Here is a 111713-nt window from a genome sequence, read left to right as displayed (position 1 = left end):
GCTCGTCCATTACGACAGCGAGCGCCTCGTCCATGGCGAGGGCGTCGCCATCGGCCTCGTCAGCGCCTTCCGCTTCTCGGCGCGGCTCGGCCTCTGCAGCCTGCAGGACGCCGAGCGCGTCGGCCGCCATCTCGCCCGCGTCGGCCTGCCGACCCGCATTCGCGACATTCCCGGCTGGCGCGACGACGCCGACGCCATGCTCGACGCCATGTTCCAGGACAAGAAGGTCGAGAGAGGCGCGCTCACCTTCATTCTGGCGCGCGGGATCGGACGGTCCTTCGTCTCCAAGGGCGTGGACGTCGATCTGGTGCGCAGCTTCCTCAAAGACGAAATCACGCGCGAGTAGCGCGAGCAGGGTCCAACATGCACGGCGGAGCGGAAGCGGGCCTGGAGAATGTCGACATATGGGTCGCGACCCTGGTCGTGCTTTTATGCGTGCTTCTCTCGGCCTTTTTCTCCGCCTCGGAGACGGCGCTGACCGCCGCCTCCCATGCGCATATGCACTCGCTGGAGAAGGAGGGCGATCGCCGCGCGGCGGTGGTCAATCGCCTGCTGCGCCAGCGCAATCGCATGATCGCGGCGCTGCTGCTCGGCTCCACTCTGGTCAATATCGGCGGCTCGGCCTTCACCACCAGCGTGCTGGTCTATCTCACCGGCGAGAGCGGCGCCGTCTACGCGACCATCATCATGACGGTGCTGCTGCTGGTCTTCGCCGAGGTTCTGCCCAAGACGGTGGCGATCAACCATCCAGACCGCCTGTCCCTGCGCGTCGCCCGCGTCATCAGCGTCTTCGTCGCCGTCTTCGGCCCGCTGCTCTTTGCGGTGGAGGCCTTCGTGCGCGGTGTGCTGAAGCTCGCGGGCGTCGAGATCGGCCATGGCCGCACGCTGCTCTCGCCCTATGACGAGCTCAAGAGCGCCGTCGACATCATGCATGAGGAAGGCACCGTCGAGCGCAATTGGCGCGACATGTTCGGCGGCGTGCTCGATCTACAAGTGCTGCATGTCGCCGATGTGATGATCCACCGCACCAAGATGCGCACCATAGACGCCGATCTGCCGCCCGAGCAGATCGTGCGCGAGGTGCTGGCCTCACCTTTCACGCGCATGCCCTTGTGGCGCGACCGCCCGGACAATTTCATCGGCGTCATCCACTCCAAGGATCTGCTGCGCGCGCTCGACGCGGCGAAGGCGGATTTCTCCAAGCTCAATGTCGACGATATCGCGCTCGAGCCCTGGTTCGTGCCGGAGTCGACGACGCTCGAGGATCAGCTCGAGGCCTTCCTCAAGCGCAAGACGCATTTCGCGCTCGTCGTCGACGAATATGGCGAGGTGATGGGCCTCGTCACGCTCGAGGACATATTGGAGGAGATCGTCGGCGACATTCGCGACGAGCATGACCTCGCCATGCAGGGCGTGCGCCCGCAGGAGGACGGTTCGGTGCTCGTCGACGGCGCCGTGCCGGTGCGCGATCTCAATCGCGTCATGGAATGGAGCCTGCCGGACGAGGAGGCGACGACCATCGCTGGCCTCGTCATCCATGAGGCGGCGGCGATTCCCGAGGCGGGGCAAGTGTTCAACTTCCACGGTTTCCGCTTCGAGGTGCTGCGCAAGATGCGCAACCGCATCACCGTGCTGAAAGTGACGCCCGCGGAGGCCAAGGAGCCGGAGTGACGGGCGCCCGGCTCACGCCGCGCTCTCTTCGGCAGGCGCTTCGTCTGCGGCGAGCCCTTCGTCTGCGACAGGCCCTTCGTCGAAGCGCCGACGCGCAGCGACGATCGCCGGATGGCTCTGCTCCGCCCAGCGAATGAGCGCGGCCAGCGGCTCCATCATGGCGACGCCGAGCGGCGTCAGCCGATAATCCACGCTCGGCGGCTTGGTCGGATAGACCCTGCGCGCGACAAGCCCATCGCGCTCCAACGTGCGCAGCGTCTGCGTCAGCATGCGCTTCGAAATATCCGGCGTCGCGCGATTGAGCGCGCCGAAACGCTGCGGTCCCCCAGCCAGCGCGATCAAGATCAGCGTCGACCATTTGTCGCCGACGCGATCCAGCACATCGCGCACCGGACAGCGGCTCGCATCCAGCGCCAGACCTCGCCATTCGTCGAATTTGCGCGCGAGCTCCTCCCGCGCCGTCATCGAGACGGTTCCCTCGGCGTCCCCTTGTCCCAAAAAGCTGCCTCCTTCACGGTCTCTGAAGTCTCGTTTAGAGACCTTATATCAGAAACGAGACCCAAAGGAACGCCGCTATGACTTCCTCCGCTCATCCGCGCATTTTCGTCACCGGCGCGACCGGCCAGCTCGGCCGGCTCGTCATCGCCGCGCTGCTGCGAAACATTCCGGCGACGCGCATCGTCGCCGGCGTGCGCCGAACCGACAGCGACGCCGCCCGCGATCTCGCCGCCCGCGGCGTGGAGCTGCGCATCGCCGATTATTCCCGCCCGGAGACCCTCGACCCGGCCTTCGTGGGCGTCGATCGTCTGCTGCTGATCTCCTCGAGCGAGGTGGGCCAGCGCGTGGCGCAGCACCGCAATGTCATAGCGGCGGCGACGCGGGCCGGCGTCGGCCTTCTCGCCTATACGAGCCTGCTGCGCGCCGATGTCTCGCCGCTGGCGCTGGCGCAGGAACATCGCGAGACGGAAGCAAACCTGCGCGCCTCGGGAACGCCTTTCGCGCTGCTGCGCAATGGCTGGTATACGGAAAATTACGCCGCCTCCATCGCCCCGGCGCTGGCGCATGGCGTCTTCATCGGCGCCGCCGGCGCGGGCAAGATCGCCTCCGCCGCGCGCGGCGATTACGCCGAGGCCGCCGCCGCCGTGCTGACGGGCGCGGATCAGGCCGGCCGCATCTATGAGCTGGCCGGAGACGAGGCCTATACGCTCGGCGAATTCGCCGCCGCGATCAGCGATGTCGCGGGGCGAAAGATCGCCTATCAGAACCTGCCCGAAGCCGATTTCGCCGGGGCTCTCGTCGGCGCCGGCCTGCCGGGCGCATTCGCCGCTCTGCTGGCCGATTCCGACGCGGGCGCGGCGAAAGGCGCGCTGTTCGACCATGGCCTCCAGCTCAGCGCGCTGATCGGCCGGCCGACGACGCCCTACGCCGTCACTATCGCGCAGACATGGGCGACTCTCGCCGCCGCCCACAAATGACGCGCCGCGCCGCGATCGGTGATAAGCTTCGCGGATGAGCCAAGCGGCGGATTTCTCCACGGTCACGGTCGGCGCTTCTCGCCGCGTCGTCTTCGGCGATCATTTGCCGCTCGCCCTCATCGCCGGCCCCTGCGCGCTGGAGAGCCGCGCGCAGGGCCTGGAGATCGCCGAAGCGCTGGCCGCGCTCGCCGAGCGGCTGAGCATTGGCGTGGTCTTCAAAGCCTCTTTCGACAAGGCCAATCGCAGCTCCGGCTCCTCAGGACGCGGCCTCGGCCTTGCCGCCGCTCTGCCGATCTTCGCCGAGATCGAGGAGCGCTTCGGCCTTCCCATCCTCACCGACGTCCATGAGACGACGCAATGCGCGCCTGTCGCGGAAGTGGCGGATATTCTGCAAATCCCCGCCTTCCTCTGCCGGCAGACCGATCTTCTGGCGGCGGCGGCGCGCACGGGGCGCGTCGTCAATGTGAAGAAGGGCCAGTTTCTCGCGCCCTGGGACATGCGCCACGCCATCGACAAGCTGCGCGCCGAAGGCGCCGCCGGCGCGCTGGTCACGGAGCGCGGAACCAGCTTCGGCTATAACGCCCTCGTCTCCGACATGCGCGCGCTGCCCATTCTCGCCGAGACGACCGGCGTTCCAGTCATTTTCGACGCCACGCATTCCGTGCAGCAGCCGGGTGGGCTCGGCGCGGCCTCCGGCGGCGAAAGGCGCTTCGTGCCCGTGCTGGCGCGGGCTGCGGCGGCTGTGGGCGTCGCCGGCCTCTTCATCGAGACGCATCCAGACCCGGACAGCGCCGTCTCCGACGGTCCGAACATGATCGCGCTGCGCGATCTGCCGGCGCTGGTGGAGGAGTTGCTGCCCTTCGATCGGCTGGCGAAAGAGCTTTCCGCTTGAGGTGGAGCGATGGCCCCCTCCCTCACCCTCCCCCGCTTTGCGGGAGAGGGGGGCGTCGACATTTCGCGAACCTTCGATCAAGGCCCGAATCCGCTCCCTTTCCCGCGTAGCGGGGGAGGGCTGGGGAGGGGGCTTTCACCCCCGCCCGCGATAGGGCGGCACGCCCTGGTCGGGCAGCCAGAGTCCTGCGGGCGGCGCGCCCGTCTGCCAGAAGACGTCGATCGGAATGCCGCCGCGCGGATACCAATAGCCGCCGATGCGCAGCCAGCGCGGCGTCATCGCGGCCACGAGATCCTTGGCGATGCGAATGGTGCAATCCTCATGGAAGGCGCCGTGATTGCGATAGCTGCCGAGATAGAGCTTCAGCGACTTCGATTCGACGAGCCATTCCATGGGCGCATAGTCGATGACGATATGCGCGAAATCCGGCTGGCCGGTCACCGGGCAGAGCGAGGTGAATTCCGGCGCGGCGAAACGGACGAGATAGGTCTCGCCCGGATGCGGATTGGCGACGAGGTCGAGCTCGGCCTCTTCGGGCGATTGCGGCAGCGGCGCCTTCTGCCCGAGAAGCGCGGCGCCCTTATGCGTCTTCGTCATGCGCAAAGCTCTTAACCCGACGCGCGCGCGCGTCAATCGGGAATGAGACCCGAGCGAAAGCGGCGCGTGAGCTCGATCATCGCGCCCGCAGCGACGGCCGCGCCGGCGATGAGCGCGAAAAAGCCCGCGCCCGAGAGGCTCGACCAGAAGCCGCCGAGCCAGCCGCCGAGAAAATTGCCGGCGAACATTGTGAGGAACCAGGCGCCCATGGCCATTGAGCGCGAGCGCGGCGGCGCGAGACGCGACACCAGCGAGAGCGTGATCGGCGAAAAGCACAATTCGCCGAGCGTGAGCAAAGCGAAATAGGCCGCCAGCCACAGCCAGCTCGACAGCCCCTCCCCGCGCGTCTCCGCGGCGAAAACGAGGATCAGATAGGAAAGGCCGAGGCAAAAGCAGCCGAGCGACAATTTGACGATGGTCGAGGGCTCCCGCCCCGCCGCCGCGAGCCGCGCCCACAGCGCCACCAGAGGCGGCGTGAAGAGGAAGATCATCAGCGGATTGACGGCCTGAAACCAGGTGACGGGAATTTCGCCGCGCCAGAACAGAAGATCGACATGGCGATCGGTGAAGCGCTCCGCCCACAGCGCGATGGTGTTGCCCTGCTGCTCATAGGCCGCCCAAAAGAGAATGGCCGGCGGCGCCAGCAGCAGCAGGCCGAGCAGCGCGCGCCCATCGCCGTGCGTCGCAGTCGCGTCGACCGGCGCGGGCGCGGCCTCGAGCGGCAAGCTCGGCAGGCCCGCAAGATAGATCGCGAGGCCGATCCCCATGCCGATCCCGGCGCTGGCGAAGCCGTAATGCCAGCCCCAAGTCTCGCCCAGCGTGCCGCTCACCAGCGGCGCGAGAAAGGCTCCGAGATTTATACCGACATAGAAGATAGAGAAGGCGCGGTCGCGGCGCGGATCGTCTTGCCGATAGAGCCCGCCGACTTGCGTGACGATATTGGGCTTGAAGGCGCCATTGCCGAGCGCCAATGTGACCAGCGCCAGCAGAAACAGGCCTTCGGACGCCATCATGAAATGGCCGGCCATCATCAGCGCCGCGCCGAGAATCACCGTGTAGCGGCGCCCGAGCCAGCGATCCGCGAGATAGCCGCCGAGAATGGGCGTCAGATAGACGAAGCCGGTGTAGAGCCCGTAGATTTGTGAGGCGAAAGGCTGCGGCGCCAGCGGGCCGAGCAGAAATTCGAGCCCCTGCTTCAGCGCGCCGAGGCCGATGACGCTCTGCGCTCGCTCCGGCGCGAGCAGATGATCGACCATGTAGAGCACGAGCAGAGCGCGCATTCCATAATAGGAGAAGCGCTCCCACATCTCGGTCGCGAAGAGAAAGGCGAGGCCCTTCGGATGGCCGAGAAGATCGGCCGAGCGCGCGCTCACAGAGGCTCGCCGGCGTCCGGCCGCATGATCTTTTTCAGAATATCCGGCGGGATGCGAATATCGGCGACCTTCCACGTCCAATCTGTGAGCGCGAAGACGATGGCGACGCCATCCTTATGGGTGATGCGAAACCGCGTCGGCGACAGAAGCTCGAAGCGATGCGCGAAGCGACGCAGATCGAGCTCCTTCGGCTCTTGTCCGCCGGCCTCGCCTCCACCGCCGCCGGCCGCCGGCGCGCGCCGCGCCAGCAGAGCGCCGATGGCGGCGGGCGAGACGAAGCGATCGATCGCCGTGTCGATGAGAGCGGGGCCGATCGCGGCCAGCAGCCCGGCGCCGAGCCGCGCACCGGCGCTGCGGCGCCTATCCGCCTCGTCCAGCGCGCGCGACATGACGATGGCCGAAAGCTGCTCCTTGATGGAGGCGCGCACGGCGGGAAAATCGACATGATCGGAAATGGCCGCGGCGTCGCCCGCCTTCACCCCCGCCTCGAGCTGGCGCAGCGAGAGAAAGGCGTAGCCGGCGTAGAGAAGCGCAAGAGCGAGAAGGGCGAAAACGGCGATTAGAGCGCGTCGCATGATCGTTTCCCCAGGAGCCGCCCGAAACAGGGCCGCAGGATCTTTAAAAAATGCGGGTCTCCGCTTCTCGTCCCGTCGGGGCCGGCTTGCAAGCCCCTCCGGCGCGGCCGCTCATCGCGCCACCCAATTCGTTCCGTTGCAGATCGCGAGCGTCTTCGTCGCGCCGCCGCCCGAGACCTTCGCGCCCCATATGGCCGCGCTCGCGTCGGTCACATAGGCGATTTGGCCGAGTGCGCCGGAATTGCAGCGGGGCAGAGAGCCAACTGTCGAGCCGAGCAGCGTCGCCAGTCCCTTCGCCTCGGACGGGCCATCGGCCGAAGAGCGCGGCCAGAGCCCCGATAGGTCGATCCCCGTCCCGCGCGAGGAATTGGACGACGGAGACCTGACGCAGCCGGAGACGGCGGACGGCGAAACCTTCACATTGCCGACCGTGTCCTGCGCCACGACGGCGTAATCGTAGAGATACGGCGCGAGGCAATATTGCATGTCGAGATGGATCGTCACATCCGAGGTCGATCCCTCCAGCCGAACAGCGGTCTGCCCGACGAACCCGGACGAGGCGAAAATCGCGTCTATTTTTATCCCGCGGACATTATGCGCGAGAACCCCGCCGGCCGAATCATTGGCGATCCACGTCCCTTCCATGCTTATCGAATTCACGCCGGCGCCGGCGGCCGCGGCGTCATCGGCAGAGAAAGTGAAGGCGCTGCCGATATGCTTCGGCGAGGACGCTCGCGCATAAATATTGCCGATATTTATATTCTGGATGACCGACCCCGCACCGGTCGCCGTCGCTTCGACAATTCCGCCATTGACGGGACCGCGCTCCTCGCCATGGCCGTCGAATTGAGAGCCGGTCTCGATCCATATGTCCGAGATCGCGGCGCCGTTCGAGGCCGCTATCTCCACATTCTTCGCGGAGTAATATCCGACCCACGCATGGAAGCGCAGGCCCGCGACGCCCGTTCCGGCGTGATCGGCCTTGATCCATATGTTGCGCGTAAAGTTTCCGCCGGTGGAGCAGGACGCCAGCGTCCCGCGGCAGGGCGTGCAGTTCATTTGATAAAAATCGGCGTCGCCGACGAATGAGCCGGCGCTCGACGTCGGGTTTATGTTCAGACAATAGGCGCGCGGCGCGGTCGAGAACATTCCGATGCGCCGAAATTCGATCAAGCGCCCATTGCGCCATTCTATGGCGTTGACGAAATTCTCGAAGTCTATGTCGTGAATGCGGTTCTGCTGCGTCGGGTTGAACGACGTCCCATCATCCTTGCCGATGCGCAGAAGGCTCGTCGCCGAATAGGCGGAATTGTTGACGAGCTGGAATTGGCCGACATCGAATGACGCGTTTTGCTCGGAGGCGGACGAAGGCGCGACGAGATCGATGAGCGCGTCGCCCTCGAATACCTCGGAGGCCATGATTCGCGTGCCGCCGAGCGCCGCCGCGCAACCGGTGAATTGAAGCGGAAACCACGTCGCCGGCGAAAGCGCGACCGTGCGGGCGAAAGTATAAAATCCGCAGCCGAGATCGACGCCGTATTTCGTGTTTCGCGGCGTCAGGACGCCGCGGTGGAGCGCGGCGAATTTCGCGCTGTCATGCGCGGCCTGCACCGACGCCGCCTGATCGGCGTCCCCCCACCATTCCGGCTTGGGAAAAGCCAGCCCCCTGACCGCGCCGGGGCCGCTGAAAATCTGATAGGGGCCGGCGACGACCGTCGCCCCGTCCGCAAAGGTCAGCGCTTTCCGATTCGCGACCCGAAATCCTCCATTGCGCTCGACGAGCCACATCGTCACGCCGGACAGAGCGAGGTCGTTCGAGACCGCGCACACTCTGTCGATGACGATCGTGCGTCCGGCCGCCGCAGCCGCGGCGAGCGCCGCGTCGTCGCAGGTCGCGCCAAAGGCGGAAATGGACGTGATCGCCCTCTGCGCGCCGAGGTCCTCGAAGCGAAGGTCCATCCCATGGGCCGCCGCGACGCCCGCGATGATCGCCGAGCCTGCGAGAGCGAGCGAGCGAGACACTCTGCGAGAGTGAGATGGTGCCCAGGAGAGGACTCGAACCTCCACGGCTTTCACCACTGGTACCTGAAACCAGCGCGTCTACCAATTCCGCCACCTGGGCAACGCGGCTCTCTTACGAGGCGGACGCTCTGCTTGTCAATGGCGCTCGTCATGCTTCGTTCACGCTGCTGCGGCGCATTCCCTTTCCGGCCAAATCGCGCTAGAGCATCCGCCCGAAACGGAGCGATATTTTCGATCGCTCCTCGAGCGAATCGGCGTGGGGCGAAGAATGAGCGCAGATGTGAAGGATGCCGGGCGGATCGTGACGGTGTTCGGCGGGTCGGGATTCATCGGGCGCCATGTCGTGGCGGCCCTCGCGCGGGACGGCTGGCGCGTGCGCGTCGCCTGCCGGCGGCCGGACCTCGCCTTTTTCCTGCAGCCTCTCGGCAAGGTGGGGCAGATTTTCCCGGTGCAGGCCAATTTGCGCAATCCCGCCTCCGTCGCAGCCGCCGTGCGCGGGGCCGAGGCCGTCGTCAATCTGGTCGGCGTGCTGGCCGAGGGCGGCAAGCAGAAATTCTCCACCCTGCATGCGCAGGGCGCCAAGGCCGTCGCGGAGGCCGCCGTGGCGGCGGGCGTGAAGCATCTCGTCCATGTCTCCGCCATAGGCGCGGACAAGAATTCCCACTCCGCCTACGCCCGCACCAAGGCGGAGGGCGAGGCCGCGATTCGCGCCGCCTTCCCCGGCGCGGTGATCTTGCGCCCCTCGGTCGTCTTCGGCCCGGAGGACGAGTTCTTCAACCGCTTCGGAACGCTGGCGCGCTATCTGCCCTTCGAGCCGGTGATCGGCGAGGCGACGCGCTTCCAGCCCGTCTATGTCGGCGACGTCGCGCAGGCCGTGGCGCTGGCGGTGGACGGCCGCGCCCAGGCCGGCGCGACCTATGAGCTCGGCGGCCCGGAGGTGAAGACCTTCCGCGCGCTGGTCGAATATGCGCTGAAGGTCGCCGAGCGCGACGTCAAAATCTGGCCGCTGTCCTTCGCGACGGGGGCGCTCATCGCCCGCATCACGCAGACGCTGCATTCGCTTTCGCTCGGCCTCTTCCCCAGCCTGCTGACGACGACCGTCGATCAGGTGGAGCTGCTGCGCCACGACAATGTGGTCTCGGCCGACGCCAAGGCCACCGGGCTGACGCTGCAAGGGCTCGGCATCACGCCGACGGCGATCGAGGCGATCGTCCCGACCTATCTCTACCGCTACCGCAAGACCGGCCAATATCAGGCGCAGCGGCTCGCCTGAGCCGCGCCCAGCGCCTCTCCAGCCCTCAGCGCGCCCGCGCCTCCGCGCGGACCGCCGGGGCCGTGAGGCGCTTGTGCAGGCGCACCATGAAGGCCACGCCGAACAAAGGCGTGAACAGATTGAGGCCCGGCACGGCGACGAAGCCGGCGATGAACAGGCCCGCGAGGAACAAGGTCGTCGCATGGCGACGGGTCAGCTCGCGAGCTTCCTCCAGCGAGCAATAGCGCGTCGCGGCGAAGGCGAAATATTCCCGGCCGAACAGATAGGCGTTGGCCAGCACGAAGACGATGGCGTTGACGCCGGGCACGAGCAGCAGCAAGAGCGCGACGAGATTGACGCCCGCCGAGACGAGCGCGAAGCGCAGCGCCATCACCATCGCCTGACCGGCCGGCAGCGGACGCCCGCGCGGCCCGTGCGGATCGATCTCCTCCTCGACCACATCGGCGAGATCGTCGAGGAAAAACCCCGCGACGAGGATGGAGATCGGCGCGATGAGAAACGCAAGGCCGACGACGAGCCCGGCGCCGGTCGCGAAGGTGACGACTGCGCGCAACCAATAGTTGTCGGCAGTGAGAAAAGACAGCGCCGCCTTGTCCAGCCCCGTCCAGGCCAAGGCCAGCAGGACGAAGGTCAGACCGAGGCTCTTGAGCAGAACATTACGAAAGGGCGGCGAGAAGATTTGACGGGCGGCGTCCAGGGCGGCTTGCAGCATGGGGGCTCCGAGGCGGAAGTCGCCGTCAAGATGGGGGGAGCCGGGCGCGGGCGCAAGCCACGCCGAGACCGCTCTTCGAGGACCGCCGCGCCGGGTTAGGCGCGGCCGTGGATTTTGTGCTAGGGGCTGCGCCGCGGCCCGGATTCGAAAGGCGAGGTTTTCGCATTGCTAGGACGAAATTGGTTCAGACGGCGCCCCCGCTCCGAGGAGGTCGCTGTCGCCAGCCTGTTTTCCGGCGAGGAGACGCGCGCGCCGTCGCACCAGAACGCCATCGACGCCATTCCCGGCTGGAGCTGCCATTTTCCCATCGAATTGGGGCTTACGGCCGGACGGCTGCCGGCCTTCGACGATCCGCGCATCACCTGGTGCATCGAGCGCTATGGCGATCTCACGGGACGCCGCGTGCTGGAGCTCGGTCCGCTGGAGGGCGCGCATACCTACATGCTGGCGAAGGCCGGCGCCCATATCGACGCGGTGGAGGCCAACCGGCTCGCCTTTCTGAAATGTCTGGTGACGCGGGAAGTTCTCGATTTTCCCGACACGCGCTTTTATCTCGGCGATTTCGTGCAATGGCTCGAGCAGGACGGTCCGCGCTATGATCTCGTGGTGGCGAGCGGCGTGCTCTACCACATGCGCGAGCCGCTGCGGCTGCTGCGCGCCCTGTCCGAGCGCGCCGACGCCATCTATCTGTGGACGGTCATGGTCGACGACGACCAGCTTCCGCATGCATTCACGCAGAAATTCGAAAATCTGGACGTGCGCCACTATGCGCGCGGCTATGGCGATCGCAGCGTCGCCTTTTGCGGCGGCGCGATGGATTTTCCCAATTGGATGCACAGGGACGACATTCTCGCCGTGCTGGCCGCGCTCGGCTATGACGACGTCACCGTGCTGAACGACATCATCGGGACGGCGGGCAATGTCCTGCCGACATTTTCTGTTTTCGCCAGACGGAGCGCTTCGGTCGGCTGACGCCACCGCGGCGCGCGCTTCCATCGAGGCGCGGTTAGATTCGAAGGCGCGCGCCGCGAGCGGGCGCCGCTTCACAGAGGAACGGCATGAGCATTCAGGACAACGCCAAGAAGCTCCCCATCGGCCGCCGCATCGTGCGCGCGCTTCGTTCGCTGGTCGGGCTGAAGAACGCCCCGATCCCCGTGGAGCACGTCAAGCTCAACCGCAGCCAGTACAAGAACATTTGGAACTCCGTCTCGGTCTCCGAGAATGACGCGAAAATGGCGGTCTCCGGCTATATCGACGAAGACCTCTATCGCCAGATGGGCGAAGGCACGCGCGACATGCTGCAGTCCTATGTCGGCATCGGCCCGGACGATGTGGTGCTGGAGATCGGCGCCGGCGTCGGCCGCGTCGGCGCCGCGCTCGCGCCGATCTGCAAGGAATGGATCGGCGCCGATGTCGCCGAGAACATGCTCGGCCATATTCGCCAGCGCCTCGCCGCTTTCGACAATGTGCGCACGGTCGCGACCAGCGGCTTCGATCTCTCCGCCGTGCCGGACGCTTCCGTCGACGTCGTCTACAGCACGGTCGTGTTCATGCATCTCGAGGAATGGGATCGCTTCAATTACATCAAGGAAGGCTTCCGCATTCTGCGGCCGGGCGGACGCATGCTGGTCGACAATGTGGACATCACCTCCGATCTCGGCTGGAAATTCTTCGAGGAGCATTGCGCGGTGCCGCCCTTCGAGCGGCCGGCGCAGATCAGCAAGACCTCGACGCCGCAGGAGCTCGAGACCTATTTCAAGCGCGCCGGCTATGAGGCGATAGAGCAGGTCCGCGCCGGACTCTGGATCATCACCTATGGCCGCAAGCCCGCGGCGCAGGAGCAGCCGCGAGAGCAGGCCGCCGAGCAGCAGCCCGCCGCTCCGGCGGAAGAGGCGCAAGCCGCCGGCTGACGGCGCAAATATTGCTTTCATGCCGCCCGAGGAAACGGGCGGCATGAAGACATTTCTCGACTGGTCGGCTTACGACACTTACGGAATAGGCGACGCCTATTCCGGCATTCCGGCGACGGGCGGCAATTACGCCAAGGCGGTGGCCGTGTGCATGCACAGCCGCGACTGCCAGAAGACCGCCAAGGGCGTGATGTGCCCGAGCTATCGCGTCACCGGCGAGGTCAAGCATTCCACCGAGGCGCGCGTCGCCGCCTTCAAGGCCGCGCTCAATGACGGCACGGATGAGCGCGCTTTCGCCGATCCGCGCCTCGACGAGGCGATGGACCTCTGCGTCTCCTGCAAGGCCTGCAAGAAGGAATGTCCCAGCGCCGTCGATATGACGCTGATAAAGACCGAATATCTCGCCCAGCGTCATGAGATCGTCGGCGTGCCGAAGCGCCTGCGCCTGTTCGGCGGCGTGCCGGAATGGACGGGCCGCCATCGCGTGCTGCTGCGCTTCGCCATTCGCCTGCGCAATCGCTCGCGGTTCCTATCGCGACTCGCGGAGAAATGGATCGGCGTCACCGCCCGCCGCCCCCTTCCCGAGCCCGCCCCCGCGGCTTTCACCCGTACGGCCCCGGCGGCGGCGAGCGCCGGGGCGCGCGGCGAGGTGATCCTCTTCGTCGATACGTTCTGCCATCACTTCGATCCGCATGTGGCCGAGGCCGCCGTCGAGGTGCTGGAGCACGCCGGCTATAGCGTGCGCATCGCCAAGCCGGCGCCGACCGACGCGGAGCCGGACCGCCCGCTCTGCTGCGGCCGCACCTATCTCACCACCGGAATGGTGAAGAAGGCGCGCGGCGAGGCGGAGCGCGTGCTCGCCGCCTTCCGCGACGAGATCGCCGCCAAGACGCCGATCATCGGCCTCGAGCCCTCCTGCCTGCTGTCGCTGCGCGACGAGCTCTACAGCCTCGGCCTCGGGCCAGAGGTCGGCGATCTCGGCAAGCAGCTCTATCTGCTCGAGGAGTTTCTCGCCCGCGAATATCAGAACAAGGGCCTGCGCCTGTCGCTGAAGCCGCTCGATCTGCCCAAGGCGGTCGTGCACGGCCATTGCCATCAGAAGGCCTTCGGCGTGATGAAGGCGACGAAGAAGGTGCTCGGCTGGATTCCGGGCTTCACCTTCGACATCGTCGAGACGAGCTGCTGCGGCATGGCCGGCAGCTTCGGCCTCGAGGCCGAGCATTACGAGACCTCGATGAAAATGGCGGAGCTGTCTCTGCTGCCGGCGATGCGCGACGCCGCGCCCGACGCCCCGCTGATCGCAAACGGCTTCTCCTGCCGCCATCAGATCGAGCATGGCAGCGGCCGTCAGGCCCGCCATATCGCGCTGCTGCTGCGCGACGCGCTGCAGCCGGCGCCGCAGGCCGCGGAATAAAACTGCAGAAGTCTGAGCAGAAAGGGCCGCGCGCACCTCCCCCTCGAGGGGGGAGGTCGATCGCCGAAGGCGAGCGGGAGGGGGTGACCGCCCGAGTCTTTGCCGTTGAACCCCACCCCGTCCGGCTGTCGCCGGCCGACCCTCCCCCTGAAGGGGAGGGTGGAGCGCGCGCCGGAATAAAAGGCGCGCCTCGCGCGCAATCGTCCAGAATTGTCCGCTAACCGACAGAATCGAACGCCGCGCGCTCAGCTCTCCCCGGCGCGACGCTGGGACAGCTCCTCCATCAGCGCCGACACCGTGTCGAGCAGGCGGATGGCGCCGGGCAGGCGGGAATGCGCGTTCTGCTGCGCCTCGCCCTCCGGGTCCATGCCGCGCCACCAGTCGATGAGGTCGCCGATCAGCGCGCGCCCCGGAATTTGCTCGAAGGGAACGCCGGGATAGGCGTCTAATCCGAAAGCCGCCTCGAAGTCGCGCAGGCAGGCTTCGACATAGCGCGCGTCGGCGCCATTGAGCGCGAAAGGCCGCTCCGGCGCGCGACGCACCATGCGCACCTCGCTCAGTTCCGGGATATAGTCCTTCACCACCGCGCCAGCTCCGTCTCCCGAGGTCCCGCGACGGGAGACTCCATCAATTGCGGCGCCAGCCCGCCGGGCGGCAATGGCGCGACGCTTGCATTTTTGGACGCATGACCACACACGCGACCGAGAGAGGGCCGGTTCCGCCGGCGCTCAAACGATTCATCTGGGATATTCAGTCGATGGTCGAGCTCGCCGACAGCGAGCGGGAGATTCTTCTCATCGGCCGCGATCTCATGACCCGCCTCGTCGCCAGCGACGATTGCCTGCCGGCGGTTTTCGCCGAGGCTCTGCCGGGGCGCGGGCGGCAATTCCAGCTCTACAGCGACGGCGAGGAGCGCTTCGCCGTCGTCGCCTCCGTGCTCGCCGGCGGCGCTGGCCTGTCGCTGGAGCAGCCGGGGGTCTGGGAGATCGCCGGCGTCTTGCGCGGCGCGGTGGCGCGGCGCCCGCCCGGCGGGACCGAAGAAACACGCACGCTGGAGAAAGGCGCGGTCGAAGCGCGGCTTTCCAAGACCGGCCCCTCGACCGCCCTGGCCAATGCGCTGGCCGAGGAGGTTTCGATCGCGATCCAGGTCTATGGCGGGCCGATCACCGGCATCGTCCGTCGCTCGATCGCGCCCGATGGCGCGATCGGCGAGGCCGAGCCCTACGCCAATGGCGAGGCGACGCCGCCCTATGACATCTACACCATTCAGACCGAGATAAAGGACTGATTTAGAGCCGGGAAAGCCCCCTCCCCGGCCCTCCCCCGCTGCGTGGGAGAGGGAGCAGATTCCGCTCTTCATCGAGAGTCGCGCAATGCCGGCCGTTCCCTCTCCCGCAACGCGGGGGAGGGCGAGGGAGGGGGCGCTCACGACTATCGGGCGAGGGCGAGCTCAGCGCGCCGAGACGAACCGATCCGTCGGCAAAATCGCCGCCTGTCCGGCGAAAGCCTGCGCCTGCCCGCTGGAGGTGGAGGGCGCGAAGAGCCCCGTGTCGGCGCGGGCGGCGGAGCGCGGCGCCGCGAGCGTGGTTCCGAGCGCCGTTCCGCCCGGCAGCCGGCTGGCGGACACGCCGGTCGTCAGCGCTTGGAAATTGGAGCGGTCGAGACGCGCCGGCACCAGCTCCACCTTGGCGGGCGTGGGCCTCGGCGTCGGCTTGGCGGCAGGCAAACGAAGCTCCGGCGCGAGATCGCTTCCATAGGGAAGCGATTGCGCGGCGGAGGGCGCATAGGCGAGCAGCGGCTCCGGCTTGGCGACGGCCTGCTGCGCCGGGCGTGTGGGCGGCGGCGGGGCATTATGCGCCTCCTCGCTGACGCCGCCGCGCAAGCTGGCGGCGCCGAGATCGACGAGGCTGGCGATGGCGCCCCCGGCCCGACGAGCGGGCGGCGCGGCGGGCGCGCTGGCCAGGGCGCCGAACTCGCTCGGCCGCGTGGGCGGCAGCGGCGCGCCGGCGACAGTGAGGAACATGGGCCGCCGGGGCGGCAGAGGGGCGGCCAGCGCCGCGTCGAGCTTGGCGTCGATCTTCGCCTCCTCGGCGGAGGGCTCGAGCGAGGCCACGGCGACCGGCTCGGCGCGCATCTGCGTCTCGCCACGCGGCAGATTGCGCTCGGCCGCGGCGATGCGCTCCTGCTCGCGACGGCTCGGCGCCGGGGCCGGAGCGGCTTCGGCGCTCTCCTCCTCGGCGTCGGCCGAGACGCGGCCCGAGCGGCGCGGCGCCAGAGACGCCCATTGCTTGCGGGCAGCAGTAGGCGGCGGGGCCGCGGCGATCGCGCTGTCCTCGTCCTCCTCGCCGCCACCGAACAGCATGGCGAAGAGACCCTTGCTCTGGCGCTCGACGGCCGGAACATAGGCGCCGTTGCCGCGCGCCTCGATCTCGGCCTTGGCTTCCTCATAACGCGCGAGCGGCTGGTTGTTGGTCGGCAGATGCACCGTCTTGCCGTCGGGGAACAGGCGCGCGAGCTGGTCGTAGCTCATGCGCGGCCAGGAGCGGACGCCGCCGACGTCGAGATGCACGAAAGGCGTGCCGGCGGTGGGATAATAGCCGACGCCGCCGCGCTGCATGCGCATGCCGATCTCGCGGATCTGCTCCATGGACATGCCCGGCATCGTCGTGTCCATCGCCTTGCCGAGCATATGCTGCGAAAATTTCGCCACGGCGCGCGAGCGGCGGCGCAGCATGGCGTTGGTCTCCGGCGAGCGATAGGCGGAGACGACATGGACCGGCTCGGTGGCGCCGGCCTGACGATAGGCCTCCCACACCACATCGAACAGATGCGGGTCCATCTTGGTCGGCTCGTCGCGACGCCAATCGCGCAGGAACCAGTTCAGCTGCTCCAGCACCGCGGAATCATAGCGGCCGCCGACCAGATAGGTCGCGGCGATCTGCTCCTTGGTGTGGCTGTGGAAGAGATAGAGCGTGCGCGTCTCGCCATTGGCGACCGCATTCTCGGTGAAGGACGGAGCCAGCGCCGTGACGAGCGCTGCGGCGGCGCTCGCGAGCCGCGCGATAGACCGTCGTGAGAGGAGAGGCGCGCCTTCCCGCCGATCGTCCAAAACGTCTGTTCTTTCCGCTGGTCGACGGGCGAGAAGGCCCGACGAAATGAATTGCAGGACGCGAGCGCCGAACGCACGGACAATCGATCGGCAGATCGATCGCGGCTTCGTCCCTATCGGCGCCTCGGCGACGCGGGACCCGGCCTCTTCTCGAGACGAGCGAATCGGATTCGCGCGTAAGGCAAGGACGCTATTTCGACATAATGGCGAAAAATTGCCCAGCCGTCAGAGTGACACAATGTCGAGTTCCCGTTGAAAGTCAATGCGCCACGCCTCCCGCGAGGGGCAGGACGAAGGCGCCGGAGGCCAAAATCGGCTGCCCGCCGGGGATCAACGGCGCCGCGGCGGCCATCTCCGACAAAGGCTCCGAATGCGGCGCTTGCTGCGCGTCCGCGCTGGTGAAAGCGGCGGAAGGCGGGCGGCGGGGCGGCTCGGGCGCCTCGATCGGCGCGGCCTCATTGGCGCGGATGGAGGCGGTCGGAGTCGAATCTATGGCCCGGCTCGCCGACAGACGATCCCGCTCGGCGAGGGCGAGGCGGATCGGCCCCTGCGGCGGCGCGGCGGGATCGGCGAAGGCCTGCGACACGGCGCCTCGCACCTTTTGCGCGAGATCGCCCAGCGGATCGGCGGCCGGCGCGGCGGCGGCGACCGTCTGCGCGCCGCGGCGGGCGCGGCTCGCGACCACCGTGCGGTCGCTGCCATTGCAATTGCGAATGCCGAGCGAAATCAGCTCATTGCCGCTCAGCACCCGATATTGCCGGGTGAGATAGCCGAGCCGCTCGCGCACCGCCGCTGGATAGTAATTGAACAGCTCGGCGGAGACGCCGGCGTCGGTCTGATGGTCTATCGGATTATAGGCCAAATGAAATTTGACCTGCGAGTCGGGATAGACGCAGACATTGGGAAGGCTGAGCGCCATTGTGCAGGCGGATCGGCATTCGTGCAGCCGAACCTCGCGGCCCTCGCGGCGATAGATTTCCGTTTGCGCCTGATACTCCGAGACGAAACCGCCCACGTCCTTATAGACGATGACCGGCGCCGGAGCTGGCGGCGGCGACAGATAGCTCAAGCAACACCCCTACGCTCTACTGACGTCCGATAAGAGAAAATTCACCATGACAGGGTGAATAGTCTCTTAACGGCCGGATCATCCTCGAGCGGTCGGCTGGACGGCGACCCATCCGATCGCCCGTCGGATCATCCTCTGATTCCGACCCTGAGGCCGGGCGCAGGACGTTCTTGCAAGACATTGCGGCGAAAATGAAAAAGCGCTGCGGGGCGGCCGCCGGTCTTCAGCGACACCTCCCCCGTCGGCTCCACGGCGGCGGAGGTCTCGACGAGGCGACGGAAGTTCTGCTTGTGCAAATGGCGGCCGGCGATGGCCTCCACCGTGCGCTGCAGCTCGGTGAGCGTGAAGGCCGGCGGCATCAGCTCGAAGATCACCGGGCGGTATTTCATCTTGGCGCGCAGCCGGCCCATCGCCGTCGCCAGAATGCGCCGATGATCGTGCTGCATGGGCGCGCCGAGCGGAGGCGGCTTCACGCCGCGTTTCAGCGCCGCCTCGCGCCCGTCGCGCCAGGCCTCCTCGACGAGGCCCGCCTCATAGAGCAGCTCGTAGCGCTCGAGCGCATTCTCCTCATCGAGGCCCCTGCCCTGCGGGCGGAACAGAAGATTGACGCGGTCGCGCCGCCGCAGGCCGGAGGAAGAGAGCGCGTCCGGCGCCTCCTCCACCCAGGCCGAGAGGCCGGGCAATATCGTCGTCTCCATCGCCTCGGGACGGCCGCCGCGCCAATCCTCCCAAGGGAAGAACTCGTACCAGCTGCGAAAGCCGCGGATCTCCTCCACCTGCTCCTCGGCGATGCGGGTCAGCGCGAGATAGCCGACGGAGACCACATGCGGATCGCGGTCGCCGGCGCGGGCGTGGCGGCCGCGGTCGCCGAAAGTGTAGAGCTGCTCGACATAGCCGAGCGACATGCCGGTCTGCTCGGCGACCCAGGCGCGCAGGCCGATCTCGAAAGTACGGTGACGCACCGGATCGAAAGGGCCGGAGGGCAGAGCGGCGCGCGCGTCCTCGCCCGTGGCGGCGACAGTGAGGATGAGCGGCTCGTCCTCCTGCGCCGCGACGATCGCCGCCGTCAGGCCGATGGCGACCGGCAGCGGTCCTTCCGAGTCGCGCGAAGATGCGGGCGGCTCGCGCCGATGATCGAAGCTCGTCATCTTCTCTGGGTCAGGCGAGCTCGAGCGCGAAAGGCGCTCCCTCATAGCAATCGGCGCCGCGGCCGATCTCGGCTATGGCCGCCGACATGCGGCCGTCGCGCGCGAGAATGCGATCGGCCAAAGCGACGAGACGGCGGTTGGGCGTCGCCGTCGGCGAGGCGCGGCGCAGCTCGGACGCCAATTCGCTCTCCGCCCGCTGCGGGGCGAGCGCGCAGGCGAGAATGAAAGCCGCCGCCGGCGAGCGGCTGACGCCGGCGTAGCAATGGATGACCAGCGGCTCACGCCGGTCCCATGCGCCGGCGAAGGCCAGAAGGCTCTCGATATGCGCGCGATTGGCCAGCACATGGCCGTCCTGATCCGCGTCTATGTCGGAGACGGCGAGCCGCAAATGTCGCTCAGGGATGATCTCGCTCGGCCGCGCCAGCGAGGAGCCGGCGGTGAGGATTGTGATGAGCGAGCGCGCGCCGCTGGCGCGCACCGTGTCGACGACCTTCGTGAGCGAACAGACATAGAGGTGCGCCATGTCTCACCCGTTCTGTGTCACTTCGATGCCTCACGCTCTCATACGTCGCTACGCGCTTTGCTCGACCTCGGCGAAGCGCGCCAGAAAGCGCCGCTGCGCCTCTTCGACCGAAAGCGGCTCCAACGCCTGCGCGCAAGCATCGGGCGCGACCGCCGGACGGCCGAAGATGCGCTCGGCTTCCGCGCGTGTAAAGCCGGCGAGCCTCACCGCCTCGAAAAATGCCGAGGCGCGATCCGCCCGCTTGGAGAGACGCAACAGCGCGGCGTCCGGCTCCGGCGGCAGAGAGAAGCGCAGCAGGATCGCCGTCAGAATGCGTTTCTCCACGCTCTTGTATGTGTCGCCGATGGCGGCTTTGAAGGGGGAGATCATGTCGCCGATCACATATTCCGGCGCGTCATGGAGCAGCATGAACAGCCGCCCCTCGCGTCCGAGCCCGGGCGAGAGCGCGCAGGCGATCTCCTCGACCAGCAGGCTGTGCTGGGCGACCGAGAATATATGTGAGCCATGCGTCTGGCCATTCCAGCGGGCGACGCGCGCCAGCCCATGGGCGATATCCTCGATTTCCACATCCAGCGGCGAGGGATCGAGCAGATCGAGCCGCCGACCGGACAGCATGCGCTGCCAGGCGCGGGGGGCCGCCTCGGCCTTGCCCGCCTTCACTCCGCGCATCTGTGGCACTCCGCCAGATGGTCGTCGACCATGCCGACCGCCTGCATGAAGGCGTAGACGATGGTCGGGCCGCAGAAGGCGAAGCCTCGCGCTTTCAGATCCTTGGCGAGGCGGCGCGAGATATCCGTCTGCGTCGGAACGTCGGCCGTCGTGCGCGGGCGGCGGACAATGGGGGCTCCATCGACGAAGCCCCAGAGATAATTGGAAAATCCCACGCTCTCCTCGATCTCCAAATAGGCGCGCGCGGAGGCGATGGCGCCTTCGATCTTGGCGCGATTGCGGATGATTGCCTGATTTTGCATCAGAGCTTCGACGCGGGCGGAGTCGAATCGCGCGATTCGATCGGGATCGAATCCCTCAAAAGCGGCGCGAAAGCCCTCGCGGCGGCGCAGAATGGAAATCCAGGAGAGGCCCGCCTGGAAGCCATCGAGAATCAGCTTCTCGTAGAGCGCGCGCGAATCGCGCTCCGGGCGGCCCCATTCCTCGTCGTGATAGGCGACGTAGAGCGAATCGTAACCTGCCCAAGGACAACGCAAAAGACCGTCTGGATGACGCAGCGGCGCAGCGTCGCGCCAAGCGCGTGGATTTTCTCTTTCGGCGGCCATCGCCCCTTCCCTCACGCTTTACGCGCGCCATCTGAGCCCAAAGAGCGTTTCATAACATCCTGATTGCGGTCCCGGCGAGCTTGCGGCCCCTGCCCCGATGCACGACAATTGGCACAGGCCGTGCTCGCAGTGCGGCCGTCGGGAGCCGTTTGCGCCGACGAATCATCATTGGCGACGGCGCTCACCAAGGAGAAATTTGATGTCGATCCGTCTCGTCTCTTACGCTGCCGTCGGCGCCCTCGCGGTCGGCTTGGCGGTCGCCGCCGCAGGTGAAGCGAAAGCGCAGGCGAATGTTTTGAAGGAATGCGGCACGCAATATCAAGCCGCCAAGGCCGCCAATGAGCTGAAGGGGCAGAGCTGGCAGGACTTTCTGAAAGCCTGCCGCGTGCGCCTCTCCGAGCAGCCCGCCGAGACCGCGCCGGCCGCCGCCGCTCCCGCGCCGACTCCCGCCCCTGCTCCGGCCGCCGCCGCGCCCGAGCCGACCCCCGCCCCTGCGCCCGCTCCCGCGCCGACGACGACAACGGCGACGCCTGCTCCGGCCCCCGCTCCGACGACCGCCGCCAAGCCGGCCAAGCCCGTCTCCGAAGGCAAGGCCGCCCAGGCCGCGCGCCAGAAGAAATGCGGCGCCGAATGGAAGTCCAAGAAGGCCGAGCTGCTGAAGGCCGACCCCAAGGCCACCTGGCCGAAATATTGGAGCGAGTGCAACAAGCGCCTCAAAGCCGCTGGCGAGTGAGCCCCAGCCGATCGCTCGACAATCAGGCCCGGCGCGTCGCGCCGGGCTTTTTCATTGAACAAGATCGCTGGCGCTTCGCGCCGGGCTTCCTCATTGCGCAGCCCCCGGCGGTGGCCCCTCTTGCGGCGCGGCCGCTTTTCGTGGCACAGGCTGCGGGCCGCGAGACGACGGCGAGGCGCTCGGCAAGAGGCGCGAAGCGGGGGAAGCCGTATGGAGAAGATCGAGCTGCGCAAGCTGCAGGCCTTCTTGCGCCAGGCGCTCGGCAATGACGGGATCCGCGTGACCGCCGATCCCAAGAACCCCGACGACGCCGCGGTTCATTTCGGCGAGCGCAAGATCGCCTCCATCGTCGTGGACGACGAGGACGGCGACCGCTCCTTCGCCTTCGCGATGAAGCTGCCCGTCGGCCGCGAGACTCTGCAATCCTATCTGCGCAAGCTGTTCGAGAACGACAAGCTCACCATCGCGCCGCGCGGCCGCAAGACCGATTCCGTCGAGCTCAACAGCGGCGAGGATTTTCTCGGCGTGATCTCCGCCGACGACGCCAAGCAGACCAGCTACACGCTGCAAATCGCCATTCTGGACATCGACCTCGACGATTTTTGATCGATCGCGTCAGCGCGGCCGCGGCCGCTCCGCGTCGATGGAGGCGAGAAAAGCGCGCAGCCCGCGCGCCAGCTCTTCCCAATCGCGTAGCAGAACGGCGGAAAAGCGCGCCTCTACATCCAGATTCTTCCAGCGCAGCGCCCAAATGCAGGGCGCCGAGCCGAGAAAGCCGGCGTCGCGACGCGGGCAGCGGGCGAAAAAATCCCGGCCCTCCGGCGGCGCGAGATAGAGCAGCTCCAGCTCATAGGGCGAGCCCGGCTCGAAACGCCGCATGACGAGGCCGCCCGGCCCGCCCCAGACCTCGCTCTCCAGAAAGCGCGCATAGAGGCGCGAGGGACGCTCGGCCGGGTCGAGCGCCTCCTCGCGCGGCGCCAGCGTGACGAAGACGCGCATCGGATCGATCTCCTCCGCGGCGCGCCGGCGCGGATCGGCGCTCGGCTTTTGCGGCGGCCCGAAATCCGGCGCGACAGCGATGAAGGAGAGGCGGTCCAGCGCGCCGCCGTAGCGCGTCGAATCGTCGCGCGCATAGGCGGGCGCATAGGCGAAGCGGGCGTCGCCGAGGCTGGCGGCGACAATGGCCGGCTCGGCCGCATCGGTCTTGCGCGTGAAGCGATAGCCCGCCGCGACGAGCAGCGCCAAAATCAGAGCGACGAGAAAGAGACGCATGATCTCAGAGACAGAGGAGCAAAGCCGATTCGCCCGAGCTTAGCCGATTCAGCCCCGCGACGCGCGGTTCCCTCTTTTCGCCAAAGACTCTAGAAGGTCGGCGAACGCCCCCCGCGCCTCGTTCCGAGGCCGCCGCGAAGAGGGGCGCCGGAGACCTGACCCATGCCTCTCTACAAGCTCGACGGCGTCGCGCCGCGCGTCCCGGCCTCCGGCCGCTTCTGGGTCGCGCCCGACGCTCATGTCATCGGCCGCGTGCAGCTCGAGGAGGACGCCAACATCTGGTTCGGCTGCGTGCTGCGCGGCGATAATGAATGGATCACAATCGGCGCGCGCAGCAATATTCAGGACAATAGCGTGCTCCACACCGATATGGGCTTTCCGCTCGTCATCGGCGCCGATTGCACCATCGGCCATGGCGTCATTCTGCACAGCTGCCTCATCGGCGAGGCCAGCCTGATCGGCATGGGCGCGACCATACTCAATGGCGCGAAAATCGGCCGCAACTGCCTCGTCGGCGCCAATGCGCTGGTCACGGAGAATAAGGAGTTTCCCGACAACAGCCTGATCGTCGGCGCGCCGGCGCGCGTCGTGCGCACGCTGGACGAAGGCGCGCTCGCCCGCAATCTCGAATCGGCGAAGCATTATGTCGAGAACGCCGAGCGCTACGCCAAAGGGCTGGAGGCGATCTGACCGTCGCGGCGCGCCCTGCCGAAGGGCGCGCTGGCCTCAGCGCGCGGCGAACAGCGGGACGTTGGGATCGTCGACCGCGACCCAGACATTCTGGTCGAGCTGCGACTGCCGCTTGACGAAGCGATAGGGCGTGTTGGTCCAGGGCCGAACAGCATCGTTCATATTGTCGAGGACGAACTCGCCGCGATTGGTCCTCACCGTCAATATCGCATGGCCGTCGCCATTCTTCTCCTTCACCACCGTCATCAGCAGAGCGCCGCGCGGATAGCCGAGCTCGATCAGCAGGCGACGCTTCATCAGCGCATAATCCTCGCAATCGCCCTTGCCGTCGGTGGGATAGTCCCAGCGGTCGACGACGCCCCAATGATCCATGTCCGAGACCGGCTCGATCGCATGATTGACATGGGCGTTGACGCGCTGAATGTCCTTATAGGCTTTGGCGGTGAGATCGATGTCGCGCGGCCCGGCGGAAGCCTCGGCGGCGCATTCGCCGCGATAGCGATGACAAAAATCCAGCCAGCCATAGGGCACGCTGGTCTCCGGCCCCAGCGCCGCATAAAGCAGATGCTCCGAGGCAGCCCGGCCGGGCGCCGTCCCCCAGAGGGAGATCGCGCCGGCCAGCGCCGCGCTCATCGTCACTCTCGCTACTCTACCCAACATCTTCGTCGTCTCCCGATGTGGAGACGAGATTAGTTTTATTGTTTTGCTTGCTCTGTAAGTCGATAGCTCAGTTTTTCAGCCAATCCATTTAGATTTGACGACAATTTTCGTAAGTATACCAAGAGATGACCGAAATAGGCGAAATTTCGGGGTATTTTCCATAGACCTCTGAAATCACGCGCTGTTCTCGCCCCGGCGCGGCGGCGCGGCCGGGGCCCTCCATGGGCGTTTTTGCCCCTGACGGGCCGATTCGTTAACATGAGGCCCGGAATCGCGGTTAACGGGCTTGCCGCGGCGACGACGAGCGACGAAATTACGGCGGCGGCCATGGTTCGGTCTCAAAGGCGGCGTAGGGACCTCGGTCGAGTTTCCATCGGGTTCCGAGATTCCATCGGGGTTCTATGACGATGTTGCTGCGCTTCGCTATCGCTCTCGCGGTGAGCCTCATGGCCTTCGTCGTCACAGATGCGCCGATCGCCGAGCCGCTCAATCGCGCGGCGGAGAATCCGTTCGTCGCCAGGCGCAGTCCGCTCGAGAGCCATATGGACGAATGGCGTCTCGCCCTGCGCCTCTCCGGCGAGCAGGAGCGGCTATTCTCCGCCTTCGCGCAGCAGCTGCACGCCCTGGTTCAAGATCGCGACGCCGCCATCGTCGCCGCGGCGATCGACCGCAATCGCGACGGCGCCCCCCGCGACCCCGGCGCGCCGCTGCGCGCCCGCGCCGATCGGCTGAGCCGGCATGTGGAGAATTTGCGCGCCCTCGCCGACGCCGAGAGCAGCTTCTTCGCCTCGCTCTCCGACGAGCAGCGCCGCATAGCCGATCACGTGCTGCCCCGCGACGTGCTCGGCGCGCATGATCTTTTCCGCCGCCGCGGCCTCCGCCCGGACCGGAACGGCTGATGTCCCGCGTCGAGAACCATTGAACATGCGCGCGCCGGCTCGCTCGAACGATAAAAATCGTCTATCCGCCCACGAAGACAAAGCTCGTCATTCCGCCCTTCGCCCGCGAGACAAGAAAATGACATCCGTTTCGCTCGCCCCGAGCGCCCGCCCCGCGCTCCGCGTCGCCGTCGGACTTTGGGGACTGCTAATCTGCGCCCTTTCGGTGACCACGGCCTCGCCGGCCTTCGCCGCCAATGGCGCGGACAAGCCGCCGGCGCTGGAGCCCGCGCCGGCTCCCGCCGCCGCCCCGCCGCCGCCGGCCCTCGCCGGCAAATCGGCGCAGCCGGCGCCGGCGCCCGCGCGCAAGCGGCTCACCAAATTCGAGGCGAGGCGCATCCGCCACGCCTGCCAGGGACGCGCCAATGAGCGCAACCTCGTCGGGCCGGAGCGCGAGGCCTTTTTGGGGCGCTGCTATTTCGGCCGCGTGTCGACGCGGGTCGAGCGGCAGCAATGCCGGCAAGAGGCCGCCGCGCGCGGGATCGAACGCGCAAACCAGCGCGTCTTCATACGCGAATGCGTCCGCGAGCGGGTCCGCGCCAAGCGCGAGCATAAGGACTGAGCGCCTCGCTCGAGAGTGTTTTCGAGCGACGAGGAATTCTAGCGTCGCCCGGTTGAGATCGAACCGGGCGGCGCTGCATCTCATTGTTTTATGGCCGCACGACCAGCACGGAGCATTTGGCGTGGCGGACGATGGTCTTGGCGTTGGAGCCGAGCAGATAAGTGGACATGGCCGGCCGGTGCGAGCCGAGCACGATGAGATCGGCGCCCCACTCCTCCGCCTCCGCCAGCACCTCGGGATAGATCGCGCCGAAGCGCACCACCGTCGTCACCAGATTCTTGGGATAGTCGATCTTGGCCGCGACATCGGCGAGCTCCTGCTCCGCCGAGGTGCGCAGCTCCTCGTCGAAATTCGGCGGGATGTAGTCGATGAAGGCGACAGGCACCAGAGATTGCACATTGATGAGCCGAAGCTTGGGCTGCGGCGAGCCCTTGGCGAGGGCGAGCGCCTCGTCCAGCGCGAGGCGCGTGAGGTCCGGCTCGGTCAAATCGAGCGGAATGAGGATTTTCTCATGCATGAGCGCTCCCTCCTCTCATCGATCTAAGCCGCGGGCGCCGGCTTTGTCAGGGGCGCCATGTCGGCTTCATGGGCCATCCTCGCGCGGCGGAAGGTCGCGCCCGTCGATTTCCGCCTCGGCGAGATCGCCTTCGCGGACCACGGGCCGAAACTCCGAGCGGCGCGCCGCGACCGCCTCTATATGGCGTCCGATCTCGGGATTGCGCTGCGTGAAAACATGGAGATCGAAAGCATCGAGTATCAGCAGCTTTATGGGCGTCGCGGCGCGCACATTGGCGGTGCGGCGCGTCTTGCGCAGCAGCGCGATCTCGCCGAAGAACTGCCCCTCGCCGAGCCGCGTCGGCCCGCTCGGCAGCTCCACCTCCACCTCGCCGGCGGCGATGAAATACATGGAATGCGCCGGCTCGCCGCGGCGCACGACCAGCGCGCCGGCCGGCAGGGATTGCGCGCGCAGGTAACGCATGATCTCGGCGATCGCCGATGCGTCGAGCGAGGCGAACAGCGGCGCCTTGGCCACCATGCTCCAGGTGACGACGAATTCGCGCCGGTGAATCTCCTCCGCGAAAGCGGTGGCGACGATGCCGACCGGCAGGCCGAGCATGACGAAGCCCATCACCATTGAGATCGCGGCGATGATGCGCCCCGCCGGCGTATGCGGCACCACATCGCCATAGCCGACCGTCGCAATGGTCTGGATCGCCCACCACATCGCGGCGGGAATGGAGCGGAACGCCTCCGGCTGCGCGTCATGCTCGGCGATATGCATGGCGGTCGCCATGAACAGAACGACGCCGAAGAGCACGATGCCGGAGGCCGCGAGCGCTTTGCGCTCGGCCTCCAGCACGGCGAAGATGGAGCGTATGCCCGGCGAATAGCGCGCCAGCTTGAAGAAGCGCGCGAGTCGCAGGAACAAGAGGATGCGCAGATCGGCGGCGACGAGGACGGAGAGATAGAAAGGCGCGATGGCGATGAGGTCGACGATCGCGGAAACCGAGCTGACGAAGGCGATGCGCGCCTGCGCCGGGCGCATCGCCGCATAGAGCGCATGGTCGGGCGCGCTCCAGATGCGCAGCGCATATTCGACGCTGAAGGCGGCGACGGCGACATATTCGACCGCACGAAAGAGCGCGCCATATCGCGCGGCGTTATCGGGATCGGATTCGAGGATCACCGCGCCGACGGAGAGAATGACCAGCGCCATCAGCGCGCCATGGATAATTTGAGCGGCGCGGTCGCCGACGCCGCCGCTGTCGAGCAGAATATGGACGCGGCGGCGGAGGCCGGACGGCGCCTCCTCGATCGCGGCGCCCTCCTCGCTCACTGCGCCGCCTTGGCCCGCAGCGTCTCCTCGATCGCCGTCAGCGCAGCTTCCAGCGCAGTGGCGTCCGGCCCGCCGGCCTGGGCGAGATCGGGCCGGCCGCCGCCGCCCTTGCCGCCGAGCTTCTCCGAGGCGGCGCGCACCAGATCGATGGCGCTGTAGCGCGCCGTGAGATCGGCGGTCACGCCGACGACCACGCCGGCCTTGCCGTCGGCCGAGGCGTTGGCGATGGCGACGACGCCGGAGCCGATCGTCTTCTTGGCCTCGTCGACGAGCGATTTCAGGTCCTTGGCGTCTATGCCGCTGACCGCCTTGGCGAAGAGCTTGATTCCTGCGACGTCTCGAACGGGCTCCGCCGCGCCATTGCCGCCGCCGCCCATGGCCAGCTTGCGCTTGGCGTCGGCGAGCTCGCGCTCCAGAGTCTTGCGCTCTTCTATGAGGTTCGCGAGCCGGGCGGGCGCGTCCTCGACGGAGGCGCGGACGAGCGCGGCGATCTCGCGCAGCGCCTTGGCCTCTGAGACGAGCTGCGCCCGGGCGCCTTCCGCCGTCTTGGCCTCGATGCGGCGCACGCCGGAGGCGACGGCGCCCTGCGAGACGATGCTGATAAGGCCGATGTCGCCGGTGCGGCGCACATGCGTGCCGCCGCAGAGCTCGACCGAAAAAGCGCGATCGGCGTCGACGGGCGCATGGCCCATGGCGACGACGCGCACCTCGTCGCCGTATTTCTCGCCGAACAGCGCGCGGGCGCCGGAGCGAATGGCCTCGTCCTGATCCATCAGCCGCGTCTCGACCGGGGCGTTGTCCTGCACCACCTCATTGGCGATCTGCTCGACAGCGGCGATCTCTTCCTCGCTCAGCGGCTTGGGATGCGTAAAGTCGAAGCGCAGCCGGTCCGGCGCGACGAGCGAGCCCTTCTGCGCGACATGATCGCCGAGCACGCGGCGGAGTGCCTCATGCAGAATATGCGTCGCCGAATGATTGGCGCGCACGGCGTTGCGGCGGACGTGCTCGACCTCGAGCTCGAGCGCGAGACCGGGCGTGAGCGCGCCCTCCTCCACCACGCCCTCATGAACGAAGAGGCCGTGAACCTTCTTTTGCGTGCCGGTGACGCGAAAGCGCACGCCCTTGGCGCGCATCACGCCGATATCGCCGATCTGGCCGCCGGATTCTGCGTAGAAAGGCGTCTGATTGAGCAGCACGGCGCCGCGCGCGCCGGTCTCGAGCCGGAAGGTCTCCGCGCCGTCGTGCAGAAGGGCGACGATCTGCCCCTCGGCCTTCTCCCGCTCATAGCCGAGGAACTCGGTCGCGCCGAGACGTTCCTCGAGCGCGAACCAGACGGCTTCGGTCGCGGTCTCGCCGGAGCCGGCCCAGGCCTTGCGGGCCTCGGCGCGCTGGCGCTCCATGGCGGTCTCGAAAGCGGCCTTGTCGACGACGATGCCGCGCGGGCGCAGCGCATCCTCGGTGAGATCGAGCGGAAAGCCGTAAGTGTCGTAGAGCTTGAAGGCGGTCTCGCCGGAAAAGCTCGCGCCGGCCGTGAGCGAGGCGCTCTCCTCGTCGAGGATGGAGAGGCCGCGCACGAGAGTCTGGCGAAAGCGCGTCTCCTCGGTCAGCAGCGTGTCCCGAATGAGGCTTTCGGCGCGGGTCAGCTCGGGATAGGCGAGGCCCATCTCGGAGACCAGCTCGCCGACGAGGCGATGCATCAAAGGCTCGGCGGCGCCCAGAAGCTGCGCATGGCGCATGGCGCGACGCATGATTCGGCGCAGCACATAGCCGCGGCCCTCATTCGAAGGCGTCACGCCATCGGCGACGAGAAAGGCCGAGGCGCGCAGATGATCGGCGATGACGCGGTGGCTCGCCGCCTGCGGGCCTGCGGAATCGACGCTGGTGGCGTCGGCCACGGCGCCGATGAGTCGGCGAAAAAGATCGATCTCGAAGACCGATTGCACGCCCTGCAGCAGCGCGGCGATTCGCTCGAGGCCCATGCCCGTGTCGATGGAGGGACGCGGCAAGGGCGCGCGCTCGCCGGGCGCGGTCTGCTCATATTGCATGAAGACGAGGTTCCAGAACTCCAGGAACCGATCGCCATCCTCCTCCGGGCTGCCGGGCGGGCCGCCGGCGACGCTTTCGCCCTGATCGAAGAAGATCTCCGAGCAGGGACCGCAGGGGCCGACGTCGCCCATGCTCCAGAAATTATCGGCCGTGGGGATGCGGATGATGCGATCGTCGGAGAAGCCGGCGATCTTTTTCCACAGCGAAAACGCCTCGTCATCGTCGTGATAGACGGTGACCAGCAGCTTTTCGCGCGGGAGGGCCAGCTCGCGGGCGACGAAGTTCCAGGCGAGCTCGATCGCGCCTTCCTTGAAATAATCGCCGAAGGAGAAATTGCCGAGCATCTCGAAAAAGGTCAGATGCCGGGCGGTATAGCCGACATTGTCGAGATCATTGTGCTTGCCGCCGGCGCGCATGCATTTTTGCGCGGTGGTGGCGCGCGTATAATGGCGCTTCTCGAAGCCGGTGAAGACGTTCTTGAACTGCACCATGCCGGCGTTGGTGAACATCAGCGTGGGGTCGTTCTGCGGGACGAGCGGCGAGGATGCGACCTTCTCGTGTCCATTGCGCGAGAAATAGTCGAGGAAGGTCGAACGGATCTGGTTGACGCCACTCATATCGGTTCTTGTCGCCCGCTTGTTCGGCTCAAAATGCCATCGAACGCGCGCTCGGCCGTAACCGTCGCTGGGAAAAGGAAAAGGCCCGGCGCGAACCGAGCCCTTCTAGAGCATTTGTCCGCGAAGTGGAACAGGCGGCGCCGATCGCGGAAGGGGATGACGCTTCGGAGAGTCTTCGCGCCGTGACCCCACCCTCCCCCTGAAGGGGAGGGTGGGCGTTCGCCATCTGCGATCAGTCCTCGGCGCCCTCGCTCTCACCCTCGCCGCCGGCGTCGAGAATGCGCTCGGCGATGAGGCCGGAATTCTCGCGGATCGCCTGCTCGATCCGCTCGGCCGCTTCTTTGTTCTGCTTGAGGAAGGTCTTGGCGTTCTCGCGGCCCTGGCCGAGGCGCTGGCTGTCATAGGAGAACCAGGCGCCGGATTTCTCGACGACGCCGGCCTTCACGCCGAGATCGATGAGCTCGCCGACCTTGGAAACGCCCTCGCCATACATGATGTCGAACTCGACCTGCTTGAACGGCGGCGCCACCTTGTTCTTGACCACCTTCACGCGAGTCTGATTGCCGGTGACCTCGTCGCGGTCCTTGATGGAGCCGATGCGGCGAATGTCGAGGCGCACAGAGGCGTAGAACTTCAAGGCGTTGCCGCCCGTCGTCGTCTCCGGCGAGCCATACATGACGCCGATCTTCATGCGGATCTGATTGATGAAGATGACGAGCGTGTTGGAGCGCGAGATGGAGGCGGTGAGCTTGCGCAGCGCCTGGCTCATCAGGCGCGCCTGCAGGCCGGGCTGCACCTCGCCCATCTCGCCCTCGATCTCGGCGCGCGGCGTCAGGGCCGCGACCGAATCGATGATGAGAACGTCCACCGCGCCGGAGCGCACGAGCGTGTCGGTGATTTCCAGCGCCTGCTCGCCCGTGTCGGGCTGAGAGATCAGCAGCTCCTCGAGATTGACGCCGAGCTTGCGGGCGTAGACCGGATCGAGCGCATGCTCGGCGTCGACGAAGGCGCAGACGCCGCCCTTCTTCTGCGCCTCGGCGATCACATGCAGCGCGAGAGTGGTCTTGCCCGAGGATTCCGGCCCATAGATTTCCACGATACGTCCGCGCGGCATGCCGCCGACGCCGAGCGCGATATCGAGCCCGAGCGAGCCGGTCGAGATCGTCTCGATCTCCACGGCTTTCTGATTCTTGCCGAGCCGCATGATCGAGCCTTTGCCGAAGGCCCGCTCGATCTGCGACAAAGCGGCGTCCAGCGCCTTGGTCTTGTCCACGGATGTTCCTTCCACGAGGCGGAGATTGGCTTGGCTCACGGCGATGATTCCTTCTGGCACGGGTCGGGCGGCGGGCGCAACGCGAGATGCGGCCCCGGGGCGAAAGACTTGTGATGATTGGATCAGAAGCGAAGGCGAAGATCGGATGGGCAGATTGTATCGCATTTGTTCTCTTCGCCAAGTTCTTTTTTTGTTCTCGATGATTTTTCCCGCGCAGCCCGGCTGGGCGCGGCCCCGGCGCGAGCCGAGGAATGGAACCGGCTTGAAGTCCGCGAGTTCCTCGGCGTAAGGGACCGCAGCCGGCCCCGGCCTATTTCTCATGATCGACAGCGGAGTTTCGACAGCCCATGAGCGACACGCGCGCGCCTTCCCGTCCCGACGCCGTTATCGACCCCGCCGATCCGCGCTGGGCGCGGCTGCATCGGCTGATCGACACGCATTCGCTGCTGCGCGGCGATTTCACGCTCTCCTCGGGCCGCAAGAGCAATTATCTCTTCCAGCTGCGCCAGACGACCATGCTGCCGGAAGGCGCGCATCTCATCGCCGATATCGTCGTCGATTATATGAAGGCGCAGGGGATAAAGGGCGTCGGCGGGCTGGCCGTGGGCGCCGTGCCGCTGGTGGCGGCCATCGCCGCGGTGAGCTTTCCCAAAGGCGCGCCGGTCGAGGCTTTCTTCGTGCGCAAGGAGGCCAAGGGCCATGGCGCCAAGGAGCGCATCGACGGCTATGTGCCCAAGGACGGGGAGACGCTGATCGTGGACGATGTGGCGACGACGGGCGGCTCTATATTGGAGGCCATCGCCGGCATGGCGGAGGAACACCCGCAGGCGAGAGCGACGCGGGCGCTGGTCGTGATCGACCGTGAGGAAGGCGCTGCGGAAAAGCTCGCCGAAAAGGGAATCACTCTGGTGTCGATCTTCAAGCGCGGCGACTTTACAATATAGCCTCGCATGCCGTTTCGGAGGGAGAGCCCATGAATTGCGCGACGCCGATGGTCCTGGCCTTCATCGCTTGCGGAGGCGTCGCGGCGCCGGCGCTCGCGCAATCGAGCGATCCTTCCGCCGGGCGACGTCTCGCCGCCTCGCTCTGCGTCGAATGTCATCGCATAGACGACAAGACGCCGGCCAAGGACGAGGCCGCCAAAGCGCCGAGCTTCGTCGATGTGGCGCGCATGCCCTCGACGACGGAGCTGGCGATCAAAGTCTTTCTGCGCAGCTCGCATCGCAACATGCCCAATCTCATCCTCACGCCGGATGAGATCGACTCGCTCTCCGCCTATATCGTCGGCCTCGCGCCCGCGCGTTGAGGCGTCACGGCTTCGGGCAGTCGGGCTGCAGAAATTTCGCGTCTATGGTGAAGCCGGAGCGCTCGCGCGTGACGCCGCTCTTTTGCGTGAGCGTCGTCTTCGATTGCGCGCGATACCAGCTCGAGAAATCGCCCGTGAACAGAAGGCTCGTCACCTCGCGCGCGCCGTGGAGATCGCATGAGAAAGTGACGATGACCTCGCCGCCTTGCGCGGATTCGACCGTCGGCTTCGTGCAATTGTCCTGCGGGGCGCCGAGCAGGCCGTCGGCCGCCTCGATGCAGACGTCATGCGACTGCAATCCCACTTCCGGCGATATGGTCTTTATGCGCCAAAGGCCCGCCCGACGCTGCGGGAGATCATCCGCCAAAGCGCTCGCGGCGAACGGCAAGATCGCGGCGATGAGCGTCGCGCGACACGCGGTAGAAAGGTTCAACTCTTCGCCTCGATGACGGATGATCTTTTACGGCGCGGACTATGTGACGCGCGCCTTTGCGAGGCAATTCGTTTTCGATGTCGAGCGCTTTTTCGAGAATAGCTCCCGCGCACGCATCCCTATTTTTCCCGATAGCGTGACGCGGCCTCCCGAAGGAGGCCGCGCGACGGAGACTCAGGCCTGGCCCGCGGCGCCTTGGCCCTTGGGAATGCGCAGCACCTGGCCGGGATAGATCTTGTCGGGATCGGAGAGCAGCGGCCGATTGGCGGCGAAGATCTCTTCGTATTTTCCGCCCTTGCCCTGGCCATATTGCGTCTCGGCGATCTTCCACAGCGTGTCGCCCTGGCGCACCTTGTAGAAGAAGGATTCCGTCTCCTGCTTGCCGACGACGATATTGCTCTCGACCTGCGAGACGCCCTTGGTGTTGCCGACAGCGAGCACGATCTTCTCTGCGTCGCTGGTGGACTCGGCCTTGCCGCCGAGCTTGACCTTGTCGCCCTCGACCGAGATTTCGATCTTGGAGGCGTCGAGGCCTTTCTTCTCGATCTCCTTCTTCAGCTCTTCGGCCGGCGCGGCGGCGTTCTCGGTGGCGCCCTTGGGCGAAGGCGCATTCTTGTCGATCTTGTCGCCGCTCTTCGAGTTGTTCCAGAAATTGAAGAGACCCATTTTCTCGACCTCCTTCGCGCTTTGGCGTGGGCGCGAGCGCCGGTGGAATTGCGCCCGCGCCGCGTTACATAGGGCGCGCCGCGCTCAGGCGAGCCCATCGCGAAGAAGGCGCTCTTTCGCCGCCCGCACCCATAGCTTCGCGGCGAGCGGCGAGAAATGCAGGCCGTCATCGGTCATCTCCGGCCGCCGCGCGCCATTGTGCGAGAGCTGCGGCGCGAGATCGACGACGGCGAGCCCGCGCGCCTCGGCGAGCGCGCGCATCAGCGCATTGATCTCGTCTATGCGCGGCGCCGTCGCCGCATCGGCGACATGGGGCGCGAGCATCAGAACGCCGCGCGCATCCTCCGGCAGGCGGCGCAGCAGCGCGCGAAAATCATTTTCGATCTGCGCGAGCGGCGCCTCGTCGAACAAGAGATCGTTCAAGCCCCCGTCGATGACGAAGCAGCGCGCGCCCATCATGCGCGCCTCGACGATTTGCGCGCCTATATCCTTCAGCGTCGCGCCGCCGAGGCAGAGGCACAGCACGTCGAAAGGACGCAGGCGGAGCGGGCGCCAATCGCATTGCGCCGCGAGGCTGTCGCCGACGATGGCGTAGCGCGGCGGCCGCAGATGCGCGACGCGCCGATGCAGCGCGAGGCGAAAGGCGCGCCGCGCGCCGGCGTCCGAGGCGACGATCAGCGCGCCGAAGAGCAGCAGGAGGATGACGAGAATGAAAAGAATTTGCGCCAATGTCGCGATCATCGTCATCGCCGCCTCGCCCGCGTCATCGGAGGAACATAGATCCGAATCGACTCAGAGGAGGACGCACGAATGATCGCCCGCATCGCCAAGATCCTGCTCACCGCCTGCGCCGGCCTGCTCGGCCTCATCGCCGGGCTCGGCAATATTTTCGATTATGACACGAATTTCGAGGTTCTCCGCCATGTCGTCGCCATGGACACGACCCATGCCGACGCCGCGCTGATGAGCCGCGCCATTGTCTCCGACTCGCTTCAGCGGCGGCTCTATGCCGGGATCATCGCGACGGAGCTCGCCTTCGGCACGCTCTGCCTCTATGGCGCGCTGCGGCTTTTTGGCGCACGAAAGGACGAGCCGGCGCGCTTCGAAAGCGCCAAGCAATGCGCCATCGGCGGGCTCGCGCTCGGCTTCGCGCTCTATTTTTTCGGCTTCATGATCATCGGCGGCGAATGGTTCCAGATGTGGCGTTCCCTTGATTGGAACTTCCAGCAGCCGGCCTTTCGATTCATCGGCTCGCTCGGATTCATCCTGCTCTTCGTCGCGCAGCCGGAGCCCCCGCGCGGCTGAAGCGGCGAGCGCATTGTTTGGAACCGATCCAATCTATGGAGTTTGACGGGATTGGCGCTCCTTCACTAGATTTCGCGCGTCCCGCTCATTCGCAGAGTTCCCTCTCGCGATCGGAGAATCTGACTATGGCGCTCGCCGCTCGATCGCGCCTCTCGACTTTGTCGCGCGCTTTTTTCTTTCTGCTCGCCGCGTCCGCGCCGGCGGCGAGCCTCGAATCGACAACGATCGACGCGCGCGCCGCCGATGAGGCGCATCTCTCGCAGCGCGAGCTGCTGGGAAAACGAATTTTCGAGGACAAGAGCCTCTCGGAGCCCGCCGGCCTCTCCTGCGCCTCCTGCCATGATCCCGCCAAGGCGTTTCAAGGCAATAATGGCTCGCCCATAGCGGCGCTGGCGCGCGGCAGCCGGCCGGACGCGCTCGGAACGCGCAAGACGCCGACGCTCGGCTATGTGTCCTTCAGCCCGCGCTTTCATTTCATGAAGAAGAAGGACGAGGAGACCGGCGAGACCGAGCTGGTTCCCGTCGGCGGCCAATTTTGGGACGGCCGCGCGGACGATCTCGCCGCGCAAGTGGAAGGGCCGCTGCTCAATCCGCGCGAGATGAACAATCCGTCGAAAGCCGCCGTGGTCGAGAAGATAAAATCCGGCGCCTATGCCGATCTCGCGCGGCGCCTCTATGGCGAGAAGATTTTCGAGAGCGACGCGGGTTTCGACAAATTGGCGCATGCGGTCGCCGCCTATGAGAGCAGCGAGCGCTTTCATCCCTTCTCGTCCAAATTCGACGATTTTCTGCGCGGACGCGAGAAATTGACCGCCGAGGAAGCGAAGGGCTTCGCGCTGTTCAAGGACAAGAAGAAGGGCAATTGCATCGCCTGCCATGTCGGCGAGGAGAAATCGCGCCGGCCGCAGGACTGGCTGTTCACCGATTTCAGCTATGACGCGCTGGGCGCGCCGCGCAACGCCGCCATACCGGACAACAAAGACCCGGCATTCGTCGATCTCGGCCTCTGCAAGCGCGAGGGGCTCGCCAAGGTCGCGCCCAAGGGCTACGCCATCGACAGCCTCTGCGGGCAGTTCAAGGCGCCGACCTTGCGCAACATCGCCGTCACCGGCCCCTATCTGCACAATGGCGTCTTCGCCAGCCTGCGCGATGTCGTGGCCTTCTATGCGACGCGCGACACCGATCCTGCGCGCTGGTATCCCAAGAAAGAGGGCGCGACCGCGAAATATGACGATCTGCCGGAGACGTTCCACGACAATGTGAATGTCAAGGAAGTTCCCTATGATCGCAAGCCGGGCGAGACGCCGCGGATCGACGAGAGCGAGATCGACGCCATCGTCGCCTTTCTGCACACGCTGACCGACCGGCCCACGCCCGCGGCGAAGGCGGAGAGATAGCGCGCATAGGGACGAGAGCCGCCGCGAAAAGGACATAAGCCTAGGGCCGGATGCCGCCTTCTTTCCCTCGAGGAGGCGGCCCATGCGGCTTCGCGTGCTTCTGCTCGTTTGCGTGTCTTCGATCGCTCTCACCCCGGCATGGGCGAAGGAGACGATCGTCGAGGCGACATCGACGATCGACGGCGTCATCGTCCATCCCGACGCCGCCACAGTGACGCGCAGAGCGGCGATCGATCTGCCCGCCGGCGCGGCGACAATTCTCCTCAAAAATCTTCCCTTCGCGCTCGACGCCGATTCGCTGCGCGTCTCCGGCGAGGCGAATGGGCGCGTGACGATCGGCGCCGTCGAGGCGCGGCTCGCGCCGGCGGAGACGCAGGCCCCGGACACGGCGATCGAGGCGAAGCTGAAGCAATTGCGCGCCGCGCGCGAGAGCCTGCAAGTGACGCAGGACGCGCTCGCCGCCAAGCAGGCGATGATCGCGCGCTATTCGCAGGCCGGACCGGAAAAGCTCGGCCCCGAGACGCGGCCGCTCGCCATCGGCGAATGGAACGCGGCCTTCGACGCCATCGCCTCCGCATTGACCAGAACCGGCGAGGAATTGCGCGGCGCCCGCGTCAAGGCGAAGGAGCTCGACGACGAAATTCACGCGCTGGAGGCGGGAACAGGCGCGCGCGCGACGCGGCGCCCCTCGCGCGAGGTCGCCATAGCGGTCGAATCGGCGAGCGGCGGCAGATTGCAATTGTCGCTCTCCTATCTCGTCTCCGGCGCCTATTGGCGGCCCGCCTATGACGCGCGGCTGGAGACCGGCGGCGCGGCGGGCAAGCCGCAGCTCGAATTCATCCGCCGCGCCGCGGTGACGCAGAACACGGGCGAGGATTGGAACGATGTCGCGCTCTCCGTCTCGACGACGCGCGCGCATCGCGGCGCAGCGGCGCCCGATGTGCAGCCGCAGCGCGTGAGCTTCTACGAGCCGCCGATCGTCTATGCGCCGAAAGCCGCGGCGCCCGCTTCGATGGAGCGGCAGATGCGCAGATCGACGGAAGCGCCGATGGCCGCCGCTGCGGCGCCCGAGCCGGCGCCGGCGGAGCAGCAGACGGCGGCGCTCGAATCCAACGCCTTTCAGGCGAGCTTCAAAATCTCCGGCCGCGTCGGCGCGCCCGGCGACGGAACGACGAAGAGCTTTATCCTCTCCTCGCGCCGCATGACGCCGACGCTCGCCGCGCGCGTCGCGCCGGCGCTCGATCCCACGGCTTTTCTCGAGGCGCGAATCGTCAATGAGGAGGACGCCCCGCTGCTGGCCGGCCCTGTCGCCGTGCAGCGCGACGGAATGCATGTGGGGCAGAGCCGCATCGCTTTCGTCGCGCCGGGAGAGGCGGTGGAGCTCGGCTTCGGCGCCGACGACAAGATCAAGGTCGCGCGCGCGCCGGTCAAGCGCCTCGAGAATGAGCCGAGCTGGTTCGGCCAGACGAAATACGAGACGCGCGACTTCAGGACGACGGTCGAGAATCTGCATGATTTCATCGTTCCGGTGACGGTCGTCGATCAGATTCCGTTTTCGGAGACGACAGCGATCACGGTGGAGACTCTGCCGCAGACGACGGCGCCCACGACGAAGCAGATCGCCGACAAGCGCGGCGTGATGGGCTGGAGCTTCGACGCCAAGCCGCACGAGACGAAAGAGCTGCGCCTCGCCTATCGCGTGAAATGGCCGGCGGAGCGCGACATTGTGACACAACCGGCGCCGATCGCGCCGAGGTGACGGACTTGAAAGAGACTTCGGCGTAGCCATTTGTGCAGTGTCGCGGCGCACGCGCGACGAGGAGAGCCCCTGATGCATGTCAATATCGCCGCGGCGGAAGCCGCCATCACCGCCGCCCGCAAGCGCGCCTCCGAGCTCGGCACGAAAATGTGCATCGCCGTCGTCGATTCCGGCGCCGATCTGAAAGCCTTCTATCGCATGGACGACGCCTGGGTCGGCAGCATCGACATTGCGATCAAGAAGGCGAAGACGGCCGTCTTCTTCGGCATGCCGACGGGCGAGATCGGCAAGCTGTCGCAGCCGGGCGGCCCGCTCTTCGGCATAGAGCATTCCAATGACGGGCTCATCACCTTCCCCGGCGGCCTGCCCATCGTCGACGAGGATGGCGTGCTGGTCGGAGCCATAGGCGTCAGCGGCAGCTCGGTGGAGAATGACCACGCCGTCGCGCTCGCCGGCGTCGCCGTCGTCGGCGTCAGCGATCTGCCGGCGCATCCTTGGCGGACGTGAGCGCGCCGTCGAGCCAATCGCGCCACTGCGGCGCCGCGCCGATGAAATCGGCCAGCGCCGCATAGCCGCCGCTATTGGGGTGGGCGCCGTCGCCGGCGGCCGCCTCCTGCAAAAGCACGCCGCAGCGCGCAGCGAAGCCGCGCGTCTCGATATAGGGAATGCGCAGCGCGGCGCAGAGCTTTTCCAATCGCGGGCACAGACCATCGATCCGCGCTGCGCCCGGCAGAAACGGCCCGACCATCAATACGGGCGCGCGCGTCATAGCCTCGCGCAGCATTTGCTCCGCATGGGCCAGCGTCTCCTCGAGCGGAACGCGCGCGCGGCCCGCCTCCTCCTCCACGCAATCATTGGCGCCGAAGGAAAACAGCAGACGCGCGGCGCAATCTTCCGGCAGACGACGCCGCGCCTCCTCGCGCCAGCGCGCGGCGATATCGGCGCTGGTGTCGCGGCGAACGCCGAGATTATAGGCGGTGACGTCCCGCCCCGCCCGGCGCTCCCGCGAGACGAGCCGGCCCACCCAGCCGAGACCATCATCGTCGCCGGTTCCATTGACGAGGCTGTCGCCGAAAAAGCAGATGCGAACCGGCGTGGTCATACGCAACCCCTGGATCGTCCGGCGCGGCCTTCGCCGCCTTCCTTCTCCCCGCTCGCGGGGAGAAGGTGAGGATGAGGGGCCAGGGCATGAGCCACAAACGGAAAACGCCCCGAGCCCCTCACCCCGGCCCTCTCCCCGCTCGCGCGGGGAGAGGGAGAAAGATCATTCCGTCTCCGCGCTCCATCCGCAGAGCGCCAGCGCTTCGCGCATATGCGCGGGCGCCGGGGCGCGCACGACGATGCGCTCCTTGTTCTCGCGCATCGGAATGTCGATCTCGCGCGCGTGAAGATGCAGCGGCGGCGCGCCTTCGCGCTTGCCATGGCCATAGACGGGATCGCCGAGCATGGGCCAGCCCATGGCCTGGCAATGAACGCGCAGCTGATGCGTGCGGCCGGTCTGCGGCCTCAGCTCGAGGAAGGCGAGATCATTGCCCTGCGCGTCGCGGGCGCGGCCCAGCACGCGCCAATCCGTCTGCGCCGGCAGGCCCAGCGGATCGGGGCGCATCCACCAGCCGCGCGTCGAATCGAGCCGGCCGAGCGCCATGTCGATATGGCCCTCCTCCGCGGAAGGCGCGCCTTCGACGATCGCCCAATAGGTCTTTTTGATGCGCCCGTCGTGAAACAGCTTGCCGAGCCGCTCCAGCGCCTTGCGGTGGCGGCCGAGCACGAGGCAGCCGGAGGTGTCGCGATCGAGCCGATGGGCGAGCGCCGGCGCGCGCGGCAGGCCGAAGCGCAGAGCGTCGAAATGGTCCTCCAGATTCTCGCCGCCCTTGGGGCCGCGATGCACGGGCAGGCCGGCGGGCTTGTCGACGACGAGCATCAGCCCGTCCCGATAGAGGAGGCGCGAAACGAGATCATCCGGCGTCATGGGCGTCATCCTAATCGAATCGGCGATTTCGCGTGAGGGCAGGCGGCCCGCCCTTGCCGCCGCGTGGCGCGCGCTAGCTAGAGACATGCGGAGCCAGCCCTTCTTCCGAGGGCCGGCGATAGAGAACAACGGAGAGCACCATGGCCGAAGAAGACCAAGTCGACCGCCTGATGTCGCGGAACGCCTATATATTCGGAGGAGTCGGAGCCGTGCTCGGCGCGATCATGGGCGCCGGCGTCGTCGGCTTTCCCGCCGCGATCGGGACGGTGATCATCGGCGCGCTGCTGGGCGGCATTCTCGGGTCCTTCATCGTCACCAAATGACCCGGCCGAGCGACGCCCATTCGACGGAGCGCGGCTGCTCGAAGCCGCCGCGCTCCCGCCGCGCTCAAGCGGAATGGCCGATATGCGCGAGCACGAAATCCAGCGCGCCGACGCGCTCCAGCAGCCAATAGGCGCCGAGCAGCGCGATGACGGCCGATAGCGCATAGACGAGCTGCGGGCTGCGCTTGCCGCCGGTCTGCTTGTCGATGAGGAGCAGCGCCGGCACGAAGACCAGCACGATCGCCACCTGTCCGAGCTCGACGCCTATGTTGAAGGAGGCGAGCGCCGGCAGCACGGCGTTCGCCGGCACGCCCAGCTCCTTCAGCCCGCTGGCGAAGCCGAAGCCATGAACGAAGCCGAAGAGAAACGTGTCGCGCCAGCGTCCATCGACGCGGCGCGAGACGAAATTCTCGACCGCGACATAGATGATCGACGCGGCGATCGCCGCCTCCACCCATTGCGACGGCAGCGTGACGATATCGAGCGCCGCCAGCGACAGCGTGACCGAATGCGAGACGGTGAAGGCGGTGACGATCTTCACCACCGGCCACACGCGCGTCGCCCAGAGAAGAATGGCGATGAGGAAGGAAATGTGGTCGTAGCCGGTGAGGATGTGCTCGACGCCGGCCTGCACGAATTTCCACATCAGCTGCCACACGGTCTCCAGCGGCTTGGAGAGATCGAGCGGCGCATCGGCTGGATAGAGCATGGTCTCGCCGGCGTTGGCGCCGGTCAGCGTGACGAGATGCTTGCCCTTGGAGCCCGCGGCCGCCAGCAGATTTTTCGCGTCGTAGAAGATCTGGCCCGGAACATTCGCGCAATCGAACTTCAGCTTCACCAGCACGCTATCGACATTGGTCGGGTCCTCGCCCGAATATTCGACACGGCCGGAACAGGCGTGTCCCTCGGCGTCATGCATGGAGACGCGGCGCTGGATGAGCTTGCCGATCTCGATCTCTAGCGCGCCCGGCTGCGAAATATCGACGCCGGCGCGCTCGCTCATCGTGTCACGGAAAATGCGCTCGAGATCGGTCGCCAGAAAGCCGACGTCGACCTGATAGGAATGGTCCTTCTCGGGCGTGATCTTAGCGGTGGAGATATCCGCCGTATGGGCGAAGGCCGGCGCGATCGATGCGAGCAATGCGGCGACGATGATCGGCAGGCATTTCAACGACCAGCTCATTTTCGAAGGACTCCGGGCAAGCCTGACGGGGGCCGCGACAATGCCCGACGCCGCGAAAATGGACAAGACCGCGCCCCGCGGCCGGCGCGCGATTGCGGCGGCGCGCCCGGACGGGTAAAAAACAAAGAGATGCGGCCCAGATTGGACCGCCGCGCGGGGGGAGCGTCCGACATGCAGCGTGTCACCATGACCATCGACGATGATCTCATGGCCGCTCTCGACCAATATATGGAGGCCGGAGGGCATCAGAATCGGTCCGAGGCGGTGCGCGATCTCGTGCGCGCCGGCCTGCTGAAAAAGCCCGAGGCCGACGGCGGCGACCGCCCCTGCATCGGCGCGCTCGTCTATCTCTACGATCACGAGACGCGGCAATTGTCGAAGCGGCTGATGCACGACCATCACAGCCACGCCGATCTCTCCATCGCCGCCCTACATGTGCATGTCGACGCCGAGACCTGCCTCGAGGTGTCGCTGCTGCGCGGCCGCAAATCCGAGGTGGAGCATTTCGCCCGGCATGTGATCGGCGAGCGCGGCGTGCGCTACGGCCAGCTCGTCGTCGCGCCGGCCGAGGCGCATTCGCCGGACGGCTCCGCTCATGCGGCGAGCCATGACCACGGCCACAGCCATGCGTGAGCGACTGTGACGCAAATGCAACGCTGCGGGTAAATCCGTAAGCAGCCGTTGACCGCGGCCCCATTCGTATGATCGAATAAAATAAAAATCATACGAATGGGGAGCTACGATGATCCGCCGCCGGCTTGGAGAAATATCCGCGCTCGCTCTGGCGACGGCGCTGTGGAGCGGGACGGCCTTCGGGCAGGAGGCGCTTCCCGAGATCGAGGTCGGAGCCAATGCGCCGGCCTCCGCCTCGGCCGCGACGCCCAGGCCCGCCGACGGCGTCGCCCAGAAGCCGGATGTGACGATCAACGCCGCCAGCGAGAAGGTGTGGACCGGCCAGCAGGTCAACGCCGTTCCATTCTCGCGGCCCGGCGAGGCGCTGGAGGTGGTGCCCGGCCTCATCATCACCCAGCACAGCGGCGAGGGCAAAGCCAACCAATATATGCTGCGCGGCTTCCAGCTCGATCACGGCACCGATCTCTCGCTGACGCTGGACGGCATGCCGATCAACATGCGCACCCACGGCCACGGCCAGGGCTACGCCGACGCCAACTTCCTTATTCCAGAGCTGCTCTCCTCCATCGTGGCCCGCAAGGGACCCTATTACGCCGACAAGGGCGATTTCTCCTCGGCCGGCGCCGTCGACATGCAATATGTCGACAAGGTCGACCCCGGCCTGATCGCGGCGACGGGCGGCAGCTTCGCCTATGGGCGCCTGCTGAGCATCAAATCCTTCGAGGTGAATGGCGGCAATCTGCTCGCTGCGATCGAGAGCGGCGTCTATAGCGGCCCCTGGACGCGGCCGGACGAGGTGCGCAAGATCAATTCGGTGCTGCGCTGGTCGCGCGGGACGCAGGACGACGGCGTCTCCATCACCGCCATGGCCTACGCCAATCGCTGGTTCTCGACCGACCAGATACCCGAGCGCGCCGTCTATGGCGGGGCGATTCCGCTCTGGGGCAATATCGACCCCACCGACGGCGGCAACGCCTCCCGCTTCAGCCTCTCCGGCCGCTGGAGCCAGACCGAGGGCGCGCATTCGTCGCGGATCGAGGCCTACGCCATTCGCTCGACGCTCAATCTCTATAATAATTTCTCCTATTTCCTCGCGCAGCCGGATATTTCCGACCAGTTCCGCCAGTTCGATCGCCGCACGGTGCTCGGCGTCAACGCGCAGCATTCGGTGAAATATGAATTCGCCGGCTTTCCCATAGAGACGCGCGTCGGGCTGCAGAGCCGCTACGACAATATTCGCGTCGGCCTGCAGGACGCCTATCGTCGCCAACCCTATGACACGATCAGCAATGACCAGGTGGTGGAAGGCAGCGTCGGCCTGTGGACCGACACGACGGTGAGCTGGACTCCCTGGCTACGCACCGTCGCCGGCGTGCGCCTCGATTATTATGGCGCCTCGGTCGGCAATATTCAGGACCCGCTCTCCGCGCCCAAGGATCCGGCGACCGGCCTGCCGATCTGGACCGGCCCGTGGAATTCCGGCAGCAAGACCGCGGCGCTGTCGAGCCCCAAGGCCGGCATTATTCTCGGCCCCTTCGAGAAGACCGAATTCTTCCTCAATTTCGGCGAGGGTTTCCATTCGACCGACGCCCGCGGCACGGTCACCACGCTCAGCCCCGCCGACGGCTCGCAGGTCGCGACCATTCCGCTGCTGGTGAAGTCGCGCGGCGCCGAGATCGGCGCGCGCACCAAGATCATCGACGGGCTCGACTCCTCGGTGAGCTTCTGGTGGCTCGACTTCGACTCCGAGAATCAGTTCGAGGGCGACACGGGCAACACGACCTTCGGCCGTCCGAGCCGGCGCTATGGCGTGGAAATCACCAATCACTACTCGCCGACGCCCTGGCTGCATCTCGAGGGAGATGTGGCGCTCACCCATGCGCGCTTCCGCGGCGTGGACCAGCTGCAGGCGCTCACCTGGGTCGACCTGCTGCAGCCGGGCTCCTTCCAATATGGAACCTATGTCGGCAACGCCGCCGGCAATTTCGTTCCCGAGGCTCCCAGCATCGTCGCCTCGGGCTCGATCGAGGTCGGCGAGAAGACCGGCTGGTTCGGCGCTCTGCGCTATCGCTATTTCGGCACGCGGCCGCTGACAGAGGACGGCGCCTTCAAATCGCCGGCGACCGGCAGCCTCAATCTGCGCGTCGGCTATCGCTTCGACAATGGCTGGGCGATCCAGGCCGATGCGTTCAATGTCACCAATTCGCGCTCGGATCAGATCACCTACGCCTACGGATCGCTGCTCAAGACCGACGCGCTCTATGGTCTCTGCCAGGCGGGAACCGCGCCCGCCAATGTCTGCGCGATCGGCGTGATGGACCGTCATTTCAAGCCGATGGAGCCTGCGGCCGTGCGCGTCACCGTGAGCGGTCCGCTTCCCTTCTGATCGCTGTCGCAAAGGTTTCATACTGCGATCTGGCGCCCTGCGGAAAGCTCGGCTAGGCTGAGCGTTCCGCAGGGCGCAGGCTTTCCCTTCGTCGATGCGATTCCTTTACGCGGCGCGTGATTTTTTCGGCGCGCCGAGCTCTTTGCGAAAGAGACGATTATGACCGCGACCAAGCCCGAGAAGAAAAAGCTCGTCATCTTTTGTGACGGCACATGGAACGAGCCGACCAAGCGCGGCACCAATGTCGTCCGCATGCTCCAAGGCACGGATTTCGCCGACTCCGACGGCAATCCGCAGCTCACCCATTACATCGCCGGCGTCGGCACGCGGAAGGACGAGAAGGTCGTCGGCGGCGCATTCGGCTTCGGCATCTCCGAAAACATAAAGGACGCCTACGCCTTCATCGTCAGCAATTACGAGCCCGGCGACGACATTTATCTCTTCGGCTTCAGCCGCGGCGCCTATACGGCGCGCAGCATCGCCGGGCTCATTCACAATCTCGGCGTGCTGCAGCGCTGGAATCTGCCGCTCGTCTCCCTCGCTTATGACCATTACAAGGACAGGGCCGAGGAGTGGAGCCCAGACGGCGCCTCCGCGCAGACGTTTCGCGACGAGAATTGCCATCCCTATCCGGCCAAGATCAAATTCCTCGGCGTGTGGGACACGGTCGGCGCGCTCGGCGCGCCCTATGGCGAAATTATCGGCCGGCTCATCGACAAATTCTTCCACACGAGCTTTCACGACGTGACGCTGAGCACGAGCGTCGATTCCGCCTATCACGCGCTGGCGGCGGACGAGCGCCGCTGGCCCTTCCGGCCGACGCCGATCGCGCTCACCGACTATCACCGCGAGCGCAATGCGGCGAGCAGCTACCCGCTCTATGCGCAGCGCTGGTTTCCGGGCGTGCACTCCAATGTCGGCGGCGGCTATGAGGAGCACGGCCTCTCCGACTATGCGCTGGTGTGGATGGCCGAGCGCGCCGCGGAGAACGGCCTGAAGCTTTTGAATTTCGCCAATGTGAAGCTCTCCTTCACCCGGCCCTTCGGCCCCAATCCGGCCGAGAAGATTCAGAACAGCCAGACATTCCTCTATCGTCTGGCGACCGTGCTGCTGGTGAAGCTGCCGGCGACGCTCGGCCTGCCCTCCGTCTATCCGCTCGAGGATCAGCGCCTCGCCAAATTTGTGACCTGGAGCGGCGATTATATCCGCCCCATCGATTCCAGCGAGGATTTCGCCCCCGTGCGCGAGAAAGCGGAGATCGACCCCGCCTATCGGCCGAAGCAGCTGGCCGCTCTCCCCGGCGCGAAGGAGCCGGAGGAGGAGAAAGTGCGCGAGCCGGCGTGAGGAGCGCTCGCCGCTTCGGCGGAATGATCGATTTGCCCTGGCGTAGCGCTGGTCGAAGCAATTCGTATATACGATCGCATTCCGTGTCGAACGCGCCGCCGATCCCGTGTGGTTAGCGGGCAAAAGGCCCATTCGGCGCGCGCCGAATGCGCCGACAATGCTACTAGTGGCCTGCGTCATTCGATCCGACGATCGAAAGGCCCCCTCCCTCACCCTCCCCCGCTTCGCGGGAGAGGGAGGCGGCGCCGATTCGCGAGACATGGATGAAGCGCCGACTCTGCCCCCTCTCCCGCGAAGCGGGGGAGGGCTGGGGAGGGGGCGCGAGCAGCTTCGCTCGATCGACGAAGGCCATAACAGACACGATGCGATACCCACCCTCCTTCCTCGATGAAATTCGCGCCCGCGTGCCGGTCTCGGCCGTGGTATCGAAGAAGGTCAAGCTCAAGAAGGAGGGGCGCGAGTGGCGCGGGCTGTCGCCCTTTCAGGCGGAGAAGACGCCCTCCTTCTATGTCAATGACCAGAAGGGCTTCTACAAGGACTTCTCCTCCGGTAAGCATGGGGACGGCTTCACCTTTCTGATGGAGACGGAGGGCCTCACCTTCCCCGAGGCGGTCGAGCGGCTCGCCGGAATGGCCGGCCTGCCCATGCCGGTGGAGACGAAAGAGGCGCAGGAGGCGGAGCAGCGCCGCGGCTCGCTGACCGAGGTGCTGGAATGGGCGGCGCAATTCTTCGAGAAGCAGCTGCGCGGCCCCTCCGGCTCCGAGGCGCGCGCCTATCTCGCCCGCCGCGAGCTGGGTGAAAAGGAGCAGGCGCAATTTCGGCTCGGCTTCGGTCCGAGCGAACGCTATGCGCTGCGCGACCATCTCGCCGGCAAGGGCGCGAGCGTCGAGACGATGATCGAGGCCGGCCTGCTCATCCATGGCGAGGACATCGCCGTCCCCTATGATCGTTTCCGCAATCGGATCATGTTTCCGATCGCGGACCGCTCCGGCCGCGTCATCGCCTTCGGCGGGCGGGCCATGGAGAAGGACGCCAAGGCCAAATACCTCAACTCGCCGGAGACGCCGCTCTTCCACAAGGGCGCGACGCTCTACAATCTGCACAACGCCCGCAAGGCGGCGCATGAGGCGGGAAACATCATCGCCGTCGAGGGCTATGTCGACGTCATCGCCATGACCGCGGCCGGCTTTCCGCAGACGGTGGCGCCGCTGGGCACGGCGCTGACGGCCGAGCAATGCGGCCTGCTGTGGAACCACGCCGAGGAGCCGATTCTCTGCTTCGACGGCGACAAGGCCGGCCGCAACGCCGCCTTTCGGGCGATCGACACAGCTCTACCGCTGATCGGCCCCGGACGCAGCCTGCGCTTCGTGCTGCTGCCGGACGGGCAGGACCCGGACGAGCTTTTGCGCTCCGCCGGCCCTTCCGCCTTGGCCACGGCCGTGGCCGCGGCGCGCCCGCTGGTCGATCTGATATGGGCGCGGGAGACGGAGGGCGTCCCGCTCGACACGCCCGAGCGGCGCGCCGCGCTCGAGCGCCGCCTCGCCGAGCTCGGCCGCGCCATCGCCGACGAGACCTTGCGCCGGCATTATCAGAGAGAATTTTCCGACCGCTGCGATTCGCTGTTCGGCCGCGCGCGCGGCCAATTTCAGCGCCGGCCGGAGGCCCGCCGTCCGGGCGGACAGCAACGCTTCCGCCGCGATCTCGAGCCGACGCGCGGCCCGCTGACCATTGGCGCGGCGCTCGCCAATTCCCCGCTCTATCGCGGCACCACGCCCGCCATCGCGCCGCGCGAGGCGCTCATTTTGCTGATTCTCCTGAATCACCCGGAGCTGCTCGCCGCCCATCTCGAAGCGGTGTCGGCGCTCGATTTCGCCTCGGCGGAGGGCGAGAGGCTACGCGCCGTGCTGGTGCGCACCCTCGCCGACGGGGCCGGCGGGCGTGAAGAATTCGCTCGCGCCGCAGCCGCCGCCGGGCTAGAAGCATTTTGCGAGAAATTGGCGGGAATGGGCGCCCATGCGACGCTGTGGAGCGTGCGCGCCGAGGCGGCCCCGGCCGACGCCGCCGAGAGCCTGCGCCAAGCTCTCGTCTTGCAACATCGCGTGCGCGCATTAGATAAAGAGCTGCGGAAAATCGAGGCGAGGTTGGCGATCGCGCCCAACGAGCAAGATTCCGCGAGATTAAGCGATATTCAGGCGCAATTGAACGCGCTCGATGGAACCGAAGCCGCTCTCGACGGGTTCGGTTCACAATCGGGCCGTTCGGCGAGAAGCCTTTGACCCGCAAGCCGATCGGACGACGAGCAAAAGCTCTACCGATTTGGTTAGGCGAAAGTTAAGCCCTGGCCGCGACTGTGGGCTCGGGCGAATCGGTAGGGTCCTCTGCGGGGTCCGCCGTCTTGTCATGCGGTCGACGCTGTGGTTTTTCGTTAAAATGCGGCGAGCGGAAAAGTGAACGATCCCGGCATGGCGCAGCCTTCGGCTCGGAATGGCGGCGTGGGGTGGGGCTTGGAGCGAAGAATGGCGAAAAAAGACGACGAGAAAGTCGAAAACGAGGGCGCGGTGGCGGTGGAAACCGCCGACGGTCCTCTGCTCGACCTCAACGACGCCGCCGTCAAGCGGATGATCAAGCTCGCCAAGAAGCGCGGCTTCGTCACTTACACCGAGCTGAACGCCGTTCTGCCGTCCGAGGAAGTCTCCTCCGACCAGATCGAGGACGTCTACGCCATGCTGCAGGAGATGGGCATCACCGTCTCCGAGGGCGATGACCCGGACGACGCCGAGGGCGAGGAGCAGCAGGAGGAGGAGGAGGCCGAGGGCGGCGAAGTCGTCGAATCCGCGCGCTCCACCGCCGTCGCGACGCGCACATCCGAGCCCGCCGACCGCACCGACGATCCCGTCCGCATGTATCTGCGCGAGATGGGCTCGGTCGAGCTGCTGTCGCGCGAGGGCGAGATCGCCATCGCCAAGCGCATCGAGGCCGGCCGCGAGGCGATGATCGCCGGGCTCTGCGAGAGCCCGCTGACCTTCCAGGCCATCATCATCTGGCGCGAGGAGCTGGAGGCCGGCAAGGTCCTGCTGCGCGACATCATCGATCTCGAGGCGACCTACGCCGGCCCCGAGGGCAAGAACGCCAAGCCGCCGGTCACGCCGTCCGATCTCGCGCCCGCCACCGCGCCGCGCTCGCCGCCGGCCGCGCTGGGCGAAGCCGGCGCGCCGCCGGAGGAGGCCTTCGAGGAGGAGGACGACCTCGAGAATTCCGTCTCGCTCTCCGCCATGGAGACCGAGCTGAAGCCCAAGGTTCTGGAGACCTTCGCCCGCGTCGCCGATGCGTACAAGAAGCTGCGCCGGCTGCAGGATCAGAATGTCGAGAACAAGCTCAAGAACGAGACTCTGACTCCGGCGCAGGACCGCAAATACAAGCAGCTCAAGAAAGAGATCGTCACCGATGTGAAGTCTCTCTCCTTGAACCAGAACCGTATCGAGGCGCTGGTCGAGCAACTCTACGACATCAACAAGCGCCTCATCGGCTATGAGACCAAGCTGCTGCGTCTCGCCGACGCGCAGGGCGTCGCGCGCGAGGACTTCATCGACAAGTTCCAGGGCTCGGAGCTCGATCCCAAATGGATCATGCGCGTCTCCAAGCTCGGCTCGCGCGGCTGGAAGGAATTCGTCGCCAACGAGAAAGACCGGATCAAGGAGCTGCGCGGCGAAATTCACGCGCTGGCCACCGAGACGGGCCTCGAGATCGCCGAGTTCCGCAAGATCGTCCATATGGTGCAGAAGGGCGAGCGCGAGGCCCGGCAGGCCAAGAAGGAGATGGTCGAGGCCAATCTGCGCCTCGTGATCTCCATCGCCAAGAAATACACCAATCGCGGCCTGCAGTTCCTGGACCTCATCCAGGAAGGCAATATCGGTCTGATGAAGGCGGTCGATAAGTTCGAATATCGCCGCGGCTATAAATTCTCGACCTACGCCACCTGGTGGATTCGTCAGGCGATCACGCGCTCCATCGCGGATCAGGCGCGCACGATCCGCATCCCGGTGCATATGATCGAGACGATCAACAAGATCGTGCGCACCTCGCGCCAGATGCTGCACGAGATCGGCCGCGAGCCGACGCCGGAGGAATTGTCCGAGAAGCTCGCCATGCCGCTGGAGAAAGTGCGCAAGGTGCTGAAGATCGCCAAGGAGCCGATCAGCCTCGAGACGCCGATCGGCGACGAGGAAGATTCGCATCTCGGCGACTTCATCGAGGACAAGAACGCCATTCTGCCGATCGAGGCGGCGATCCAGTCCAACCTCCGCGAGACGACGACCCGCGTGCTGGCCTCGCTCACGCCGCGCGAGGAGCGCGTGCTGCGCATGCGCTTCGGCATCGGCATGAACACCGACCACACGCTCGAGGAAGTCGGCCAGCAGTTCTCGGTGACGCGCGAGCGCATTCGCCAGATCGAGGCGAAGGCGCTGCGCAAGCTGAAGCATCCGAGCCGATCGAGGAAGCTGCGGAGCTTCTTGGACAATTGAGCTATTGGCGATGCCGACGATCGCTTCGTTCTACGGCATCGCCATTCAGATGTTTTTCGACGACCACAACCCACCGCATTTCCATGCGCGCTATGGCCGCGCGAAAGCGCTGGTAAGGATCGCCGATGGAAAGATCGTCTCGGGTGAGTTGCCGCCGACAGCGGCGCGGATCGTCCGAGAATAGGCGCTGGCCAGAAAGCCGGAGCTGGAAGAAAATTGGCGTCGGGGACTGTCTTTTCAGCGCCTCGAGCGCATAGCGGGGCCCGACCACGATGGCTGAATTTCCCATGGTGGATGTGATCAAGCTGAAGCCGCTCGACGGCTTCAGGCTATGGGTGCGATTTACCGACGGGTCCCAGGGCGTCTGTGATTTTACCGCAATGATCACCGAAGACGGCCCAATGATCGAGCCCTTGTGTGAGGCCGCCTATTTCAATCGCGTCTTCGTCGAAATGGGCGCCCCGACCTGGCCCAATGGCTTCGACATCGATCCGATACACCTTTATATGAAAATGAAGGCGGCCGGCCTGCTGGAGCATGTGGCCGCGGCGTGAGCGCACGAATGCCGCCGTCGCTCGTCGATATTTGCTCTCGTCATGGATGAGCCCGTTGCGGCCAATACGCGCAAGCGCCGCGGCGTCGTCTACACGCCTGCTCCCATCGCCCGTTTTCTCGTCGCCCGAACCATTGCGCTGTCGCTCGACGAGCGACGCGCGACGCTCCTCGCGCAGCATGGCGGATGCGAGACGCGTGCCTTTTGGCGCGCATGGCTCGACGCTCTGCGGTCCTTCAAGATCATCGATCCCGCCTGCGGCGATGGCGCGCTTCTCGACGCCGCCTTCGACGAAATGGCGCGACGCTATGAGGAGACTGCGCTCGGCGCGATGATCGCGCTCGATGCGGCGCGCGAAACGGTCGCCAATAATCTCTTCGGCATGGACATAGATGCGCGCGCAGTGGAGGCCGCGCGCCGCGCGCTGTGGAGCCGACGCCAGCAGATCGCCGCGACGAGCGAGCCTGAAGGCTCGCGGTCCGAGGCGGCGACTGACGACAATTTGCGCATCGGCGACAGCCTCATCGACGATAGTGCGACGCGCGGCGGCTTCGATGTCGTCATCGGCAATCCGCCCTATGTGCGGATGGAATATCTCAAAGCGGCGAAACCCTATCTCACGAAACATTACGCCGTCGCCGCAGAGCGCGCCGATCTCTACGCCTATTTCTACGAGAAGGGCGTGCGATTGCTGAGAGAGGGCGGACGGCTGGGCTTCATCTCCTCGTCGAGCTTCTTTCGCACCGGCGCGGGCGAGAGCTTGCGCCGCTTCCTCGCCGAGAATGCGACGGTCGAAAGCGTCGTCGATTTCGGCGATGTGCGCGTCTTCGATGATGTCGTCACCTATCCGGCGATCGTGACGCTGAAGAAGAGCGCAGATCGCGGCGATCTCTCCTTTCTTCTGTTGAAGGATCGCGCGCCGAAGGACCTCGAGGCGGAGTTTGCGGAGAATGCGCGGCCAATGCCGCAGGCGCGGCTCGGCGCCGCCTTCTGGCGCTTCGAAGTGGAGGCGCTGGCGCGACTGCGCGACAAGATCGCGCAGGGCCGTAAGACGCTGCGAGAGACCTATGGCGCGCCGCTCTGGGGGATCAAGACGGGACTCAACGACGCTTTTGTCATCGACGGCGCGACGCGCGACGCGCTCGTCGCCGCCGATCCGCGCAGCGCCGAGATTTTGAAGCCCTATTGTCGCGGGGGAAGCATCGGACGCTGGCGCGCCGCGCGCGAGGACTGGCTCGTCGATGCGCCGAAAGGCGCTTTCGACATCGCCGAATATCCGGCCGTGGCGGCATGGCTCGCGCCGCTGCGCGAGCGGCTGGAGCGTCGCGCCACGCGACAAAAATGGTTCGAGCTGCAACAGGCGCAGCTCGCCTATCGCGCCGGCTTCGCGGCGCCCAAGATCGTGTTTCCAGATATTTCGCAAGGGCCGAAATTCGCGCTCGACGAAAGCGGCGGCCTCATCGACGCGACCTGCTTCTGCCTGCCTTGCGCCGATCTCGCTCTGCTCGCCTTTCTCAATTCGCGGCTCTGCTGGTTCGTGCTGCATGCCGTGTCCAATCCGCTGCGCGGCGGCAAATGGCGGCTGCGGCTGAAGGCGCAATATTTGGAGCCGCTGCCGCTGCCCGACCTCGCCTCCCCAGTCGCGGAACGGCTCGTGGCGCTGGCGCGCGCCAATTGCGTCGCCGCAGCCGAGCCCGACGCGGCCGGGCGCCGCGCCGCCGAGATCGAGGGCCGGGAGAAAGAGATCGATGCGTTGATCTACGATCTCTTCGGCCTGTCGGCGGCGGAGGCGGAATTGCTGGAGGCCTCGCTCGCCGGGCAATATTGAAAGGCGAAATCCCGCCCGGATTGCGCTATATTGCGTTGCATGAACCCGCATCTGCGCCCGATCGGCCTTCCGCTCGAGACTCAGGCCGCCGAGGGACTCCCCCGGCGCTGCTGGAGCGTGGCGGAAATCGAGGAAATGCTCCGCGCCGGCATCATCGATGACGACGAGCGGTTCGAGCTGATCGGCGGGGAGGTCGTGCCGATGTCGCCCAAGGGGGCCAGACACGAATGGGTGAAGATCGCGGTCAATCGTTTCTTGCAGCGCGCGGCTCCGCCGCATTTGGAAGTCGCCCAGGAAACCACGCTGCGCCTCGACGCGCGCACTTTCGTCGAGCCGGATTTCTGCGTTTTTCCGCGCGATCTGCCGCTCGCCGCCCTCGATGGGCCGGCGGTTCTGCTGGCGATCGAGATCGCCGATTCGAGCCTCGCCTATGACAAGGGCCGCAAGATCGGCGTCTATGCGGCGTTCGGCGTGCGCGAGGTCTGGGTCGTCGACGCCGTTCGGGCCGTGACCTTCATCCATCGCCGGCTGGGCGCGGCCGGCTATGGCGAGATCGTCGAGCTCGCCGGCGCCGCGCGCCTCGAGCCCATGCTCGCGCCCGAGCTCGCCTTCAGCCTCGCCGAGCTCGGCGTGACGCCCGGGGCGGAAAAGCAGTGATCCCATGACGCCGATGACGATCGCCCGACCCTCGACGACCACTGCGCTGCTGCGCGGCTTTTTGCGCAAATGCCCGCGCTGCGGGACCGGCGCGCTCTTCGACGGCTATCTGAAACGCGCCGACGCCTGCCCGCATTGCGCGGAGAGCTTCATCGGCGTCGACGCCGACGATGGCCCTGCCTGGCTCACCATCGGCGTCGTCGCCCATATCATCGTTCCGCTGCTGATCTTTCTGGAGACGCGCGCAACGCTGTCCTATGGCGCGGAGGCGGCGCTGGTGCTGTCCGCGACCATCGTCTCGACGCTGCTGCTGCTGCCTCTCTGCAAGGGCTTTTTCATCGCGGCGGTGTGGTCGCTGTCGAAGAAGACGGACTGACCGGCCAGTTCAGCGCTCGTCGCGCGGCTCGGGCTCGCGGGGCTCCAGAGGATGGCCGGCGGCGGCCCAGCCATCCGTTCCCTGCGAAAACCAGGACACGTTGGAATAGCCGAGCGCCAAGGCGCGCTTGGCGGCGTTCCAAGACATCCAGCAATTGGCGAGGCAGTAGAAAACCAGCGGATGGCTCTTGTCCCGAGCGCTCGCGCGCGCGAGGCCGTTTTCGAAATAGCGGAGCGAGGCCTCCGGCAATTCGCCATAGCCGGTCTCGGGAAGCCAGACGCTGCCCGGAATGTCGAAACGCGGCTTGTCGCGCCAGACGGCGTCGGGCGGCAGGCCGGCGGGCCTCGGCGGGCGCGGCAGGACGTCGACGAAGGCGGCGGACTTGTCGCGCCATAGGGCGAAGGCCTGCTCCGCGTCGATCACGCGCGCGCCGCGCAGAGTGGCGGGCACGGCGGCGCGAAAATCAGAGAGGCGATAGCCCTCCGGCTCGGAAACGGTCTCGGCGACGGCGGGCGCCGAGACGAGAAAGACAAGGCCGAGCGCGAGGCCGAGCCAGCGCGTCATGGCGTGGACGCGGTGGGCGCCGGCGCGATCGGCGCGTCGGATTCGTCGATCAGCGGCACGCCGAAATCGGCGAGCAATCGGTCGATCTCGCCCTGATTTTGCGCGATGAGCCGATTGAGCTCGCGCTTCCACTCCTGATCGGAATGGCGAACCCCCATGGCGATGCGGAAGCTCATGCGCGCGCCCTTGTCCCCGGTGAGCAGGGCCAGCTTCAGCCGACCCCCGGACTTTTTCGCATGATAGCCGGCGAAAGGCCCCCAGAGAATAGCGACGTCGATCGCGCCATTCTCGAGATCATGGATCATATCGGCGCCGGGCGCATCGACGCGCGTGTCGACGACCAGCGGATAGGGCTTCACCGCCGCGAGCAGCCGATAGCGGGCCAGGAGATTGCCCGGCGGCGTGTTGGCGACGAGGCCGATGCGCTTGTTCTGCGCGAGGCGCGGATCGGCGAGCGAGGTCAGCCCCTCGAGATCGGAGCCGGCGCGATAGACCGCCGCATAGGAGGTCCGATAATAGGGGTTGGTGGGCTGAACGAGATCGTCGCCCTGCGGCATTCCCATCACCACATCGCACAAATGCGCATTGAGCGTGTTGCGGATGAAGCCGGTCGCGCCCGGATAATAGGAATAGGCGATATCCTTGCCGAGCTTCTTGGCCAGAAGCTCTGCGAGCTTGTTCTCGAAGCCTTCTCCGGCGCTGTTGGAGAAGGGAAGATTGCTGGGATCGGCGCAGACGCGCAGAACCTTGGGGTCGATCAGCTCGATCGAGCCGCGCGCGTCGTCGACGCCCCCTTGGGGACGGGCGACGAGGCCCGGCGATTGCGCATGCGCCGGGGCCGTCGCGAGCAGGCCCGCGACGGCGACCAGGGAAAAAGCGAGACGACGCGACATGACGAGCCCTCGGCCGGTTCCGCCGCCAGCCGGCGTGCGAAGCCTCGACTGACGCGCGATCACTATTTGGCGCTCATGCACTTCGCTTCGGCCTCGGCGAAAGCCGGGGGCTTCTCCGCCTTCTTCTCCGGGCGGCCACGGCCGACCGCCTCGGTCGAGCGGGCGCGGAGATAGATATAGAGGTCGTCGATATAGCACATGGCGTTCTTGTTCTCGGCGAAAGCCGGCATGACGCTGTCATTGCCCGCCTGCTTGTTCTCGCGACCGCCGACGACGATGCCGTAGAACTCCTCGTAATTGAAGTTCTTGACCGAATTCTTCAGCGCCGGCGCATAGGTCGAGCCTTCGGCGTTGGGGCCGTGGCAGACGTGGCATTCGGCGTGATAGCGGCGATAGCCGGAGAAGGTGTACCAATCGACCGTGCCGTCCGCCTGCACCTTATAGGTCGGCTTGCCCTGCGCGTCGAACCACTTGCCGTCCACTTCCTTGACAGCAGTCGGGTCTCCCGGCGCTTCGGCGCGCGCGGTCGTTCCAACACCCATGAAGACGCTCAGGGCAAGGGCCCCGACGAGCGGCAGTCTCATTACTCCATCCTCCAGCAGTTTCCATCCACACAAACAACGCGCTCGGCGCGCGCCAGGAGCGTACGCCGAGCGCTGATCTTTTTATTGGCCTATCAGTTCGCCGGAGCGACGATCGGCAGAGCGTAGTCGGGCAGCGAGAAGACGGTCAGCACGCCGCCGAGAGCGGTGTAGTCGGACAGCGCCTTATAGCCGCCGACCGCGCCGAGGCCTTCATTGCTCTTGGACAGGCCGGCCGCGAGACCGATGCCGGCCCAACCGCCGACGCCGGACAGAACCGCGACATACTGCTTGCCCTTGTGCTCATAGGTGATCACGTTGCCGATGATGCCCGACGGAGTCTTGTACTTGTAGAGCTCCTTGCCGGTCTTGACGTCGACGGCCTTCAGATAGCCCTCGAGCGTGCCGTAGAAGGCGAGACCGCCGGCCGTGGTGACCGTGCCGGACCAGACCGAGAACTGCTCCTTGTTGGACCAGACGATCTTGCCGACGCGGGCGTCCCAAGCGATGAAATTGCCCATGTGGCTTTCGCCGGGCGGCGGGAACATTTCCAGCGTCGCGCCGACATAGGGCTGACCCGCGGTGTAGCTGACGCGGAAAGGCTCATAGTCCATGCAGACGTGGTTGGTCGGCACATAGAACAGGCCGGTGTCCGGGTTGAAGGACGCGGGCTGCATGTCCTTGGAGCCGAGAGCCGCCGGGCAGACGCCCTTGGTGTTGACGTCCTCGCCGTTCTGCTGCGTCGAATATTTCGAGACGACGAGCGGACGGCCATAGGTCGGCGAGTTCTTGTCCTGATCGACCTTGGACGCCCAGTTGACGGCCGGGTCATACTTCTCGGCGACGAGCAGCTCGCCGGTGACGCGATCGAGCGTGTAGCCGAAGCCGTTACGATCGAAGTGCACGGCGGTCTTGCGCGGCTGACCATTGATGGTCTGATCGGCGAGGATCACCTCGTTGATGCCGTCATAGTCCCACTCGTCATGGGGGGTCATCTGATAGACCCATTTGGCGACGCCGGTGTTGAGATCGCGCGCCCACAGGGTCATGGACCAGCGATTGTCGCCCGGACGCTGCGACGGGTTCCAGGTGGAGGGGTTGCCGGAGCCGTAGTAGATGAGGTTCAGCTCGGGATCATAGGAATACCAGCCCCAGGTGGTGCCGCCGCCGATCTGCCACTGATCGCCTTCCCAGGTCTTCAGAGACGAATCCTTGCCGACCGGCTTGCCGAGGAAGGTGGTCTTCTCGGGGTCGAGCAGCACCTCGGAGTCCGGGCCTTCCGAATAGCCGCGCCACGCGAGGCTGCCGTCCTTGATGTTATAAGCGGTGATGCTGCCGCGCACGCCGAACTCGCCGCCGGCGATGCCGACGAGGACCTTGTCCTTGAAGACGTGCGGAGCGGCGGTCGAAGTGGCGCCCTTGGACGGATCGCCGTTCTTCACCGACCAGACGAGCTTGCCGGTCTTGGCGTCGAGAGCGACGAGGGTGGTGTCGGCCTGGGCCAGGAAGATCTTGCCGTCGCCATAGGCGAGGCCGCGATTCACCGTGTCGCAGCACATGACCGGAACGACGCTCGGATCCTGCTTGGGCTCATACTTCCAGAGGATCTTGCCTTCGTTGTTGAGATCGAGGGCGTAGACGATGTTGGGGAACGGCGTATGAAGATACATCACGTCGCCGAGAACGAGCGGCGCGCCTTCGTGGCCGCGCAGCACGCCGGTCGAGAAGCTCCAAGCGGGAGCCAGCTTGCCGACGTTCTCGGTGGTGATCTGCTTCAGCTTGGAATGACGCAGATTGGCGTAGTCGCCCGTCGGCGAAACCCAATCCTTCGGATTCTTCTGGAGATCGAGCAGCTCGTCGGCGCTCGCCACGCCGGCCCCGAGCAGCGCGAGGATCCCCACCGAAGTCGACAACAACAGCTTATGCATGAGCTTTTCCTCCTGACGACATCACCGTGCAAAAGGCCCGGCCACGCCGCCGACATCGCGCCTTTCCGACGCCCTAGGCTTTGGGAAGCCGTTTCCCCGTTTTTTTGCCACGGCGATCAGGCGGAAACGCCGCGCCCGCAGCCCCGCCCGAACCTCCGTCGAGATGCTCTCCGGTTCCCGGCCGGAAAGCCTCTTTTAGGTCGGAAACGGCGGGATAATATGTCGCACAGAATTGAAGCGCAATCCCCAAATCCCATTCCCGAGTTTCCTGATTTCGCGCGTGAAACTGGCGAAAAACGAGGCTGAAAAACCAATGCTGCAACGCACTATTCTAGCGCTCGCCATCACATGTCTCTGCCTCGTCGCGAGCGGCGCGAAAAGCTTCGAGCTGACGGAGATCGCGCCCGGAGTATTCGTTCATCAGGGGGTGACCGCCTTGATGTCCCGCGACAACGCTGGCGGCATCGCCAATCTCGGCGCCATTGTCGGCGCGGAGGCGGTCGCCGTCATCGACACGGGCGGCAGCCGCGCGGAGGGCGAGGCCTTCCTCGCTGCATTGCAGCAGCGCACGACCAAGCCGATCCGCTATGTCATCGACACCCATGTCCATCCCGATCATATTTTCGGGAATATTGCCTTTCGAGACACGGGAGCGGTCTTCGTCGGGCACAAGAATCTCGCCCGCGCCATGGCGACGCGCGGCCCGCATTATCTCTCGTCTTTCCGCGAGGCGATGGGCGCCCTGCTCGACGGTGTGATTCTGGTTCCGCCGACCCTCGCCGTCGAGCGCGAGACGATTCTCGATCTCGGGGGCCGCGCGATCACGCTGAGAGCCTGGCGCACCGCCCATAGCGATTCCGATCTCACCGTGCTCGACCCGCAGAGCGGCACGCTCTTTACCGGCGATCTCTTGTTTCTGCAGCATGTGCCGATCGTCGACGGAAGCCTCTTGGGCTTTCTGTCCGTCATAGAGGAATTGCGAAAGATCGAGGCGGTCCGAGTCGTGCCGGGCCATGGGCCGGCGGTCGCTCCCTGGCCGCAGGCGCTGGAGGCGCAAAAGGCCTATTTCGACCATCTCACGCGCGATTTGCGCGCCGACATCGCCAAAGGCGAGACACTCGCGCGCGCGGTCACGACCGCCGGCCGCAGCGAAAAGCCCAATTGGCTGCTGTTCGAGGATTATCACACGCGCAACGCCACGGCCGGCTTCGCCGAGCTGGAATGGGAGGCCCCTTGAGCCGGCCGCGCTCACAGCGCTATGCTTCGACAGATACCGGAGGAAGGCAGATGAGCCCTTGGACCGCGAGCCTTCAGGCCCGCAAATCGCCGAATGAGAGCGAGCCCCGCGGCTCACGGTCCCTCCCGCGCTCCCTCGCAATGGTGGCGGCGCTCTGCCTTTCGGCCGGCGCGGCGCTGGCCCAGGAGCAGAAGATCGATCCCTGGCCGGGCCTCGTCACCGATATTTTCCACGATCACGCGATCACGTCGCATGAGGGCGTGGTGGCCCTGGAGGCGCCGAAGCGGGCCGAGGACGCCGCCATCGTGCCGATGACCATCTCGCTGCTCGAGCCCGGCCTGCGCGCGGCGACGCTGGTCATCGACGAGAATCCCATGCCCATGGCGGCGGCCTTCTCCTTCGGCGAGGGCGCCGGCGTCACGAAGATCGAGACGCGCGTGCGCGTGAACTCGTACACCAATGTGCATGTCGTCGGCCAAACGAACGACGGCGCGCTGCATTCGGTGGTGAAATTCGTGAAGGCCTCGGGCGGCTGCTCGGCTCCGGCGATCAAGGATCAGGACGAGGCCTCCGCCAATCTCGGCAAAATGAAATATCGGGAATTCGCCAGCGAGAATCCCACGCTGCGCGAGGCGCAGATCATGATTCGCCATCCCAATAATTCGGGATTGCAGATGGACCCGCTCACCCGAGCCTATATTCCGGCTCATTATGTCGACAAGGTGGAAGTGCGTCAGGGCGATGCGCTGATCTTCTCCATGGAGGGCGGAATTTCCCTGTCCGAGGATCCGAGCTTTCGCTTCGCCTACAAGCCCAATGGCGCCAAGGTGATGCGCGTCGAGGCGCGCGACAATCAGGGCAATGTGTTCAAAGGGGAGTGGCCGATCGGCGGGGCGTCGTGAGACGCTTTTCGTCCGTCGCCTCCACCCACTCGCGGGCGCGCGCTTCCGGCTCCGCGGCGCGCAATATATCGGTGACGACGCAGGCGCTGTCCGCCCCCGCCGCCAGCGCCGCGCGGGCGCGCTCCGGCGTCAGCCCGCCGATGGCGACCAGCGGAATCGCGCCGATGCGGCGTTTCCAGACGCCGATCTTCTCGAGCCCCTGCGGGGCGAAGGCCATTTGCTTCAGCAAGGTGGGATAGATCGGCCCCAGCGCGACATAATCGGGAGCGAGCGCCAACGCCCGCTCCAGCTCCGCCTCGTCATGCGTGCTGACGCCGAGCCTTATCCCATGGGCGCGGATCGCGGCGATATCGGCCGTGTCGAGATCGCTCTGGCCGAGATGCACGAAATCGCAGGAAAGCTCGATGGCGAGCCGCCAATAATCATTGACGACGAGCTGCGCGCCATGGGCGGCGCAAAGGTCGCGAGCGCGGGCGATCTCCGCGCGCAGCGCCGCCTCCTCACGATCCTTGACGCGCAATTGCACGAGCCGCACGCCGCAAGGCAGCAGCCGCGGCAGCCAATCGGCGGAATCGACGATGAGATAAAACGGGTCGAGCAAAATCGCGCTCATGCCTCGAATCCATCGCCGAAGGCGCGGCCGAGCACGGGCGTCGAGGGCGACGCCATGTCGCGCGGCTCCATCAGGCCGGAGAGATAGGCCGCCCGGCCCGCCTCTATGGCGAGCGAAAAGGCCCGCGCCATGGCCACCGGATCGCCGGCGCGCGCCACCGCCGTGTTGAGCAGAGCGGCGTCGAAGCCGAGCTCCATGACCGCCGCCGCCTGCGAGGGCGCGCCGAGGCCGGCGTCCACGATGAGCGGCGTATCGGGAAAATGCGCGCGCAACGCCCGGAGTCCGAAGAGATTGTTGATCCCGCGGCCGGAGCCGATCGGCGCCGCCCAGGGCATCAGCACGCGGCAGCCGGCGTCCAGCAGCCGCTCCGCGACGACGAGATCCTCTGTCGTATAGGGAAAGACGCAAAAGCCGTCGTCGCTGAGGATGCGCGCCGCCTCCACCAGGCCGAAGACGTCCGGCTGCAGCGTGTCCTCCTCGCCGATGACCTCGAGCTTGATCCAATTGGTTCCGAACAGCTCGCGCGCCATTTGGGCAGTGGCGACGGCCTCCTTGGCCGTGCGGCAGCCGGCTGTGTTGGGCAGCACGCGCACGCCCAATTCGCGAATGAGCCGCCAAAAGCTCTCGCCCGCGCGCGAGCCTCCCGCCTCCCGCCGCAGCGAGACGGTGACGATCTCCGCCCCCGCGGCGCGGATCGCCTCGGCGAGTATCGCCGGCGAAGGATAGCGCGCCGTGCCGAGCAGGAAGCGGGAGGATAGTCTCGCATCATAGACGACGAGGTCGTCGGGCTTGCTCATCCGAATATTCACCCTCCCTGCCGCGGCGTGACGATCTCGATCGTATCGTCCTCGACCAGCAGCGTCTCGCCGCGATCCTTGCTGCGCACGAATTCCTGATTCACCGCCGTGGCGATGGTCTGCTCGCTAAAGCCCAATTCCTCGATGAGGCGCTCCAATGTCGGCGCCTCGACCTCGAGCGTCTGCCCATTCACCCTGATTCGCATTCATGACCTCCGGGAAGATCTCGCCCGTGAAGAGGAAGCGCGCGACACGGCGCGCCAGCGCCGGCGCCAGCAAAAATCCATGCCGATAGAGCCCGTTGATAGAGAGCGTCCGGCCCTGGCGCGAAATGCGCGGCAGATTGTCCGGGAACGCGGGGCGCACATCCGAGCCCGTCTCGACGATCTCCGCCTCGGCGAAAGCGGGATGAATGGCGAAGGCCGAATTGACCAGCTCGACGATGGAGCGCGCGGTGACGCGGGAGCGCTCCTCATTCTCGATCATCGTCGCGCCGACCATGAACACGCCCTGCCCGCGCGGCACCACATAGACCGGATGGCGCGGATGCAGCATGCGGACGGGACGGGACAATTCGATCTCCTCGCTGCGCAGCACGAGCATCTCGCCCTTGACGCCGCGCAGCTCCGCCAGCTCGCCGCGCGCGGCGAAGCCGCGGCAATCGACGATCCAATCCGCCCGCGGGACAGAATCGGCGCAGAGCCGGATGCGGACATTGTCCATTGTCTGCAAACGTTCGAACAGCGCCGCCATCGCTGCGCGCGGCTCGAGATGCGCCTCCTGCGGAAAATGGAGCCCGGCCGAGAATCGCCCGGCGAGCGCCGGCTCCAGCGCCGCGAGGCCATCGGCGTCCAGCCGCTCGAAACAGCGGGTGCGGCGGGAGAATTCGGTCAGCTCGGCGCGGTCGCGCGGCGGCGCGACGACGAGGCTGCCCGCGATTTTCGCGACGGGAATGTCCTTGGTCCAGAAGGCGAGCGCCTCCTCGCCGAGCGTCGCGACGATGGGCTCGGCGCTCTCCAATTCGCACCAGGGCGCGATCATGCCACCGGCGAAATGCGAGCAGCCGCGGCCCGGCCCCGCCGCTCTCTCCACCAGCTCGACCTCGGCGCCGAAGGACGCGCCGGCGCGAGCGATCTCGAAAGCCGCGGTCAGGCCGGCGACGCCGGCGCCGATCACGCCGATCAGCATCGATGCGGCCCGATAGGGCCGAGGAATATCAGGAACATGCGGCCTCCCTACGCCAGCGCGAACTGGATCAGGTTCGAAGGGTCGCCGAGCCGCTGTCTCCAGCCATCCGGCCTCTCAGCCTCTTGCCGCGCGCCGCAGCGCGCAGGCGGCGAGGCTCCCCTGGGCGAAACCGAGATTCGCGCAGGAGGGGCCGCGCGTCAAGCGGAGCCGAGAGACCTAACGCCGCGGCGCATGATAGGTCATCTCATTGGTCAGCCGCCAGGATGCGCCGTCGAAAATGAGCTTCGCCACGTCGCGGCCAGAGGCGCGGCCGCCGCTCTCATAGGAGATCAGCAGGCTGCAGCCATGCTGCTCGGCGCGAAGAAAGCGATAGAGCGGCAGCGGGGGAACGCTGGCGATATCCACCGACGGGCTCCCCCTTTTCCGCCATGGCGGCGCCGAGGGCCGCCAACGCTCCCCTCGGCAGATCAGCCTTGCGCTCGAACCGCCGGTCTCCCACATTTCCGCATGCGTCGGACGCTGCGGCGCCGGCCATCGTCGCGAATGCGACAGCGCAGCCGGACACGGCCACGGCGAACCCCATCGCGAGGCGAGGCGCGCCCAACGCCCCTTACTCCTGCGGCGCGCGCGCCGTGATCGCCAGCGCGTGGACGCGGGTCGCCAGCTCCTCGGCGAGCAGCGTGTTCACGATGCGATGGCGCTCCACCAGCTTCTTGCCGGCGAAAGCCTCGCTCACCACCTCTATGCGAAAATGGCTCTCGCCGTCCTGATGATGGCCGCCGTGCCCGGCGTGCTTGTCGGACTCGTCGATCACCTTCAAGGTGACGGGCGCGAGCCCTTCGGTCAGCTTCGAACGGATGCGGGCCTGGACGGCGCCGATATTGCCTTGCTCGGCCATAGTGGAATCCTCCTCGTCGCCCCACTCCAAGCAAAATTCCCGCCGATCGAAATTGGCGACGGGTTCCGCTTGCAGCCTGCGGCCAGTCTACCATAATGCAGCGCCATGGATTTGAATTCGCCCCTCTTCGATCGTATCCGCGTGAAGCCCGAGCAGAGGCAGGAGCGCCGCGAGACTCGTTTTCGCTGCGACGCGCCCGGCTGCGAGGCCGAGGGGGCCCATCGCGCGCCCATGGGACGGCTGCGCGAGGGGCAATATTTCTGCTTCTGCTTGGAGCACGTGCGAGAATATAATAATTCATACAATTACTTCAACGGAATGAGCGACGAGGACGTCGCCCGCTATCTGAAGGACGACGCCACCACCGGCCATCGCCCCACCTGGTCCATGGGCGTGAAGCGCGGCCAGGCCTCCTTTCGCGAGGACCCGCTGCGGCCCGAGAATTTCGCCGATCCCATGGGCCTCTACCGGCAGCGGGCGCATCGCGCCCGGCCGCAGGCGGAGGCGAGCCCGCGCTATTCGGCGGTGACGATCAAGGCGCTGAATGCGCTCGGATTGGATGAGACCGCCGGTGCGGAGGCGATAAAGACGCGCTATAAGGAGCTCGTCAAACGTCACCATCCCGACGCCAATGGCGGAGATCGCTCCTGCGAGGAAAGACTGCGGGAGATCATTCACGCATATAAGACGTTGCGGGCCGCCAAGCTCGTTTGAACAAGCGTTTGACCAGGCCTTGCCGGCGCGAATGTCGCGAGCGCGCGTCGGCGAAACGGAGGATCAATGTCAACCCCAAGCGACAAAGCGGCCGGGTCCGCGCCCCTGCCGGACCTCAAAGTCTCCGTGCGCCAGCTGTTCGGCATCGACTCCGATCTCGAGGTTCCCGCCTATTCCGAGCGGACCGAGCATGTCCCGGACAAGGATCCCGACTATCTCTTCGACCGCGAGACGACGCTCGCCATTCTCGCCGGTTTCGCCCGCAACCGCCGCGTCATGGTCACGGGCTATCACGGCACCGGCAAATCGACGCATATCGAGCAGGTGGCCGCGCGGCTCAACTGGCCTTGCGTGCGCGTCAATCTCGACAGCCATGTCTCGCGCATCGATCTCGTCGGCAAGGACGCGATCGTGCTGAAGGACGGCAAGCAGGTGACGGAGTTCCGCGACGGCATTCTGCCCTGGGCGCTCCAGCACAATATCGCGCTGTGCTTCGACGAATATGACGCCGGCCGCCCGGATGTGATGTTCGTCATTCAGCGCGTGCTGGAAGTCTCCGGCCGGCTGACGCTGCTCGATCAGAACCGCGTCATTCGTCCGCACCCCGCCTTCCGCCTCTTCGCCACCGCCAACACGGTCGGCCTCGGCGACACATCCGGCCTCTATCACGGCACGCAGCAGATCAATCAGGGCCAGATGGACCGCTGGTCCATCGTTTCGACGCTCAATTATCTGCCGCATGACGCCGAGACCAATATCGTGCTCGCCAAGGTGAAGAGCTTCAACGCGACCAAGGAAGGCCGCGACGCCATCAACAAGATGGTGCGCGTCGCCGACCTCTCGCGCAACGCCTTCATGTCCGGCGATCTCTCCACGGTGATGAGCCCGCGCACGGTCATCACCTGGGCGGAGAATTCCGAGATATTCGGCGATGTCGGCTTCGCCTTCCGGCTCACCTTCCTGAACAAATGCGACGAGCTCGAGCGTCCGCTCGTCGCCGAGTTCTACCAGCGCTGCTTCGGCAAGGAATTGCCCGAGAGCGCGGTGAATGTGGTGATGTCGTAAGCCTTTGAGCGCAGCCTCACCCTCCCCTTCAGGGGGAGGGTCGGCCGGCGATAGCCGGACGGAGTGGGGTGCAACCGCCGAGACTCGGGGAATCACCCCCACCCGAGCGCTTTCAGCGCTCGACCTCCCCCCTCGAGGGGGAGGTGGACGCGCCCTTTTCGGCGCGCGTCTCTCTCTCCCGATCGTTCAACAAATCCGGCCGCCGCGCGCGCGTCAGCTCGAGCGCGCGCTCATGGCGCCATTTCGCGATCTTGGCGTGATCGCCGCAGAGCAGAATGTCGGGAATGGCGCGGCCCTCGAAATCGCGCGGCCGCGTATATTGCGGATATTCGAGCAGACCGGACTCGAAGCTCTCCTCCTCGCCCGAGGCCGATTCGCCCATTATGCCCGGCAATAGCCGCACGCAGGCGTCGACGAGCGCCATGGCCGCGATCTCGCCGCCCGAGAGCACATAATCGCCGATCGAGACCTCCTCCAGCGCGCGCGCTTCGATGATGCGCTCGTCCACGCCCTCGAAGCGTCCGCAGAGGATGACGGCGCCCTCGCCTTCGACCAGCGCGCGCACGCGGCTCTGCGTGAGCGGCGCGCCGCGCGGACTCATCACGAGGCGCGGTCGCGCATCGCCCTGGGGCGCGGCGGCGTCGATCGCCGCGGCGAGAACATCGGCGCGCATCACCATGCCGGGACCGCCGCCGGCGGGCGTGTCATCGACGGCGCGATGACGGCCGAGCCCATGCTCGCGAATATTGCGCGCCTCGAGCGACCAGAGCCCGCGCGCAAGCCCGTCGCCCGCGAGCGACAGGCCGAGCGGGCCGGGGAACATTTCCGGGAAGAGTGTAAGGATCGTCGCGCGCCACATGGGGCGGGTTATGGCATGGAGGCGCGGGGCGGGAAAGGCGGCGCGCTTTCGCCTCCGATAGTTACGAGCTAGAGTTTCGTTCGCGTGCGCACCGCCGCGAGAGGCCGATATGTCGCCGACGCTGTTTCGCCAAAGAGGATACCGCTTCTATTTCTTCTCACGTGAAGAGCCGAGAGCGCATGTTCATGTCTACCATCCAGACGGCGAAGCCAAGTTTTGGATGGAGCCGGAAATCGAGGTCGCGCGCAATCAAGGGCTGTCGGCTCAGGCCTTGCTGGAGATCGAGATCATGATCCGAGACCATGAAAAGGAGATCAGAGATGCCTGGCGTCGACACTTCCCCGGTTGAAGTCTCGGGTGTGACGAAGCTCGGCGTCTGGCTGCGGCTGGACGATGAGCAGCTCTTCATGCCTTTCGACCAGTTTCCGTGGTTCCGCACAGCCGCGGTCTCGCAGATATTCGAGGTGGAACGGCTAAATCCGCATCATCTCTATTGGCCGGAGCTGGATGTCGATCTGCATGTCGACTCCATTCGCCACCCCGAAAATTTTCCGCTCGTGGCGCAGCCGCCGCGATAAGGGCGGCTATCCCTCTTCCCTTGAGGGCCCATCGCCTTCTATCTCGAGCGGCGGCTCCACCACCACGCGGCCGCCGGCCACATCGACGATGGGGACCACGGCCTTGGTGAAGGGGAAGAGCAGCGTCTCGCCGCCGGCGGGCGGGCGCACTTCCAACAGATCGCTCGCGCCGAAATTGCGCACGGCGATCACCACGCCGAGCGTCTCGCCGGCGCGCGTCTCGGCGCGCAGACCTTCGAGATCGGCGAGATAGAATTCGTCTTCCTCCGGCTCCGGCAGCGCCGCGCGCGGAAGATAGAGCTCGACGCCGGTGAGTGCCGCCGCCGCCTCGCGGTCGCGCACGCCCTCGAGACGCGCGACGAACATGTCCTTGCCCAGAGGCCGCAGCGAAGCGATGACGAAACGGCGCGCGCCGCCGGCGTCGAACAAGGGACCGTAGGTCGAGATCGCCGAAGGATCGGCGGTGAAGCTCTGCAGGCGGATTTCGCCGCGCACGCCATGGGCGGCGCCGAGCCGGCCGAGCAGGACGGCGTTCTTCATGCGCGGACGAGAGCGAGCCTGAAGGCTCGCGGTCCAAGACACGCAGAGGACCGCGAGCCTTCAGGCTCGCATCGCCGCACGAGCGAAGCGCTCCAGAGGCCGCCGCGCGGCCCCAGGTCGCTTCGTTTCGCTCGCAAGGACGGCGTCATCAGGCCGAGGCGGCCTCGGCGGCGGCGGCCGCAGCGGCGGCGCGCTCCTGCGCCTTCTTCTTCGGCTGAGCCTTCTGCGGATTGCTGCGCGCCTCGCGCTTGCCGACGCCGACGCTCTCGAGCAGGCGGGCGACGCGATCGGTCGCCTGCGCGCCCTTGGCGATCCACTCCTTCGCCTTCTCGGCGTCGAGCACGAGACGATCGGCGGCGTCCTTCGGCTTCAGCGGATCGAAAGTGCCGAGACGCTCGATGAAGCGGCCATCGCGGGGCGAGCGCGAATCGGCGACGACGACGCGATAGAAGGGACGCTTCTTGGCGCCGCCGCGGGAGAGTCTGATCTTCAGGGACATTTGGTTCTTCCTTTGTGTGAGCGAGTAGCGAGTAGAGAGAGCGAACTATTCGCTATTCGCTACTCGCTGTTTCATTTCTTCTTCCCGAACGGATTCAACCCGCTCAGGAAACCTCCGCCGCCGCCGAGGCCCGGAAGCGTCGGCTTGGCGGAGAATGCGGAAGCCGGCGGCGCAGCGGGAATGCTGGGGCCGGCGCCGGGCGGCAGGGTGCCGCCCATTTTCTTCTGCAATTGCGCGAGCTGCTCGGGCGAAGGCGCCTGCATCCCGCCCATGCCCATCATCTGCGCGGCCTTGGCCATCATGCCGCCGCCCTTGCCGCCGCCCATGGCTTTCATCATATCGGCCATCTGGCGATGCTGTTTCAGCAGCTTGTTGACCTCCTCCACCTTCGCGCCGGAGCCCGCCGCGATGCGGCGCTTGCGCGAGGCTTTGAGAATGTCGGGATTGCGCCGCTCCTTGGGCGTCATCGACAGAATGATGGCGCGCTGGCGCTTGAACATTTTGTCGTCGATGTTGGCGGAGGCGATCTGCTCCTTCATCTTGGCGACGCCGGGCAGCAGCCCCATTATGCCGCCGAAGCCGCCGACCTTTTCCATCATCGACAGCTGATCGGCCAAATCCTGCAGATCGAACTTGCCCTTCGCCATGCGCTCGGCGGCGCGGGCGGCCTGTTCCTGATCGACGGCGGCGGCGGCTTTCTCCACCAGCGCGACAATGTCGCCCATGCCGAGAATACGATTGGCGATGCGCTGCGGCGAGAATTCGTCGAGCGCATCCATCTTCTCGCCGGTGGCGATCAGCTTGATCGGCTTGCCGGTGACGGCGCGCATGGAGAGCGCCGCGCCGCCGCGGCCATCGCCGTCGACGCGCGTCAGCACAATGCCGGTCAGCCCGACGCGATCGTCGAAATTCTTGGCGAGATTGACCGCGTCCTGACCGGTCAGCGCATCGACGACGAGCAATATCTCATGCGGCTTGGAGACGGCCTTGATCTGCGCCATCTCCTCCATCAGCGGCTCGTCGATATGCGTGCGGCCCGCCGTGTCGAGCATCACCACATCATAGCCTTCGCGCCGCGCGGTCTCCTCGGCGCGCTTGGCGATCTTCACCGGGTCCTGGCCGGGGACGATCGCCAGAGTGTCGACATTCACCTGCCGGCCGAGAATGGCGAGCTGCTCCTGCGCGGCGGGACGCTTCACGTCCAGCGAGGCCATCAGCACGCGCTTGCCATGACGCTCGGTCAGGCGCTTGGCGATTTTGGCGGTGGTCGTCGTCTTGCCGGCGCCCTGCAGGCCGACCAGCATGATGGCGACCGGCGGCGCGGCGTCGAGGTCGATCGGCTGCGCGGTGGAGCCCAGCGTCTCGACCAGCACGTCATTGACGATCTTGACGACCATCTGGCCGGGCGAGACCGACTTCACCACATTGGCGCCGACGGCCTTGGCCTGCACGCTGTCAGTGAATGTGCGCACGACGTCGAGCGCGACATCCGCCTCGAGCAGAGCGCGGCGCACCTCGCGCAGAGCCTCGGCGACATCGGCCTCCGAAAGGGCGCCGCGCCGCGTGAGCTTGTCGAATATGCCGGAGAGCTTGTCGGAAAGGCCCTCGAACATGCGGTTCTCCCAGGGAGCGAGTAGCGAATAGGAAGTAGCGAGTAGAGCCGAAGCTCGATCTCTTCGCTACTGCCTATTCGCCACGCGCCCGTCCAAAGCAAAGCGCGCCCGGGGGCGCTCAGCGCTGCCGGACGTTGGCCCTACGCCTCTTGGGCGAATGGGCGGGTCATAGGTCATCTCTGACGAGATTGGCGCGTTTTTAGGCGCTGGCGGCCAGGAAGTCAACGCGCGGCGCGGCGGCGCAGCTTCACCCTCCCCTTCAGGGGGAGGGTCGGACCGCGAAGCGGTCCGGGGTGGAGTTCACCGGCAAAGACTCGGGGCGTCACCCCCTCCCGATCGCCTTCGGCGCTCGACCTCCCCCTGTACCGTTTCCAAGGTTCATGACGAATAGCGCGCGGTCGGGAGCGCGACGCGGAGCGTAGCGCAGCAAAGCGCTTCCGACCGCGCGCGCCCGAAAGACCGAGTTCGAGCTACTCTCCTGGATCGAGCCGACCCGCCGGGAGCGACCAATCGCCCCCTGTGTCCTGAACACCTGGGGGGGACCTGTGCCCCGGCGGGCGGCCGCGATGGATGCCCCGTGGGGAGTCCGCGCCTTCGAGCGCCAGTACAGGGAACGGCTGACATCGCGGCGGCTCCGTGGCAACGGGGGGCTTCGACATGGAGGATGAGAATAACTGGTTCGTCGGCGTGGACTGGGCTTCGCAAACGCACCACGTGCGCCTGTCGGACGCCAGAGGCGCCAAAATCGGCGAGCGCGCCTTCGAGCATGGCGGCGAAGGGTTGAAGGAGATGGCCGACTGGATTCTCGAGTCCACCGGCGCGCCGCCCGAGGCCGTGATGATCGCCATCGAGGTTCCGCATGGCCCCGTCGTGGAAAGCTTGATGGAGCGAGGCTTCCGCGTTCACGCCATCAATCCCAAGCAGCTCGATCGCTTCCGCGACCGCTTCTCGCCCGCCGGCGCCAAGGACGACAGCCGTGACGCCGAGGCGCTCGCCGATGCGTTGCGCACCGATCGGCGCTGCTTCCGGTTGTTGGCGCCGCTCGATCCAACGGTCGTCGAGCTGCGGGAATGGTCGCGCATCGCCGACGAGCTGCGTGTCGAACGCACCCGTCTGTCCAATCAAGTCCGCGAGCTGCTCTGGCGTTATTATCCGCAGCTTCTCGAACTCTGCGACGACGTCGCCGCCGATTGGGTTCTCGAGCTGTGGCGTCTCGTTCCGACGCCCGACAAGGCCAGGCGCGTGCGCGAGGCGACGGTCGAGCGTCTGCTCAAACGTCACCGTATCCGTCGCCTTACCGCCGCCGCGGCGTTGGAGCGGCTGAGGGCGCCCGCCATCTCCGTCGCGGCCGGCACGGTCAGCGCCGTGACCGGGCATATCGAAGGAGCCGCCCAGCGCCTCGCGCTCGTCAATCGCCAGATCCGCGAGGCCGACAAGCGCCTCGATCGCCTGACCGAAAAGCTCGCCGGCGGCGAGGACACAGCCGAGGGGCAGACACAAGAGCCGCGCGACGTGACGATCCTGCGATCCTTGCCCGGCGTCGGAAGGATCGTCCTCGCCACGCTGCTCACAGAAGCTCAGCACGCTCTGCAACGCCGAGACTACCATGCGCTGCGCTGCCTGTCGGGCGTCGCGCCGATCACGAAACGATCGGGGAAGAGCAAGATCGTGCTGATGCGCCAAGCCGCGCACGTTCGACTGCGCAACGCCGTCTATCACTGGGCGCGCACAGCCGTGCAACACGACCCACGAAGCCGGGCCAAATACGCCGCCCTGCGCGCCAGAGGCCATGGTCACGGACGAGCCCTTCGCTCGGTCGCCGACCGCCTGCTCGCCGTCGCCTGCGCCATGCTCCAGACCCGGACTCTCTTCAATCCAAGTCTCCCCGCGAAAATCGCCAATCCCCGCCCATGATCGGGCTTTACAAACGGTGGGGAGTCCCCCCCTCGAGGGGGAGGTGGAAACGCCCTTCCCTTTTATCTCATGCGCGACGGCTTCGAAATAGGATTATCATCCGCCCACGCCGATGCGCCCGGCGCCTCGCAGCGGCGGGAAAGGAGGGGGCGGCTCGGGACGCTCCTCCCCCTTTCGGCCGCAGCGCGAAGAGATATTCGTGGTTTCGGAGCGTCCCGAAACGCGGCTTCGCCTTCTCGTCGACGTCCCGAGGCGCTTTCGGACCCGCGAATCCAGGGTTTTCACGTGCAAGACCCGATCGCTTCCGAATGCCTGGGATCACGGAACGGCTCTCGCCCTCCCTATGGACGGGAGAGAAACGCCGGCCCGGCGACGCGCCGCCTGTCCAAGGACGGGGGTCGCCGTCCCGGACGGAGCCGGCCCCGCCCGCGTTCCACGACCCGAGGAACGCGCCCTTGCGTCAGCGGGAGCGAGGGGGTTATAGGAATATTTTCAGGATGCGTCCAGGAGCCGGCTGTGGGGAGATTTGGCGTCTGAGCCATTGCGCAAGTTCAGATCGCTTTGATTAAAGCACCGAATGGACTTGTCCTTGTTAATGGCATTAGATGGACCGACTACCGCTTACGAACCGGCCGTCTCGTGAATCCTGGCTGTGGGACAAAGGATTTGGTGGGCTAACGCGCCGGAAGTAGACGTCTTGCAAAGTAGGAATACTACCTCAATGTTCGACAAAGAGAAAAAGGACGATTCTGCCTCTGTTACAAAAGCGGTCAGGGAGGAGCTTGACCGAGAGAATAAATATTTTGATTTTGCCAAGAAGCAAATTGAGGATGACAGGAAATTTTATAACCATCTTTACAAATATGCCTCTCTATTTATCACACTTATGGTTGCGATAGTTAGTTATTCGCAGTTTTCATCCATCAGCCAGATGAGGAGCGACATAAAATCGTCCGTAGAGTCAGCACGAACTGACATGAAAATATCTTTTGATACTGCACGAAATGAAATGAAAGGCTCTGTCGAACTCGCCCTGACGGAGGTAAGGTCGGAAATAAAACAACGGCTAAATAAAGAATTCGAGAGCGAAAAAATTGCTGCTCTTATTTATAATACTGTGAAAGAGCGGACAGAGAAGGAGCTTTCTTCTATAATTATAGAGGAGACACGCGCTCAAGTTACTGCCGCCATTAAATTAGAAGATGACAATGTCAAAAACCTTATCGAAGAACGGACAAATAAGCTAATTGACGATATACAGCCAATCATAAAAGATGAGATTTTTAAAAGAGCTGATGAAACTGTAAAGGCAGCAACTAATGAAATAACTACAAAAATAGATGATATAAATCAAATAACTAAACTATCTAACAAAGTATTGCTGGCCCGCGCTGATGATAGAGATGCGTTTAATTACCTTGTTAATATCGCAGAAGGGCGAGTTCAAGAGGCCAGCAACCGCGAACTTCAAAAAATTGCTGACGCCAATGCCATGATGGTCGTTTCGCAAACTGAGGGCGGGCTGCACCTTACAAGAACATTTAAAGAGAAACAAACGCCTGAATCTATAAAAAAATTCATGAATAGTGATTTAACCTGGGATAGAGAGGCCGCTATAGATAATTATCCACAAGACGATAAAACAATAGTCCCGGACCTGGTTCGAATATCCTTAAACGATCCAAGTATAAATGTCGCATATAAGGCGACATCGAAGATCAACGCGCTGACTGGCAATTCTTTTCATTTTTGGAGAACTGAGGAAATTTCGGATTGGTGGGGAAAAAATAAAGAAACCTACGAAGCCAAGATCCCAAAAACCCCGTGACCCCTAGCCGTTACGTGCGCACCAGGATACCCAACAGCTTCAGAGGTCGAAATTCGAGCGGGCGCGCTCCCGCCATCCAATTCACTCAGTTCCCCGGCAATCGCCGCCTCCCGGCAAATACAATCCCCTCATCCTGAGGCGCTTTTTGCGGAACGCAAAAAGCCTCGAAGGATGATCCAGGGCGCGCTCCGACGCTTCGAGACGCCCGCTTCGCGGGCTCCTCAGCGTGAGTGGGCTGTTGTGGCATGCGTGCGAGGCGATCGACGGGAAGCCGCGGCACAGATCGCGAGCTCCTGCCGCCGTCATGGCCGGGCTCGTCCCGGCCATCCACGCCGAGCCGCTGCGAAAACGAAGGAATGCGCCCGCTATCGACGGACTCCTCCCACGGCGGGCGCCGCAGGAGCTTCGAGGTCACGCCAAACGTCTATGACGCTTCGGCGTCCTGGCGTGGATGGCCGGGACGAGCCCGGCCATGACGGCGCGAGGGCGTGGGGAAGGATAAGGAGGCTCGCGCATCTCCTTCTCCCGCTTGCGGGAGAAGGTGACCCGGCCAAAGGGCATCCGAGAGGACGCCCGTCGCAAGCGACGGGCTTTTGGCCGGGTCGGATGAGGGTCCGTGCGGATGAGCCGTTTCGAATTCGATTAGCGGCCTGCGGCAGGGGCCCTCATCCGACCCTCGCTGACGCGAGGGCCACCTTCTCCCACGCGTGGGAGAAGGGAGCGCTCCGAGATTCAGCCCGGGCGACTCCCGCAGCGAAAAACTTGCCCCGAATCCATGGCCCAGGGGTTTCCTCTTTCGAAAAAACGTGAAATCGCTCTCATTCCAAATTCGCCGACGCGAGGGCCTTCCCCTCGCGCCTCGAACTGCGCCCGAAAGGGATCGCGCCCGGAAATGGGAAAGACGATGGCTGAGACAGAAGAATTGCCCCCGCGCGAAGCTATGGATTACGACGTCGTGATCGTCGGAGCCGGCCCGGCCGGCCTCTCCGCCGCGATCCGCCTCAAGCAGATTTCGCCCGATCTCTCGGTCGTCGTCATCGAGAAGGGCTCGGAGCCCGGCGCGCATATTCTCTCCGGCGCGGTCATCGATCCCATCGGCCTCGACCGCCTGCTGCCGGACTGGCGCGGCCGCGACGACGCGCCGCTGAAGACCAAAGTGACCAGCGACGACATGTTCTGGCTGACGCCGACGGGCGCTGTCACCATCCCGCATGTCATCAATCCCAAGCTCTTGAGCAATGAGGGCAAGTTCATCGGCTCGCTCGCCAGCGTCGTGCGCTTTCTGGCGCAGGAGGCGGAAGGGCTGGGCGTCGAGATCTATCCGGGCTTCGCCGGCGCCGAGCTGCTCTATGGCGAAAAGGGCGAGGTGCTGGGCGTCGCCACGGGCGATATGGGCGTCGGCCGCGACGGCGCGCCCAAGGACAGCTTTACGCGCGGCATGGAGCTGCGCGGCAAATATACGCTGATCGCGGAAGGCGCGCGCGGCTCGCTGGCCAAGCAGCTGCTGAAGAAATACGCGCTCGACGCCAATAGCGAGCCGCAGAAGTTCAGCATCGGCCTCAAGGAGCTGTGGCGCATCCCCAAGGAGAAGCACCGCCCCGGCCATATGCAGCATTCGGTCGGCTGGCCGCTCACCGACGACACCGGCGGCGGCTCCTTCCTCTATCATTTCGACGAGGACCTCGTTTCGGTCGGCTTCGTCGTCTATCTCAACTATTCCAATCCGACGCTCTCGCCCTTCGACGAGTTCCAGCGCTTCAAGGCGCATCCCGCCATCGCGCCGGTGCTGGAAGGCGGACAGCGCCTCGCCTATGGCGCGCGCGCGCTGACCTCGGGCGGCTGGCAGAGCGTGCCGAAGCTGACCTTCCCCGGCGGCGCGCTGATCGGCTGCTCGGCCGGCTTCATGAATGTCCCGCGCATAAAGGGCTCGCATAACGCCGTGCTGTCCGGCATTCTCGCCGCCGATCATGTGGCGGCGGCGCTGGCGGAAGGCCGCGCGCATGACGAGGTGACGGCCTATGACGCCGCCTGGCGCACGAGCGACATCGGCAAGGATTTGAAGCCGGTCCGCAATGTGAAGCCGCTGCTCTCCAAATTCGGCACCAAGCTCGGCATTGCGCTCGGCGGCTTCGACATGTGGACGAATGAGCTGTTCGGCTTCTCGATCTTCGGCACGCTGAAGCATGGCAAGCCCGATTACGCCTGCCTGAAGCCGCTCTCGCAGGTGACGCCGATCGTCTATCCCAAGCTCACCAGCAAAGTGGTGTTCGACAAGCTCTCCTCCGTGTTCGTCTCCAACACGAACCATGAGGAAGACCAGCCCTGCCATCTGACGCTGCGCGATCCGTCGATCCCGATCGAGAAGAATCTGCCGCTCTATGGCGAGCCGGCGCGGCTCTATTGTCCGGCGGGCGTCTATGAGGTGGTCTATGCGGAGGAGGCGACGAAGAGCGATCCGCGCTTCGTCATCAACGCGCAGAATTGCGTGCACTGCAAGACTTGCGACATCAAGGACCCGGCGCAGAACATAAATTGGGTTCCGCCGGAGGGCGGCGGCGGGCCGAATTACCCGAATATGTGAGGCGCGGAGCCATCGCGACCCGGCGCGCGCGACGAGGCGCGCGCCGTTTCCTCCAGACTATTCGAGCGACAATGTTTTTCATCCTGTCCAAGATCGGCGAATTCTTCGTCGAGCCGTTGCATATCGCCCTTTCCATCGTCGCCCTCGGCGTGGCGCTCTGCTTCACCCGCTTCGCCGCCAAGGGGCGCATTGTCGCGGCGCTCGGCGTGGCGACGCTGCTGCTGCTGTGCTTCACCTCGCTCGGCGATCTGATGCTCTATCCGCTGGAGAACCGTTTTCCGCAGGTCGCCGAGGACGCGCCGGCGCCGGATGGTATCGTCGTGCTCGGCGGCGCGATCGACGAGAAGCTGAGCCAGGCGCGCGGCGGCGCGGCGCTGACCGAGGCCGGCGAGCGCGTGACCGCCATGGTCGAGCTGGCGCGCCGCTATCCTGCGGCCAAGCTGCTCTTCGCCGGCGGCTCCGGCCGGCTGTTCGAGGCCGCCGGCTCCGAGGCGGAGATCGTCGGGCGGCTGCTTCCGAAGCTCGGCGTCGAGCCGGGGCGCCTCATCCTCGAGGACCGCTCGCGCAATACATGGGAAAACGCCGTCAATGCGCTGGCGCTGGCGCGGCCGGCGCCCGGCGAGCGCTGGCTGCTCGTGACCTCGGCGAGCCATATGCCGCGCTCGATGGGGATTTTCCGCCGCGTCGGCTTCCCCGTCGTCGCCTATCCGGTCAATTATCACACGGGCCTGCGCCTGCCGATCGGCCTGCGCTCGCACGCGCCCGACCAGCTGAAGCTCATCGACACGGCGACGCATGAATGGGTCGGCCTCGTCGCCTATCGGCTGACCGGCAAGACCGACGCGCTGTTTCCCGCGCCCTGAGAGGCGGGGAGGCGGGCCTAATCGCGCGAGGCTTTCTTGCCGCGGGCGCCCGCCGACTCGGCGCGGCCGCCCGGCGTCGCCGCGGTCCAGGAGCCGTGCTTCATCTCCAGGAACAGCGCGATGGCCTGGGCGCGATTGCGCACCTCGAGCTTCTCGAACAAATTGCGCAAGTGGAATTTGATCGTGTTGATCGAGACGCCGAAATCCTTGGCGAGCTGATTGTTGGTGTGGCCGGAACCGAGCGCCGACAGCAGGCTACGCTCGCGCAGAGTGAGATTCTCCAGCGGATCGGCGCGCATCTTGCGGATGTCGACGAAGGGAAACACCATGTCGCCGGCCGCCACGGAGGCGAGCACGTCGAGCAGACGCTCCGGCGGGGCGCGCTTGCTGACGAAGCCGGCGCCGCCCAATTGCAGCGTCTCCGCCGGCGCGGCGGGATCATTGGTGCCGCTATAGACGACGATCTTCGGCGCGGAGGGCTGGCGCGACAAGGCGCGCAACACTTCCCGCGCATGCAGCGTCGGCAATTGCCAGCCGATGATGGCGATCTGAAAGCGCTGCAGCTTGGCGGCGTCGAGAAACTCCTCGCCGTCCGTGACCTTCAGCACGAGATTGAAGCGGCGGTCGTCGGCGAGCAGCGCCTCGAGCCCGGCCAGGATCAGCGGACTCTTGTCGGCGATGGCGACGTCGATCGGAAAGGTCGCGCCGCCCTCGTCGCGGTCCTCGCCGGAGCGATCGGCCTTATGGCGCGGAGCCGAAGGCCCGCCCTCGGCCGCGGCCTGCATGGCGGAGGCGCGGAGCGGAACGGGACGCCCGACGGCGCGCGGTCGCTCATCTCCGAGCTTCGTCGAAGACGTCGAGGCCATGGACCACTCCAAGGAACCACTCCAGGTTGAAATATGCCGCCGACGCAGCCGGTCTGCGCTCGGGCGGCGAAGCCCCCCGAGTGGGTAGGCCGGACTATATAACCAGCGGCTTCCATTGGAAAGCCTCGGCGCGCGTTTCACGCTGCGTCAAAGCCGCCGAATTTGGAAGATATGCGCAAAAAGAAGCGGCGCATCGGACAGGCCGATGCGCCGCATCATATCCGTAGCCGGTTCTGAAGCGTCAGTCGCTCAGGACCCAGCGCGCAGCGAAATAAGCGGCGGCGCCGACCGCGATGATCGCGATCATGCCCACCGGGGTCGCCGCATAGCTCGTCAGCTCGAGAATTGCTCCCATAACGCTTCCTCCTCCTTTAACGCCCGACTTCGTTCAGGCTGCCAGCAAAGCCACGATATCACCCATGGTAGGCGAAGTCTCGCCTCTACGTGCGATACGTTTTGGTGGATATCGTCGCCGGCTCGAATTCCGAGAACGTCGCGAATGCTGGCTGCAACTCGTGACGCGCCGACGTTATTCGCGCCCGGCGCTGTTCTCCTCGAACGGCCGAACGAAGCCGCGATCCACGCTCGCAGCATGACGGTCGCAATTATTGTAGCCTTAAAGGCTTGTCAAGATGCGGCGCCCGCCCCACGCCGCCGGATGGGGCTTGCGGAGACCCGCGCGGCGCGGCTAATGAAGCTGCGGCTCGACGAAGAAAAAGAAAGAAAGCCGACGCGCATGGCACGCCCCTCCTTCGCCTTCATCGCCGTCGCCGGCATAGCGACGCTCGCCGGCTCCGTCTGGTTCTTCGGCTACCGGCGCACGCCCGCCTGCACGGGCGACGGCCGCTATATGTCCACCGTCCAGCAATGCCGCGCCTATGGGCTGGACGCCGCGCTCTGCGCCAATGCGGTGGAGAAAGCCCGTGAGCTGGCGGCGAAGGCCGCGCCCCGTGCGGATACGTCCTTCGATTGCGAGGTGCGCTTCTCGGAATGTTTCGCGGGCGCGGATGGGCGCTTCACGCCCGCTCCCTCCTTCTGCCTCGCGCCGGGATCGGCGGAGCCCAAGGAGGTGCGCTATCTCGAATATGAATCCGACCGCCTGAACCGCAAGAAGACGCGCGAGATCCGCATCGACTGAGCGCGCCTATTGTTCGGCCGTCGATCGCTCCGGGGCCGCTCTCTCCGCCGCCTGGCGACGGCCGCCGCCGAGGTGGAATTCCGCCGGCTCGACGGTCAGCATGCCGACATTGGTGCGCAGCGCCATGCGATAGGGCACCACCGCATGCGCCGTCGGCAGAGGCGCGAGCCAGACGGTGATGTCGCTGTTCTCCGCCATGAAGCGCGTGGAGGCGCTGTCCGGCCTGTGGCCGGCGATCGGACGATAGCGCGCCGCGCAGACCGACACCGGGCCGGAATAGCCCTGCGTCTCCACATTGCGCATCTCGACGAAGGAGAGCGTCACATCGAAGCGGGTGACGCCGTCGAAGACCGGAATGGTGCGATTGCAGGCGGAGGGGCCGACCAGCGGCTCGCTGGCCGGGACGCTCATGATGAGGGCGCTCACCGGATCGGTGATATGGGACTTGTTGCTCTCCGTCACCGGAATGCGGACCGGCAGGTCCCAGGGCGTCGGATCGACATGCACGGCGCGCACGGAATTGCCGGCGAGCGACATGCGGACAGTGCGCGTCTCATAGGTGTTGGAGGTGGTGTTGGCGTAGCTCGTCGGCGCCAGCCCCTCGCTCGACAGCGCGCCGGAGGCGGTGGCCGCGCCGCGCGTGTCGTTGACGAGAGAGGCGAGGCCGGTGGTGCGCATCGAAATATCGATGCGGTAGCTGCGTCCCTCGATGACGCCATTGGCCGAGGCGTGGCCGATGGAGAGGCCGAGCAGGCTCAGCGCGAAATTCGCCTTGAGCGTCTCCGCCCCACAGGGCGTGGCGACGGCGAGCGCGGCGAGCGCCACGAGCCCCGGAAAGGCGAGCGCCTCGGCCCTGCCGCGTCCGGCCCCGCCCTTGACGGATGAGAGAAACGCCATTCGAAGACCTGCGATCGATCGAATCAGTCCTGGCCACGATGGGCCAGCCGCGGGCGCTTGTCGATGCTCGGGGAGCGCCGGAGGACGCCGGGCTCGTCTCAAGCCCATTCCTGCCAGCTGCCGTCGGCGAATATGCGCCATGCGCGCAGACCTGCCTTGGCGACCACGATGCGACCGGCCTTCGCCTCGCTCACGAGATGCTTGAATACGAGAGGATTGCGCCAGGAAAACGGCTTTTCGGGGTCGCAGACCGCATGATATTCGTCGCTGTCCGGGTCGTCCATCAGCAGCGTGCCGACCTTGTCCGGCCGCAGCTGCGCGCCCAGCGAGCGCTCCTCCTTCCAAAGGCAATGATAATCGCGGCACACGTCCGGGCGCGTGGCGTAGACGGCGCAGCCATTGGTCTGCGTGCAGTGCGGGCACCAGACGCCGGCCTTCTTGGGGAACTCCTCGATCTCCAGCACCTTGCAGCAGAAGGCGCAGGGACCGCAGGCCTTGCCTGGAATCTCGAGCATGGTCTCGATTTCGGCCTTTTCGGCGATTTTGGAAGCGAATCGATTCTGATACATTGCTACAACGATCGCCGCGCCGACGCCATCACGCGCGCGAGCCGCGGATCGACGGGAGAATCGCATGACGACGGCCGCTCCGAACATCGATCCCGAGACGCTGCTGGTCTCCACGCAATGGCTCGCCGACCATCTCCATGCGCCGGACGTCATCGTCTTCGACGCCTCCTGGCACATGCCGGCCGCCGGCCGCGACCCGCGCGCCGAATTTGTCGACGCGCATATTCCCGGCGCCGTCTTCTTCGACATAGACGCCATAGCGGATCATTCGACCGATCTGCCGCATATGCTGCCGGACCCGGTCGCCTTCTCCTCGGCGGCGCGCAAGCTCGGCCTCGGCGACGGCATGCGCGCTGTAGTCTATGACAGCCTCGGCCTGTTCTCGGCGCCGCGCCTTTGGTGGACCTTGCGCGTCTTCGGCCTCACCGACGTCTCCATCCTCGACGGCGGCCTGCCGGCCTGGAAGGCGGAAGGGCGTCCGCTGGAGCAGGGCGAGAGCCAGCGGCCCTCGCGGCATTTCACCGCGCGCATGGACCATGCGCTGGTCGCCGACGCCGCCGATGTGTCGCGCGCCCTGGCCGACGGCTCGGCGCAGGTCGTCGACGTGCGCTCGGCCGAGCGTTTCGCGGGCGCCGTTCCCGAGCCGCGCCCCGGCCTGCGCTCCGGCCACATGCCCGGCGCGCTCAACCTGCCCTTCGGCAATCTCATCGCCGATGGCCGGCTGAAAGCCCCCGCCGCTCTGGACGAAATATTCGCGGCGGCGAAGATCGACCCCGCGCGGCCGGTGATCGCCAGCTGCGGCTCCGGCCTCACCGCCTCGATTCTGAGCTTCGCGCTGGCCGCGGCGGGACGCCGGCCCGCCACCGTCTATGACGGCTCCTGGTCCGAATGGGGCGCGCGGGCGGAGCTGCCGGTCGTCGGCGCCGCCGGCTGAAGCGGCGCCTGCTAAAAAACAAGGCGGCAAAATGCTTTAGATAGCGGCGCCTCGGCCATGGCCGGGCGCTGCGCCCTGCCTTCCCGGATCATGCGGGATCACGCAAGCCGACGGCGATTTGTCACAAAAACAATAAAATATCGAAAAAGGCGCGCATGGCCGCGCCTTCCTCCTCCTAGAGGCGCCTGCGATCCAGGCTCCGCCGGGCTTTGGCATGAGCCGTGCTGAGCAGGCCGGGCCGTCGACGGTTTCGGCTCATCCGCCGACGAGTCGAACGGCGCCGCGTCGAGCGTCGATCAAGGGTAAGGAGGCGAATAAAAATGCCCAAGTACAAGCTCGAATATCTCTGGCTCGACGGCTACACGCCCGTGCCGAATCTCCGGGGCAAAACCCAGATCAAAGAATTCGACAGCTTCCCGACATTGGAGCAGCTCCCGCTGTGGGGCTTCGACGGCAGCTCGACCAAGCAGGCGGAAGGAAGAAGCTCGGACTGCGTTCTGAAGCCGGTCTCCGTCTTCCCCGACATCACCCGCACCAATGGCGCGCTGGTGATGTGCGAGGTGATGATGCCCGACGGCGTGACGCCGCATGCGTCCAACGCCCGCGCCACCATCCTCGACGATCCGGGCGCCTGGTTCGGCTTCGAGCAGGAGTATTTCTTCTATAAGAACGGCCGTCCGCTCGGCTTCCCCGAGGCGGGCTTCCCGGCTCCGCAGGGTCCCTATTACACCGGCGTCGGCTTCAAGAATGTCGGCGAGATCGCGCGCCAGATCGTCGAGGAGCATCTCGACATCTGTCTCGCCGCCGGCATCAACCACGAAGGCATCAACGCCGAGGTGGCCAAGGGCCAGTGGGAATTCCAGATCTTCGGCAAGGGCTCCCGCAAGGCGGCCGACGAGATGTGGGTGGCGCGCTACATTCTGCTGCGCCTCGCCGAGAAATACGGCATCGACATCGAGTTCCACTGCAAGCCGCTGGGCGCCACCGATTGGAACGGCTCGGGCATGCACGCCAATTTCTCGACGACCTATCTGCGCGAGGTGGGCGGCAAGGCCTATTTCGAGCAGCTGATGGGCGCGTTCGAGAAAGCCAAGGACGATCACATCGCCGTCTATGGCCCGGACAATCATATGCGTCTGACCGGCCTGCACGAGACGGCGTCGATCCACACCTTCAGCTGGGGCGTGGCGGATCGCGGCGCGTCGATCCGCGTGCCGCACAGCTTCATCAAGAACGACTATAAGGGCTATCTGGAAGATCGCCGCCCGAACTCGCAAGGCGACCCCTACCAGATCGCCTCGCAGATACTGAAGACCATCTCCACCGTCCCCACACGCTGAGGATGCGGCGCTCGGCTTCGCAAAAGCGGCGAAGCCGGCGCCGAGACGATGGAGACCCTCGCCACGAAGCGCGAGCTTCGTCCGAGGCTTCCCTCGCCGGAGCAGATAACGCGAATGCGCCGATCGCAGGCCCCGCCCACAAAATGGGCGCGGCTCGCGGTTGGCTGCATGAATTTTATTCGTAGAACATTTTTGCAGCAAATGCTATGAGCCCCGTCGGTTCCTCGGCCGGATCGGACTCGAGTTTCGGCGCGAGGGACATGAGCGATGCGGGGAAAGGTGAATGAAAAAAATCGAGGCGATCATCAAACCCTTCAAGCTCGATGAAGTAAAAGAAGCGCTGCAAGGCGCCGGCCTGCAAGGCATTACTGTCACCGAGGCGAAAGGTTTCGGTCGCCAGAAGGGGCATACGGAGCTCTACCGCGGCGCGGAATATGTGGTCGATTTTCTTCCCAAGGTGAAAATCGAGATCGTGCTCGCCGACGATGCGGTGGACCGCGCCGTCGAAGCCATTCGCAAAGCCGCGCAAACCGGACGCATCGGCGACGGAAAAATCTTCGTTTCGAATGTCGAAGGCGCCGTCCGCATCCGCACGGGAGAGACCGGCGCGGACGCGATCTGATCCGCGCGGCTCCCGACGCACGCCCCTCCGCCCTGCGGTTTTGCATTCTCGTCTCCCGCGCTGGACTCGATCGTCCACTTCGAACAGAGGCTCCACGAAATGACCACGGCCAAGGACGTTCTCAAGCAGATCGCCGACAACGACGTAAAATATGTGGATTTCCGTTTCACGGATCCGCGCGGCAAGTGGCAGCACGTCACCTTCGACGTGTCGATCGTCGATGAGGACGCGCTGAACGAAGGCATCATGTTCGACGGCTCCTCGATCGCCGGCTGGAAGGCGATCAACGAGTCGGATATGACTCTCCTGCCCGATCTCGGCACGGTCACGCACGACCCCTTCTTCGCCGCCTCCACGCTGTCCATCGTCTGCGACGTCGTCGAGCCCACCACCGGCCAGCCCTACAACCGCGACCCGCGCGGCATCGCCAAAAAGGCGCAGGCCTATCTGCAGTCGACCGGAATCGGCGACACCTCCTTCTTCGGTCCCGAGGCCGAATTCTTCGTCTTCGACGACGTGCGCTTCTCGACCGACCCCTACAACACCGGCTTCACCGTCGACTCCGTCGAGCTGCCCACCAATTCCGACACCGCTTATGAGGGCGGCAATCTCGGCCATCGCGTGCGCACCAAGGGCGGCTATTTCCCGGTTCCGCCGATCGACTCCGCCCAGGACATGCGCGGCGAGATGCTGGCGGCCATGGCGTCCATGGGCGTCGCCGTCGAGAAGCACCATCACGAGGTCGCTTCCGCGCAGCATGAGCTCGGCCTGAAGTTCGCGACGCTGGTCCAGGTCGCCGACCATCTGCAGATCTACAAATACGCCATTCATCAGGTGGCGCATTCCTACGGCAAGACGGCGACCTTCATGCCGAAGCCGGTCTATGGCGACAATGGCTCGGGCATGCACGTCCACCAGTCGATCTGGAAGGAAGGCAAGCCGGTGTTCGCGGGCGACAAATACGCCGGCCTCTCCCAGGAGTGCCTGTGGTATATCGGCGGCATCATCAAGCACGCCAAGGCGCTGAACGCCTTCACCAACCCGTCGACGAACTCCTATAAGCGCCTGGTTCCGGGCTTCGAGGCTCCGGTGCTGCTCGCCTATTCGTCGCGCAACCGCTCGGCCTCCTGCCGCATCCCCTTCGCGACCAGCCCGAAGGCGAAGCGCGTCGAGGTTCGCTTCCCCGATCCGACGGCCAATCCCTATCTCGCCTTCTCGGCCATGCTGATGGCCGGCCTCGACGGCATCGCCAACAAGATCGATCCGGGCGCGCCGTCCGACAAGGACCTCTACGACCTGCCGCCGGAGGAGCTGAAGGCGATCCCGACGGTCTGCGGCTCGCTGCGCGAGGCCCTCGACAGCCTGAAGGCCGACCACGCCTTCCTGACGGCCGGCGGCGTCTTCAACGAGGACTTCATCCACGCCTACATCGACCTGAAGTATCAGGACGTCTATCGCTTCGAGATGACGCCTCACCCGGTCGAGTACGACATGTATTATTCCTACTGATCGCTCCGCGATCGCGTAGAAACGAAAGGGCGGCCGAGAGGCCGCCCTTTTTGTTTGTCCTCAGCGATTGGGCGAGGACGAAACCTCGCCCAATCGCCGAAAGATTACTCGACGTCGTCAACCTTCTCCGGCCCGCCGCCGAGCACGCGCTGGGCGAGCGAGGCCTGCATGAAATCGTCGAGCTCGCCGTCCAGCACCTCGTCCGGCGTGCCGGAGGTGTGGCCGGTGCGCAAATCCTTCACCAGCTGATAGGGCTGCAGCACATAGCTGCGAATCTGATGGCCCCAGCCGATATCGGATTTCGACGCCTCGACGGCGTTGGCCTCCGCCTCGCGCTTTTCCAGCTCCACCTCATAGAGTCGGGCGCGCAGCATGTTCCACGCGGTGGCGCGGTTCTTGTGCTGCGAGCGCTCCGCCTGACAGGCGACGACGATGCCGGACGGAATATGGGTGATGCGAATGGCCGAGTCCGTCGTGTTGACGTGCTGGCCGCCCGCGCCGGACGATCGATAGGTGTCGATGCGACAGTCCGATTCGTTGACCTGAATGTCGATCTTGTCATCGATGACCGGATAGACCCAGACCGAGGCGAAGCTCGTGTGCCGCCGCGCATTGGAGTCGAAAGGCGAGATGCGCACGAGGCGATGCACGCCCGATTCGGTCTTGGCCCAGCCATGGGCGTTCATGCCCTTGACCAGCAGAGTGGCCGATTTGATGCCGGCCTCGTCGCCGGCGGTCTCCTCGATCACCTCGACCTTGAACTTCTTGCGCTCCGCCCAGCGCGCGTACATGCGGAACAGCATGCGCGCCCAGTCGCAGCTCTCGGTGCCGCCGGCGCCCGAATGCACCTCGATGAAAGTGTCATTGCCGTCGGCCTCGCCCGAGAACAGCGCCTCGATCTGGCGCTCGCGCGATTCCTTCAGCAGCGCCACGAGCTGCGCTATGCCTTCCTTCTCGGTGTCGGCGTCATTCTCGGCCTCGCCGAGCTCGACGAGGGTGATGGCGTCGTCGAGGTCGCGCTCGAGACGCGCGATGGAGGAGAGCTGATCCTCGAGCTGGGTGCGCTCGCGCATGATCTTCTGCGCGGATTCGGCGTCGTTCCAGAGATCGGGGTCCTCGACCCTGGCGTTCAGCTCGGCGAGACGTCGCGTTGAAGTCTCGACGTCAAAGATGCCTCCTCAGCAGTCCCATGGACTGCTCGATCTGTTCTTTCAGCGCAAGCGGCTCGGCGCGCATGTGTCTCTTCCCTTTGGGCTCAGGGCCGGCGGCCCGAGGCCGGAGGTATTAGAGCAAGACGCGCAAAAGATGAAGCCCCGCCGCCGCGCGCTCCGAAGCTCTAGCGTTGGGCGAGAGCGAGCCTGAAGGCTCGCGGTCCAGATTCGCGCTTGGACCGCGAGCCTTCAGGCTCGCTCTCGATAATGACGCAGATCGCTAGTATTTCGCGACCACGGGCGGCGGGTCGACCCAGCCGAAATGATAATCGACGCCGAATCGCGCTATGGCGCCGTCATATTTCACGCGCGTCGTCGCTATGTTGAGAATGGCGATCGAGCCCGGCGCCTCCGGGTTGATGACAGCGCTCGGCGAGGTCGAGAGCGTCGCCGCGCCGAGATCGTAATAGAGCCCTTCGACCTTCAGGCTCCAGCGCGGCGCGAACATCCATTCGAAGCCGCCGCCCGCGATCCAGCCCGTGCGCGTGTCGCTGTAATTGCCCCAATTGGGCGTCACCGGATTGTCGGGATGGCCGATCGGGTCCAGCGGATGCCAATGGGCGCCATAGGTGAAGACATTGGCGAAGCCGCCGCCATAGGCGAGGCCGCCCGTCCCATAGACCAGCAGGCTGGGCGCGACGACATAGCCCAGCCTGCCGCGCAAGGAGCCGAGCCAGGAGAGCCCGGCGCGCGTGCTCGCCACGCCCGTCTGCAGATGCAGCAGATCATGCTCGTCCACCGCGCCGGCGAAGCCCTGCGAGGAGCCGGAGCCGCGGATGATGGCGCCGTCTATGTCGGTCTCGACGCCGAGCAGAATATTGGGCGACCAGAGATGATTGTAGCCGAGCTGCGCGCCGCCGAGAAAGCCGCTCTGCTCGAGGCGCGCCAGGCCGGTGACATAGGGCGAGGAGAAGCCGAAGGGCATGCCGAGCGCGCCAGCGGCCCAATCATAGATCGAGGTTCCGAATGTCGGAACGTCATTGGAGCCGCCGAAACCCCAGCCCGCGTTGAGCCCCACATAGGCGCCGCCCCATAGCGGCGGCGGAAGCGGAACGACGACGGCGGGCGCGACGATTTTCGCGAGAGCCGCCTCTTCCGCATACGCCGCGACAACGCCGGACAAAATGCAGGCGAAAGTCGCCGCGAGCCTCTTCATCGACAGCCCCCATGATCGCGCGAGCCGATTCGCGCTTATCGAGGAACTGTGCTGAGCCGACGAGACTCGAACAATTTGCGGCGATCACGGAGCGCGCGCTCCGGCTGAATGGTTCGGCGCGGTATTTGCCGCCTTCCTTCTCCCCGCTCGCGGGGAGAAGGTGAGGATGAGGGGCTCGGGGCGTTTTCCGTTTGTGGCTCACGCCCCGAGCCCCTCACCCCGGCCCTCTCCCCGCTCGCGGGGAGAGGGAGAACAGCGCCGAACCAATACGCCGGAAGCCGAATGCCGCGCTCCTCGCGCTCATGTCACACGCCCGCCTTGCCCGCGCAGGCGAGCGCGAAGGCCCATTCCAGCGCGACTTCCTCGAGCCGCTCGAAACGGCCCGAAGCGCCCGCATGGCCGGCTTCCATATTGGTGCGCAGCAGAACGGGACCGCCGTCGGCCATGCGCTCGCGCAGGCGCGCCACCCATTTCAGCGGCTCCCAATAGGTCACGCGCGGATCGGTGAGGCCAGCGAGCGCGAGAATCGCCGGATAGGTCTTCGCGCCGACATTGTCATAGGGCGAATAGGAGGCGAGCCGATCATAGGCGACGACGTCGGCGATCGGATTGCCCCATTCCTCCCATTCGGGCGGCGTCAGCGGCAGATCGTCGCGCAGCATGGTGGTCAGCACGTCGACGAAAGGAACGCCGGCGATGATTCCCGAAAACAGCTCCGGCGCCTGATTGGCGATCGCGCCCATCAGCATGCCGCCGGCGCTGGCGCCTTGCGCGACGATTCCGCCCTCGCGCGCATAGCCCGTCGCGACGAGATGGCGCGCCACAGTGATGAAATCGGAGAATGTGTTGGGCTTGTGCTCGAGCTTGCCCTTCTCGTACCAGCTCCAGCCCTTGTCCGTGCCGCCGCGCGTATGGGCGAGCGCATAGACGAAGCCGCGATCGACCAGCGACAACGCGTGAGGATCGAAGCTCGCGGACAGAGGATGCCCATAGGCGCCATAGCCATAGAGCAGAGTGGGCGCGCCGGCGCCGGGCGTAAAATCGGCGCGATGCAGCAGAGTGACAGGAACCTCCGCGCCATCGTCGGCGCGCGCGAAGAAGCGGCGCGTCACATAGTTCTTCGGATCATGACCGGAAGGGATTTCCTCTCGCTTCAGCAGCGTGCGGGCGCGCGTGCGCATGTCGTAATCATAGGTCTCCTCCGGCGTCGTCATGGAGGAATAGGTGAAGCGCAGCGTGTCCGTATCGAATTCGAGGCCGGGCAGAAGATAAAGGGCGTAAGCCTCCTCGTCGAAGGCGATGGCGTGCTCCTCGCCGCTCTCGATCGCGCGAATGAAAATGCGCGGCAGGCCATTGGCGCGCTCCACCCAGACGAGATGACGCGCATAGACCGTGCCGATGACGATGAGCCGTCCCGCCACATGCGGAACCACAGGGCGCCAATCGGCGCGCGTCGTGGTGGTCAATGGCGCGCGAAAAATCGCGAAATCCTCGGCGCCGTCGGCGTTGGAGCGGATGTAGAGATCGTCGCCATGGGGCTCGACGTCATAGCGCAATTTGGGCTCGCGCTTGGCGACGAGGCGCGGCTTTGCGTTTTTGTCGCGCAGATCGACGAGATGGCATTCGCTAGCGTCATGGCCGCGAATGGCGACGATGGCGAAGCGCCCGCAACGGCTGCGATCGAGCGAGACGAACCAGGCGGGATCGCGCTCCTCGACGATCAGCGCGTCGCTCGCGGGATCGGCGCCGATATCATGGCGGAAGACCTGCGCCGTGCGGTGATTCTCGTCGACGCGCACATAATAGAAGCTCTCGGAATCGGCGCTCCAGACGAGCGAGCCGTCTGTATGCGGGACGACATCCGCGCGGTCCTTGCCGTCGGAGAGCGCGCGCGTGCGGATCGAATAATATTCCGAGCCCTTGTCGTCCACGCTCCAGGCGAGCTGCGCATGATCGGGTGAATGATCGATCTCGCCTATGTCGAAGAAATGTTCCTCGCCCGCCTCCTCGTCGCCGTCGAAGAGGATCGTCTCCGCGCCGCCGTCGCGCTTCGTGCGGCAATAGAGCGCATGCTCGCCGCCCTCGCGATAGCGCTCGAAATAGGCGAAAGCGCCGTCCGGCCACGGCGGCTCGCTGTCGTCCTCCTTTATGCGGCCGCGCAGCTCCGCCTGCAGCGTCTCGCGCAGCTTCGAAAGCGGGGCGAGGACTTGCCCGCAATAGGCGTTCTCGGCTCGCACCAGCGCGGCTATGTCCTCCGGCAGCGTGGCGGGGTCGCTCAGCACATCGCGCCAATTGTCGGCTGCGAGCCAAGCGTAAGGGTCGTCGAGAACGCGGCCATGGGTCACGCGCCGGCTCTCCCGCTTCTCGGCGGTCGGCGGGGTCGCGCCGGCAAGGGCGAAGGCTTTTGATGTGTCGGCGGATGCCGCCATTGGCTGACTCCTCGCTCGGGGGCGTCATTGCGAGCGGAGCGAAGCAATCCAGAGTCCGGCCTGCGACTCTGGATTGCTTCGCCTGCGGCTCGCAATGACGCCGGCCGGTTTGTCGGGCCTCGACCCAGTGAATAGAATTGGGGCGCTACGATGTCTCGACTTCCTGCGCCGTGGCTGATAGGCATAGCGCGCGACGCAGGCTCCGGCGAGGGGCCGCGCCGCTCTTGCCTTCGCTTTCGGCCGTCGCGCCGGGAGCGGACAAAAAATGCCTGGGCGCAAACCCGGGCGTGGTGGAAACATCGGTTGGGGCAATGAGCAACGCGACGCTCGACGGCAAATCCATTTCTTCCGAAGACGCCTACGAAAAAGCGGCCAAAATCCTGCAAGCCGCGAATTTCCCCCTTGTCGCCGGTCTCGGCGCCGATGTGGCGGGAGCAAAGGCCGCGATCCTGCTGGCCGAGCGGCTGAGAGGCGCTTTCGATCATCTCGCCTCGCGCGATTCGCTGGCCGACCTCGAGGTCGTCCGCTCCGCGGGGATATTCGTGACGACGCCCAATGAGGCGCGCGTGCGCGCCGACCTCGTGCTGCTGGTCGGTCCGGGGCTCGCGGGCTATTGGCCGGCGATCTTCGATCGCCTCGCGCTCGACAAGGAGACAGTCCACGGCGGCAAGACCAAGCGCCGCGTGCTCTGGGTCGGCCCCAAGCGGGGCGAGGCCAAGATCGAGGGCGTCGAGGTCGAGACCATTCCGGCGACGGAGGCCGAGCTTCCCGGCGTGCTGGCGGCGCTGCGCGCGCGCGTCGGCGGACGGCCCGTGGCGCTTTCGGCGGCCGCGGCCAAAAAGCTCGACGCGGCTGCAGATGCGCTGAAATCGGCGCGTTTCGGCGTCGCCGTCTGGGCGGCGGCCGGGCTCGACACGCTGATGGTGGAAATGCTGCAGGGCATGATCACCGAGCTCAACGCCACGACGCGCTTCACCGGCGTGCCGATCGGCGGCCGCGCCGACGCGACCGGCGTGCTGCAGACCTCCGCCTGGATGACCGGCTTTCCGCCGCGCACGGGCTTTGGCCGCGGCTATCCCGAGCACGACACCTGGCGCTTCGAGGCGAGCCGGCTCGTCGAGAGCGGCGAGGCCGACGCGGCTCTGTGGATTTCCGCCTATGACGGCGAGCCGCCGCCCTGGGAGGCGGCGGATATTCCGCTCATCACGCTCGGACCGCCGGGCTCCGCGCCCAAGCGCGGGCTGTTCATCGCCGTCGGCAAGCCGGGCGAGAATTACGACGCGGTGGAATTCGCGCAGGAGACCAGCTCCATGGTGCTGCGGCGGGCGAGCGCGCCGGCCGAGCTGCCGAGCGTGGCGCAAGCCATCGCCGCCATCAGCGCCAAATTTTCGGAGGACTTGCCGTGCTGATCTGCCTTCGCGGCGGCCATATCGTCGATCCCGTCAATGGCGTGGACGGCGTGGGCGATCTCTATATCGAGGACGGCCGCATCGTCGCGCCGCCCGCCGGCCGGACGCCGGACGTCGAGCATGACGTCAGCGGCCATATCGTCATGGCCGGCGCCATCGACATTCACTCCCATATCGCCGGCGGCGGCGTTAACACCGCCCGCCTGCTGCTGCCGGAGGCGCATCGCGCGCATCGGCCGCGGCCGGCCAACACGCCGCTGTCGACGGCCGGCTGGTCCACCTTCGAGACCGGCCGCCTCTATGCGCAAATGGGCTACACCACGGTTATAGAGCCGGCGGTTTCGCCCCATCACGCGCTGCACGCCCATCTCGAGCTCGCCGATATTCCGATCATCGACAAGGGCTTCCTGACGGTGCTCGGAAACGAGGATTTCCTCCTCTCCGGCTTCCGCGACGGCGCGAGCCAGGATTCGGTGGTCGATTACATCGGCGCCACGCTGGAGGCGACGCGGGCGATCGGCGTCAAATGCGTCAACGCCGGCGGCGTCGACGCCTTCAAGCAGAATGTCCGGCACTTCTCGCTCGACGATGTGGTGCCGGAATATGGGCTCTCGTCTCGCGAGATATTCCAGACCCTGCAGCGGGCGGTGAACGCCACCAAGATCCGCCATCCGCTGCATCTGCACATGAACAATCTCGGCCTCGCCGGCAACATAGAGACGGCGGTGGCGACGATCGAGGCCTCGCAGGGCCTGCCGCTGCATCTCGCCCATATTCAATTCTACGCCTATGGGCTCGAGGGCAAGAACGGCTTCTCCTCGGCGGCCGCGCGGCTGGCTGAGACGGTCAACGCCCATAAGAACGTCACGGTGGACGTCGGACAGGTGATGTTCGCCGACATTGTGACGATCTCCTCCGATGTGATGAAGCAGTTCAACAGCCTGCCCGGCGCGCGGCCGAAGAAGGGCGTCATCTTCGACGGCGACTCCAACGGCCTCGGCGTCTCGCCTTATTCCTACCGCGTGTCGGATTTCTACAATGCGGTGCAATGGGCGGCGGGCCTCGAGCTGTTCCTGCTGATCGACGATCCGATGCGGGTGTTCTTCACCACCGACCATCCGAACGGCGCGCCCTTCACCACCTACCCGGAGGTCTTCGCGCTGCTGATGAGCGCCGACAAGCGCGCGCAATATTGCTCGCGCCTGCCGGCCGATGTGCTGGAGCTGACCAATCTCCCGGCGCTGAAGCGCGAATATTCCTTCTATGAGATCGCGACCATGACGCGCGCCGCGCCGCGCAAGCTCTATGGCTTCGAGGATCGCGGCCAATTGGGCGTCGGCTCGGTCGGCGACGTCGCGGTCTACAAGCCGCAGAAGGACAAGGCGGCGATGTTCCGCAGCGCCGCTTATGTCTTCAAGGACGGCAATCTCGTCGTGCGCGACGGCAAGGTCTCGCATTACACCAAGGGAAGGACGCTGCGCGTGCGGCCGGACTACGACCGGGCGATCAACAGCCGCCTCGACAAATATTACGACGGGCTCTACGGCCTGCCGCGCTCCTTGTTCGAGGTGCAGGACGCCGCCCTCCCCAACGCCGACGCCTTTGCGGAGGTCCCATGCCGCAGCTGATCCGCAAGGGAATCCGCATCGACGAGAGCTTCGCCGAGGCCTTTCCGATGACCGGCTCCGGCGTGGTCGTCACCGCGCCGACCCGCAAATGGGCCTTGCAGGCCGCGACCACCATGACCGGCTACGCCACATCGGTCATCGGCTGCGATTGCGAGGCCGGCATCGACCGCGAGCTGTCGACGCGCGAGACGCCGGACGGGCGTCCAGGCGTGCGCGTGCTGCTCTTCGGCTTCTCGCCCAAGAGCGTCGAGAAGGCGCTGGTCAATCGCATCGGCCAATGCGTGCTGACCTGCCCCGGCTCGGCCGTCTTCTCCGCCTTCGACGGCGAGGCGAAGATCAAGGTCGGCGACTCCATGCGCCAATTCGGCGACAAATGGCAGATTTCCAAGGCGATCGACGGCCGCCGCTACTGGCGCGTGCCGGTGATGGACGGCGAGTTCCTGGTGGAATCTTCCGTCGGCCTCACCAAGAAATCGGTCGGCGGCGGCAATCTGCTCATCATGGGCGAGGATTGGGCCAGCACCATGCGTGCGACCGAGGCCGCGGTGGAGGCCGTCCACAAGACGCCCGACGCCATCGCGCCCTTCCCCGGCGGCGTGGTGCGCTCCGGCTCCAAGGTCGGCTCCAAGTATAAGGGCATGGGCGCCTCCACCAATGACGCCTATTGCCCGACGCTGCGCGGCGCCACCAATAGCGCGCTCGACGCCGATATCGGCTGCGTGCTGGAGATCGTCATCGACGGCCTCACCAGCGAGGCGGTCGCGGCGGGGATGCGCGCCGGGCTGAAGGCGATCATCGCGCTCGGCCCCAAGAACGGCGCGAAACGCGTCGGCGCCGGCAATTACGGCGGCAAGCTCGGCCCCTTCCACTATCATCTGAAGGATCTCGTGTAAGTGAAGCCGCTTCTCTTCACGCTGAAAGCCGAGCCCGACCAGCGGCTCGACCTCTCGCCCCTGACGCCCGATCGGCTCGTCGGCCGCTCGGCGAAGGAAATCGAGTCCCTCTCCATCGGCACGACGCGCGAGAGCGTGACGGTCGGCGACATCTTCAAGGTGAAGCTCGGCGACGTCAGCTCGGTGCGCTTCGACGGCGGCTCCGACCGCTTCGATCTGCTCGGCGCCAAGCTGCTGCCGGGCTTCGCCATTCATGTCGAGGGCGATGTCGGCGCGCAGCTCGGCCGCGCCGCCAAGGGCGGGACGATCACGGTCGCCGGCGACGCCGGCCCCTACGCCGCCTCGCAATCGGCCGGCACCAATATCGATATTTACGGCGACGCCGGGGATTTCCTGGGCGCGCCGCTCGCGGGCGAGATTCCCGGCATGTCCGGCGGGCGCGTCGTGGTGCGCGGCAGCGTCGGCGCGCGCGCCGGCGATCGGCTGCGCCGCGGCATTATCATCGTCGAGGGCGACGCGGGCGAGGATCTGGGCTCCCGCGCCATCGCCGGCACGATCATCGTGCTGGGGACGGCCGAGGGCGAGCGCATCGGCTATCTCAACAAGCGCGCGACAATCGTGCTCTCCGAGCAGCGCGAGCTCGGACCGACTTACGTGGATTGCGGCGTGCATAATCTCGGCTTCGCCAAGCTCTTCGCCAAATCGCTGGCGGGAGAGAGCCGCGGCGCCTCGCGCCTGCTCTCCGGCCGTCTGCAGCGCTTCGCTGGCGACACGGCGGTGTTCGGCAAGGGCGAGGTGCTGCTGCCGGCGTGAGCCACGCGCAGCAGCGCCGATACGCCGACGTCGAACCCTCAGCCGCTCGACGAGCGCTCGCGCCCCTGCGCTGTGTCTCGCGTTCGGCCGTCTTCCAGCCCGGACGCGAGCGTCGCGAGCAGCGCCCGCGCCGCGGCGATGTCCTCGATCTGCATTTCAGCGGATAGAGCGTCCATCCACTCGGCTTGCAGCTTCATCACCTCTCGATACGCCGCTGCGCCCTGCGGCGTCGGGCCGAGCAGCTTTGCGCGCGCGTGCTTTGGATTGGGGCTGTAGCGCGCGAATCCGTCCCGCGCCAGCTCATCGCCCAAACGTTGGACGCCCTGCCGGCTCTGCGACAGGCGACGGCCGATGTCCGCTATGGTCGCCGCTCGGTGGACGATGACGCCCATGACCTGCCAACGGGCGGCGGTCAGTCCGAAGGGCGCGGTGAGTCTGTTGCCGAGCTCCGTCAGGCGGCCCGCGGTCAGCAATATCTCCCATACGAGCCCGCTCAGGGCGTCGCCGCGCGACTGAGGCATGATCGATCTCCCTGAACAGCCGAGATATTGACAATATATTGTCAAACTGACAAAAGACAATATATTGTCAATGGAGGGAGCGTCATGACGCCGGCGGAGCTCGTCGAAGGCCTCTATGAGGATTGTCTCAACAAACGTCGGCTGGACCGGCTGGGCGACTATCTGGCGCCGGATTTCATCGGCGCGAATGGCGAAAGCGGCCCGGAGGGTTTCCGGCGGACGATCGAACGCATGGTCACCGCCTTTCCCGACCTTCGATTCGAGATCGAGGATTTGTTCGCGGTCGACGGCAAAGTGTGCCTGCGCTGGCGATTCCGCGCCGCGCAGCTCGGGCCGCTGGCCGGCGTCGCCCCGACGGGCAAAATGGTCGTTCAAGAGCGGATCGCCATCTATCACGCCGGCGACGGCAAGCTCGCCCGGGCATGGCTGCAAGTCGATCGATTGGGTGTTTTGCAGCAGATCGGAGCGGCGACGCTATGACCGCGCCCGCGCGGCGGGAGACCCGATCCGCCTCCCATGGGAGGATTGCCCGACCACAAGCGCGCCGGGCCGCCGCGCCGAATGTCGTTCCTCTCGCAACTTCCATGGGTTGCGACGAAGTCGGGAAGATTTGAAAACACGCTGTCTCAATTTGCCGAATTGCGCGTGGCATAGCTTCATGCTACTCAATCGCCCAGCTCAAACCTGCCAAGCTCATGCGGCCAAGCGCGATTGCAGCGAGAAGCGGGATGAGACATTCGCCTCGAAAGGGCGATTTCTTCGAACGGAGGAGATGAACATGGCATGGACCGCCCCGGTGATCGTCGAAGTCTGCGTCGGCATGGAAATCACCAGCTACGAATCCGCTGAAATCTGAACGGATTTCGCGCTCGCCGTTTCTGTCATGAAGCGGCCGAATTCAGCGAGCCGGTAAGAAGCCCGCTCTCCTCACGGAGGCGACCTTCTTACCGGCTCGTCATTTTTTGCGCGCCAGCGCCTGTCGCGGTCGGGCGCTGCTCGTCCCTGCCGACGCCATAATGCGCGAACGCTCGCGTCGGCCCCTCTCGCGCGACGTCCCCATCGACGTCTTCCAATGCGACGTCCCCTTGCGATCTCGACAATCGCACAGCCTCGGCGTTACGCTCCCAATGAGACGGCCGAGCTTTTCATCGGCGAGCCATCACATCGAAGTTGAGAAAAGACACGACCGGCCCGCGGCGGGCGCCGGCGTCGTCGAGGAGGCCAAATATGAATATGATCGTCCGCAATCTCGTCGGATCGCAGGATGCGTCCGTCCGTTCCGCGGCCTATCGCACCATCTGGCGTTGGCATTTCTATGCGGGGCTGTTCTGCCTGCCCTTCGTCGTCGTGCTGTCGCTCAGCGGCGCGGTCTATCTCTTCAAGCCGCAGATCGACGCCTGGCTCGACCGGCCCTACGATCATATGGCGCTGAATGGCGCGCCGCAATCGCTCGACGCGCAAGTGGCGGCGGCGCAGGCGGCTCTGCCCGACGCGCGGCTGACCGCGCTCGAGCTGCGCGCCGATCCGGCCGACGCCGCCCGTGTGACCTTCATGACCGGGCGCCGCGGCTCCGAGGATTTCGCGATCCAGCGCGCGCTGGTGCGTCCCGACACGCTGGAAATTCTCGCGGTTCAGGACGACAAATACCGCCCGTCGCAGCTCGCCTCCGCCATTCATGGCGATCTGCTGCTGGGGACGCCCGGCCATGTGCTGCTGGAGCTCGCCGGCGCCTGGGCCATCGTCATGATCGTCAGCGGCCTCTATCTCTGGTGGCCGCGCGACGCGAAAGGCTTGGCCGGCGTCGCCTATCCGCGTCTCACCGAGGGCGGCCGAATTTTCTGGCGCGACCTCCACGCCGTCACCGGTCTGTGGGTGTCGTTTTTCGCTCTGTTCCTGCTCGTCACGGCGCTGCCCTGGACATTGGTCTGGGGCGAGAGCTTCCGCTATATGCGCAATATCGGCGAGACGATGCTCGTTCATCCCGATTGGACGACGGGCCCCGCCGACGCGCGGGAGCAGCGCAAGGAGCAGTTCCAGCAAGCCGCGCCCGCGCCGAGCGAACATGCGGAGCACCATGCGCATCACGCCGCCGCCGGCGCAATGACGGCGACGCGCGTCGGTTTCGATCGAATCGCGCCGATCGCGGCCGGGCTCGGACTTGCCGAGCCGGTGACGATCTCGCCCCCCGGCCCGGAAGGCGCCGCTTGGAAGGTCCAATCGCGAACGCAGAACCGCCCGCTGCGCAGGACGATCGAATTCGACCCGGCGAGCTTCGAGCAATTGCGCGAGACGGGCTTCGCCACGTCTCCGCTCATCGACCGCATCTTCGGAATCGGCGTCGCCGCGCATGAGGGACAGCTGTTCGGCTGGCTCAATCAGCTGCTCGGCCTGCTGACTGTCGTCGCCTATCTGCTGCTCGTGGTCTCTTCCGTCGTCTTGTGGTGGCGGCGACGCCCGCGCGGCGCCCTGGGCGCGCCGCCGGCCTTCTCGCCCGAGCCGCGCCTCGCGCCATTCATGCTGAGCCTCATCCTCGCCCTCGGCCTCTTCCTGCCGACGCTCGGCCTGTCTCTCCTCGCCGTGATCGCGGCGGAAACAGTTATCCGCCGCGCTTTTCCGAGCGCGAGCCGCTGGCTCGGATTGCGCCCGATCGGCGCCGCGCGTCAACCCTAGCTGTGAAGTATGATTTTATGAGAGCCGGCCTTGCCGGCTCTCATAAATCGATACAGGATGCGCCCGCCGGAGCCCCAGCTCCCGCTACGAGAAACGGCGGACCATCATGACTTCCACCATAAAAATTTCCGCGCTGGTCGGATTTGCGGCTGCGGGATTGTGCCTCGCCGCGACCGCTGTCGCGGCCGGCGCCGACGTCGCGCTCCTTTCCGACGCCAAGCGCGTTTTCGCGCCTCTGCCGGCCTCGCCGAGCGCCACATCCGCCCAGGCCGAGCTCGGTCGGCGGCTGTTCTTCGAAAATCGCGTTTCCGCCGACGGCAATGTCAGCTGCTCGCATTGCCATTTGCCCGAGAAGCAGGGCGCCGACGGGCTGCCGAAATCTTTCGGCGTGCTCGGCAAGCTCAATCCGCGCAATGCGCCGACGATCTTCAACGCCGCTTTGCAGTTCAAGGCGCATTGGCGCGGCGATCGCGAATCGATCGAGGATCAGGCCGAGAAATCGCCGACCGGCGCGGTGAGCTTCGGCAATCCCGATTTCGCGACAGTGATCGCCAAGCTGAAATCCATCCCCGGCTATACGGAGGCCTTCGCCAAGGCCTTCCCCGGCGAGGCGGACCCGGTGACGCAGAAGAACTGGGGCAAGGCGCTGGGCGCCTATGAGCGCACGCTGCCGCAGCCGACGCGCTTCGACGCGTTTCTGAATGGCGACGCCAAGGCGCTGACGCCGGCCGAGCAGGAAGGCCTGCGCAAATTCGTCGATGTCGGCTGCGCCGGCTGTCACGACGGCGTCGGGCTCGGCGGAACCGCATTCTCCAAATTCGGCGTCGTCGAGGACTATTGGAAGCAGACGGGCTCCAAGGACCCGGACAAGGGCCGCGCCGATGTGACCAAGAATGACGCGGACCTCTATGTCTTCAAGGTCCCGAGCCTGCGCAATGTCGCCAAGACCGGCCCCTATTTCCACGACGGCTCGGTGGCCGAGCTGCCGCAGGCCGTGCGCGTGATGGCCAAGGTGCAATTGGGCGCGAACCTCTCCGACAAGGATGTGGCTGCGATCACCGCTTTCCTCGGCGCGCTGACGCAGCCCGTGCCGGCCAATTATTCCGCGCTCACGCCCTTCCCGGACGAGCCGGCGAAAAAATAAATCGCAACAACAGCGCAAAAAAAAGCGGCGGCCCCGAAGCTCGGGACCGCCGTTTTCGTCTCAGCCTTCTTCATCCGTGTCGATGTCGCCATCGATGAGGCCGGCGACGTCGTCGTCCTCCTCTTCCTCATTCTCGAGGAAGGTGTCGTCCTCCTCCGCGGCGTCGTCGATCTCGACGTCCTCGTCCGCCTCGATCGATTCGGCCTTGTTCTCGGCGGCCTCCACCTCGTCGAGCGAGACGATCTCCGCATCCTTCTCGCCCTCGGCGCCCTCATCGGGATCGACATTGCGGGAGGCGATTCGCGACGTCACGATATGGAAAATCGCTCCGCACTTCGGGCAGACGACCGGATCCTTGTTCAGATCGAAAAATTTGACGCCACAAGACTGACATTGGCGCTTGGCGCCGAGTTCGGGTTTGGCCACGGTCCTTGCATCCTCGAGATAGAGCGGTGTGGGACCGCCCGTGGAGACGTTGGTCGGGCGCTCGGTTAGTTTGCCCTTGCCCGGCTGTCAAATGAGAAATCGAACGCGAGCCTGTCAAGCCGCACGCGCCGAAAAGCCCCGGATTGCGCGCGAATCGCCGAAAATCGCGCCTTTGGAGCGGCGCCGGCCGCGCGAGAGCATTGCCAAGCGCGGCGCGACTTGGCATATCTGCTCCGCCGCGGGTGTAGCTCAATGGTAGAGCAGCAGCCTTCCAAGCTGAATACGAGGGTTCGATTCCCTTCACCCGCTCCAGCGCCCACATTCCAACATAGGGGAGGCGGTCATGAGACATGACAGCGATTTCGACGCCCCGGCGTGCTTTCGAGCCCACATCCAAGCGTCGCAAGGGCTTTAATTCGGAAACCAACGTCAAGCGCGGCCTGCGCTTTGTCCATGGCGACAAGGAGCTCGTCGAAAAGCTCGGCCGCGCGGATCCCTGCCCCTGCGGCTCCGGCCGTAGCTTTCAAGCGCTGCTGCATGAAGACGGGCCGGTATGACGGCGCGACGAGACATCACTACTTTCCGTGACTAGGCTAGAGCTTTTCCGGTTCGGATCGAACCGGAAAAGCTTCGGGATTGCTTTTATTGCAGCCGTGTTTTTCGAACGAAGCGGCGCCCGCTTCGCTCGAAACTCCAGCTAGCGGCCCTTCTGCGGCGTGCGCATCGCCGCCAGCAGCGCCTCGCCCAGCGCGCCTGCGCCCTTTTGCGGCTCCGGCTGGCGCATCTGGCGCGGGCTCGCGCCGCCGCCGTCACGGCGCTGGCCGCCCGACGGGGCCTGGCGCTGATCCGGCGTGTCGTCGAGCCGCATGGTGAGCGAGATGCGCTTACGCGGCGCGTCGATCTCCAACACCTTCACCTTGACGATATCGCCGGGCTTGGCCGCCTGCCGCGGATCCTTGATGAAGGTCTTGGACATTGCGGAAATATGGACGAGCCCGTCCTGATGCACGCCGATGTCCACAAAGGCGCCGAAGGCCGCGACATTGGTGACGACGCCCTCGAGAATCATGCCGGGCTTCAAATCGGAAATCTTCTCCACGCCCTCCTGGAAGGTCGCGGTCTTGAAGGCGGGGCGCGGATCGCGGCCGGGCTTCTCCAGCTCGGCGAAAATATCGGTGACGGTCGGCAGGCCGAAATTCTCGTCGACGAATTGCGCCGGCCGCAGCTTGCGCAGCTCGGACGCATTGCCGATGAGCTGCTTTATGTCGGTCTTGGCGGCGGCGAGAATGCGCCGCACCACAGGATAGGCCTCTGGATGCACGCCGGAGCGATCGAGCGGATCGTCGCCGTCGACGATGCGCAAGAAGCCCGCGCTCTGCTCGAAAGCTTTCGGCCCGAGACGCGGCACTTTCTTCAACGCTTCGCGCGTGCGGAAGGGGCCATTGGCGTCGCGATGCGCGACGATGTTGGAAGCGAGCAATTCGCCGACGCCGGACACGCGCGCCAGCAGCGGCGCAGAGGCGGTGTTGACGTCGACGCCGACGGCGTTCACGCAATCCTCGACGACGGCGTCGAGCGAATGGGAGAGCTTCACCTCGGAAACGTCGTGCTGATATTGGCCGACGCCGATCGCCTTGGGCTCGATCTTCACCAGCTCGGCGAGCGGGTCCTGCAGACGGCGCGCGATGGAGGCGGCGCCGCGCAGCGACACATCGAGATCGGGCAATTCGCGCGAGGCGTATTCCGATGCGGAATAGACGGACGCGCCCGCCTCCGAAACGACGATCTTGGTGAGCTTCAGCTCCGGGAATTTCGACATGAGATCGCCGGCGAGCTTGTCGGTCTCGCGCGAGGCCGTGCCATTGCCGATGGCGATCAGCTCTATGGCGTGCTCGCGCACCAGCTTGGCGAGAATGGAGAGCGATTCGTCCCATCGCCGTTGCGGCTCATGCGGATAGATCGCCGTGGTCGCGACGATCTTGCCGGTCTTGTCGATGACCGCGACCTTGACGCCGGTGCGGAATCCCGGATCGAGGCCGAGCGTCGCGCGCGCGCCGGCCGGCGCCGCGAGCAGAAGATCGCGCAAGTTCGCGGCGAAGACGCGAATCGCCTCGTCTTCCGCGAGACGCCACAGACGCGTGCGCAGATCGACGGAAAGATGCAGCTCGATCTTGGTGCGCCACGCCCAGCGCACAGTGTCGAGCAGCCAGCGATCGCCCGGGCGGCCGCGATCGGCGATGACGAAACGCTGCGCGATCTGGCCTTCATAGCCGACGGCGCCTTCGCTCGGCTCGGGGAGCATCTCGAGATCGAGAATCTCCTCCTTCTCGCCGCGGAACATCGCCAGAATGCGATGCGACGGAAGCTTGGTGAGCGGCTCGGAAAAATCGAAATAATCGGAGAATTTCGCGCCCGCCGTCTCCTTGCCGGCGCGCACTTTCGATTTCATCAGGCCTCGCGTCCAGAAGGTCTCGCGCAAGCGGCCGATGAGATCGGCGTCTTCCGCGAATCTCTCGACGAGAATGGCGCGCGCGCCCTCGAGCGCGGCGGTCGCGTCGGCGACATTCTTCTCGGCGTTCACGAAAGGCTCGGCCTGCGCTTTCGGCTCGCGCTCGGGATGGCCGAGCAGCGCTTCGGCGAGCGGCGCGAGACCGGCCTCGATCGCGATCTGCGCCTTGGTGCGGCGCTTGGGCTTATAGGGAAGATAAATATCCTCGAGCCGCGCTTTATTGTCGGCGTCCATGATGGTCGCGCGCAGCGCGTCGTCGAGCTTGCCCTGCGCTTCGATGGAATCGAGAATCGCTTTGCGGCGGTCTTCCAATTCGCGCAAATAGCGCAGGCGCTCTTCCAGATGACGCAGCTGGATATCGTCGAGCTGGCCCGTCGCCTCCTTGCGGTAACGGGCGATGAAGGGCACGGTCGAACCTTGATCGAGCAGAGCGACGGCCGCCTCTACCTGCCAAGGTTTCGCGGAGAGCTCCGTGCTGATTCGTTCGACGATCGACGCCATGCGCTATCCTTGTCGGCTGTTTCTCAAAGAGGCGCGGTTTTAGCGTTCGACGCCGCGCCAAGTCAAAAGCCAAATGTCATGAGCGAAATTCTGTGGACATCCCCCGCGCGTCGCGCCGCGGCCTCATTTGCGCGAATCGGGCAGATGCGGATGCGCCGGCCAGCAGCTTCGCTGCTCGTTCTCGAGCCGCGCTTCGCTCGCCGCGCCGAGCCAGGCCGGAAGCGTCTCGATGCGCGCGAGATAATTGGTCGGAAAGATGGACGGATCGGTCTTGCGCCAACTGGTCAGAAGATCGCAATCCGATATTGCGAAAGCGGGAGAGACCAGCGCGCGCTTGATCTCCATCGCCGGCGTCGCGGCGGAGACGATGACGATCGCCGATATTAGGGACGCGAGACGGCCGCCGTCGCGCGGCGTCGACACGGCGACTCCCGCAAAGGCGAAAGCGAGCAGGAAGAGCGCCGGCATGGAGGCGCGCATCGCCAGATCATTATTGGGACCGAAATAATAGAAGGGCAGCGCCAGCAGCACGATCACGCAAGCGACGACGAGCGCATGATCGCTCTTTGCGATTTTGTCGCGCGCCGCGACGAGAATCGCCGCATGTGGAATCTCGACGAGAATGAAGGCGAGATAGAGCAGCGCGAATCCCGGCGTCGCAGCGAGCCAGCCATGCTTGACCGATTCCGCGTCGATCGTCAGATAGAGCGCGATCGGCAGAAAGCAGAGGCCGGCCGCGGCCGCGGCGATATTGCGCGATGAGAAGAGCGCGCCGCGCAGACGCAGCGCGCAAAAGCCGATGAGCGGCGCGGCGCCGACGGCGGCGAGCGGCGACCACAGCAGCGAAGCGGCGAAGAGAATGGCGACGAGCGCGAGATCGATCTCCTCGCGCACGAGCAGCAGCAGCAGCAGAGCCGCCCACCAGCCCGGCAGCGCGTGATTGGGAACCCAGAACAATTGCGTGACATGCGAGGAATATTGGATCGACGAATTCCACCATTCGAGATGGTCCGGCAATTCGAGCCCTTCGTGCAAGAGCTGCGGAAGAATGTCGAGCCCGCTGAACAGAATGAAGAGCGCGAGAAAAGGCGTCGCACGCGCGCCGGCGAGCTTTGCGATGAAATAGAAGCAAAGACCGAGCAGCAGCGCATTTTGCGCCAGCATTGCGATATGCGCGCCGACGAGCCCCGCAAAATGGCCGATCGCCGCAGGGATGAGATACATGCCGAGCGGCGCGCGCAGCAGATAATCCTGCCCCTCATAGCGATAGAAGAGCGGAAAGCCCTGCCGCGTCAGATCGGAGAGAACGGCGTCGCGCACCAGCCAATCGAGATTGGCGTAGAAGAGATGCGTTTCGCCGCCGAGCAGCAGCAGAGCAAAGGTGAGCGCGAGACAGGCGATGAGACTTTTCGTATCGATCGCCGCGGCGAGCAGGCCGTTCTGCTTCGGCCGAAAGGAGAAGAGGAGAAAGGCGGCGAGCGCGCAGCCCGCGAGAATGGGCGCGGCGGCGATGGCGCGAAAGCCGAAGGCGAGCGCCGCGTTGGAGAGGAGAAAGACGAGAACGCCGAGCTGCAGCAGCAGCAGATTGCGCAGAGGCACGCGCGTCTGCGCGAAGGCTTCGGCTTTCGTTTGCAATGTCGTCGCGGTCATGTCGGCTCAGAAGTTGATGCGCTCGCGCTCGAACACCACGGGCTTGCGCCTCACCTGCGAATGTATGGCGAGAATATATTCGGCGAGCACGCCGATCGAAAAGAGCTGCACGCCGCCGAAGAAGAAGACGGCGACGATGATCGTCATCACGCCGGGCGGCGCGAGCTGGCGGAAGAAGATCAGCCCGAGCGCCAGGCTGACGAAAGCGTAAGCGAGCGCCAGCGCCGCAATGCCGAAGCCGAGAAACAGCAGCAGACGCAGCGGCGCCGGCGTGAAGGTGACGAGACCGTTGAGGCCCTGATCGATGAGCCGCGGCAGATTATTGGAGGTGACGCCGCGGCGACGCTCGACCCAGCGATAGGGAACGCCGACGGCGGTGAAGCCGCATTCGAATGTCATCATGCGCATGAAGGGATAGGAATCGTCTATGCTGCGCATCGCCTCGACGACCTTGCGATCGACGAGCTGAAAATCGCCGACGCCGGGCGGCAGCGTGAATTCCGAGAGACCGGTGAGCATGCGATAATAGAGGCCGCGCGCCATGCGCATGACGGCGCCCTCCTCGCGAATCTTGCGAATGCCATAGACGATCTCGTTTCCTGCCTCCCACAGCTTCACGAATTGCGGCAGCAGCTCCGGCGGGTCTTGCAGATCGGCGGGCAGGAACAAGAGAACCACATCGCCGCTCGCGGCCATCACGCCATTGAAGTTGGAGCGCATCGGCCCGAAATTGCGCGCGTTGAGAATGACCTTCACGCAAGGATCGCTCGCGGCCAGATCACGCAATATTTCGGCGCTGCGATCCTTGGAGGCGTTGTCGCAGAACACATGCTCGCGGCGATAATCCTTCAGCTCGCCGTCGAAGAGCGCGGCGACCCGCGCATGGCATTCGCGAATGTTGAGCTCTTCATTATAGCAGGGCGTGACGATGGAGATGGTCTTCATGCGCCGCCGGCTCCGCTGCGGAAGACGAAGTCGCGATTGAGGAGATAGGAGAGCGTCGCGAGAACGGGCGTCAGCGCCGCCTGCGCGAACGCCGCCTCGACGCCCAAATGCTCGAGCGCGCGCAGGGCGAGCGCATCGACGATGAAGAGCGCCGCATAGACGGCGATGAAGCGGCCGAGAAAGCGCGGATCGGCGGAGCCGAAGACGAGGCGGCCGATGGAGAGAAAGTTGAACAGAGCGCCGATCGCCGTGGAGACGCCGGCCGCGACGGTCGAATCCTGCGTCGCGCGCCAGACGAAATAGAAGATCGCATAGCCGAAAGCCGTGTTGAGCAGGCCGACGGCGAAGAATCGCAGCGCCCGCGGGCTCGGCGCGAGAGCGAGCGCCGCGACGCTCGATCGGAAGTCACGCTTGTTTTCTGCCAATGCTCTGTCCATCCGCTGGGCGTCGCTGTCGCGGCGGATCATGGCTTACGAAAGGTTAACGCTCGGCTTACGCCACAGCGCGTCACGCGCTCGCGCGACGCAGCGCGTTAACCCGCCGACGCCACGCGAATCGCATTGGGACGCCGCGCCAGCCGCGCGAGAGGGGCCGCCGGCGCGCGCCGAGACGGCCGATTTCGAGACAGAGAGGTAAATGCGGCTCCGTCTTCCGCGCGCCGACGCGGCGCGAAATAGCGCGTCCGCCGGGCGAAAGCCTCGAGACCTCGTGGGAACGGCGCGGCAACGCGGCGAGATCGCCGATTCGTGCCCGCTCCGTTCCGGCAAGATTCCAAAGCTTAACGCCGTCGTCGTCGGGACGTCGCAATTGGCGTGTTGACAAGAAGGCGCGGCGGAGTCCGCGCGCTTCCCTGCGCGACGCGCCGCACACAGCTGCAGCAAAAGGCGAGATTTGGAAGCCATAGCGTCCGCAGGCGCGAGGAGCAACCATATCTCGAGCGAACAGAGCGTGACTCGAAAAGCGTCGTCGATTCGGCCGCGATTCGTTCGACGCCTGTTCGAAGCGTAAAATAGCGCGATCTTCGCCGTTCCATTCCGGGACGATCGCCGCTATCGATTCGGGGAGCCGGGCTCGCGTCAGGGCTCGAGGTGAAATATAAAGAAAAATCATGAGCCCCATGCTCACCGCCAAAAAACCGGCCGCGCCGGGCGTGCGACCGTCGACCGCCGGCGTCGCCGCCGTTCTGGGGCCGACCAACACCGGCAAGACCCACCACGCCATAGAGCGAATGCTCTCTTATCCGACGGGCATGATCGGCCTGCCGCTGCGTCTTCTCGCGCGCGAGGTCTACACGCGCGTCGCCGAGCGCGTGGGGACGGAGAATGTCGCGCTCGTCACCGGCGAGGAGAAGATCAAGCCGCGCGCGCCCAGCTATTGGATCTCGACCGTCGAGGCCATGCCGCGCGATCTCGATGTGGATTTCGTGGCCGTCGACGAGATTCAGCTCGCCGCCGACCTCGACCGCGGCCATGTCTTCACCGACCGCCTGCTGTTTTGGCGCGGACGCGTGGAAACGCTGCTGATCGGCGCGGAAACCATGCGCTCCTTGATCGAGCGGCTGCTGCCGGGCGTTCCCATCTTCACGCGGCCGCGGCTGTCGCATCTCGCCTTCGCCGGCGAGCGCAAGCTGGCGCGCCTGCCGCCGCGCAGCGCCATCGTCGCCTTCTCGGCCGAGGACGTCTACGCCATCGCCGAATGGATCAAGCGTCAGCGCGGCGGCGCGGCCGTGGTGCTGGGCGCGCTCTCGCCGCGCACGCGCAACGCCCAGGTCGATCTCTTTCAAAATGGCGACGTCGATTACATCGTGGCCACAGACGCCATAGGCATGGGCCTCAATCTCGACGTCGACCACATCGCCTTCGCCGCCGACCGCAAGTTCGACGGCTGGCGCCATCGCCGATTGACGGCGGCGGAAATGGGGCAGATCGCCGGCCGCGCCGGCCGCAACATGAATGACGGCACTTTCGGCAGCACCGGCCGCTGCCCGCCCTTCGACGAGCAGACGGTGGAGGCGCTCGAGAATCATTGGTTCGATCCGCTGGTCGCGCTGCAATGGCGCAATGGCGATCTCGATTTCGATTCGATCGAGGCGCTGACCGAATCGCTGGAGCGCGCCTCCCCCGACGAATGCCTGCTGCGGGCGCGCACCGCCGAGGATCAGATGGTGCTCGAGGTCGCCGCGCGCGACGAGACTGTGCAGCGCAACACGAAAACAATTGCAGATATTATGAGACTCTGGGATGTGTGCCAGATTCCAGATTATCGCAAGACCTCGCCGGCCGCTCATGCGGAGCTGGCGCTCGCCGTCTATGGCTATGTGGTGCGCCGCGGATTGATCCCAGGCGATTGGTTCGCAAAGCAAATCGCCGCCGTGGACCGCATCGACGGCGACATTCACACACTGTCCGCGCGGCTCGCCCAGGTGCGCACCTGGACCTTTATCGCCAATCGTTCCGGCTGGCTCGAGAATCCAGAGCATTGGCAGAGCGTCGCGCGTCAGGTAGAGGACAGTCTGTCCGACGCGCTGCACGAACGCCTCACGCAGCGTTTCGTCGATCGCCGCACCAGCGTGCTGATGCGCCGCCTGAGAGAGAACGCGATGCTCGAAGCCGAAATCACTACTGCCGGCGACGTTATGGTCGAAGGTCAGCATGTCGGACAGTTGCAGGGATTTCGTTTCACGGCCGATCCGCAGGCCACGGGCGAAGCGGCGAAGGCGTTGAACGCCGCCGCGCAGCGAGCGCTCGCCGGCGAGATAGAGGCGCGCGCCGCCCGCGTGTTCGACGCAGTGGACGACGCTTTTCTGCTCGGCAATGACGGGACCATTCGCTGGCTCGGCGAGCCTGTCGGCAAGATCGCGCCCGGCGCCGCCGTGCTGACCCCGGTGGTCCGCCTGCTGGCCGACGAGCAATTGACCGGCGCGGCGCTGGAGAAAGTGCAGCAGCGGCTCGATCTGTGGCTGGCCCAGCATATAAAGAAGCTGCTCGGCGCGCTGGAGGAGCTGGAGAAGGGCGAGGGGCTCGAGGGCGTTTCCCGCGGCATCGCCTTTCAGCTGGCCGAGGAGCTCGGCGTGTTGGAGCGCAGCCGCGTGGCGCGCGACATCAAGACGCTCTCCCAGGAGGACCGCGCCGCCCTGCGCAAGAAGGGCGTGCGCTTCGGCGCCTATCACCTCTATCTGCCGCAGCTCTTGAAGCCGGCGCCGCGCTCGCTCGCCGCCCTGCTCTGGGGCTTGAAGCATGGCGGGCTCGACAATCTCAAGGGCCTCGAGGAGGTGCCGCATCTCGCCGCCTCCGGCCGCACCTCCTTCGCCGCCGATCCGGCGATCTCCAAGGGCTTCTATCGCGCCGCCGGCTTCCGCGTCTGCGGCGAGCGCGTGGTGCGCGTCGATATTCTGGAGCGGCTCGCCGATCTCATCCGCCCGGCGAGCGCCTATCGCCCCGGCGTGACCGCCGGCGATCCGCCGCCCGGCGCCGCCGATGGCGAGGGTTTCGTCGTCACCGTGGCGATGACCTCGCTCACCGGCTGCGCGGGCGAGGCCTTCGCCTCCATTCTGCGCTCGCTCGGCTATCAATCGGCCGAGCGTCAGGGGCCGGCGATCACCGTGCCGCTGCTGGCCAAGGCGGCGACCGAGCCGCTCGCGCCGGTTTTGGCCGCGGCCGAGGAGAGCGCCGAATCGGAAAGCGGCGAATCGGCCGCCGAGCCGGCGGAGGCGCTCGAGCCTGTCGCCGAGGCCGTGGCGGCGACGGAGGAGGCTCCCGCCCCGGCCGTGGAAGAGATAGCCGTGGAGGAGGCGCCGGCGGAAGAGGCGCCTGCGCCGCAGGAGCCGGCAGCCATCGCCGCCGAGACGGAAGCGAGCGAGACGGAAGCGAGCCCGGCCGAGGCGAGCGCCGAGCCGACCGCGGCCGAGCCCGCGCCGATCGAGATTTGGACCTTGCAGCGTCATGTCCCGCAAGCGCCGCGCCGGCGTCAGGGCGGCGCTCCGGGCCAGGAGGAAGGCCGCGCGCGGCCGGCCGGCGAGCGTCCCCGCGGCCCGCGCCAGGGACATGGGCAAGGCCAGGGCGGCGGCCGGCGGCCCGAGCAAAGCGAGGGCGAGCATTCCGAGCATCGGCCGCGCCAGGACGCCCGCAAGGAGAGCGGCTTCCGCTCCGGCGGCAAGCCCCGCAGCGACGGGCCGCGCGGCGACAATCGTCCGCCGCGGGACGACCGCCGCCGCGGCAACGGCTTTTCCCCGCCGCCCGAAAGACGGGAGAAAGAACGCCTGCCCGATCCCGATTCGCCCTTCGCCAAGCTGCTGGCGCTGAAGGCCGAGCTCGAAAAAAAGGGCAAGAGCTGAAATTTCGCCTCAAATGACTGGTGATGTCGGCCCCGTTCCGAGCGCGCAGATTCGCTCGAAGCGATTGCGCCGACTTGCCAAATCCTGGTCGTTCGGCCTATTGCTGACGTAATCTTTGGCGCATTGGCGCAGCCTATGCTAGCGGGCCTCGTCGACCCCGACTTGCGGGCCGTGGGCGAGATCCGGTCCGTCGCCGTCGTCTCATAAGGAGCGCGGCGCTGGACAACGGCCTTCCACCGAAAGGCGATACATGACGAAGATACTACCTGTCATAATGTGCGGCGGGGCGGGCACGCGCGTATGGCCCGAATCGCGGGAAACTCTCCCGAAACAATTCATTCCGCTCATCGGCGAGCTGTCGACCTTCCAGACCACCATTCAGACGCTGGCGGACGAGGCCTTCGACAAGCCGGTCATCATCTCCAACGCCGATTATCGCTTCCTCGTCACCGATCAGCTGCGCGCCATCGGCGCTGCGGCCGATATCGTCCTCGAGCCCACGCGGCGCGATTCGGCCGCCGCGGTCGCCGTCGCCGCGGGCGTCGCCGCGCGCCGCTCGCCGCAGACCATCGTCGTCGTGCTCGCCGCCGATCATGTCGTGCGCGACCCCAAAGGCCTCGTCGAGCTCTGCAAGAAAGCGGCTTCCGCCGCCGCGGACGGCTATATCGTCACGCTCGGCGTCAAGCCCGACCATGCGGCCACCGGCTATGGCTATATTCGCCCCGGCGAGCGCATCGCCGGCGACGTCTCCAAGCTCGAGGCCCTTCGTCGAAAAGCCCGATCGCGAGACCCGCGCACGGCGCTATATCGACGCCGGCTATTTGTGGAACAGCGGCAATTTCATCTTCCGCGCCGATGTGATGCAGGCCGAGATCGCCCATTTCGAGCCGGCGATTTTCGACGCCGCCGAAAAGGCGATCGACGCCGGCCGCAGCGATCTCGATTTTCTCGTGCTGGACGCCGAATCTTTCGCGCGCGCGCCCAAAACCTCCATCGACTATGCGGTGATGGAGAAGACGCGCAAGGCCGCGGTGATCGAGGCCGACATCGGCTGGTCGGACGTCGGCAATTGGCGCGCCGTGTGGGAGCTGACCGAGCGCGACGAACAGGGCAATTCCGTGCGCGGCAATGGCGTCGTGCGCGAGTCGCGCAATGTGCATGTGCGCTCGGACGAGACGCTGACCACCGTCGTCGGCGTCGACGACGTCATTGTGGTGACGACGCCGGACGCCGTGCTGGTGCTGGGCCATGAGCATGGCGACAATGTCAAGCAGCTCGTCGATCAATTAAAGCGCGAGAACCGCCGCGAGGCGGGCGAGCACAAGCGCATCTTCCGTCCCTGGGGCTTTTATCAGTCGGTCGACTCCGGCGATCGGCATCAGGTGAAGCGCATTGTGGTGAAGCCGGGCGCGCGCCTGTCGCTGCAGAAGCATTTTCATCGCGCCGAGCATTGGATCGTCGTCAAGGGCACGGCAGAGGTCGGCCGCGACGAGGAGACGCTGCTGGTTCACGAGAATGAATCGGTCTATCTGCCGATCGGCTGCATTCATCGCCTGAGCAATCCGGGCAAGATCGACCTCGAGATCATCGAGGTGCAGACCGGCTCCTATCTCGGCGAGGACGATATCGTCCGCCTGCAGGACGTCTACAACCGCGGCTGACGCGGTTCGCCAATAGGCGAGCCCGAAGGCTCGCGGTCCAAACGCATCCTGGACCGCGAGCCTTCGGGCTCGCAATTTTTTTGCTCCCCTTTCGCCTATTGCCCGCGCTTCTGCACGCTATAGCGCTCCAATAAGTCGGCGAGCGCCGCGTCTCGCGTCGCGCCCTGCTTGCGCAGGTTGAAATAATGCTGGCAGAGATCGCCGAAGGTCTGCTTGCTTCCCGTCGCCGCCGCGACGCCCGCGAGACTCTCGATCGATTCCGCCTCGTCTTCCGCCGCGCCGATCTCCGAAAGCATATCGCCGAGCTGCGCAGCGCGATTGGCGAGCATTCGCGGCGCCTCCAGAAAATGCGCGCCGCCGATATCCAGCGCCGCTTGCAGTCGCGCCACCCTGCTCTCCACCACCGGCGCGCCGCCGCTCTTGCGCGCGGCCAGCCAATAGGCGGGATCGACGCGATCGATCGGCGTCAGCCATTTCGGCAGCTCGTCCTTGCGCTTCACCTCCACGGCCTCGCGCTGCGGCGCCGCGTCCTCGCAGGCGCAGAGCAGCGCCGCAAGCGTCGCGCAAAGGGCGGCGAGACGCGGCGCTCTCATGACGTCACTTGCCTTGCAGCTTTTTGGCGAGGCCCTGCAGCCCATCCTTCAGGAAGGTGGTCATCGCCTCGCGCGCGGCGTCGTCATTGAGATTGTCCGGCGGCTCATTGCTGGTGTCGCCGCGATAGAGGCGGCCGTACCATTGCACCTCGCTGCCGCCGCCCGCCGCCGGCTTCACCGCCAGCGTCGCCGAATAGGAGCTGATCGGAAGAGCGTCAAGATTGGCGTCCGACATGCGATAGCTCAGCTTCATCTGCTGCGGATCATATTCGTCGAGGCTCTCGGTGACGACGCCGCCCTTGCGCAGCGTGATCTCGCGCACCGCGCCATTGGCGTCGCCGCCGGTCGCCTTCACGCTGGCGACATCGGGATGCCAGTCGAGCGC

109 protein-coding genes, 2 tRNA genes, 1 pseudogene and 1 riboswitch (2 of these 113 running past the window's edge) are annotated in these 111713 nt (G+C 65.8%); of the genes and pseudogenes, 58 read left to right on the top strand and 54 right to left on the bottom strand.

The window, feature by feature from the left end; translation table 11 throughout:
- Together aroB and METLW4_RS0119120 are read left to right on the top strand one after the other, a co-directional pair.
- Nucleotides 1–346: the 3' end of a 3-dehydroquinate synthase gene (aroB, locus tag METLW4_RS27125; RefSeq protein WP_018267845.1), read on the top strand. 1448 nt of this gene lie to the left of the window's left edge; only the last 346 of its 1794 coding nucleotides appear in the window; its start codon lies beyond the left edge, outside the window; its stop codon occupies nt 344–346.
- Between the two features lie 17 nt (nt 347–363).
- Nucleotides 364–1671 carry an HlyC/CorC family transporter gene (locus METLW4_RS0119120; protein ID WP_018267844.1) on the top strand — a complete coding sequence of 436 codons (1308 nt, stop codon included), beginning with the start codon at nt 364–366 and terminating at the stop codon, nt 1669–1671.
- 12 nt (nt 1672–1683) lie between these two features.
- Here METLW4_RS0119120 and METLW4_RS0119115 read toward each other — a convergent pair whose 3' ends face one another.
- The gene (locus tag METLW4_RS0119115) at nt 1684–2169 is read right to left on the bottom strand and encodes a winged helix-turn-helix transcriptional regulator (protein WP_026191635.1); all 486 of its coding nucleotides are present in this window, start codon (nt 2167–2169) and stop codon (nt 1684–1686) included.
- Nucleotides 2170–2246: 77 nt separating this feature from the next.
- Here METLW4_RS0119115 and METLW4_RS0119110 point away from each other — a divergent pair, with 77 nt between their 5' ends.
- Complete coding sequence (locus tag METLW4_RS0119110) at nt 2247–3146, top strand: SDR family oxidoreductase (RefSeq protein ID WP_018267842.1); 900 nt, start codon at nt 2247–2249, stop codon at nt 3144–3146.
- Between the two features lie 34 nt (nt 3147–3180).
- Nucleotides 3181–4038, top strand: a complete 858-nt coding sequence (gene kdsA, locus METLW4_RS0119105; protein ID WP_018267841.1) for a 3-deoxy-8-phosphooctulonate synthase — start codon at nt 3181–3183, stop codon at nt 4036–4038.
- A 135-nt stretch (nt 4039–4173) separates the two neighbouring features.
- On the opposite strand, the gene queF is transcribed toward kdsA, so the two are convergent.
- The 5 genes from queF to METLW4_RS0119080 form a co-directional block, all read right to left on the bottom strand.
- Nucleotides 4174–4635, bottom strand: a complete 462-nt coding sequence (gene queF, locus METLW4_RS0119100) for a preQ(1) synthase (RefSeq protein WP_018267840.1) — start codon at nt 4633–4635, stop codon at nt 4174–4176.
- Between the two features lie 32 nt (nt 4636–4667).
- Nucleotides 4668–6008 carry a peptide MFS transporter gene (locus METLW4_RS0119095; protein ID WP_018267839.1) on the bottom strand — a complete coding sequence of 447 codons (1341 nt, stop codon included), beginning with the start codon at nt 6006–6008 and terminating at the stop codon, nt 4668–4670.
- Nucleotides 6005–6583: a DUF2939 domain-containing protein gene (locus METLW4_RS26640; RefSeq protein WP_051079649.1), complete on the bottom strand. Its 579-nt coding sequence runs from the start codon at nt 6581–6583 to the stop codon at nt 6005–6007. The genes METLW4_RS0119095 and METLW4_RS26640 overlap by 4 nt, the downstream gene beginning before the upstream one ends.
- A 111-nt stretch (nt 6584–6694) precedes the next feature.
- A complete protein-coding gene (locus tag METLW4_RS0119085; RefSeq protein WP_210162319.1) occupies nt 6695–8542 on the bottom strand; it encodes a hypothetical protein in 1848 nt (615 codons plus the stop codon).
- Between the two features lie 78 nt (nt 8543–8620).
- A tRNA-Leu gene (locus METLW4_RS0119080) sits at nt 8621–8705 on the bottom strand.
- 168 nt (nt 8706–8873) lie between these two features.
- Between METLW4_RS0119080 and METLW4_RS0119075 the strand changes: the two genes are divergently transcribed.
- Nucleotides 8874–9878 (top strand): complex I NDUFA9 subunit family protein, encoded by a 1005-nt coding sequence (locus METLW4_RS0119075; protein ID WP_018267837.1) that lies wholly within the window; start codon nt 8874–8876, stop codon nt 9876–9878.
- A 25-nt stretch (nt 9879–9903) separates the two neighbouring features.
- Here the strand turns inward: METLW4_RS0119075 and METLW4_RS0119070 are convergent, their stop codons facing one another.
- The gene (locus METLW4_RS0119070; RefSeq protein WP_018267836.1) at nt 9904–10590 is read right to left on the bottom strand and encodes a sulfate transporter family protein; all 687 of its coding nucleotides are present in this window, start codon (nt 10588–10590) and stop codon (nt 9904–9906) included.
- A 165-nt stretch (nt 10591–10755) separates the two neighbouring features.
- Here METLW4_RS0119070 and METLW4_RS25410 point away from each other — a divergent pair, with 165 nt between their 5' ends.
- The 3 genes from METLW4_RS25410 to METLW4_RS0119055 all read left to right on the top strand — a co-directional run bounded on the left by METLW4_RS25410 (nt 10756) and on the right by METLW4_RS0119055 (nt 13914).
- Nucleotides 10756–11562, top strand: coding sequence for a class I SAM-dependent methyltransferase (locus tag METLW4_RS25410; protein WP_018267835.1), 807 nt, complete (start codon nt 10756–10758; stop codon nt 11560–11562).
- 86 nt (nt 11563–11648) lie between these two features.
- The gene (locus METLW4_RS25405) at nt 11649–12500 is read left to right on the top strand and encodes a class I SAM-dependent methyltransferase (protein ID WP_018267834.1); all 852 of its coding nucleotides are present in this window, start codon (nt 11649–11651) and stop codon (nt 12498–12500) included.
- A 43-nt stretch (nt 12501–12543) separates the two neighbouring features.
- Complete coding sequence (locus METLW4_RS0119055) at nt 12544–13914, top strand: (Fe-S)-binding protein (RefSeq protein ID WP_026191634.1); 1371 nt, start codon at nt 12544–12546, stop codon at nt 13912–13914.
- Between the two features lie 245 nt (nt 13915–14159).
- Here the strand turns inward: METLW4_RS0119055 and METLW4_RS0119050 are convergent, their stop codons facing one another.
- Entirely contained in the window at nt 14160–14498 is a 339-nt protein-coding gene (locus METLW4_RS0119050) for a hypothetical protein (RefSeq protein ID WP_018267832.1), read from the bottom strand.
- Nucleotides 14499–14599: 101 nt separating this feature from the next.
- Here METLW4_RS0119050 and METLW4_RS0119045 point away from each other — a divergent pair, with 101 nt between their 5' ends.
- Nucleotides 14600–15202 carry a hypothetical protein gene (locus tag METLW4_RS0119045; RefSeq protein WP_018267831.1) on the top strand — a complete coding sequence of 201 codons (603 nt, stop codon included), beginning with the start codon at nt 14600–14602 and terminating at the stop codon, nt 15200–15202.
- A gap of 162 nt (nt 15203–15364) precedes the next feature.
- Here the strand turns inward: METLW4_RS0119045 and METLW4_RS0119040 are convergent, their stop codons facing one another.
- The 6 genes from METLW4_RS0119040 to METLW4_RS0119010 all read right to left on the bottom strand — a co-directional run bounded on the left by METLW4_RS0119040 (nt 15365) and on the right by METLW4_RS0119010 (nt 21037).
- Nucleotides 15365–17023, bottom strand: a complete 1659-nt coding sequence (locus tag METLW4_RS0119040; RefSeq protein ID WP_018267830.1) for a DUF882 domain-containing protein — start codon at nt 17021–17023, stop codon at nt 15365–15367.
- Nucleotides 17024–17282: 259 nt separating this feature from the next.
- Nucleotides 17283–18092, bottom strand: coding sequence for a hypothetical protein (locus METLW4_RS0119030; RefSeq protein ID WP_018267828.1), 810 nt, complete (start codon nt 18090–18092; stop codon nt 17283–17285).
- Nucleotides 18093–18220: 128 nt separating this feature from the next.
- Nucleotides 18221–19240, bottom strand: coding sequence for an NUDIX hydrolase (locus METLW4_RS0119025; RefSeq protein ID WP_018267827.1), 1020 nt, complete (start codon nt 19238–19240; stop codon nt 18221–18223).
- A 10-nt stretch (nt 19241–19250) separates the two neighbouring features.
- Nucleotides 19251–19763 (bottom strand): tyrosine phosphatase family protein, encoded by a 513-nt coding sequence (locus METLW4_RS0119020; protein WP_018267826.1) that lies wholly within the window; start codon nt 19761–19763, stop codon nt 19251–19253.
- 48 nt (nt 19764–19811) lie between these two features.
- A complete protein-coding gene (locus METLW4_RS0119015; protein ID WP_018267825.1) occupies nt 19812–20432 on the bottom strand; it encodes an HD family hydrolase in 621 nt (206 codons plus the stop codon).
- Nucleotides 20420–21037 carry a DNA-3-methyladenine glycosylase I gene (locus METLW4_RS0119010; RefSeq protein WP_018267824.1) on the bottom strand — a complete coding sequence of 206 codons (618 nt, stop codon included), beginning with the start codon at nt 21035–21037 and terminating at the stop codon, nt 20420–20422. Before METLW4_RS0119010 ends, METLW4_RS0119015 begins: the two co-directional genes overlap by 13 nt.
- Before the next feature lie 199 nt (nt 21038–21236).
- Here METLW4_RS0119010 and METLW4_RS27925 point away from each other — a divergent pair, with 199 nt between their 5' ends.
- Both METLW4_RS27925 and METLW4_RS0119000 read left to right on the top strand, forming a co-directional pair.
- Nucleotides 21237–21770, top strand: coding sequence for a hypothetical protein (locus METLW4_RS27925; RefSeq protein WP_018267823.1), 534 nt, complete (start codon nt 21237–21239; stop codon nt 21768–21770).
- Between the two features lie 210 nt (nt 21771–21980).
- Nucleotides 21981–22376 carry a DUF3126 family protein gene (locus tag METLW4_RS0119000; protein WP_018267822.1) on the top strand — a complete coding sequence of 132 codons (396 nt, stop codon included), beginning with the start codon at nt 21981–21983 and terminating at the stop codon, nt 22374–22376.
- Between the two features lie 9 nt (nt 22377–22385).
- Here METLW4_RS0119000 and METLW4_RS0118995 read toward each other — a convergent pair whose 3' ends face one another.
- Nucleotides 22386–23042, bottom strand: a complete 657-nt coding sequence (locus tag METLW4_RS0118995) for a hypothetical protein (protein WP_018267821.1) — start codon at nt 23040–23042, stop codon at nt 22386–22388.
- A 162-nt stretch (nt 23043–23204) separates the two neighbouring features.
- Between METLW4_RS0118995 and METLW4_RS0118990 the strand changes: the two genes are divergently transcribed.
- Complete coding sequence (locus METLW4_RS0118990; protein WP_018267820.1) at nt 23205–23732, top strand: gamma carbonic anhydrase family protein; 528 nt, start codon at nt 23205–23207, stop codon at nt 23730–23732.
- Between the two features lie 36 nt (nt 23733–23768).
- On the opposite strand, the gene METLW4_RS0118985 is transcribed toward METLW4_RS0118990, so the two are convergent.
- Complete coding sequence (locus METLW4_RS0118985; RefSeq protein ID WP_018267819.1) at nt 23769–24365, bottom strand: transglutaminase-like cysteine peptidase; 597 nt, start codon at nt 24363–24365, stop codon at nt 23769–23771.
- 428 nt (nt 24366–24793) lie between these two features.
- Here METLW4_RS0118985 and METLW4_RS0118980 point away from each other — a divergent pair, with 428 nt between their 5' ends.
- A complete protein-coding gene (locus METLW4_RS0118980) occupies nt 24794–25291 on the top strand; it encodes a Spy/CpxP family protein refolding chaperone (RefSeq protein ID WP_018267818.1) in 498 nt (165 codons plus the stop codon).
- A 118-nt stretch (nt 25292–25409) separates the two neighbouring features.
- Nucleotides 25410–25892, top strand: a complete 483-nt coding sequence (locus METLW4_RS0118975) for a hypothetical protein (protein WP_157235252.1) — start codon at nt 25410–25412, stop codon at nt 25890–25892.
- Nucleotides 25893–25980: 88 nt separating this feature from the next.
- Here METLW4_RS0118975 and METLW4_RS0118970 read toward each other — a convergent pair whose 3' ends face one another.
- From METLW4_RS0118970 to recA, 4 genes are all read right to left on the bottom strand, one after another.
- On the bottom strand, nt 25981–26409 hold the full coding sequence (locus METLW4_RS0118970) for a universal stress protein (protein ID WP_018267817.1): 429 nt from the start codon (nt 26407–26409) through the stop codon (nt 25981–25983).
- A gap of 66 nt (nt 26410–26475) precedes the next feature.
- Entirely contained in the window at nt 26476–27729 is a 1254-nt protein-coding gene (locus METLW4_RS0118965) for a cyclic nucleotide-gated ion channel (RefSeq protein WP_018267816.1), read from the bottom strand.
- On the bottom strand, nt 27726–30392 hold the full coding sequence (gene alaS, locus METLW4_RS0118960) for an alanine--tRNA ligase (RefSeq protein WP_018267815.1): 2667 nt from the start codon (nt 30390–30392) through the stop codon (nt 27726–27728). Before alaS ends, METLW4_RS0118965 begins: the two co-directional genes overlap by 4 nt.
- 232 nt (nt 30393–30624) lie before the next feature.
- On the bottom strand, nt 30625–31704 hold the full coding sequence (gene recA, locus METLW4_RS0118955) for a recombinase RecA (protein WP_043333055.1): 1080 nt from the start codon (nt 31702–31704) through the stop codon (nt 30625–30627).
- Nucleotides 31705–32012: 308 nt separating this feature from the next.
- On the opposite strand from recA, the gene pyrE reads away from it, so the two are divergent.
- Nucleotides 32013–32609, top strand: coding sequence for an orotate phosphoribosyltransferase (gene pyrE / locus METLW4_RS0118950; protein ID WP_018267813.1), 597 nt, complete (start codon nt 32013–32015; stop codon nt 32607–32609).
- Nucleotides 32610–32638: 29 nt separating this feature from the next.
- Entirely contained in the window at nt 32639–32971 is a 333-nt protein-coding gene (locus METLW4_RS0118945; RefSeq protein WP_018267812.1) for a c-type cytochrome, read from the top strand.
- 4 nt (nt 32972–32975) lie between these two features.
- On the opposite strand, the gene METLW4_RS0118940 is transcribed toward METLW4_RS0118945, so the two are convergent.
- The 3 genes from METLW4_RS0118940 to METLW4_RS0118930 all read right to left on the bottom strand — a co-directional run bounded on the left by METLW4_RS0118940 (nt 32976) and on the right by METLW4_RS0118930 (nt 34817).
- On the bottom strand, nt 32976–33404 hold the full coding sequence (locus METLW4_RS0118940; RefSeq protein WP_018267811.1) for a DUF3617 domain-containing protein: 429 nt from the start codon (nt 33402–33404) through the stop codon (nt 32976–32978).
- A 174-nt stretch (nt 33405–33578) separates the two neighbouring features.
- On the bottom strand, nt 33579–34070 hold the full coding sequence (lysM, locus tag METLW4_RS0118935; protein ID WP_018267810.1) for a peptidoglycan-binding protein LysM: 492 nt from the start codon (nt 34068–34070) through the stop codon (nt 33579–33581).
- Nucleotides 34071–34154: 84 nt separating this feature from the next.
- Nucleotides 34155–34817 (bottom strand): SGNH/GDSL hydrolase family protein, encoded by a 663-nt coding sequence (locus METLW4_RS0118930; RefSeq protein WP_018267809.1) that lies wholly within the window; start codon nt 34815–34817, stop codon nt 34155–34157.
- 63 nt (nt 34818–34880) lie between these two features.
- On the opposite strand from METLW4_RS0118930, the gene METLW4_RS0118925 reads away from it, so the two are divergent.
- The 4 genes from METLW4_RS0118925 to METLW4_RS0118910 all read left to right on the top strand — a co-directional run bounded on the left by METLW4_RS0118925 (nt 34881) and on the right by METLW4_RS0118910 (nt 39038).
- Entirely contained in the window at nt 34881–35375 is a 495-nt protein-coding gene (locus METLW4_RS0118925; RefSeq protein ID WP_018267808.1) for a DUF2165 family protein, read from the top strand.
- Nucleotides 35376–35500: 125 nt separating this feature from the next.
- On the top strand, nt 35501–36772 hold the full coding sequence (locus METLW4_RS0118920; protein ID WP_018267807.1) for a cytochrome-c peroxidase: 1272 nt from the start codon (nt 35501–35503) through the stop codon (nt 36770–36772).
- Between the two features lie 82 nt (nt 36773–36854).
- The gene (locus METLW4_RS0118915; protein WP_018267806.1) at nt 36855–38531 is read left to right on the top strand and encodes a mucoidy inhibitor MuiA family protein; all 1677 of its coding nucleotides are present in this window, start codon (nt 36855–36857) and stop codon (nt 38529–38531) included.
- Between the two features lie 72 nt (nt 38532–38603).
- Nucleotides 38604–39038 carry a GlcG/HbpS family heme-binding protein gene (locus tag METLW4_RS0118910; RefSeq protein ID WP_018267805.1) on the top strand — a complete coding sequence of 145 codons (435 nt, stop codon included), beginning with the start codon at nt 38604–38606 and terminating at the stop codon, nt 39036–39038.
- Here METLW4_RS0118910 and METLW4_RS25400 read toward each other — a convergent pair.
- The gene (locus tag METLW4_RS25400) at nt 39004–39633 is read right to left on the bottom strand and encodes a GDSL-type esterase/lipase family protein (RefSeq protein ID WP_018267804.1); all 630 of its coding nucleotides are present in this window, start codon (nt 39631–39633) and stop codon (nt 39004–39006) included. The two genes, METLW4_RS0118910 and METLW4_RS25400, sit on opposite strands and share 35 nt — an antisense overlap.
- Before the next feature lie 162 nt (nt 39634–39795).
- Nucleotides 39796–40500, bottom strand: coding sequence for an RluA family pseudouridine synthase (locus tag METLW4_RS0118900; protein WP_026191628.1), 705 nt, complete (start codon nt 40498–40500; stop codon nt 39796–39798).
- A 140-nt stretch (nt 40501–40640) separates the two neighbouring features.
- On the opposite strand from METLW4_RS0118900, the gene METLW4_RS0118895 reads away from it, so the two are divergent.
- Nucleotides 40641–40823 (top strand): hypothetical protein, encoded by a 183-nt coding sequence (locus tag METLW4_RS0118895; protein WP_018267802.1) that lies wholly within the window; start codon nt 40641–40643, stop codon nt 40821–40823.
- Between the two features lie 64 nt (nt 40824–40887).
- On the opposite strand, the gene METLW4_RS25395 is transcribed toward METLW4_RS0118895, so the two are convergent.
- On the bottom strand, nt 40888–42006 hold the full coding sequence (locus METLW4_RS25395; RefSeq protein ID WP_043331923.1) for a HupE/UreJ family protein: 1119 nt from the start codon (nt 42004–42006) through the stop codon (nt 40888–40890).
- Nucleotides 42007–42177: 171 nt separating this feature from the next.
- Here METLW4_RS25395 and nikR point away from each other — a divergent pair, with 171 nt between their 5' ends.
- The 10 genes from nikR to METLW4_RS0118830 all read left to right on the top strand — a co-directional run bounded on the left by nikR (nt 42178) and on the right by METLW4_RS0118830 (nt 54306).
- The gene (nikR, locus tag METLW4_RS0118880; RefSeq protein ID WP_018267799.1) at nt 42178–42639 is read left to right on the top strand and encodes a nickel-responsive transcriptional regulator NikR; all 462 of its coding nucleotides are present in this window, start codon (nt 42178–42180) and stop codon (nt 42637–42639) included.
- A gap of 109 nt (nt 42640–42748) precedes the next feature.
- Complete coding sequence (locus tag METLW4_RS0118875) at nt 42749–45025, top strand: TonB-dependent receptor (protein ID WP_018267798.1); 2277 nt, start codon at nt 42749–42751, stop codon at nt 45023–45025.
- 159 nt (nt 45026–45184) lie between these two features.
- On the top strand, nt 45185–46369 hold the full coding sequence (locus METLW4_RS25390; protein ID WP_018267797.1) for a DUF2235 domain-containing protein: 1185 nt from the start codon (nt 45185–45187) through the stop codon (nt 46367–46369).
- A gap of 362 nt (nt 46370–46731) precedes the next feature.
- On the top strand, nt 46732–48645 hold the full coding sequence (gene dnaG, locus METLW4_RS0118860; RefSeq protein ID WP_018267795.1) for a DNA primase: 1914 nt from the start codon (nt 46732–46734) through the stop codon (nt 48643–48645).
- Nucleotides 48646–48885: 240 nt separating this feature from the next.
- Nucleotides 48886–50892, top strand: coding sequence for an RNA polymerase sigma factor RpoD (gene rpoD, locus METLW4_RS0118855; RefSeq protein WP_018267794.1), 2007 nt, complete (start codon nt 48886–48888; stop codon nt 50890–50892).
- 10 nt (nt 50893–50902) lie between these two features.
- Nucleotides 50903–51076 carry a DUF4160 domain-containing protein gene (locus METLW4_RS26635; protein WP_157235250.1) on the top strand — a complete coding sequence of 58 codons (174 nt, stop codon included), beginning with the start codon at nt 50903–50905 and terminating at the stop codon, nt 51074–51076.
- A gap of 88 nt (nt 51077–51164) precedes the next feature.
- A complete protein-coding gene (locus tag METLW4_RS0118845; RefSeq protein WP_018267792.1) occupies nt 51165–51446 on the top strand; it encodes a DUF2442 domain-containing protein in 282 nt (93 codons plus the stop codon).
- A 42-nt stretch (nt 51447–51488) separates the two neighbouring features.
- Nucleotides 51489–53273 carry an Eco57I restriction-modification methylase domain-containing protein gene (locus tag METLW4_RS0118840; RefSeq protein ID WP_018267791.1) on the top strand — a complete coding sequence of 595 codons (1785 nt, stop codon included), beginning with the start codon at nt 51489–51491 and terminating at the stop codon, nt 53271–53273.
- Nucleotides 53274–53312: 39 nt separating this feature from the next.
- A complete protein-coding gene (locus METLW4_RS0118835) occupies nt 53313–53930 on the top strand; it encodes a Uma2 family endonuclease (protein WP_018267790.1) in 618 nt (205 codons plus the stop codon).
- A 4-nt stretch (nt 53931–53934) separates the two neighbouring features.
- On the top strand, nt 53935–54306 hold the full coding sequence (locus METLW4_RS0118830; protein WP_018267789.1) for a DUF983 domain-containing protein: 372 nt from the start codon (nt 53935–53937) through the stop codon (nt 54304–54306).
- Nucleotides 54307–54315: 9 nt separating this feature from the next.
- Here the strand turns inward: METLW4_RS0118830 and METLW4_RS0118825 are convergent, their stop codons facing one another.
- From METLW4_RS0118825 to xoxF5, 4 genes are all read right to left on the bottom strand, one after another.
- Entirely contained in the window at nt 54316–54870 is a 555-nt protein-coding gene (locus METLW4_RS0118825; protein ID WP_018267788.1) for a PQQ-dependent catabolism-associated CXXCW motif protein, read from the bottom strand.
- Complete coding sequence (locus METLW4_RS0118820; RefSeq protein ID WP_018267787.1) at nt 54867–55763, bottom strand: substrate-binding domain-containing protein; 897 nt, start codon at nt 55761–55763, stop codon at nt 54867–54869. Before METLW4_RS0118820 ends, METLW4_RS0118825 begins: the two co-directional genes overlap by 4 nt.
- 62 nt (nt 55764–55825) lie before the next feature.
- Nucleotides 55826–56305, bottom strand: a complete 480-nt coding sequence (locus METLW4_RS0118815; RefSeq protein ID WP_026191627.1) for a c-type cytochrome, methanol metabolism-related — start codon at nt 56303–56305, stop codon at nt 55826–55828.
- A gap of 134 nt (nt 56306–56439) precedes the next feature.
- The gene (gene xoxF5, locus METLW4_RS0118810; protein ID WP_018267785.1) at nt 56440–58272 is read right to left on the bottom strand and encodes a lanthanide-dependent methanol dehydrogenase XoxF5; all 1833 of its coding nucleotides are present in this window, start codon (nt 58270–58272) and stop codon (nt 56440–56442) included.
- Between the two features lie 313 nt (nt 58273–58585).
- Here xoxF5 and METLW4_RS0118805 point away from each other — a divergent pair, with 313 nt between their 5' ends.
- Together METLW4_RS0118805 and METLW4_RS0118800 are read left to right on the top strand one after the other, a co-directional pair.
- Entirely contained in the window at nt 58586–59509 is a 924-nt protein-coding gene (locus METLW4_RS0118805) for a quinoprotein relay system zinc metallohydrolase 2 (RefSeq protein WP_018267784.1), read from the top strand.
- Between the two features lie 140 nt (nt 59510–59649).
- On the top strand, nt 59650–60411 hold the full coding sequence (locus METLW4_RS0118800) for a quinoprotein dehydrogenase-associated SoxYZ-like carrier (protein WP_018267783.1): 762 nt from the start codon (nt 59650–59652) through the stop codon (nt 60409–60411).
- Here METLW4_RS0118800 and METLW4_RS0118795 read toward each other — a convergent pair.
- From METLW4_RS0118795 to METLW4_RS0118770, 6 genes are all read right to left on the bottom strand, one after another.
- Nucleotides 60377–61024, bottom strand: a complete 648-nt coding sequence (locus tag METLW4_RS0118795) for a thiamine phosphate synthase (protein ID WP_018267782.1) — start codon at nt 61022–61024, stop codon at nt 60377–60379. The genes METLW4_RS0118800 and METLW4_RS0118795 overlap by 35 nt on opposite strands.
- A complete protein-coding gene (locus tag METLW4_RS0118790; RefSeq protein ID WP_018267781.1) occupies nt 61021–61821 on the bottom strand; it encodes a thiazole synthase in 801 nt (266 codons plus the stop codon). The genes METLW4_RS0118795 and METLW4_RS0118790 overlap by 4 nt, the downstream gene beginning before the upstream one ends.
- A gap of 8 nt (nt 61822–61829) precedes the next feature.
- A complete protein-coding gene (gene thiS / locus METLW4_RS0118785; protein ID WP_018267780.1) occupies nt 61830–61979 on the bottom strand; it encodes a sulfur carrier protein ThiS in 150 nt (49 codons plus the stop codon).
- On the bottom strand, nt 61948–63009 hold the full coding sequence (locus METLW4_RS0118780; protein ID WP_018267779.1) for an FAD-dependent oxidoreductase: 1062 nt from the start codon (nt 63007–63009) through the stop codon (nt 61948–61950). The genes thiS and METLW4_RS0118780 overlap by 32 nt, the downstream gene beginning before the upstream one ends.
- 27 nt (nt 63010–63036) lie before the next feature.
- Nucleotides 63037–63180: riboswitch (TPP riboswitch) on the bottom strand.
- Nucleotides 63181–63225: 45 nt separating this feature from the next.
- Entirely contained in the window at nt 63226–63414 is a 189-nt protein-coding gene (locus METLW4_RS0118775) for a hypothetical protein (RefSeq protein WP_018267778.1), read from the bottom strand.
- Between the two features lie 205 nt (nt 63415–63619).
- A complete protein-coding gene (locus METLW4_RS0118770; RefSeq protein WP_020493757.1) occupies nt 63620–63907 on the bottom strand; it encodes a BolA family protein in 288 nt (95 codons plus the stop codon).
- Nucleotides 63908–64012: 105 nt separating this feature from the next.
- Here METLW4_RS0118770 and METLW4_RS0118765 point away from each other — a divergent pair, with 105 nt between their 5' ends.
- Both METLW4_RS0118765 and cobS read left to right on the top strand, forming a co-directional pair.
- The gene (locus tag METLW4_RS0118765) at nt 64013–64621 is read left to right on the top strand and encodes a J domain-containing protein (protein ID WP_018267776.1); all 609 of its coding nucleotides are present in this window, start codon (nt 64013–64015) and stop codon (nt 64619–64621) included.
- Between the two features lie 66 nt (nt 64622–64687).
- Nucleotides 64688–65686 (top strand): cobaltochelatase subunit CobS, encoded by a 999-nt coding sequence (gene cobS, locus METLW4_RS0118760; RefSeq protein WP_018267775.1) that lies wholly within the window; start codon nt 64688–64690, stop codon nt 65684–65686.
- A 112-nt stretch (nt 65687–65798) separates the two neighbouring features.
- Here cobS and trmD read toward each other — a convergent pair whose 3' ends face one another.
- A complete protein-coding gene (gene trmD, locus METLW4_RS25380) occupies nt 65799–66545 on the bottom strand; it encodes a tRNA (guanosine(37)-N1)-methyltransferase TrmD (RefSeq protein ID WP_051079648.1) in 747 nt (248 codons plus the stop codon).
- Between the two features lie 109 nt (nt 66546–66654).
- On the opposite strand from trmD, the gene METLW4_RS0118750 reads away from it, so the two are divergent.
- Together METLW4_RS0118750 and METLW4_RS0118745 are read left to right on the top strand one after the other, a co-directional pair.
- Nucleotides 66655–66894, top strand: coding sequence for a DUF4160 domain-containing protein (locus METLW4_RS0118750; RefSeq protein ID WP_018267773.1), 240 nt, complete (start codon nt 66655–66657; stop codon nt 66892–66894).
- Nucleotides 66866–67123 carry a DUF2442 domain-containing protein gene (locus METLW4_RS0118745; RefSeq protein ID WP_026191625.1) on the top strand — a complete coding sequence of 86 codons (258 nt, stop codon included), beginning with the start codon at nt 66866–66868 and terminating at the stop codon, nt 67121–67123. Before METLW4_RS0118750 ends, METLW4_RS0118745 begins: the two co-directional genes overlap by 29 nt.
- Before the next feature lie 6 nt (nt 67124–67129).
- Here METLW4_RS0118745 and rimM read toward each other — a convergent pair whose 3' ends face one another.
- The 3 genes from rimM to ffh all read right to left on the bottom strand — a co-directional run bounded on the left by rimM (nt 67130) and on the right by ffh (nt 69775).
- The gene (gene rimM / locus METLW4_RS0118740) at nt 67130–67663 is read right to left on the bottom strand and encodes a ribosome maturation factor RimM (RefSeq protein ID WP_018267771.1); all 534 of its coding nucleotides are present in this window, start codon (nt 67661–67663) and stop codon (nt 67130–67132) included.
- Between the two features lie 148 nt (nt 67664–67811).
- The gene (gene rpsP / locus METLW4_RS0118735) at nt 67812–68162 is read right to left on the bottom strand and encodes a 30S ribosomal protein S16 (protein ID WP_018267770.1); all 351 of its coding nucleotides are present in this window, start codon (nt 68160–68162) and stop codon (nt 67812–67814) included.
- A gap of 71 nt (nt 68163–68233) precedes the next feature.
- Complete coding sequence (gene ffh / locus METLW4_RS0118730) at nt 68234–69775, bottom strand: signal recognition particle protein (RefSeq protein WP_018267769.1); 1542 nt, start codon at nt 69773–69775, stop codon at nt 68234–68236.
- 657 nt (nt 69776–70432) lie between these two features.
- Here ffh and METLW4_RS27120 point away from each other — a divergent pair.
- The 4 genes from METLW4_RS27120 (at nt 70433) to METLW4_RS0118715 (ending at nt 76961) form a co-directional block, all read left to right on the top strand.
- Nucleotides 70433–71689 carry an IS110 family transposase gene (locus METLW4_RS27120; protein WP_018267768.1) on the top strand — a complete coding sequence of 419 codons (1257 nt, stop codon included), beginning with the start codon at nt 70433–70435 and terminating at the stop codon, nt 71687–71689.
- 721 nt (nt 71690–72410) lie between these two features.
- On the top strand, nt 72411–73517 hold the full coding sequence (locus METLW4_RS27920) for a hypothetical protein (protein WP_157235246.1): 1107 nt from the start codon (nt 72411–72413) through the stop codon (nt 73515–73517).
- A 904-nt stretch (nt 73518–74421) separates the two neighbouring features.
- On the top strand, nt 74422–76098 hold the full coding sequence (locus tag METLW4_RS0118720) for an electron transfer flavoprotein-ubiquinone oxidoreductase (RefSeq protein ID WP_026191624.1): 1677 nt from the start codon (nt 74422–74424) through the stop codon (nt 76096–76098).
- 71 nt (nt 76099–76169) lie between these two features.
- Nucleotides 76170–76961 carry a YdcF family protein gene (locus tag METLW4_RS0118715; RefSeq protein WP_018267766.1) on the top strand — a complete coding sequence of 264 codons (792 nt, stop codon included), beginning with the start codon at nt 76170–76172 and terminating at the stop codon, nt 76959–76961.
- 17 nt (nt 76962–76978) lie between these two features.
- Here the strand turns inward: METLW4_RS0118715 and METLW4_RS25365 are convergent, their stop codons facing one another.
- The gene (locus METLW4_RS25365; protein WP_018267765.1) at nt 76979–77827 is read right to left on the bottom strand and encodes a response regulator transcription factor; all 849 of its coding nucleotides are present in this window, start codon (nt 77825–77827) and stop codon (nt 76979–76981) included.
- A gap of 736 nt (nt 77828–78563) precedes the next feature.
- On the opposite strand from METLW4_RS25365, the gene METLW4_RS0118700 reads away from it, so the two are divergent.
- Complete coding sequence (locus tag METLW4_RS0118700; protein ID WP_157235244.1) at nt 78564–78965, top strand: DUF1190 domain-containing protein; 402 nt, start codon at nt 78564–78566, stop codon at nt 78963–78965.
- A gap of 6 nt (nt 78966–78971) precedes the next feature.
- Here the strand turns inward: METLW4_RS0118700 and METLW4_RS25360 are convergent, their stop codons facing one another.
- Together METLW4_RS25360 and METLW4_RS0118690 are read right to left on the bottom strand one after the other, a co-directional pair.
- Nucleotides 78972–79862 carry a DUF3108 domain-containing protein gene (locus METLW4_RS25360; RefSeq protein ID WP_018267762.1) on the bottom strand — a complete coding sequence of 297 codons (891 nt, stop codon included), beginning with the start codon at nt 79860–79862 and terminating at the stop codon, nt 78972–78974.
- Between the two features lie 98 nt (nt 79863–79960).
- On the bottom strand, nt 79961–80377 hold the full coding sequence (locus METLW4_RS0118690; protein ID WP_026191623.1) for a hypothetical protein: 417 nt from the start codon (nt 80375–80377) through the stop codon (nt 79961–79963).
- A 118-nt stretch (nt 80378–80495) separates the two neighbouring features.
- Between METLW4_RS0118690 and sseA the strand changes: the two genes are divergently transcribed.
- The 4 genes from sseA to glnA all read left to right on the top strand — a co-directional run bounded on the left by sseA (nt 80496) and on the right by glnA (nt 84836).
- Nucleotides 80496–81365 (top strand): 3-mercaptopyruvate sulfurtransferase, encoded by an 870-nt coding sequence (gene sseA / locus METLW4_RS0118685; RefSeq protein WP_018267760.1) that lies wholly within the window; start codon nt 80496–80498, stop codon nt 81363–81365.
- Between the two features lie 320 nt (nt 81366–81685).
- A complete protein-coding gene (locus METLW4_RS0118680) occupies nt 81686–82705 on the top strand; it encodes a glutamine synthetase beta-grasp domain-containing protein (protein ID WP_018267759.1) in 1020 nt (339 codons plus the stop codon).
- Between the two features lie 283 nt (nt 82706–82988).
- Nucleotides 82989–83327, top strand: coding sequence for a P-II family nitrogen regulator (locus METLW4_RS0118670; RefSeq protein ID WP_018267758.1), 339 nt, complete (start codon nt 82989–82991; stop codon nt 83325–83327).
- Nucleotides 83328–83426: 99 nt separating this feature from the next.
- Nucleotides 83427–84836: a type I glutamate--ammonia ligase gene (gene glnA / locus METLW4_RS0118665; protein ID WP_018267757.1), complete on the top strand. Its 1410-nt coding sequence runs from the start codon at nt 83427–83429 to the stop codon at nt 84834–84836.
- A gap of 104 nt (nt 84837–84940) precedes the next feature.
- On the opposite strand, the gene prfB is transcribed toward glnA, so the two are convergent.
- The 3 genes from prfB to METLW4_RS0118645 all read right to left on the bottom strand — a co-directional run bounded on the left by prfB (nt 84941) and on the right by METLW4_RS0118645 (nt 89632).
- Nucleotides 84941–86072, bottom strand: a protein-coding gene (prfB, locus tag METLW4_RS0118660; RefSeq protein WP_157235242.1) for a peptide chain release factor 2 whose coding sequence is annotated in 2 segments (ribosomal slippage) — nt 84941–86002 and nt 86004–86072 — 1131 coding nt in all. Because the reading frame shifts where the segments join, the coding sequence is not laid out codon by codon here.
- Nucleotides 86073–86267: 195 nt separating this feature from the next.
- The gene (locus METLW4_RS0118650; RefSeq protein ID WP_018267754.1) at nt 86268–87203 is read right to left on the bottom strand and encodes an outer membrane beta-barrel protein; all 936 of its coding nucleotides are present in this window, start codon (nt 87201–87203) and stop codon (nt 86268–86270) included.
- A gap of 305 nt (nt 87204–87508) precedes the next feature.
- Nucleotides 87509–89632 (bottom strand): S9 family peptidase, encoded by a 2124-nt coding sequence (locus METLW4_RS0118645; RefSeq protein ID WP_018267753.1) that lies wholly within the window; start codon nt 89630–89632, stop codon nt 87509–87511.
- A 311-nt stretch (nt 89633–89943) separates the two neighbouring features.
- On the opposite strand from METLW4_RS0118645, the gene METLW4_RS0118640 reads away from it, so the two are divergent.
- The 4 genes from METLW4_RS0118640 to METLW4_RS0118625 are packed head-to-tail and all read left to right on the top strand — an operon-like array spanning nt 89944 to nt 94375.
- Nucleotides 89944–91041 (top strand): formylmethanofuran dehydrogenase, encoded by a 1098-nt coding sequence (locus METLW4_RS0118640; RefSeq protein WP_018267752.1) that lies wholly within the window; start codon nt 89944–89946, stop codon nt 91039–91041.
- Nucleotides 91035–92669 (top strand): formylmethanofuran dehydrogenase subunit A, encoded by a 1635-nt coding sequence (locus METLW4_RS0118635; protein WP_018267751.1) that lies wholly within the window; start codon nt 91035–91037, stop codon nt 92667–92669. The genes METLW4_RS0118640 and METLW4_RS0118635 overlap by 7 nt, the downstream gene beginning before the upstream one ends.
- The gene (gene fhcD / locus METLW4_RS0118630; RefSeq protein ID WP_018267750.1) at nt 92657–93562 is read left to right on the top strand and encodes a formylmethanofuran--tetrahydromethanopterin N-formyltransferase; all 906 of its coding nucleotides are present in this window, start codon (nt 92657–92659) and stop codon (nt 93560–93562) included. Before METLW4_RS0118635 ends, fhcD begins: the two co-directional genes overlap by 13 nt.
- Nucleotides 93563–94375: a formylmethanofuran dehydrogenase subunit C gene (locus tag METLW4_RS0118625; protein WP_018267749.1), complete on the top strand. Its 813-nt coding sequence runs from the start codon at nt 93563–93565 to the stop codon at nt 94373–94375.
- Between the two features lie 38 nt (nt 94376–94413).
- Here METLW4_RS0118625 and METLW4_RS25350 read toward each other — a convergent pair whose 3' ends face one another.
- Nucleotides 94414–94896, bottom strand: a complete 483-nt coding sequence (locus METLW4_RS25350) for a MarR family winged helix-turn-helix transcriptional regulator (protein ID WP_018267748.1) — start codon at nt 94894–94896, stop codon at nt 94414–94416.
- A gap of 84 nt (nt 94897–94980) precedes the next feature.
- Here METLW4_RS25350 and METLW4_RS0118615 point away from each other — a divergent pair, with 84 nt between their 5' ends.
- The 4 genes from METLW4_RS0118615 (at nt 94981) to METLW4_RS0118595 (ending at nt 98710) form a co-directional block, all read left to right on the top strand.
- Nucleotides 94981–95376, top strand: a complete 396-nt coding sequence (locus METLW4_RS0118615; RefSeq protein ID WP_018267747.1) for an ester cyclase — start codon at nt 94981–94983, stop codon at nt 95374–95376.
- Between the two features lie 178 nt (nt 95377–95554).
- Entirely contained in the window at nt 95555–95752 is a 198-nt protein-coding gene (gene pqqA / locus METLW4_RS28375; protein ID WP_198290198.1) for a pyrroloquinoline quinone precursor peptide PqqA, read from the top strand.
- 371 nt (nt 95753–96123) lie between these two features.
- Nucleotides 96124–97566, top strand: coding sequence for a PepSY-associated TM helix domain-containing protein (locus METLW4_RS0118600; RefSeq protein WP_018267744.1), 1443 nt, complete (start codon nt 96124–96126; stop codon nt 97564–97566).
- A 106-nt stretch (nt 97567–97672) separates the two neighbouring features.
- The gene (locus METLW4_RS0118595) at nt 97673–98710 is read left to right on the top strand and encodes a cytochrome-c peroxidase (RefSeq protein ID WP_018267743.1); all 1038 of its coding nucleotides are present in this window, start codon (nt 97673–97675) and stop codon (nt 98708–98710) included.
- Nucleotides 98711–98770: 60 nt separating this feature from the next.
- Here METLW4_RS0118595 and METLW4_RS0118590 read toward each other — a convergent pair whose 3' ends face one another.
- Nucleotides 98771–99136 (bottom strand): TIGR02300 family protein, encoded by a 366-nt coding sequence (locus METLW4_RS0118590; protein WP_018267742.1) that lies wholly within the window; start codon nt 99134–99136, stop codon nt 98771–98773.
- Between the two features lie 238 nt (nt 99137–99374).
- Between METLW4_RS0118590 and METLW4_RS0118580 the strand changes: the two genes are divergently transcribed.
- Together METLW4_RS0118580 and METLW4_RS0118575 are read left to right on the top strand one after the other, a co-directional pair.
- Nucleotides 99375–99448 (top strand) — tRNA-Gly (locus tag METLW4_RS0118580).
- A 38-nt stretch (nt 99449–99486) separates the two neighbouring features.
- Entirely contained in the window at nt 99487–99693 is a 207-nt protein-coding gene (locus METLW4_RS0118575; protein ID WP_024881302.1) for an SEC-C metal-binding domain-containing protein, read from the top strand.
- A gap of 140 nt (nt 99694–99833) precedes the next feature.
- Here METLW4_RS0118575 and METLW4_RS0118570 read toward each other — a convergent pair whose 3' ends face one another.
- From METLW4_RS0118570 to METLW4_RS0118555, 4 genes are all read right to left on the bottom strand, one after another.
- The gene (locus tag METLW4_RS0118570; RefSeq protein ID WP_018267741.1) at nt 99834–102146 is read right to left on the bottom strand and encodes a Tex family protein; all 2313 of its coding nucleotides are present in this window, start codon (nt 102144–102146) and stop codon (nt 99834–99836) included.
- A gap of 123 nt (nt 102147–102269) precedes the next feature.
- A complete protein-coding gene (locus METLW4_RS0118565) occupies nt 102270–103796 on the bottom strand; it encodes a hypothetical protein (RefSeq protein ID WP_018267740.1) in 1527 nt (508 codons plus the stop codon).
- 6 nt (nt 103797–103802) lie between these two features.
- Nucleotides 103803–104741: a glycosyltransferase family 2 protein gene (locus tag METLW4_RS0118560; protein ID WP_018267739.1), complete on the bottom strand. Its 939-nt coding sequence runs from the start codon at nt 104739–104741 to the stop codon at nt 103803–103805.
- Entirely contained in the window at nt 104738–105166 is a 429-nt protein-coding gene (locus METLW4_RS0118555) for a GtrA family protein (protein ID WP_157235240.1), read from the bottom strand. Before METLW4_RS0118555 ends, METLW4_RS0118560 begins: the two co-directional genes overlap by 4 nt.
- A 692-nt stretch (nt 105167–105858) precedes the next feature.
- Between METLW4_RS0118555 and METLW4_RS0118545 the strand changes: the two genes are divergently transcribed.
- Nucleotides 105859–109074 (top strand): helicase-related protein, encoded by a 3216-nt coding sequence (locus METLW4_RS0118545; RefSeq protein ID WP_018267736.1) that lies wholly within the window; start codon nt 105859–105861, stop codon nt 109072–109074.
- Nucleotides 109075–109324: 250 nt separating this feature from the next.
- Nucleotides 109325–110735 (top strand): annotated as a pseudogene (locus METLW4_RS25340) (mannose-1-phosphate guanylyltransferase/mannose-6-phosphate isomerase).
- 95 nt (nt 110736–110830) lie between these two features.
- On the opposite strand, the gene METLW4_RS25335 reads toward METLW4_RS25340, so the two are convergent.
- Nucleotides 110831–111328, bottom strand: a complete 498-nt coding sequence (locus METLW4_RS25335; RefSeq protein ID WP_018267734.1) for a hypothetical protein — start codon at nt 111326–111328, stop codon at nt 110831–110833.
- Nucleotides 111329–111332: 4 nt separating this feature from the next.
- Nucleotides 111333–111713: the 3' portion of an SRPBCC family protein gene (locus METLW4_RS0118530; protein ID WP_018267733.1), read on the bottom strand. Its footprint extends 144 nt past the window's final position; 381 of the gene's 525 nt are visible here — the last part of the coding sequence; the start codon falls outside the window, past its right edge; the stop codon is at nt 111333–111335.

Origin of the sequence: Methylosinus sp. LW4, assembly GCF_000379125.1 — a bacterium.
Classification (GTDB): domain Bacteria; phylum Pseudomonadota; class Alphaproteobacteria; order Rhizobiales; family Beijerinckiaceae; genus Methylosinus.
The sequence above is the reverse complement of the archived record's forward strand: the minus strand, read 5'-3'. Positions and strand labels throughout refer to the sequence as shown.

Bases quoted from the DNA above. Each gene is read 5' to 3' on its own strand.
- METLW4_RS0118750 (WP_018267773.1), top strand. From the start codon at position 66,655: ATGTCGCCGACGCTGTTTCGCCAAAGAGGATACCGCTTCTATTTCTTC.
- METLW4_RS0118720 (WP_026191624.1), top strand. From the start codon at position 74,422: ATGGCTGAGACAGAAGAATTGCCCCCGCGCGAAGCTATGGATTACGAC.
- METLW4_RS0118825 (WP_018267788.1), bottom strand. From the start codon at position 54,870: ATGACGCGCTGGCTCGGCCTCGCGCTCGGCCTTGTCTTTCTCGTCTCG.
- METLW4_RS0118925 (WP_018267808.1), top strand. From the start codon at position 34,881: ATGATCGCCCGCATCGCCAAGATCCTGCTCACCGCCTGCGCCGGCCTG.
- METLW4_RS0118565 (WP_018267740.1), bottom strand. From the start codon at position 103,796: ATGACCGCGACGACATTGCAAACGAAAGCCGAAGCCTTCGCGCAGACG.
- METLW4_RS27920 (WP_157235246.1), top strand. From the start codon at position 72,411: ATGTTCGACAAAGAGAAAAAGGACGATTCTGCCTCTGTTACAAAAGCG.
- METLW4_RS0118980 (WP_018267818.1), top strand. From the start codon at position 24,794: ATGACGATGTTGCTGCGCTTCGCTATCGCTCTCGCGGTGAGCCTCATG.
- METLW4_RS0118790 (WP_018267781.1), bottom strand. From the start codon at position 61,821: ATGAGCAAGCCCGACGACCTCGTCGTCTATGATGCGAGACTATCCTCC.
- METLW4_RS0118560 (WP_018267739.1), bottom strand. From the start codon at position 104,741: ATGAAGACCATCTCCATCGTCACGCCCTGCTATAATGAAGAGCTCAAC.
- METLW4_RS25360 (WP_018267762.1), bottom strand. From the start codon at position 79,862: ATGGCGTTTCTCTCATCCGTCAAGGGCGGGGCCGGACGCGGCAGGGCC.
- METLW4_RS0118545 (WP_018267736.1), top strand. From the start codon at position 105,859: ATGCTCACCGCCAAAAAACCGGCCGCGCCGGGCGTGCGACCGTCGACC.
- METLW4_RS0118900 (WP_026191628.1), bottom strand. From the start codon at position 40,500: ATGACGCCGGATGATCTCGTTTCGCGCCTCCTCTATCGGGACGGGCTG.
- lysM (WP_018267810.1), bottom strand. From the start codon at position 34,070: ATGGGTCTCTTCAATTTCTGGAACAACTCGAAGAGCGGCGACAAGATC.
- METLW4_RS0118975 (WP_157235252.1), top strand. From the start codon at position 25,410: ATGACATCCGTTTCGCTCGCCCCGAGCGCCCGCCCCGCGCTCCGCGTC.
- METLW4_RS0118805 (WP_018267784.1), top strand. From the start codon at position 58,586: ATGCTGCAACGCACTATTCTAGCGCTCGCCATCACATGTCTCTGCCTC.
- METLW4_RS0118985 (WP_018267819.1), bottom strand. From the start codon at position 24,365: ATGAGCGCGGCGCTGGCCGGCGCGATCTCCCTCTGGGGGACGGCGCCC.
- METLW4_RS0119045 (WP_018267831.1), top strand. From the start codon at position 14,600: ATGACCACACACGCGACCGAGAGAGGGCCGGTTCCGCCGGCGCTCAAA.
- METLW4_RS0118995 (WP_018267821.1), bottom strand. From the start codon at position 23,042: ATGCGTCTCTTTCTCGTCGCTCTGATTTTGGCGCTGCTCGTCGCGGCG.
- nikR (WP_018267799.1), top strand. From the start codon at position 42,178: ATGCAGCGTGTCACCATGACCATCGACGATGATCTCATGGCCGCTCTC.
- METLW4_RS0119020 (WP_018267826.1), bottom strand. From the start codon at position 19,763: ATGGCGCACCTCTATGTCTGTTCGCTCACGAAGGTCGTCGACACGGTG.
- METLW4_RS0118770 (WP_020493757.1), bottom strand. From the start codon at position 63,907: ATGGCCGAGCAAGGCAATATCGGCGCCGTCCAGGCCCGCATCCGTTCG.
- pqqA (WP_198290198.1), top strand. From the start codon at position 95,555: ATGCTACTCAATCGCCCAGCTCAAACCTGCCAAGCTCATGCGGCCAAG.
- glnA (WP_018267757.1), top strand. From the start codon at position 83,427: ATGACCACGGCCAAGGACGTTCTCAAGCAGATCGCCGACAACGACGTA.
- rpoD (WP_018267794.1), top strand. From the start codon at position 48,886: ATGGCGAAAAAAGACGACGAGAAAGTCGAAAACGAGGGCGCGGTGGCG.
- cobS (WP_018267775.1), top strand. From the start codon at position 64,688: ATGTCAACCCCAAGCGACAAAGCGGCCGGGTCCGCGCCCCTGCCGGAC.
- METLW4_RS0118835 (WP_018267790.1), top strand. From the start codon at position 53,313: ATGAACCCGCATCTGCGCCCGATCGGCCTTCCGCTCGAGACTCAGGCC.
- METLW4_RS0118645 (WP_018267753.1), bottom strand. From the start codon at position 89,632: ATGGCGGCATCCGCCGACACATCAAAAGCCTTCGCCCTTGCCGGCGCG.
- METLW4_RS0119075 (WP_018267837.1), top strand. From the start codon at position 8,874: ATGAGCGCAGATGTGAAGGATGCCGGGCGGATCGTGACGGTGTTCGGC.
- METLW4_RS0118600 (WP_018267744.1), top strand. From the start codon at position 96,124: ATGAATATGATCGTCCGCAATCTCGTCGGATCGCAGGATGCGTCCGTC.
- pyrE (WP_018267813.1), top strand. From the start codon at position 32,013: ATGAGCGACACGCGCGCGCCTTCCCGTCCCGACGCCGTTATCGACCCC.
- METLW4_RS27120 (WP_018267768.1), top strand. From the start codon at position 70,433: ATGGAGGATGAGAATAACTGGTTCGTCGGCGTGGACTGGGCTTCGCAA.
- kdsA (WP_018267841.1), top strand. From the start codon at position 3,181: ATGAGCCAAGCGGCGGATTTCTCCACGGTCACGGTCGGCGCTTCTCGC.
- METLW4_RS0118915 (WP_018267806.1), top strand. From the start codon at position 36,855: ATGCGGCTTCGCGTGCTTCTGCTCGTTTGCGTGTCTTCGATCGCTCTC.
- METLW4_RS0119000 (WP_018267822.1), top strand. From the start codon at position 21,981: ATGGAGAAGATCGAGCTGCGCAAGCTGCAGGCCTTCTTGCGCCAGGCG.
- METLW4_RS0118595 (WP_018267743.1), top strand. From the start codon at position 97,673: ATGACTTCCACCATAAAAATTTCCGCGCTGGTCGGATTTGCGGCTGCG.
- METLW4_RS0119110 (WP_018267842.1), top strand. From the start codon at position 2,247: ATGACTTCCTCCGCTCATCCGCGCATTTTCGTCACCGGCGCGACCGGC.
- METLW4_RS0118795 (WP_018267782.1), bottom strand. From the start codon at position 61,024: ATGAGCGCGATTTTGCTCGACCCGTTTTATCTCATCGTCGATTCCGCC.
- METLW4_RS0118800 (WP_018267783.1), top strand. From the start codon at position 59,650: ATGGTGGCGGCGCTCTGCCTTTCGGCCGGCGCGGCGCTGGCCCAGGAG.
- METLW4_RS25350 (WP_018267748.1), bottom strand. From the start codon at position 94,896: ATGCCTCAGTCGCGCGGCGACGCCCTGAGCGGGCTCGTATGGGAGATA.
- METLW4_RS0118670 (WP_018267758.1), top strand. From the start codon at position 82,989: ATGAAAAAAATCGAGGCGATCATCAAACCCTTCAAGCTCGATGAAGTA.
- xoxF5 (WP_018267785.1), bottom strand. From the start codon at position 58,272: ATGCATAAGCTGTTGTTGTCGACTTCGGTGGGGATCCTCGCGCTGCTC.
- METLW4_RS0119025 (WP_018267827.1), bottom strand. From the start codon at position 19,240: ATGACGAGCTTCGATCATCGGCGCGAGCCGCCCGCATCTTCGCGCGAC.
- METLW4_RS26635 (WP_157235250.1), top strand. From the start codon at position 50,903: ATGCCGACGATCGCTTCGTTCTACGGCATCGCCATTCAGATGTTTTTC.
- sseA (WP_018267760.1), top strand. From the start codon at position 80,496: ATGACGACGGCCGCTCCGAACATCGATCCCGAGACGCTGCTGGTCTCC.
- METLW4_RS26640 (WP_051079649.1), bottom strand. From the start codon at position 6,583: ATGCGACGCGCTCTAATCGCCGTTTTCGCCCTTCTCGCTCTTGCGCTT.
- fhcD (WP_018267750.1), top strand. From the start codon at position 92,657: ATGCCGCAGCTGATCCGCAAGGGAATCCGCATCGACGAGAGCTTCGCC.
- METLW4_RS0118575 (WP_024881302.1), top strand. From the start codon at position 99,487: ATGACAGCGATTTCGACGCCCCGGCGTGCTTTCGAGCCCACATCCAAG.
- METLW4_RS0118820 (WP_018267787.1), bottom strand. From the start codon at position 55,763: ATGTCGCGTCGTCTCGCTTTTTCCCTGGTCGCCGTCGCGGGCCTGCTC.
- METLW4_RS0118680 (WP_018267759.1), top strand. From the start codon at position 81,686: ATGCCCAAGTACAAGCTCGAATATCTCTGGCTCGACGGCTACACGCCC.
- METLW4_RS0118910 (WP_018267805.1), top strand. From the start codon at position 38,604: ATGCATGTCAATATCGCCGCGGCGGAAGCCGCCATCACCGCCGCCCGC.
- METLW4_RS0118715 (WP_018267766.1), top strand. From the start codon at position 76,170: ATGTTTTTCATCCTGTCCAAGATCGGCGAATTCTTCGTCGAGCCGTTG.
- METLW4_RS0118895 (WP_018267802.1), top strand. From the start codon at position 40,641: ATGGCCGAAGAAGACCAAGTCGACCGCCTGATGTCGCGGAACGCCTAT.
- METLW4_RS25400 (WP_018267804.1), bottom strand. From the start codon at position 39,633: ATGACCACGCCGGTTCGCATCTGCTTTTTCGGCGACAGCCTCGTCAAT.
- METLW4_RS0118745 (WP_026191625.1), top strand. From the start codon at position 66,866: ATGCCTGGCGTCGACACTTCCCCGGTTGAAGTCTCGGGTGTGACGAAG.
- METLW4_RS25335 (WP_018267734.1), bottom strand. From the start codon at position 111,328: ATGAGAGCGCCGCGTCTCGCCGCCCTTTGCGCGACGCTTGCGGCGCTG.
- METLW4_RS0119070 (WP_018267836.1), bottom strand. From the start codon at position 10,590: ATGCTGCAAGCCGCCCTGGACGCCGCCCGTCAAATCTTCTCGCCGCCC.
- queF (WP_018267840.1), bottom strand. From the start codon at position 4,635: ATGACGAAGACGCATAAGGGCGCCGCGCTTCTCGGGCAGAAGGCGCCG.
- ffh (WP_018267769.1), bottom strand. From the start codon at position 69,775: ATGTTCGAGGGCCTTTCCGACAAGCTCTCCGGCATATTCGACAAGCTC.
- rpsP (WP_018267770.1), bottom strand. From the start codon at position 68,162: ATGTCCCTGAAGATCAGACTCTCCCGCGGCGGCGCCAAGAAGCGTCCC.
- METLW4_RS0118815 (WP_026191627.1), bottom strand. From the start codon at position 56,305: ATGGGTGTTGGAACGACCGCGCGCGCCGAAGCGCCGGGAGACCCGACT.
- METLW4_RS25390 (WP_018267797.1), top strand. From the start codon at position 45,185: ATGACCGCGACCAAGCCCGAGAAGAAAAAGCTCGTCATCTTTTGTGAC.
- METLW4_RS0118780 (WP_018267779.1), bottom strand. From the start codon at position 63,009: ATGCTGATCGGCGTGATCGGCGCCGGCGTCGCCGGCCTGACCGCGGCT.
- METLW4_RS0119085 (WP_210162319.1), bottom strand. From the start codon at position 8,542: ATGGACCTTCGCTTCGAGGACCTCGGCGCGCAGAGGGCGATCACGTCC.
- rimM (WP_018267771.1), bottom strand. From the start codon at position 67,663: ATGAAGAACGCCGTCCTGCTCGGCCGGCTCGGCGCCGCCCATGGCGTG.
- METLW4_RS25365 (WP_018267765.1), bottom strand. From the start codon at position 77,827: ATGGCCTCGACGTCTTCGACGAAGCTCGGAGATGAGCGACCGCGCGCC.
- METLW4_RS0119015 (WP_018267825.1), bottom strand. From the start codon at position 20,432: ATGCGCGGAGTGAAGGCGGGCAAGGCCGAGGCGGCCCCCCGCGCCTGG.
- METLW4_RS0118830 (WP_018267789.1), top strand. From the start codon at position 53,935: ATGACGCCGATGACGATCGCCCGACCCTCGACGACCACTGCGCTGCTG.
- METLW4_RS0118615 (WP_018267747.1), top strand. From the start codon at position 94,981: ATGACGCCGGCGGAGCTCGTCGAAGGCCTCTATGAGGATTGTCTCAAC.
- alaS (WP_018267815.1), bottom strand. From the start codon at position 30,392: ATGAGTGGCGTCAACCAGATCCGTTCGACCTTCCTCGACTATTTCTCG.
- METLW4_RS25405 (WP_018267834.1), top strand. From the start codon at position 11,649: ATGAGCATTCAGGACAACGCCAAGAAGCTCCCCATCGGCCGCCGCATC.
- METLW4_RS0118690 (WP_026191623.1), bottom strand. From the start codon at position 80,377: ATGCTCGAGATTCCAGGCAAGGCCTGCGGTCCCTGCGCCTTCTGCTGC.
- METLW4_RS0118970 (WP_018267817.1), bottom strand. From the start codon at position 26,409: ATGCATGAGAAAATCCTCATTCCGCTCGATTTGACCGAGCCGGACCTC.
- METLW4_RS0118990 (WP_018267820.1), top strand. From the start codon at position 23,205: ATGCCTCTCTACAAGCTCGACGGCGTCGCGCCGCGCGTCCCGGCCTCC.
- METLW4_RS0118650 (WP_018267754.1), bottom strand. From the start codon at position 87,203: ATGAAGAGGCTCGCGGCGACTTTCGCCTGCATTTTGTCCGGCGTTGTC.
- METLW4_RS0118700 (WP_157235244.1), top strand. From the start codon at position 78,564: ATGGCACGCCCCTCCTTCGCCTTCATCGCCGTCGCCGGCATAGCGACG.
- METLW4_RS0118930 (WP_018267809.1), bottom strand. From the start codon at position 34,817: ATGACGATGATCGCGACATTGGCGCAAATTCTTTTCATTCTCGTCATC.
- trmD (WP_051079648.1), bottom strand. From the start codon at position 66,545: ATGTGGCGCGCGACGATCCTTACACTCTTCCCGGAAATGTTCCCCGGC.
- METLW4_RS0118640 (WP_018267752.1), top strand. From the start codon at position 89,944: ATGAGCAACGCGACGCTCGACGGCAAATCCATTTCTTCCGAAGACGCC.
- METLW4_RS25395 (WP_043331923.1), bottom strand. From the start codon at position 42,006: ATGAGCTGGTCGTTGAAATGCCTGCCGATCATCGTCGCCGCATTGCTC.
- METLW4_RS0118765 (WP_018267776.1), top strand. From the start codon at position 64,013: ATGGATTTGAATTCGCCCCTCTTCGATCGTATCCGCGTGAAGCCCGAG.
- METLW4_RS0118920 (WP_018267807.1), top strand. From the start codon at position 35,501: ATGGCGCTCGCCGCTCGATCGCGCCTCTCGACTTTGTCGCGCGCTTTT.
- METLW4_RS0118875 (WP_018267798.1), top strand. From the start codon at position 42,749: ATGATCCGCCGCCGGCTTGGAGAAATATCCGCGCTCGCTCTGGCGACG.
- METLW4_RS0119010 (WP_018267824.1), bottom strand. From the start codon at position 21,037: ATGGCCGCCGAAAGAGAAAATCCACGCGCTTGGCGCGACGCTGCGCCG.
- METLW4_RS0119055 (WP_026191634.1), top strand. From the start codon at position 12,544: ATGAAGACATTTCTCGACTGGTCGGCTTACGACACTTACGGAATAGGC.
- METLW4_RS0118840 (WP_018267791.1), top strand. From the start codon at position 51,489: ATGGATGAGCCCGTTGCGGCCAATACGCGCAAGCGCCGCGGCGTCGTC.
- METLW4_RS0119120 (WP_018267844.1), top strand. From the start codon at position 364: ATGCACGGCGGAGCGGAAGCGGGCCTGGAGAATGTCGACATATGGGTC.
- METLW4_RS0118845 (WP_018267792.1), top strand. From the start codon at position 51,165: ATGGCTGAATTTCCCATGGTGGATGTGATCAAGCTGAAGCCGCTCGAC.
- METLW4_RS0118945 (WP_018267812.1), top strand. From the start codon at position 32,639: ATGAATTGCGCGACGCCGATGGTCCTGGCCTTCATCGCTTGCGGAGGC.
- METLW4_RS0118570 (WP_018267741.1), bottom strand. From the start codon at position 102,146: ATGGCGTCGATCGTCGAACGAATCAGCACGGAGCTCTCCGCGAAACCT.
- METLW4_RS27925 (WP_018267823.1), top strand. From the start codon at position 21,237: ATGTCGATCCGTCTCGTCTCTTACGCTGCCGTCGGCGCCCTCGCGGTC.
- dnaG (WP_018267795.1), top strand. From the start codon at position 46,732: ATGCGATACCCACCCTCCTTCCTCGATGAAATTCGCGCCCGCGTGCCG.